104 protein-coding genes and 1 riboswitch (2 of these 105 cut by a window edge) are annotated in these 115,343 nt (G+C 72.0%); of the genes, 68 read left to right on the top strand and 36 right to left on the bottom strand.

Annotated elements, in window-relative coordinates; all coding sequences use genetic code 11:
• From JOC24_RS09225 to thiO, 3 genes are all read right to left on the bottom strand, one after another.
• Nucleotides 1–281 carry the beginning of a thiazole synthase gene (locus tag JOC24_RS09225; RefSeq protein WP_205019641.1) on the bottom strand. 514 nt of this gene lie to the left of the window's left edge, so the window shows 281 of its 795 coding nt (coding positions 1–281); the start codon lies at nt 279–281; its stop codon lies off the left edge, out of view.
• A 2-nt stretch (nt 282–283) separates the two neighbouring features.
• The gene (gene thiS / locus JOC24_RS09220) at nt 284–514 is read right to left on the bottom strand and encodes a sulfur carrier protein ThiS (protein ID WP_205019640.1); all 231 of its coding nucleotides are present in this window, start codon (nt 512–514) and stop codon (nt 284–286) included.
• A complete protein-coding gene (gene thiO / locus JOC24_RS09215; RefSeq protein WP_205019639.1) occupies nt 511–1,728 on the bottom strand; it encodes a glycine oxidase ThiO in 1,218 nt (405 codons plus the stop codon). Before thiO ends, thiS begins: the two co-directional genes overlap by 4 nt.
• Nucleotides 1,726–1,838: riboswitch (TPP riboswitch) on the bottom strand. Its footprint overlaps the gene before it by 3 nt.
• A gap of 51 nt (nt 1,839–1,889) precedes the next feature.
• Here thiO and JOC24_RS09210 point away from each other — a divergent pair.
• The 6 genes from JOC24_RS09210 to JOC24_RS09185 all read left to right on the top strand — a co-directional run bounded on the left by JOC24_RS09210 (nt 1,890) and on the right by JOC24_RS09185 (nt 6,832).
• A complete protein-coding gene (locus tag JOC24_RS09210; protein WP_205019638.1) occupies nt 1,890–2,264 on the top strand; it encodes a hypothetical protein in 375 nt (124 codons plus the stop codon).
• 28 nt (nt 2,265–2,292) lie between these two features.
• Nucleotides 2,293–3,534 (top strand): NAD(P)/FAD-dependent oxidoreductase, encoded by a 1,242-nt coding sequence (locus JOC24_RS09205; RefSeq protein ID WP_205019637.1) that lies wholly within the window; start codon nt 2,293–2,295, stop codon nt 3,532–3,534.
• 59 nt (nt 3,535–3,593) lie between these two features.
• Nucleotides 3,594–3,959, top strand: a complete 366-nt coding sequence (locus JOC24_RS09200) for an Rv2175c family DNA-binding protein (protein WP_205019636.1) — start codon at nt 3,594–3,596, stop codon at nt 3,957–3,959.
• A gap of 165 nt (nt 3,960–4,124) precedes the next feature.
• Nucleotides 4,125–4,775 carry a thiamine phosphate synthase gene (gene thiE / locus JOC24_RS09195; protein WP_205019635.1) on the top strand — a complete coding sequence of 217 codons (651 nt, stop codon included), beginning with the start codon at nt 4,125–4,127 and terminating at the stop codon, nt 4,773–4,775.
• Between the two features lie 171 nt (nt 4,776–4,946).
• Nucleotides 4,947–5,864: a methylenetetrahydrofolate reductase [NAD(P)H] gene (metF, locus tag JOC24_RS09190; RefSeq protein ID WP_205019634.1), complete on the top strand. Its 918-nt coding sequence runs from the start codon at nt 4,947–4,949 to the stop codon at nt 5,862–5,864.
• A gap of 50 nt (nt 5,865–5,914) precedes the next feature.
• Entirely contained in the window at nt 5,915–6,832 is a 918-nt protein-coding gene (locus JOC24_RS09185) for a hypothetical protein (RefSeq protein WP_205019633.1), read from the top strand.
• A 54-nt stretch (nt 6,833–6,886) separates the two neighbouring features.
• On the opposite strand, the gene JOC24_RS09180 is transcribed toward JOC24_RS09185, so the two are convergent.
• The 5 genes from JOC24_RS09180 to JOC24_RS09160 all read right to left on the bottom strand — a co-directional run bounded on the left by JOC24_RS09180 (nt 6,887) and on the right by JOC24_RS09160 (nt 12,860).
• Nucleotides 6,887–8,383 carry a phytoene desaturase family protein gene (locus JOC24_RS09180; RefSeq protein ID WP_205019632.1) on the bottom strand — a complete coding sequence of 499 codons (1,497 nt, stop codon included), beginning with the start codon at nt 8,381–8,383 and terminating at the stop codon, nt 6,887–6,889.
• Between the two features lie 31 nt (nt 8,384–8,414).
• Nucleotides 8,415–9,032 (bottom strand): DUF4126 domain-containing protein, encoded by a 618-nt coding sequence (locus tag JOC24_RS09175; RefSeq protein WP_205019631.1) that lies wholly within the window; start codon nt 9,030–9,032, stop codon nt 8,415–8,417.
• Nucleotides 9,033–9,383: 351 nt separating this feature from the next.
• On the bottom strand, nt 9,384–9,995 hold the full coding sequence (locus tag JOC24_RS09170) for a TetR/AcrR family transcriptional regulator (protein ID WP_205019630.1): 612 nt from the start codon (nt 9,993–9,995) through the stop codon (nt 9,384–9,386).
• A gap of 29 nt (nt 9,996–10,024) precedes the next feature.
• A complete protein-coding gene (locus JOC24_RS09165; RefSeq protein WP_205019629.1) occupies nt 10,025–12,112 on the bottom strand; it encodes a YhgE/Pip domain-containing protein in 2,088 nt (695 codons plus the stop codon).
• Nucleotides 12,084–12,860 carry an ATP-binding cassette domain-containing protein gene (locus JOC24_RS09160; protein WP_205019628.1) on the bottom strand — a complete coding sequence of 259 codons (777 nt, stop codon included), beginning with the start codon at nt 12,858–12,860 and terminating at the stop codon, nt 12,084–12,086. The genes JOC24_RS09165 and JOC24_RS09160 overlap by 29 nt, the downstream gene beginning before the upstream one ends.
• A 167-nt stretch (nt 12,861–13,027) precedes the next feature.
• Between JOC24_RS09160 and JOC24_RS09155 the strand changes: the two genes are divergently transcribed.
• The 3 genes from JOC24_RS09155 (at nt 13,028) to JOC24_RS09145 (ending at nt 15,135) form a co-directional block, all read left to right on the top strand.
• A complete protein-coding gene (locus tag JOC24_RS09155) occupies nt 13,028–13,567 on the top strand; it encodes an SAV_6107 family HEPN domain-containing protein (protein WP_205019627.1) in 540 nt (179 codons plus the stop codon).
• Nucleotides 13,568–13,669: 102 nt separating this feature from the next.
• Nucleotides 13,670–14,428: a methyltransferase gene (locus JOC24_RS09150; protein ID WP_205019626.1), complete on the top strand. Its 759-nt coding sequence runs from the start codon at nt 13,670–13,672 to the stop codon at nt 14,426–14,428.
• 302 nt (nt 14,429–14,730) lie between these two features.
• Nucleotides 14,731–15,135: a DUF3040 domain-containing protein gene (locus JOC24_RS09145; RefSeq protein ID WP_031098904.1), complete on the top strand. Its 405-nt coding sequence runs from the start codon at nt 14,731–14,733 to the stop codon at nt 15,133–15,135.
• 259 nt (nt 15,136–15,394) lie between these two features.
• On the opposite strand, the gene JOC24_RS09140 is transcribed toward JOC24_RS09145, so the two are convergent.
• The 4 genes from JOC24_RS09140 to JOC24_RS09125 all read right to left on the bottom strand — a co-directional run bounded on the left by JOC24_RS09140 (nt 15,395) and on the right by JOC24_RS09125 (nt 20,978).
• On the bottom strand, nt 15,395–17,812 hold the full coding sequence (locus JOC24_RS09140; protein WP_205019625.1) for a transglutaminase TgpA family protein: 2,418 nt from the start codon (nt 17,810–17,812) through the stop codon (nt 15,395–15,397).
• Entirely contained in the window at nt 17,809–19,182 is a 1,374-nt protein-coding gene (locus JOC24_RS09135; RefSeq protein WP_205019624.1) for a DUF58 domain-containing protein, read from the bottom strand. The genes JOC24_RS09140 and JOC24_RS09135 overlap by 4 nt, the downstream gene beginning before the upstream one ends.
• Complete coding sequence (locus JOC24_RS09130) at nt 19,182–20,222, bottom strand: AAA family ATPase (RefSeq protein WP_205019623.1); 1,041 nt, start codon at nt 20,220–20,222, stop codon at nt 19,182–19,184. Before JOC24_RS09130 ends, JOC24_RS09135 begins: the two co-directional genes overlap by 1 nt.
• 192 nt (nt 20,223–20,414) lie before the next feature.
• A complete protein-coding gene (locus JOC24_RS09125) occupies nt 20,415–20,978 on the bottom strand; it encodes a beta-class carbonic anhydrase (RefSeq protein WP_205019622.1) in 564 nt (187 codons plus the stop codon).
• Between the two features lie 409 nt (nt 20,979–21,387).
• On the opposite strand from JOC24_RS09125, the gene rsmH reads away from it, so the two are divergent.
• The 16 genes from rsmH to JOC24_RS09045 all read left to right on the top strand — a co-directional run bounded on the left by rsmH (nt 21,388) and on the right by JOC24_RS09045 (nt 39,404).
• Nucleotides 21,388–22,353, top strand: coding sequence for a 16S rRNA (cytosine(1402)-N(4))-methyltransferase RsmH (rsmH, locus tag JOC24_RS09120; RefSeq protein ID WP_205019621.1), 966 nt, complete (start codon nt 21,388–21,390; stop codon nt 22,351–22,353).
• A gap of 49 nt (nt 22,354–22,402) precedes the next feature.
• Nucleotides 22,403–22,939, top strand: a complete 537-nt coding sequence (locus JOC24_RS09115; protein ID WP_205019620.1) for a cell division protein FtsL — start codon at nt 22,403–22,405, stop codon at nt 22,937–22,939.
• A gap of 4 nt (nt 22,940–22,943) precedes the next feature.
• Nucleotides 22,944–24,935 carry a peptidoglycan D,D-transpeptidase FtsI family protein gene (locus tag JOC24_RS09110; RefSeq protein ID WP_205019619.1) on the top strand — a complete coding sequence of 664 codons (1,992 nt, stop codon included), beginning with the start codon at nt 22,944–22,946 and terminating at the stop codon, nt 24,933–24,935.
• Between the two features lie 16 nt (nt 24,936–24,951).
• Nucleotides 24,952–26,682, top strand: a complete 1,731-nt coding sequence (locus JOC24_RS09105) for a UDP-N-acetylmuramoyl-L-alanyl-D-glutamate--2,6-diaminopimelate ligase (RefSeq protein ID WP_374104486.1) — start codon at nt 24,952–24,954, stop codon at nt 26,680–26,682.
• A 4-nt stretch (nt 26,683–26,686) separates the two neighbouring features.
• A complete protein-coding gene (murF, locus tag JOC24_RS09100) occupies nt 26,687–28,105 on the top strand; it encodes a UDP-N-acetylmuramoyl-tripeptide--D-alanyl-D-alanine ligase (protein ID WP_205019618.1) in 1,419 nt (472 codons plus the stop codon).
• Nucleotides 28,102–29,172 (top strand): phospho-N-acetylmuramoyl-pentapeptide-transferase, encoded by a 1,071-nt coding sequence (gene mraY, locus JOC24_RS09095; RefSeq protein ID WP_031098929.1) that lies wholly within the window; start codon nt 28,102–28,104, stop codon nt 29,170–29,172. Before murF ends, mraY begins: the two co-directional genes overlap by 4 nt.
• A complete protein-coding gene (gene murD, locus JOC24_RS09090) occupies nt 29,154–30,587 on the top strand; it encodes a UDP-N-acetylmuramoyl-L-alanine--D-glutamate ligase (protein WP_205019617.1) in 1,434 nt (477 codons plus the stop codon). The genes mraY and murD overlap by 19 nt, the downstream gene beginning before the upstream one ends.
• Before the next feature lie 125 nt (nt 30,588–30,712).
• The gene (gene ftsW, locus JOC24_RS09085; protein WP_205019616.1) at nt 30,713–32,164 is read left to right on the top strand and encodes a putative lipid II flippase FtsW; all 1,452 of its coding nucleotides are present in this window, start codon (nt 30,713–30,715) and stop codon (nt 32,162–32,164) included.
• A 6-nt stretch (nt 32,165–32,170) separates the two neighbouring features.
• Nucleotides 32,171–33,265 (top strand): undecaprenyldiphospho-muramoylpentapeptide beta-N-acetylglucosaminyltransferase, encoded by a 1,095-nt coding sequence (gene murG / locus JOC24_RS09080; protein ID WP_205019615.1) that lies wholly within the window; start codon nt 32,171–32,173, stop codon nt 33,263–33,265.
• 49 nt (nt 33,266–33,314) lie between these two features.
• A complete protein-coding gene (locus tag JOC24_RS09075) occupies nt 33,315–34,109 on the top strand; it encodes a cell division protein FtsQ/DivIB (RefSeq protein ID WP_307792656.1) in 795 nt (264 codons plus the stop codon).
• A gap of 276 nt (nt 34,110–34,385) precedes the next feature.
• Nucleotides 34,386–35,600: a cell division protein FtsZ gene (gene ftsZ, locus JOC24_RS09070; protein WP_205019614.1), complete on the top strand. Its 1,215-nt coding sequence runs from the start codon at nt 34,386–34,388 to the stop codon at nt 35,598–35,600.
• A gap of 17 nt (nt 35,601–35,617) precedes the next feature.
• Nucleotides 35,618–36,358 (top strand): peptidoglycan editing factor PgeF, encoded by a 741-nt coding sequence (gene pgeF / locus JOC24_RS09065; RefSeq protein ID WP_205019613.1) that lies wholly within the window; start codon nt 35,618–35,620, stop codon nt 36,356–36,358.
• A 6-nt stretch (nt 36,359–36,364) separates the two neighbouring features.
• Nucleotides 36,365–37,084 carry a YggS family pyridoxal phosphate-dependent enzyme gene (locus tag JOC24_RS09060; RefSeq protein WP_205019612.1) on the top strand — a complete coding sequence of 240 codons (720 nt, stop codon included), beginning with the start codon at nt 36,365–36,367 and terminating at the stop codon, nt 37,082–37,084.
• 126 nt (nt 37,085–37,210) lie between these two features.
• Nucleotides 37,211–37,822: a cell division protein SepF gene (locus JOC24_RS09055; protein WP_031098945.1), complete on the top strand. Its 612-nt coding sequence runs from the start codon at nt 37,211–37,213 to the stop codon at nt 37,820–37,822.
• A gap of 69 nt (nt 37,823–37,891) precedes the next feature.
• The gene (locus JOC24_RS09050; protein WP_205019611.1) at nt 37,892–38,188 is read left to right on the top strand and encodes a YggT family protein; all 297 of its coding nucleotides are present in this window, start codon (nt 37,892–37,894) and stop codon (nt 38,186–38,188) included.
• Between the two features lie 49 nt (nt 38,189–38,237).
• Nucleotides 38,238–39,404 (top strand): DivIVA domain-containing protein, encoded by a 1,167-nt coding sequence (locus JOC24_RS09045; protein ID WP_205019610.1) that lies wholly within the window; start codon nt 38,238–38,240, stop codon nt 39,402–39,404.
• Nucleotides 39,405–39,920: 516 nt separating this feature from the next.
• On the opposite strand, the gene ileS is transcribed toward JOC24_RS09045, so the two are convergent.
• Nucleotides 39,921–43,070, bottom strand: a complete 3,150-nt coding sequence (ileS, locus tag JOC24_RS09040; RefSeq protein ID WP_205019609.1) for an isoleucine--tRNA ligase — start codon at nt 43,068–43,070, stop codon at nt 39,921–39,923.
• Nucleotides 43,071–43,646: 576 nt separating this feature from the next.
• Here ileS and JOC24_RS09035 point away from each other — a divergent pair.
• The 5 genes from JOC24_RS09035 to JOC24_RS09015 all read left to right on the top strand — a co-directional run bounded on the left by JOC24_RS09035 (nt 43,647) and on the right by JOC24_RS09015 (nt 48,353).
• Nucleotides 43,647–44,441 carry a TraR/DksA family transcriptional regulator gene (locus tag JOC24_RS09035; RefSeq protein WP_205019608.1) on the top strand — a complete coding sequence of 265 codons (795 nt, stop codon included), beginning with the start codon at nt 43,647–43,649 and terminating at the stop codon, nt 44,439–44,441.
• A 162-nt stretch (nt 44,442–44,603) separates the two neighbouring features.
• Nucleotides 44,604–45,218: a signal peptidase II gene (lspA, locus tag JOC24_RS09030; protein WP_205019607.1), complete on the top strand. Its 615-nt coding sequence runs from the start codon at nt 44,604–44,606 to the stop codon at nt 45,216–45,218.
• 23 nt (nt 45,219–45,241) lie between these two features.
• Nucleotides 45,242–46,183 (top strand): RluA family pseudouridine synthase, encoded by a 942-nt coding sequence (locus JOC24_RS09025; protein WP_205019606.1) that lies wholly within the window; start codon nt 45,242–45,244, stop codon nt 46,181–46,183.
• On the top strand, nt 46,180–46,656 hold the full coding sequence (locus JOC24_RS09020; protein WP_205019605.1) for a GNAT family N-acetyltransferase: 477 nt from the start codon (nt 46,180–46,182) through the stop codon (nt 46,654–46,656). The genes JOC24_RS09025 and JOC24_RS09020 overlap by 4 nt, the downstream gene beginning before the upstream one ends.
• Before the next feature lie 110 nt (nt 46,657–46,766).
• Nucleotides 46,767–48,353 (top strand): Na+/H+ antiporter, encoded by a 1,587-nt coding sequence (locus tag JOC24_RS09015; RefSeq protein WP_205019604.1) that lies wholly within the window; start codon nt 46,767–46,769, stop codon nt 48,351–48,353.
• A 23-nt stretch (nt 48,354–48,376) separates the two neighbouring features.
• Here JOC24_RS09015 and JOC24_RS09010 read toward each other — a convergent pair whose 3' ends face one another.
• Nucleotides 48,377–49,519, bottom strand: a complete 1,143-nt coding sequence (locus JOC24_RS09010) for a mechanosensitive ion channel family protein (RefSeq protein ID WP_205019603.1) — start codon at nt 49,517–49,519, stop codon at nt 48,377–48,379.
• 45 nt (nt 49,520–49,564) lie between these two features.
• On the opposite strand from JOC24_RS09010, the gene JOC24_RS09005 reads away from it, so the two are divergent.
• Nucleotides 49,565–50,134: a dienelactone hydrolase family protein gene (locus JOC24_RS09005; RefSeq protein ID WP_205019602.1), complete on the top strand. Its 570-nt coding sequence runs from the start codon at nt 49,565–49,567 to the stop codon at nt 50,132–50,134.
• Between the two features lie 45 nt (nt 50,135–50,179).
• Here the strand turns inward: JOC24_RS09005 and JOC24_RS09000 are convergent, their stop codons facing one another.
• The 4 genes from JOC24_RS09000 to JOC24_RS08985 form a co-directional block, all read right to left on the bottom strand.
• The gene (locus JOC24_RS09000; protein WP_205019601.1) at nt 50,180–51,847 is read right to left on the bottom strand and encodes an alkaline phosphatase D family protein; all 1,668 of its coding nucleotides are present in this window, start codon (nt 51,845–51,847) and stop codon (nt 50,180–50,182) included.
• 149 nt (nt 51,848–51,996) lie between these two features.
• Nucleotides 51,997–52,812, bottom strand: coding sequence for a thioredoxin domain-containing protein (locus tag JOC24_RS08995; RefSeq protein WP_205019600.1), 816 nt, complete (start codon nt 52,810–52,812; stop codon nt 51,997–51,999).
• Nucleotides 52,813–52,867: 55 nt separating this feature from the next.
• On the bottom strand, nt 52,868–53,584 hold the full coding sequence (locus tag JOC24_RS08990) for a hypothetical protein (protein ID WP_205019599.1): 717 nt from the start codon (nt 53,582–53,584) through the stop codon (nt 52,868–52,870).
• Nucleotides 53,585–53,644: 60 nt separating this feature from the next.
• Complete coding sequence (locus tag JOC24_RS08985) at nt 53,645–54,970, bottom strand: DUF2252 domain-containing protein (protein ID WP_205019598.1); 1,326 nt, start codon at nt 54,968–54,970, stop codon at nt 53,645–53,647.
• Nucleotides 54,971–55,191: 221 nt separating this feature from the next.
• On the opposite strand from JOC24_RS08985, the gene dnaE reads away from it, so the two are divergent.
• Nucleotides 55,192–58,728, top strand: coding sequence for a DNA polymerase III subunit alpha (gene dnaE, locus JOC24_RS08980; RefSeq protein ID WP_205019597.1), 3,537 nt, complete (start codon nt 55,192–55,194; stop codon nt 58,726–58,728).
• Between the two features lie 81 nt (nt 58,729–58,809).
• Here dnaE and JOC24_RS08975 read toward each other — a convergent pair whose 3' ends face one another.
• Nucleotides 58,810–58,989 (bottom strand): hypothetical protein, encoded by a 180-nt coding sequence (locus tag JOC24_RS08975; RefSeq protein WP_205019596.1) that lies wholly within the window; start codon nt 58,987–58,989, stop codon nt 58,810–58,812.
• A gap of 268 nt (nt 58,990–59,257) precedes the next feature.
• Here JOC24_RS08975 and JOC24_RS08970 point away from each other — a divergent pair, with 268 nt between their 5' ends.
• The 5 genes from JOC24_RS08970 (at nt 59,258) to JOC24_RS08950 (ending at nt 63,577) form a co-directional block, all read left to right on the top strand.
• Nucleotides 59,258–60,517 carry an NYN domain-containing protein gene (locus tag JOC24_RS08970; RefSeq protein WP_205020009.1) on the top strand — a complete coding sequence of 420 codons (1,260 nt, stop codon included), beginning with the start codon at nt 59,258–59,260 and terminating at the stop codon, nt 60,515–60,517.
• Between the two features lie 112 nt (nt 60,518–60,629).
• The gene (locus JOC24_RS08965; RefSeq protein WP_205020008.1) at nt 60,630–61,613 is read left to right on the top strand and encodes an ABC transporter ATP-binding protein; all 984 of its coding nucleotides are present in this window, start codon (nt 60,630–60,632) and stop codon (nt 61,611–61,613) included.
• Between the two features lie 55 nt (nt 61,614–61,668).
• Nucleotides 61,669–62,517 carry an ABC transporter permease gene (locus JOC24_RS08960; protein WP_374104485.1) on the top strand — a complete coding sequence of 283 codons (849 nt, stop codon included), beginning with the start codon at nt 61,669–61,671 and terminating at the stop codon, nt 62,515–62,517.
• 34 nt (nt 62,518–62,551) lie between these two features.
• Nucleotides 62,552–63,280, top strand: coding sequence for an ABC transporter permease (locus JOC24_RS08955; RefSeq protein WP_205019595.1), 729 nt, complete (start codon nt 62,552–62,554; stop codon nt 63,278–63,280).
• A 123-nt stretch (nt 63,281–63,403) separates the two neighbouring features.
• Nucleotides 63,404–63,577 carry a hypothetical protein gene (locus JOC24_RS08950; protein ID WP_205019594.1) on the top strand — a complete coding sequence of 58 codons (174 nt, stop codon included), beginning with the start codon at nt 63,404–63,406 and terminating at the stop codon, nt 63,575–63,577.
• Between the two features lie 39 nt (nt 63,578–63,616).
• On the opposite strand, the gene JOC24_RS08945 is transcribed toward JOC24_RS08950, so the two are convergent.
• The 5 genes from JOC24_RS08945 to JOC24_RS08925 form a co-directional block, all read right to left on the bottom strand.
• The gene (locus JOC24_RS08945; protein WP_205019593.1) at nt 63,617–63,991 is read right to left on the bottom strand and encodes a TraR/DksA family transcriptional regulator; all 375 of its coding nucleotides are present in this window, start codon (nt 63,989–63,991) and stop codon (nt 63,617–63,619) included.
• Between the two features lie 72 nt (nt 63,992–64,063).
• Nucleotides 64,064–64,564 (bottom strand): Cys-tRNA(Pro) deacylase, encoded by a 501-nt coding sequence (gene ybaK, locus JOC24_RS08940; RefSeq protein WP_205019592.1) that lies wholly within the window; start codon nt 64,562–64,564, stop codon nt 64,064–64,066.
• Between the two features lie 16 nt (nt 64,565–64,580).
• Nucleotides 64,581–65,357, bottom strand: coding sequence for an LON peptidase substrate-binding domain-containing protein (locus tag JOC24_RS08935; RefSeq protein WP_205019591.1), 777 nt, complete (start codon nt 65,355–65,357; stop codon nt 64,581–64,583).
• Nucleotides 65,358–65,368: 11 nt separating this feature from the next.
• Nucleotides 65,369–66,403, bottom strand: a complete 1,035-nt coding sequence (locus JOC24_RS08930; protein ID WP_205019590.1) for a hypothetical protein — start codon at nt 66,401–66,403, stop codon at nt 65,369–65,371.
• A 220-nt stretch (nt 66,404–66,623) separates the two neighbouring features.
• The gene (locus tag JOC24_RS08925; protein WP_205019589.1) at nt 66,624–68,225 is read right to left on the bottom strand and encodes an oxidoreductase; all 1,602 of its coding nucleotides are present in this window, start codon (nt 68,223–68,225) and stop codon (nt 66,624–66,626) included.
• A gap of 161 nt (nt 68,226–68,386) precedes the next feature.
• Between JOC24_RS08925 and hisD the strand changes: the two genes are divergently transcribed.
• From hisD to JOC24_RS08880, 9 genes are all read left to right on the top strand, one after another.
• Entirely contained in the window at nt 68,387–69,709 is a 1,323-nt protein-coding gene (gene hisD, locus JOC24_RS08920; RefSeq protein ID WP_205019588.1) for a histidinol dehydrogenase, read from the top strand.
• The gene (locus JOC24_RS08915; RefSeq protein ID WP_205019587.1) at nt 69,706–70,824 is read left to right on the top strand and encodes a histidinol-phosphate transaminase; all 1,119 of its coding nucleotides are present in this window, start codon (nt 69,706–69,708) and stop codon (nt 70,822–70,824) included. Before hisD ends, JOC24_RS08915 begins: the two co-directional genes overlap by 4 nt.
• A complete protein-coding gene (gene hisB / locus JOC24_RS08910; protein WP_205019586.1) occupies nt 70,821–71,414 on the top strand; it encodes an imidazoleglycerol-phosphate dehydratase HisB in 594 nt (197 codons plus the stop codon). Before JOC24_RS08915 ends, hisB begins: the two co-directional genes overlap by 4 nt.
• On the top strand, nt 71,411–71,578 hold the full coding sequence (locus tag JOC24_RS08905) for a hypothetical protein (RefSeq protein WP_205019585.1): 168 nt from the start codon (nt 71,411–71,413) through the stop codon (nt 71,576–71,578). The genes hisB and JOC24_RS08905 overlap by 4 nt, the downstream gene beginning before the upstream one ends.
• A gap of 9 nt (nt 71,579–71,587) precedes the next feature.
• Nucleotides 71,588–72,229, top strand: coding sequence for an imidazole glycerol phosphate synthase subunit HisH (gene hisH, locus JOC24_RS08900; protein WP_205019584.1), 642 nt, complete (start codon nt 71,588–71,590; stop codon nt 72,227–72,229).
• A complete protein-coding gene (gene priA / locus JOC24_RS08895) occupies nt 72,229–72,954 on the top strand; it encodes a bifunctional 1-(5-phosphoribosyl)-5-((5-phosphoribosylamino)methylideneamino)imidazole-4-carboxamide isomerase/phosphoribosylanthranilate isomerase PriA (RefSeq protein ID WP_205019583.1) in 726 nt (241 codons plus the stop codon). Before hisH ends, priA begins: the two co-directional genes overlap by 1 nt.
• A complete protein-coding gene (locus JOC24_RS08890) occupies nt 72,951–73,349 on the top strand; it encodes a RidA family protein (RefSeq protein WP_205019582.1) in 399 nt (132 codons plus the stop codon). The genes priA and JOC24_RS08890 overlap by 4 nt, the downstream gene beginning before the upstream one ends.
• Nucleotides 73,346–74,101 (top strand): imidazole glycerol phosphate synthase subunit HisF, encoded by a 756-nt coding sequence (gene hisF / locus JOC24_RS08885; RefSeq protein ID WP_205019581.1) that lies wholly within the window; start codon nt 73,346–73,348, stop codon nt 74,099–74,101. Before JOC24_RS08890 ends, hisF begins: the two co-directional genes overlap by 4 nt.
• Nucleotides 74,102–74,291: 190 nt before the next feature.
• The gene (locus JOC24_RS08880; protein WP_205019580.1) at nt 74,292–75,218 is read left to right on the top strand and encodes a bis(hydroxyethyl) terephthalate hydrolase; all 927 of its coding nucleotides are present in this window, start codon (nt 74,292–74,294) and stop codon (nt 75,216–75,218) included.
• Nucleotides 75,219–75,301: 83 nt separating this feature from the next.
• Here JOC24_RS08880 and JOC24_RS08875 read toward each other — a convergent pair whose 3' ends face one another.
• Complete coding sequence (locus JOC24_RS08875) at nt 75,302–76,075, bottom strand: alpha/beta fold hydrolase (RefSeq protein ID WP_205019579.1); 774 nt, start codon at nt 76,073–76,075, stop codon at nt 75,302–75,304.
• 160 nt (nt 76,076–76,235) lie between these two features.
• On the opposite strand from JOC24_RS08875, the gene JOC24_RS08870 reads away from it, so the two are divergent.
• The 3 genes from JOC24_RS08870 to JOC24_RS08860 all read left to right on the top strand — a co-directional run bounded on the left by JOC24_RS08870 (nt 76,236) and on the right by JOC24_RS08860 (nt 82,349).
• Nucleotides 76,236–79,037, top strand: coding sequence for a helix-turn-helix transcriptional regulator (locus JOC24_RS08870; RefSeq protein WP_374104484.1), 2,802 nt, complete (start codon nt 76,236–76,238; stop codon nt 79,035–79,037).
• Nucleotides 79,038–79,162: 125 nt separating this feature from the next.
• Nucleotides 79,163–80,506, top strand: coding sequence for a PucR family transcriptional regulator (locus JOC24_RS08865; protein WP_205019578.1), 1,344 nt, complete (start codon nt 79,163–79,165; stop codon nt 80,504–80,506).
• A gap of 247 nt (nt 80,507–80,753) precedes the next feature.
• Nucleotides 80,754–82,349, top strand: coding sequence for a sodium/solute symporter (locus tag JOC24_RS08860; protein ID WP_205019577.1), 1,596 nt, complete (start codon nt 80,754–80,756; stop codon nt 82,347–82,349).
• A gap of 50 nt (nt 82,350–82,399) precedes the next feature.
• Here the strand turns inward: JOC24_RS08860 and JOC24_RS08855 are convergent, their stop codons facing one another.
• The gene (locus tag JOC24_RS08855) at nt 82,400–83,032 is read right to left on the bottom strand and encodes a TIGR03085 family metal-binding protein (RefSeq protein WP_205019576.1); all 633 of its coding nucleotides are present in this window, start codon (nt 83,030–83,032) and stop codon (nt 82,400–82,402) included.
• 85 nt (nt 83,033–83,117) lie between these two features.
• On the opposite strand from JOC24_RS08855, the gene hisI reads away from it, so the two are divergent.
• The 11 genes from hisI (at nt 83,118) to lgt (ending at nt 91,991) form a co-directional block, all read left to right on the top strand.
• Nucleotides 83,118–83,498, top strand: a complete 381-nt coding sequence (gene hisI / locus JOC24_RS08850) for a phosphoribosyl-AMP cyclohydrolase (RefSeq protein WP_205019575.1) — start codon at nt 83,118–83,120, stop codon at nt 83,496–83,498.
• Nucleotides 83,499–83,509: 11 nt separating this feature from the next.
• Complete coding sequence (locus JOC24_RS08845) at nt 83,510–85,003, top strand: anthranilate synthase component I (RefSeq protein WP_205019574.1); 1,494 nt, start codon at nt 83,510–83,512, stop codon at nt 85,001–85,003.
• A 41-nt stretch (nt 85,004–85,044) separates the two neighbouring features.
• Nucleotides 85,045–85,704, top strand: a complete 660-nt coding sequence (locus JOC24_RS08840; protein ID WP_205019573.1) for a TIGR02234 family membrane protein — start codon at nt 85,045–85,047, stop codon at nt 85,702–85,704.
• A 94-nt stretch (nt 85,705–85,798) separates the two neighbouring features.
• Nucleotides 85,799–86,050: an HGxxPAAW family protein gene (locus JOC24_RS08835; RefSeq protein ID WP_205019572.1), complete on the top strand. Its 252-nt coding sequence runs from the start codon at nt 85,799–85,801 to the stop codon at nt 86,048–86,050.
• Nucleotides 86,051–86,223: 173 nt separating this feature from the next.
• Nucleotides 86,224–86,640 carry a DUF2752 domain-containing protein gene (locus JOC24_RS08830; protein ID WP_205020005.1) on the top strand — a complete coding sequence of 139 codons (417 nt, stop codon included), beginning with the start codon at nt 86,224–86,226 and terminating at the stop codon, nt 86,638–86,640.
• Between the two features lie 113 nt (nt 86,641–86,753).
• On the top strand, nt 86,754–87,563 hold the full coding sequence (gene trpC / locus JOC24_RS08825; RefSeq protein ID WP_205019571.1) for an indole-3-glycerol phosphate synthase TrpC: 810 nt from the start codon (nt 86,754–86,756) through the stop codon (nt 87,561–87,563).
• Nucleotides 87,564–87,571: 8 nt separating this feature from the next.
• Nucleotides 87,572–87,826, top strand: a complete 255-nt coding sequence (gene trpM, locus JOC24_RS33110; protein WP_307792655.1) for a tryptophan biosynthesis modulator TrpM — start codon at nt 87,572–87,574, stop codon at nt 87,824–87,826.
• A gap of 133 nt (nt 87,827–87,959) precedes the next feature.
• Nucleotides 87,960–89,240: a tryptophan synthase subunit beta gene (gene trpB, locus JOC24_RS08820; protein ID WP_205019570.1), complete on the top strand. Its 1,281-nt coding sequence runs from the start codon at nt 87,960–87,962 to the stop codon at nt 89,238–89,240.
• A complete protein-coding gene (trpA, locus tag JOC24_RS08815) occupies nt 89,237–90,049 on the top strand; it encodes a tryptophan synthase subunit alpha (RefSeq protein ID WP_205019569.1) in 813 nt (270 codons plus the stop codon). The genes trpB and trpA overlap by 4 nt, the downstream gene beginning before the upstream one ends.
• 75 nt (nt 90,050–90,124) lie before the next feature.
• Complete coding sequence (locus JOC24_RS08810; protein ID WP_205019568.1) at nt 90,125–90,946, top strand: DsbA family protein; 822 nt, start codon at nt 90,125–90,127, stop codon at nt 90,944–90,946.
• An 85-nt stretch (nt 90,947–91,031) separates the two neighbouring features.
• Complete coding sequence (gene lgt / locus JOC24_RS08805; protein ID WP_239580056.1) at nt 91,032–91,991, top strand: prolipoprotein diacylglyceryl transferase; 960 nt, start codon at nt 91,032–91,034, stop codon at nt 91,989–91,991.
• Nucleotides 91,992–92,137: 146 nt separating this feature from the next.
• Here lgt and JOC24_RS08800 read toward each other — a convergent pair whose 3' ends face one another.
• From JOC24_RS08800 to JOC24_RS08770, 7 genes are all read right to left on the bottom strand, one after another.
• Nucleotides 92,138–92,956 carry an HpcH/HpaI aldolase/citrate lyase family protein gene (locus JOC24_RS08800; RefSeq protein ID WP_205019567.1) on the bottom strand — a complete coding sequence of 273 codons (819 nt, stop codon included), beginning with the start codon at nt 92,954–92,956 and terminating at the stop codon, nt 92,138–92,140.
• On the bottom strand, nt 92,953–94,161 hold the full coding sequence (locus JOC24_RS08795; RefSeq protein ID WP_205019566.1) for a CaiB/BaiF CoA transferase family protein: 1,209 nt from the start codon (nt 94,159–94,161) through the stop codon (nt 92,953–92,955). Before JOC24_RS08795 ends, JOC24_RS08800 begins: the two co-directional genes overlap by 4 nt.
• Nucleotides 94,158–95,042, bottom strand: a complete 885-nt coding sequence (rbsK, locus tag JOC24_RS08790; protein ID WP_205019565.1) for a ribokinase — start codon at nt 95,040–95,042, stop codon at nt 94,158–94,160. The genes JOC24_RS08795 and rbsK overlap by 4 nt, the downstream gene beginning before the upstream one ends.
• On the bottom strand, nt 95,039–96,406 hold the full coding sequence (locus JOC24_RS08785; protein WP_205019564.1) for an ADP-ribosylglycohydrolase family protein: 1,368 nt from the start codon (nt 96,404–96,406) through the stop codon (nt 95,039–95,041). Before JOC24_RS08785 ends, rbsK begins: the two co-directional genes overlap by 4 nt.
• On the bottom strand, nt 96,403–97,602 hold the full coding sequence (locus tag JOC24_RS08780; RefSeq protein ID WP_205019563.1) for an ADP-ribosylglycohydrolase family protein: 1,200 nt from the start codon (nt 97,600–97,602) through the stop codon (nt 96,403–96,405). Before JOC24_RS08780 ends, JOC24_RS08785 begins: the two co-directional genes overlap by 4 nt.
• The gene (locus JOC24_RS08775) at nt 97,535–98,794 is read right to left on the bottom strand and encodes an ADP-ribosylglycohydrolase family protein (RefSeq protein ID WP_307792662.1); all 1,260 of its coding nucleotides are present in this window, start codon (nt 98,792–98,794) and stop codon (nt 97,535–97,537) included. The genes JOC24_RS08780 and JOC24_RS08775 overlap by 68 nt, the downstream gene beginning before the upstream one ends.
• A 62-nt stretch (nt 98,795–98,856) precedes the next feature.
• Entirely contained in the window at nt 98,857–100,047 is a 1,191-nt protein-coding gene (locus JOC24_RS08770; protein WP_205019561.1) for an ADP-ribosylglycohydrolase family protein, read from the bottom strand.
• Between the two features lie 222 nt (nt 100,048–100,269).
• On the opposite strand from JOC24_RS08770, the gene JOC24_RS08765 reads away from it, so the two are divergent.
• The 3 genes from JOC24_RS08765 (at nt 100,270) to JOC24_RS08755 (ending at nt 107,460) form a co-directional block, all read left to right on the top strand.
• Nucleotides 100,270–101,001 (top strand): VIT1/CCC1 transporter family protein, encoded by a 732-nt coding sequence (locus tag JOC24_RS08765; protein WP_205019560.1) that lies wholly within the window; start codon nt 100,270–100,272, stop codon nt 100,999–101,001.
• A gap of 446 nt (nt 101,002–101,447) precedes the next feature.
• Nucleotides 101,448–106,007, top strand: a complete 4,560-nt coding sequence (gltB, locus tag JOC24_RS08760; protein ID WP_205019559.1) for a glutamate synthase large subunit — start codon at nt 101,448–101,450, stop codon at nt 106,005–106,007.
• A complete protein-coding gene (locus tag JOC24_RS08755) occupies nt 106,000–107,460 on the top strand; it encodes a glutamate synthase subunit beta (RefSeq protein WP_205019558.1) in 1,461 nt (486 codons plus the stop codon). The genes gltB and JOC24_RS08755 overlap by 8 nt, the downstream gene beginning before the upstream one ends.
• 129 nt (nt 107,461–107,589) lie before the next feature.
• Here the strand turns inward: JOC24_RS08755 and JOC24_RS08750 are convergent, their stop codons facing one another.
• Nucleotides 107,590–108,867, bottom strand: a complete 1,278-nt coding sequence (locus JOC24_RS08750) for an SLC13 family permease (protein ID WP_374104483.1) — start codon at nt 108,865–108,867, stop codon at nt 107,590–107,592.
• Nucleotides 108,868–108,919: 52 nt separating this feature from the next.
• Nucleotides 108,920–109,834: a rhomboid family intramembrane serine protease gene (locus tag JOC24_RS08745; RefSeq protein ID WP_205019557.1), complete on the bottom strand. Its 915-nt coding sequence runs from the start codon at nt 109,832–109,834 to the stop codon at nt 108,920–108,922.
• A gap of 178 nt (nt 109,835–110,012) precedes the next feature.
• Here JOC24_RS08745 and JOC24_RS08740 point away from each other — a divergent pair, with 178 nt between their 5' ends.
• The 4 genes from JOC24_RS08740 to JOC24_RS08725 all read left to right on the top strand — a co-directional run bounded on the left by JOC24_RS08740 (nt 110,013) and on the right by JOC24_RS08725 (nt 114,054).
• The gene (locus JOC24_RS08740; RefSeq protein ID WP_205019556.1) at nt 110,013–110,756 is read left to right on the top strand and encodes a vWA domain-containing protein; all 744 of its coding nucleotides are present in this window, start codon (nt 110,013–110,015) and stop codon (nt 110,754–110,756) included.
• A gap of 96 nt (nt 110,757–110,852) precedes the next feature.
• Nucleotides 110,853–111,374 (top strand): pyridoxamine 5'-phosphate oxidase family protein, encoded by a 522-nt coding sequence (locus JOC24_RS08735; RefSeq protein ID WP_205019555.1) that lies wholly within the window; start codon nt 110,853–110,855, stop codon nt 111,372–111,374.
• 623 nt (nt 111,375–111,997) lie between these two features.
• A complete protein-coding gene (locus tag JOC24_RS08730) occupies nt 111,998–112,201 on the top strand; it encodes a cold-shock protein (RefSeq protein WP_015607926.1) in 204 nt (67 codons plus the stop codon).
• 197 nt (nt 112,202–112,398) lie between these two features.
• Nucleotides 112,399–114,054: a DEAD/DEAH box helicase gene (locus tag JOC24_RS08725; protein ID WP_205019554.1), complete on the top strand. Its 1,656-nt coding sequence runs from the start codon at nt 112,399–112,401 to the stop codon at nt 114,052–114,054.
• A gap of 249 nt (nt 114,055–114,303) precedes the next feature.
• Here JOC24_RS08725 and JOC24_RS08720 read toward each other — a convergent pair whose 3' ends face one another.
• Complete coding sequence (locus JOC24_RS08720; protein WP_205019553.1) at nt 114,304–114,729, bottom strand: hypothetical protein; 426 nt, start codon at nt 114,727–114,729, stop codon at nt 114,304–114,306.
• A 148-nt stretch (nt 114,730–114,877) separates the two neighbouring features.
• Here JOC24_RS08720 and JOC24_RS08715 point away from each other — a divergent pair, with 148 nt between their 5' ends.
• Nucleotides 114,878–115,343, top strand: partial view of a DUF998 domain-containing protein gene (locus JOC24_RS08715; RefSeq protein WP_205019552.1) — the 5' portion only. Its footprint extends 182 nt past the window's final position; 466 of the gene's 648 nt are visible here — the first part of the coding sequence; the start codon lies at nt 114,878–114,880; its stop codon lies beyond the right edge, outside the window.

Below are 115,343 nucleotides of genomic sequence, written 5' to 3'. Positions count from 1 at the left end.
GTGCCCAGCGCCTCCCGGGCCAGGCGGGCCGTCAGCACGGCCTCGCCGGCGGTGAAACAGCCCGCGGTGTTCGGCAGGACCTGGACGGACAGGCGCTGGAGGACGGAGAGCACCGAACCCCGCACGGTCGGGTCGAGCCGGCGCATCGCCACGGTGGTCAGCTCGGTGCCCGAGGCGACCAGGGCGCGCTCCAGCACGTCGAGACTGGGCGCCCCGCCCGTTCCCATGATCAGCCGTGACGAGAAGGCGGTGGAACCGAGGGTGAAGACGTCGTCGGACATGGTCAGCCTCCCTGGACCGCGGTGAGGACCTCGACGCGGTCCCCGCCGGTGAGCGCGGTGACGGACCACCGGCCGCGCGGGACGACCGCCTCGTTGACCGCGGCGGCCACTCCGGAGGGGGCCGCGGTCAACGCAGCGACCAGGGTGTCCAGCGTGGTGCCCGCGGGGACCGAGCGGCGTTCCCCGTTGACGGACAGGGAGACGGAATCGGGGACGGCTACGGGCTCGGTCATACGGGCTGCTCCTGCGACGCGGGGGCGGTGTCCTCGGAGGACGGGTGCGGGGGGTGCTCCTGGGAGGCGGCGGGGGCGAACCGCTGCGCGGAGAAGGGGCGGCCCGGTTCGGGCAGCTCGCCGGTCGTCAGCACGTGGGCCATCACGTCGCCGGTGACGGGGGTCAGCAGCACCCCGTTGCGGTGGTGCCCGGTGGCGAGATGCAGGCCGGGCAGTGCCGTGGGGCCCAGCAGCGGCGCGTTGTCCGGTGAGGCGGGCCGCAGACCGGCGCCGGTCTCCGTCAGCGGCAGTTCGGTGATGCCGGGCACCAGTTCGTGGGCGTCGCGCAGCAGCTCGTACACCCCGCCCGCCGTGACCGTGGTGTCCCAGCCCAGTTCCTCGGTCGTCGCGCCGACCACCAGCTCACCGTTCGCACGCGGCACCAGATAGACATGGCTGCCGCGCACGACCGCCCGCACCGTCCGGCTGAGGAAGGGAGCGTACGCGGGAGGCACGGTCAGCCGGAGCACCTGCCCCTTGACCGGGCGCACCGGAGGCACGACCGCATCGGGCAGTCCCGCCAGCCGGCCGCTGAGGCTGCCTCCGGCGAGCACCACCTGGCCGGCCGTCAGCTCCGTACCGTCCCGGAGTGCCGCTCCCGTGGCACGGCCGCCCGTGACGGAGAGCCGCTGTACGCGTTCGCGCCTAAGGACCACCCCGGCGCGCTCGCACGCGGTGACCAGGGCCGAGGCCAGCCGTCTGGGGTCCACCTGGTGGTCGCCGTCGACCCGTAGTCCGCCGCGTACGCCGGGGGCGAGCATCGGCTCCAGACGGCGGCACTCGCGACCGCTGAGCCACTCGGACTCCAGCCCCGACCGCTGCTGCAGGGCGTGCAGCTCACGCAGATGCGCACGGTCGTCGGAGTCCAGCGCGACGGACAGGGTGCCGCAGGCGCGGAAGCCGGTCTCCTGCCCGCTCGCCTCTTCCAGCTCGGCCACGAAGGCCGGATACCGGGCGGCGGAGGCCAGGTTGAGGCCGAGCAGCGTCTGTTCGCCGTGGTGGAGTTCGGTGACGGCGGCGAGCATCCCGGCCGCGACCCGCGCGGCCCCGCCGCCCGGGTCGGGATCGGCCAGCGTGGTGCTCAGGCCGTGCAGGGCCGACCGCCACGCGGTCACCAGACCGATGATGCCGCCCCCGACGACCAGGACGTCGGAACCGTTCGCGGAGATGCGCATGGGCGTCCAGCCCCTCCCTTCGCCGGCATGACCCGGATCAGGTTCGTACGGTCGGAGGCCGGTCAGCCTCCCTCTCAGCCCGGTACGTCCGGACTCCCGCGAGTGTCTTACGGTGGCCAGCCTAGACCCCACCGCCCGCAGTCGGTAAGGGAGCAGCACCCGTGGCCCGTTCACTCGACGGACTCGTCCTCGCACCGGTCGCCGACCAGTCTCCCGGGCAGGTCGGGACCCGGACCCGGTTCGCGTATCACGAGCGGGACGGCCGGATCTGGGCCGAGTACACGGGCGGCGACGTCGTCCGGGGGCATCTCGTCGGCACCAGGGAGGCGGACCTCCTGGACTTCATCCCCCGTAGCCTCAAGGGCACGGGAGGTACCCCCACCGTCCAGCTGAAGCACGACGGGACGACCTCGTCCGGGCACTGCGTCTCGACCGTCACCGAGCTGCCCGACGGCCGGGTCCGCCTCGACGAGACGTGGCAGTGGGAGTCCCAGGAGGGCCGCGGGAAGAGCGTGGTGGAGGAACTCTCGAGGTGACGCCGTCCCACGTGACTAGGGTGGACGGGTGAGCGAGCAGACGCAGGACCCGGCAGGAGGACACCGGCCCGGCGGTGTCGTGATCGTGGGTGCCGGCATGGCGGGTGTGCAGACGGCCGTAGCCCTGCGCGAACAGGGCTTCGCGGGACCGGTCACGCTGGTCGGTGCCGAACCCCACCAGCCGTACGACCGGCCGCCCCTGTCCAAGGCCGTACTGCTCGGCAAGGCCGAGGACTCCGCCTTCGACGTCGACTTCGAGGAGCTGGACATCACCCTGCGCCTCGGGCTGGACGTGACGGGCCTGCGCGCGGGGGCGCACGAGCTGGACACCCTGGAAGGCCCCGTCGCCTACGACGTGCTGGTCCTCGCCACCGGAGCGGAACCCGTCGCACTGCCAGGATCCGAGGGGGTGCCCGGCGTCCATCTGCTGCGCACCCTGGACGATGCCGCCCGGCTGCGGCCCGTCCTGGAACGGCAGCACGACGTGGTCGTGGTCGGAGCGGGCTGGATCGGCGCCGAGTTCACCACCGCGGCCCGCGCGGCCGGCTGCGCGGTCACCGTCGTCGAGGCCGCCGACCACCCCCTCGCGGGCACGATGCCCGCCGAGGTCGCCGCGCCGATGGCCGGCTGGTACGCCGAGAGCGGAGCCGAACTCCTCACCGGCGCCCGGGTCGCACGCGTCGAACAGGGCGCCGTCCACCTGACGGACGGCCGGGTCGTCCCCGCCGGAGCGGTGGTCGTGGGCATCGGCGCCCGGCCCGCCACCGCGTGGCTCGCGGGTTCGGGCATCGCGCTCGGCCCGGACGGTTCGGTCACCGCGGACCGCTCGCTGCGCACCTCGCTGCCCGATGTCTACGCGGTGGGCGACTGCGCGTCGTTCCCTTCGGACCGCTACGGGGAGCGGCTGCTGGTCCACCACTGGGACAACGCCCTCCAGGGGCCCCGCGCGGTCGCCGCCGCCCTCGCGGGCGGTGAGGCCGGCACCTACGACCCGGTGCCCTACTTCTGGTCCGAGCAGTTCGGGCGCTTCGTGCAGTACGCGGGCCGTCACACCGGAGCCGACACGCTGCTGTGGCGCGGTGACCCGGGGGACCCGTCCTGGACGGTCTGCTGGCTGAGGCGGGGGGTCCTGGTCGCCGTGCTGGCCGTGAGCCGGCCGCGCGACCTCGCGCAGGGGCGCAAGCTCGTCGAAGCCGGGGCGCGGATCGACCCGGCGCGGGCCGCCGACTCCTCCGTACCGCTGAAATCGACGGTTCTCCGGGGTCTGTGACGGCCCCGTACGGTCGGCCCGGGTACCGACTGTCGGTCCGGGATGGCACGCTTGTCCTTGTGACCGAGATTGACGCAAAGATCGATGCTCTCGTCCCCGCCTGGCTCCACCTTCCCGACATCGCGGAAATGCTCGATGTCGAGGTGACGCGCGTACGGCAGCTGGTCAAGGAGGGCCAGCTCATCGCCGTACGACGTGGTGAGAACCGGGCGCTCCAGGTGCCTGCCGCCTTCATCGACGGCGACAAGGTGGTCAAGGGCCTCGCAGGGACCCTGACACTCCTGAGGGACGACGGCTACAACGACGAAGAGATGCTGGACTGGCTCTTCACCCCCGACCCGAGCCTGCCCGGAACCCCCGCGCAGGCCCTGAGCGAGAATCGCGGTACGGAGGTGAAGCGCCGGGCTCAGGCGCTTGCCGTCTGACCGGACGACCGTGAGTGGAGTGCGGGCCGTGGCATTCGCGGCCCGCACTCCGCCGTTACCGGACCCGTCGGCACGGCGGTCGCCGACGTACGGGCGATTCGTCACCGCACCGGTGACCCGTCCACGCACCAGCCATCCATCCACGCACCGACGGGGGAATCCATCATGTCCACGCCTCGCGACCAGCTCTCCGGCGCCCGGCTCTACCTGTGCACGGACGCCCGCAAGCGGCAGGGTGACCTCCCCGAGTTCCTCGACGCCGTGCTGGCCAACGGCGTGGACGTCGTGCAGTTGCGGGACAAGGGCATGGAGGCCGCCGAGGAGCTCGAACACCTCGCCGTGTTCGCCGACGCCTGCAAGCGCCACGGCGCGCTGCTCGCGGTGAACGACCGGGCCGACGTCGCCCACGCCATCGGTTCCGACGTGCTGCACCTCGGGCAGGGAGACCTGCCGGTGCCCGCCGCCCGCGCCGTCATCGGCGGCGAGGTGGTGATCGGCCGCTCCACCCACGCCGAGGCCGAGGTCGACGCCGCCGTCGCCGAAGCGGGCGTCGACTACTTCTGCACGGGCCCCTGCTGGCCCACCCCGACCAAGCCCGGCCGGCACGCACCCGGCCTCGGCCTCGTGCGGTACGCGGCCTCGCTCGGCTCGACGCGCCCGTGGTTCGCCATCGGCGGGATCGACGCAGGCAATCTGGACGAGGTGCTGGACGCCGGAGCGCGTCGCGTCGTGGTCGTGCGGGCGATCACCGGGGCGACGGACCCCGGGGCGGCCGCCGCGTCGCTGGCGCGGCGCATCCGGGAACGCACCGCCTGAGCCGAGGGCTCCCCGGTGGTGCCGGTGCGTTCCCGCGCGGCGTCGGACCATGTGCACCGCGAGGTGGAACGAGCCACGCCAGGTGTCCGAAGGGTGGACGAGATTCACCGCATCCAGGGCAATTCGGCTTCTCTGGTTGGGGTACGGCCGGGCCCTGGTTAACCTCCCAGTATGGCCCTTGGTACACCTTCCACCAGGACGGATCACGCGCGCACCGTGCGTGATCTGCTGGCGACCGGCGAGACGTCGTTCTCGTTCGAATTCTGGGCGCCCAAGACCGAGAAGGGCGAGCGGAACCTCTGGAACGCCCTGCGCCGGGTCGAGGCGGTGGCGCCGAGCTTCGTCTCCGTGACCTACGGCGCGGGCGGTTCGACCCGTGCCGGGACGGTCCGGGCGACCCAGCAGATCGCAGCGGACTCCACGCTCACCCCGGTGGCGCACCTCACCGCCGTCGACCACTCCGTTGCCGAACTGCGCAACATGGTGGGTCAGTACGCCGACGCGGGTATCCGCAACATCCTCGCGGTGCGCGGAGACCCGCCCGGCGACCCGATGGGGGAGTGGGTCGAACACCCGCAGGGCGTGCGGTACGCGGCCGATCTCGTCCGGCTGATCAAGGAAGCCGGTGATTTCTGCGTCGGCGTGGCGGCGTTCCCCGAAATGCACCCTCGCTCCGCCGACTGGGACTCCGACATCGGTCATTTCGTGGACAAGTGCCGCGCCGGTGCCGACTACGCGATCACCCAGATGTTCTTCCACCCGGAAAGCTATCTCCAGATGCGTGACCGGGTGGTCGCCGCGGGTTGCGAAACCCCGGTCATCCCCGAGGTGATGCCGCTCACCAGTGTGAAACAGCTGGAGAGATTCGCGCAGCTCAGTAACGCGTCCCTGCCTTCCTCACTGAAAGAGCGCATCCTCGCCGCCAAGGACGACCCGGCCGCTGTACGCTCCATTGGCATCGAGTTCGCCACGGAGTTCTGCGCGAAACTGCTCTCCGAGGGTGTCCCGGGGCTGCACTTCATCACGCTGAACAACTCGACGGCGACACTCGAGATCTACGAGAATCTCGGACTGCACAAGCAGTCCTGACCGGCCGTACCCGCCACCAACCGGGGCGGTGGCCGCAGGAGGGGGCGGGCGTGGGCTGGACGGTCCTCTACATCGCATTCGGCATAGTGGCGCTGTGGCTGCTGGGCGAGGTGCTCCTGCAGTACAAGGCACGCCTGCGCTGGCGGCTCCTCGCCTTCGGGGGGTTCCTCTGCGTGGTCCTGGGCGTCCTGATCCCCTCCGTGCTGGTGATCGCCCTCGGGGCGATCACCTTCGCGACGGGCCAGACCTATGTGACGCTCTCCTTCCGGCGCGGCTTCTCGACCGGGTGGGCCATAGGCGGCAGCCCCGGTGAGAGCCGCCGCCGTCGCGGAGCCGGCCGCCAGGACAGCCCGAAGCCCACACTCGAGGTCTCGGGCCTGGAGTACGAGGAGGCCCCCCGGCAGGCGGATGCGGGCCCGGCCGCGGTCTACGCACCGGAGCCGCTGCCGGACGACACCGGGCAGTACGGCGTCTACACCGACTCCCCGGCCGCCGGCGACCCGCAGCACCGGCACGGGGAACAGCAGCCGCAGTACGCCGCCCACGACCCGTACACCGGCTACTCCGAACCGGCCGCCCAGGATCCGTACGGTGGCCAGGAGGGCTACGTGCCCCAGGACACCTACCAGGGGCAGGGCACCTACACGGGGCAGTACGACTACGGCACGGACCAGGCGGGTTACGGCGCCTACTCCGACCCGTACGCCGGCACGGACACCAGCACGGGCACCGGCCAGTACGCGGCGTACGACAGCTACGGCAACGGCTACGACACCTCCTACGGCACCGGGCAGCAGCCCGCGGACCCGTACGCCGGCCAGTACACCGACACCCCGCCCGGCGGCGTCTGGGTTCCGCAGCAGCGCGAGAGCGACCACCACGCCCCGCTGCCGCCGGAGGCCCCCGTCCAGCCCTCCCCGTACGGCAACGGGTACGACACGGGCCAGAACGAGCAGTACCGCTACTGACCCGGCGGCGGGCAGCCGGCACGATCCCGCGGCCCGCCGTTCACCTCCCGCCGCTCACTGCGAGCCGCGGAAGCCGTCGCCCTCCACCACGAGTCCTGCGACCAGGGCCCCCGACATCCCGGCATGGGCCATCCCACCGCCCGGATGCGACCAGCCGCCCGCCCGATACAGACCCGGCAACGGGGTGCGGTTCCCCGAGTGCAGACAGGAGCCCTCCGCCCCGGCCAGGGCCGGAGCCGGCACGGAACCGCCGCGGGCGCCGGTGTCGGCCGCGGTCTCGGCCGGCGTACGCACCTCCGCGTGGAGTATCCGCTCGCGCAGGCCGGGCACGGCCTCGGCGGCCCGGCCGATCACCGCGTCCGCGAAACGCTCCCGCAGTCCCGGGTCCGTCCAGTCGACCGGACCGTGCGGTGCCACCGTCACCGTCAGGGTCACCGCCTCGTGTTCCTCGTCGGGGCGTGTGGCGGGGTCGTCCGGGCGCAGGACCGTCACCGTGGGCAGCTCCGCCGTCCGGCCGCCGAACACCGCCTCCTGCTCCGCGCCCGGGTCGACCGCGTGGACCACGGTGCGGTGCACGGCGCCGGCCTCCCGGCCCCCGCGCAGCGAGAGCAGGACGAGGAAACGGCCCGGGACCGGTGCCGTGTCCGACCTGCCCGGCCTCTCCTGCCGGACCGGCAGGAGCCCGGGCACCGGCTGCGCGCCCAGGACGACATGATCGGCCCCCACGCTCCCGCCGTCCGCCAGGTCGATCCCCGCCGCCCGGCCGTCCTTCTCGGACACCCGGACCGCCTCGGCACCGAAGACGAACTCCACCTTCCGGGCCAGACACCGCTCGTACACGGCGTCGGCCAGCGCGCGCATGCCCCCGGCGACGTACCAGCTTCCGAACGTCTCCTCCATGTAGGGCAGGAGGGCGGCGGCCGCCGGGGCTCGGCGGGGGTCGAGGCCGTACGACAATGCGTACCCGTCGAGCAGGGCCGCGAGGCGGGGGTCCTCCAGCTCCCAGGCGCCCACCTCCGCCACCGTCCGCGCCTGCCGGGCGCCGCGCAGCAGCCTGCGACGGCGCACCGCGGGGTAGGGATCGCGGTCCAGCATCCGCCGGTCCTCCGGCAGCGGCTCCTCCAGCAACGGCCTGCGCGACCGGTTCCAGGCGGTCCCGGCCCGGTCCAGGAACTCGCCCCACCGGGACCCCGCCCCCTCGCCGAGCGCCCGGTCCAGCGCGCCGACCACCCCGGCTCGCGAGGCGTTGGGCAGCGACACCGAGGTGCCGTCCGCGAAGAGATGGCGGCTCGCCGGGTCGACCTGGGTGAGCGTGACGCACTGCTCCAGGCTCTCCCTGCCCGTCTTCACGAACAGGTCGCGGTAGACCGCGGGCAGATGCAACAACCCCGGGCCGGTGTCGAAGACGAAGCCGTCACGGGCATACCGGCCGAGTGAGCCGCCGTAGGTCCCCGACCGCTCGTACACCGTCACCCGGTGGCCTGCCACGGCCAGCCGGGCGGCCGCCGCCATCGCGCCCGTCCCGGCGCCGATCACCGCAATTCGTGCCATGTCAGTGACCCTAAGGGGTGCCGCCGACAGTTCATTCCTGAGGCCGGCGCCCGCCCGTTCCGGCCAGACGCCTCTCCTCGCGGCGCTGCGCCCTGCGACGCAGGAACCTGCGGATGCGGGAGGCCAGGAAGAGCAGTATCACCAGGCCGAGGAGCAGCAGTACACCGGCGACGACGGCCGCCGCCACCGGGTTGAAGACGGCGAAGGTGATGATCCCGGCGACGCCCAGATCCTCCGCGACGCTGACCCCGACGTTGCTGAACGGTTCGGGCGAGGTGTTGACCGCCATCCTCGTGCCGGCCTTCACCAGATGACTCATCAGCGCGGTGGCTCCGCCCACGGCCCCCGCCGCGAGTTCCGGCAGCGACCCGCTCTCGCCGGCCAGCAGCGCCGCGACGACCGCGCCGGCCACGGGCCTGATCACCGTGTGCGCGGTGTCCCAGACCGAGTCCACGTACGGGATCTTGTCGGCCACCGCCTCGAACAGGAACAGCACACCCGCGGCCACGAGCACATCGGTTCGCTGCAGGGACTCGGGCACCTCGTCGGTGAGACCGGTCGCGCCGAAGACGCCGAAGAGCAGGATCACCGCGTAGGCGTTGATCCCGCTCGCCCAGCCACTCGTGAACACCAGGGGGAGTACGGACACGGACGCGATCGTAGCCAGTCGTGCGCAGGCCCGGGTGGGGACCTCCGCGCAGGCCTGAGTATCCCTACCTAGTGCTCGAGATGAGTAGGGAAGCGGATGGGCCCTCACCTGCTCGGACGGAAGAGTGGAGACCACGGAAGGGGCGCTGCGCCCGGACCGCCGGCACGGGGCGGCGGAACGGCGCGGCACCCCGGACACAACGGGGGTGCACGACGCGGAGCTCCGGGGCCACGGGGGAAACGGGGCCACGGGGGAGGGCTCCGCGGCGGTACGGGACGCCGGTCCGGTGGAATTCGGGGGGATCGAATTCCACCGGACCGGCGTCCCGCACGTGCGGGACGGGAGGGGGCCTCAGCGTCCGCTGACCCGGCCGTGCAGCAGCAGCGACAGGGCGGAGTGCACGTCGTCGATCGTCCGCTCGGGCTGGAACGCCTGCCAGTCGAGCGCCGCCACCAGGACCATCCCGACCAGCGCGGCGGCCGTCAGCTGGATGTCGATCTCCTCGCTCAGCTCGCCGCCCGCGACGCCTTCACGGAGCACCCCCTCGACGACGGCCACGGCCTCCTGACGCAGCACCAGGAGGGTCGACTGCCAGGCGCGGTTGGTGCGCCAGAGCTCGGCGACGTAGAGCTGGGTGAAGGCCGGATAGCGGTCGATGAAGACCAGGCCGGCCCTGATCATCGCGTCCAGCGCCTCCACCCGGGAACCACCGCGCGCGTCCGTCGCGTCGGCGGCGGACCGCAGCGACTGCGTGAGCAGTCCGACTCCGTGCCGCAGCAACTCCTCGAACAGTTCCGTCTTGCTCTTGAAGTTGTAGTAGACCGTGCCCTTGGCGACCCCGGCGCGCTCGGCGATCTCGTCCACCGTCGTCGCGGAGAACCCCTTCTCCGCGATGAGGGTCACCGCCGCCTCGTAGAGCTTCTGCCGGGTGACCTGGCGGCGCGTGGTGCTACTGCTGTCCATACCGACGATTCTCACAGGTCCCGGGGCGGTCACAGACTCAGTTCCGGGTGCAGCCGGTCCAGGGTCCACACCTGCTTGCGGCGGGCGGAGACGGCGGTCAGCGCCAGTGCGCCCGCGGTGAAGGCCAGCAGCACGGCGCAGCCCTGCCAGACCGGGCCGAGCCCGCCGCCCGTGATCAGCCGGCGCAGCCCGTCCACGACGTAGGTCATCGGCAGATAGGGGTGGACGGCGCCGAAGAACCCCGGGCTGGTCTGGACGGGATAGGTGCCCCCGGCCGAGGTCAGCTGGAGCATCAGCACCGCCAGGACGAGAATCCTGCCTGCCGCTCCGAAGCGGGCGTTGAGCCATTGCACGATCGCGGCGAAGCAGCAGGTCACCAGGGCAAGGAAGCCGATGGTGCCGGCGGCGTGCGTCAGCTGCAGACCCAGCCGCCAGTGCAGCACCGACATCAGGGCGGCGACCTGGAGCAGACCGATCGCGGCGACCGGCAGCCAGCCCGCGAAGGCGATGCGCCAGGCCGGTGCCCCGGCGGAGAGCGCCCGCCGGTTGAGCGGCTGGATCAGCATGTAGGCCACCATCGAGCCCACCCACAGCGAGAGCGGGATGAAGTACGGGGCGAAACCGGTGCCGTAGTTGGGCGCCGCGTGGAGGGAGGAGGAGGCGAGCCGCACGGGGTCGGACATGACACCCGTACGCGCGTCGCGGTCCTTCTCGTCGTAGTCGGGGATCTTCCCGACACCGTCGTTCAGGCCCTGGGCGAGTGTCGCGGAGCCGTCGCCCAGCCGGTACAGGCCGCTCTTCAGGGTCGTGGCACCCGAAGTGAGCTTCTTGACGCCGGTGTTCAGGTCCCCGGCGCCCGTCCTGGCCGTTCCGAGACCGGTGTGGAGTGCGCCCGCGCCCGTGGCGACCTTCTGCGCACCGGTGTTGAGCGCGTTGATCCTCGACACCGCGGACTTCAGGTCCGAGTCCAGATCCGGCGAGCGCTTCGCCAGGGCGTCGGCCTGCTTCTCCAGCGTGGTCAGCCGGGTGCGCAACTTCGAGAGGTCGCCCTTCTGGTTCGTGACCATGGCGTTCACGTCGTCGGACACCTGGGCGACGTCCTCCGCGGCGGTCTTGGCCCGCTCGAGCTGCGGGCAGACGCCCGGGTCCGGAACCGGCTGGTCCGTGCAGCGGACGCGGTGGACCTCGGCCAGGTCGTCGGATGCGGTGTGGGCGGCGGCCGAGGCGGTCGGCGCGGCTTCGACCAGCAGATCGAGGTTCTCCCGTACGGCCTTCGAGGAGTCGGAGACCAGCCGGGCGGTGTCTCCGATGGCCTTGCCGTTGTCCTTCAGGAAGGGACGTACGTCCGCGGCGACCGCGTTGACCTTGTCGGCGAGCGACTGGGTGCCGCCGGCGACCTGCCGCGACCCCGTCTCCAGGTCTCCCGCGCCCTTGTCCAGCTTGGTGATGCCCGTGGAGAGCGTGCCGCTGCCCGACCTGGCGTCCTTGAGACCGTCCGCGAGGTCCTTCGAGCCCTTCTTCGCCTTGGTGAGGCCGCTCTCCAGGTCGTCGGCGCCCTTGGCCGCCTTCGCGGTCGCGTCGTGCAGACCCGAGAAGTTGATGAAGATCCTGTCCAGGAAGCCGCGCGAGGCCTTGGCCGAAGCGGCACTGCGGACCTCGGCGAACACCGTCCGTGAGATCTGCCCGACGATGTAGTTGTTGGCGTCGTTCGTACGCACCCGCAGGGCGCCGGTGCCGGGGGAGTCCCCGGCGCTCGAGGCGATCCGCTCGCTGAAGTCCGACGGCATGGTCAGCGAGAGGTAGTACGTCCCGTCCTCGACCCCCCGCTCGGCCTCGGCGGAACCGACCTCGTGCCAGTCGAAGACCTTGCTGTCGAGCAGTCCGCCCGTGATCTCGTCGCCCGCCGCGAGGCGTTCGCCCCCGGTGCTCGCACCCTTGTCCTCGTTGACGAGGGCCACGGGGATGCGGTCGAGCCGCCCGTAGGGGTCCCAGAACGACCAGAGGTAGAGCGCTCCGTACAGCAGGGGCAGCAGGAGGAGCGCCACGAGTGCGGCGCGCGGCATCCGGCCCCTGCCGAACCGTCGCAGCTCAAGCGCGGCCAGCCTCGGCGATCGCATCGTCCGTTTCCTTCCCGTTCGTCGTGTCGCCGGCGGGCGTGTCTGTTCCGCACGCCGGGCGGGTGCTCACCGTGAGCGCGTCCTCCGGGGCCTCACTGCACACGGTCAGCACGGTGGTCCCGCCGGCCGCGAGGGCGCGCAGCAGTTCCCAGGCCAGGGCGCGGTCGGCGGTGGAGAGTTTGAGGTCGAGGTCATCCACGGCGAGCAGGCGGGGACGGCCCATCAGCGCGAGTGCGACGGACAGGCGCAGGGCCTCCAGGCGCTCCAGGTCGCGAACGGAGGTCCGTTCGGCCTTGGGCAGGTCCGCGAGGTCGAGCCCCGCGGACTGCAGCGCGGCATCGATCGTGTCCCGTGCCGTGGCGGCGCGTTCGGCGCGGGGGCGCAGCAGGGAGCGCGGCGAACCGTCGAAGCGGCGTCGCAGCAGGGCCCGTTCCCGCAGATGCTCGGCCACGGTGAAGGACGGGTCCAGTTCGCTGACCCCGGGGACCGGGCCCAGCGCACTGAACCCCCGTACGGCGGCGAGCCGGCCGGGCAGGCGCTCGCCGCCTGCCTCGGCATGGCCGTGCGTGGAACGCATCCGGCCGGTCAGCGCGAGCAGCAGACACGTACGGCCCGAACCGGAGGGCCCCTCCACCGCTACGAGCGATCCGGGGTCCGCGGTGAACCCCACTCCCCGGAAGGCCCAGCCGCGCGGGCCCTTCAGTCCGAAGTCCTCGGCGCTCAGTGCCGCCCCGTGCGGGCTGTCCACGACCCCACCCCCATGTTTTGAACTGACCAGTCAGTGCAAAAGCTAGTCCTCACTCATGCTCTACGCAAAGCGCCTGGTCAGAGATGCCCCTGAGGGATTGTCAGTGGTGACCGTCACGATGGACACAGACGGCCACCGAGCCGTCACACGACGACAGGAGGTTCGTCATGGCCAGCTCGTCCGCAGCCGCTGCCCCGCGGCGCCGCGCAGGCAGCCCTGCCCCCTCACTGACCGGTCCGGCAGCCGACGTCCACCCCGTGCTGCGCCGCACCACGGCACCGCCCGCCGCCCTCGATCTGCTCGCCCAGGCCCATGCCGGTCTGGACGAGGCCGCCGAGCTCGACGTGCCGAACGAGCGGTACGCCACCGCGCACCTCGCCGCGCTGCGCACCGCGGCCGCCGTGCTCGCCGCCCGCGGGAGGCCCGAGACGGGCGGGCGCCGCAGGGAGCGCATCCGCAGCGCCTGGGAGGTCCTTCCGGACATGGCGCCGGAACTCACCGAATGGAGCGCCCTGTTCGCCTCCGGGGCCCGGCGCCGGGCCCGCGCCGAGGCGGGTATACCCGGCGCGGCCAGCAGCCGCGACGCCGACGACCTGCTGCGCGACGCGGCGCTGTTCCTGCGCCTGGTCGAGCGTCTGCTGGTCCTCCAGCCCGTGCTTCCGCAGGCCAGGAAGGACGGCCCGGGACAGCGGCGCGACGCGGAGTGACCGTGGCGGCGGTGCGAGGCAATAGGGTGGAGAGCACCCGTACCACCTGCACCGTTCACGCTCCGCCGTCCGTGGCGGCACCGTGCCGAGGAGTCAACTGCCGTGTCGGACCAGCTGCGCCCCCGCGCCTCCCTCCGTACCGCCGTGGTCTGGGAGGTCCTCAAGGACGCTCTCGACCGTCTGGTCGAGGCGACCGGCAGGGATGCCCTGGACGTGCTGGACACCGGCGGCGGCACCGGCAATTTCGCCGTGCCCGTCGCCCGCCTCGGCCACCGGGTCACCGTCGTGGACCCCAGCCCCAACGCCCTGTTCGCGCTGGAGCGCCGTGCGGACGAGGCCGGCGTGGCCGACCGGGTCCGCGGCGTCCAGGGCGACATCCACGGCCTCTTCGAGGTGGTGGACCGCGCCGGTTACGACGCGGTCCTGTGCCACGGGGTCCTGGAGTACGTGGACGACCCCGCCGAAGGCGTGCGCAACGCGGTCGACGCCCTCCGCCCGGTCGGCGCGCTCAGCCTGCTCGGTGCCGGCCTCGGCGGAGCCGTCCTGGCCAGGGCGCTCGCCGGGCACTTCGCGGAGGCCCGGCAGGCGCTGACCGACCCCGCCGGACGCTGGGGCGACGGTGACCCCGTGCCCCGCAGGTTCACCGCCGACCAGCTGACCGGGCTGGTCGAAGCCGCGGGCCTCCAGGTCGGCGCGATCCACGGTGTGCGGGTCTTCGGCGACCTCGTGCCGGGTGTTCTCGTGGACACCGAGCCGGGCGCGTTGGAGGAGCTCCTCAAGCTGGAGGCGGCCGTCGCGGAGCTGCCGGCTTTCCACTCGGTGGCGACCCAGCTGCACGTTCTGGGTGAGAAGCGCGCCTGAGCGGCGACGTCGACACCGCCGGAGTACGGCCGCGAAAGCCGCAGGAGCACGGCTGATCAGCAACGCAGCTGCAGACGGAGTACTGCCCGGAGCACCCGATCGGGCCGTGGGCCCCGTATGATCGGGTGACACCATCCGGCATGACGGATCGGAGGTCGGGGAATCTACGCCTCAGCAGCCGAGCCGAATTGGCGGTCCGGACTGGCTATGGCTAGAGGGCGGGTTTCACGGGGGCGAATCCCTGCCTATCCTGGAAGGGCCGCATACCGGTCGCCCCCGCGGCCGACGACGAGGAGGACTCCGTGCCGCTCTCGGAGCACGAGCAGCGAATGCTCGAGCAGATGGAGCGAGCGCTGTACGCCGAAGATCCCAAGTTCGCTACAGCGCTTGAGGGAAGCGGGCTGCGCAGGTACACCCGGCGACGGGTCTACCAGGCGGTGGCCGGCTTTCTGGTGGGTATCGCGCTCCTCATGGCCGGAATGGTCTTCCAGCAGACCTGGGTCAGTGTGGCGGGTTTCCTCGTCATGCTGGGCTGTGCCGTGCTGGCGGTCACCGGATGGCGCAAAGCGCCGAAGCCCGGTGAACAGCAACCGGCGGGGAGCGCGAGCGGGGGCGAAGGCGAACGCCGACATCCCAGGCAGCGCCGGTCGATGATGAACCGGATCGAACAGCGGTGGCAGCGCCGCCGCGACGAACAGGGCCAGTGAACTTTCCGCTTCCCGGCCGGCGGCGGGCAGGACGGGCCGCCGACCTCGGAAGCGGACCGCGAACACCGGGAACTTGACGCTGGACCTCACACGTGAGGGGCGGTCGCTGCACAGCGACCGCCCCTCACGTGTTCGCCCGCAGGGCTTGTGGGGCCGGCGCCTCCAACCCTGCGGACCGGCCCCCCGAAGCCGTCCAGCTCGTCCTGGACCCGCTCGGGGGACCGGCGGACCGGCCGCCGGTCCCCCGAGGCCGCAGGAATCAGCCCCGCTGTCGTGACGTGCGGCGCGGCCCGGCCGCCGGGCGGAGGCGCCCGACGACTCCCGACCAGCGGAGGCCGAGCTCCGACAGACGTTCCGAGCCGGCCCGGACCACCCGAACGGCCGATCGGGGTGCGAGCGTCGCCCGCAGCGAGTTCCACCGGCCGCCCGAGGCCCTCAGCCCCGCCCGGGCCTCCCGCACGTCCTCGACGGATGTCATGACCCCGCCCGGCTCCGGTGCGTAAAGGACCCGCTCGACCGCCCCGGCCACCCGGTGGACCGCAGCGGACGCCGGGCCTTCGAGGCCGCCCAGCCGCACGACACGCGCCGCGGCCTTGCGGGGCGTCTGCGAGTCGTCCGGCGGAATACCGTGGTCCCAGGCCGTATCGGTGATCTCCCGCCAGGCGGCCATCACCCTGGCCGCCGTGTCGGCGGCCGTACGGCCCCCCGAGGAGCTGAGCCGCCGGGCACGGGCCCGCATCCGCCAGAGCATCGGGACCAGCGGGAGCGTGAGGACCACCAGCGAACCGAGCACCCACAGCACGACGGTGCCCGCCGGGGTCCCCGGATCGGCCGAATCCACCACACCCGCGGCCGCGGACGCACCGCACTCACCCGGCTGACGCGTCCGCGCGGGGCAGGACTCCGAGGCGGAGGGTTCCGCCGTGGGAGCGACGGACGCTCCGTCCGTCGGCTGCGCGGGATCGCTCGGGTCCTGCGAGGGCACGTCCGGCAGGGTGTACGCCGGCGCGCTGCCCCGGGACGGCGTCGGCTCGAAGCGGGTCCAGCCCACGCCCTCGAAGTACAGCTCGGGCCAGGCGTGCGCGTCCTGCAGCCCGACCGAAACCGAACCGTCCGCCTGCACGGTGCCGGGTGTGAAGCCCACCGCGACCCGGGCCGGAATGCCCAGCGTCCTCGCCATGGCGGCCATCGCGAAGGAGAAGTGGACGCAGAAGCCCTCCTTTTCCTTAAGGAACCGCTCGATGGCCGCGGTGCCGGTACCCGACGTCACCGTCGTGTCGTACCGGAAACCTCCCTCCGAGGTGAACCAGTCCTGCAGCCTCACGGCCCGCTCGTAGTCGTCGGTGGCCCCCTCGGTGACCCGTGCGGCGGTCTTCTCGACCACCTCGGGCAGTGACGGGGGAATCCGCGTGTACTCACGGGCCAGGTCCGCAGGCGGCGCCGTCGACCGGGCGAGCTGGGCGGCCGTGGGCTCCACCACCAGACTGCTGACCTCGTACCGCGCACCGCGCGTGGTCTGACCGTCGTCGCCGACCAGGGTGCGCCCCTCGGGCTCGTACCGCCAGCGACCCCGGACGTCCACCTCGCTCGCCGGGTAGGGGAGCGGCAGGTACGTCTGCCGGTACGAGGGCGATGCCGAGATGTTCGTCCGGATCTCGGTGACGGCGACGTCCTGGCCGAGACCGGACGGCTGCGGCAACCGGTCCGGGACGTCCCGCAGCCGGCGGGTCGACGGGCGCCACTCGCCGCCGCTGAACTCGTCCAGGGCCAGGATGCGCAGATAGAGGTCCCCGGGGTTCCCCGAGTTGGTGCGGTACGTCATCACCTCCCGGTTCTCCGGCTGGTTCAGGTTGTTCTGCAGCGAGACCAGCGGGTTCACGGCGGAGATCGTGCCCCCGCCGCTCCCACCGCGCGAGCCGCCGCCCGTGCCGCCCAGAAGCCCGCCGTCCAGCGCGGGCAGGGCCGCGGGAACGGCGAGCGCGATGCCCATCGCCACCACGCCGATGCGCCGCCCCGTACGGACCGGTGCCAGGGCGCGCCCGGTCCCTCGGCCGGCCGCCGGACCGCCCGGCGTGCCGGGCACACCGCCGAAGACCCGCCCCCACCGGGACAGCCGGTCCCGGCCCTCGGCCAGCAGGAGCAGCAGGTAACCGCACGCCGCGAGCAGGAACCAGAGCCACCCCGCCCCGCCGTCGGAGAGCCCGGCCGCGACCGAGTAGAGCGCGAGCAGCGGCAGACCGGCCGCAGCCGCGGCGCGGCAGGTCACCGCGAGGACGTCCACGGCGAGCCCGATCAGCAGGACTCCGCCGATCAGCATCAGCAGGATGCCGTCGGTCGCCGGTGCGGGAATGGCGTACCTGCCGACGTCGTCGGCGCCCGTGGTCAGCAGCTCGGCGAGCCTCTGGACCGTCCGGGGTCCGGGCAGCACACCGAACAGGGCGTGCTCCCGGGCGAAGGCCGCGGTCAGCGTCAGCAGGGTGGCGAGTGCCTGGAGTGAGACCGTCAGAATCCTGGCCAGGCGCATCCGGCGGGCGAGCGCGCCCACTCCGCTCTGCACGGCCAGCAGCAACGCGGCCTGCAGGAGCCACGCCGACGTCTCGACCAGGGGCAGCATGGCCCCCGCCGTCATCATCGTCGCCGCGAAGGCGCACAGCGCCAGCCGGGTACGCCCGCTCATGACCATCCCCCGGAGTGCCCCGTCGTCGATCCGGCCACGGAGGACCCGGTGCCCGCGCCCTCCTGGCCGGCCTGCTGCCACAGACGGGCGAGTTCGGCCCCGGGCGGCACCGCCATCGCCGTCCAGCCCGCCTCGCGCAGCAGTCGCAGACGGTCGGCGGCCGTCGCGCGGGTCCCGGCTTCACCGCCGCGCGCCCATTCGTCACCGTCCAGCACGAACGCCACGGCCGCGCGGCTCCGCTGCCGCATCCTGGCCGCCACCGCCGTCTGCTCCTCGTCGAGATCGCCGAAGAACGCCACCAACAGCCCCTCGCCGCTGCCGCGCAGCACGTCGTACGCACGCGAGAGACCACCGCCGTCGGAGTGGTCGACGACCGCGAGGGTGTCCAGCATCAGCCCGGCGGAGTCCGCGGACTCCTGGGCCGGACCCGCGAAGCCGTCGGCGCTCCCACCCGGCAGAGGGCTCCCCTCGTCCGTGAGCAACCGCACCGAGAAGCCGCGCTCCAGCATGTGCACCGCCGCGGAAGCCGCCCCCGAGACCGCCCATTCGAAGGCCGATCCCGGTCCTGCCCCCCGATACGCCGTCCGCCGGGTGTCCAGCAGCACCGTGCATCTGGCCCGCTGGGGCTGCTCCTCCCGCCGCACCATCAGCTCGCCGTGGCGCGCGGTGGAGCGCCAGTGCACCCGACGCAGATCGTCACCGTGGCGGTAACCGCGCGGAATGATGTCGTCCTCACCGGCCAGCGCCTGCGAGCGATGCCTGCCGTCGCCGTACCCGGCAGCCGCCCCGGCCAGCCGCAGCGCCGGGAGCGGCTCGGTACGGGGGATGACGACGAGGGTGTCGTGGGCGCTGAAGGAGCGCGTCAGCTCGCACATCCCGAACGGATCGTTCAGCTGCAGTTGGAGCGGCCCCAGCGGGTAGCGCCCGCGCAGGTCGGAACGGACCCGGTAGGACACCTCCCGTACGCCGCCCGGCTCCACCCGGTCCAGCACGAACCGGGGCCGGGGGCCGAGGACGTACGGAACACGGTCCTGGAGCATGAGCAGGCCCGTGTGCAGCCGGGAGGCGTTGTCCAGGCGCAGACGGACCCGCGCCTCCGAGCCGGTCGGCACCCGGGACGGCGACAGCCGCCGGCTCCCCGACACCGTGTGACGGGTGCGGTGGAGGACGGTGGCGCAGATCAGGGGCAGCACCGCGAGCAGCAGCCCGACCCGGAGCAGATCATCCTGGCCCAGCACATAGGCGCAGACCGCCGCGGCCACGCCGGCGGCCAGGAAGGACCGTCCCCGCGTCGTCAGCCCGTTCAGAGCCGTTCGCAGGCCGCCCTTTGTGTCGCTCTCCTCCACGGGGCCGGGTGCCCCGGCCGGCATCACAGTCGCCGTGCGCCGGGCTGCCGGCCGTACACCGGGCCGTCGGGCAGGTGCTGCGCGGGGGCGGCCGTGACGCCCGACGTCGGCACCGGGACGCGCTGCAGGATGTCCAGCACGACCTGCTCGGCCGTACGCCTATTGAGCTGCGCCTGCGCCGTCGGCAGCAGCCGGTGCGCGAGCACCGCGACCGCAAGGGCCTGGACGTCGTCCGGCAGGGCGTAGTCCCTCCCGCCCAGCGCCGCCGACGCCTTGGCGGCGCGCAGCAGATGCAGGGTCGCGCGCGGCGAGGCCCCGAGTCTGAGATCCGGGTGCCGGCGGGTGGCCGACACCAGCTCCACGGCGTACCGCCGGACGGACTCGGCCACGTGGACCGTGCGCACCGCGTCGATCAGTTTCACGATGTCGTCGGCGTGCGCCACCGGCTGCAGATCGTCCAGCGGTGAGGCCCCGCCGTGCACGTCGAGCATCTGGAGCTCGGCCTCGGCACTCGGGTAGCCGATGGAGACACGCGCCATGAAGCGGTCGCGCTGCGCCTCGGGGAGGGGGTAGGTCCCCTCCATCTCCACCGGGTTCTGGGTGGCCACGACCATGAACGGTTCGGGCAGCTCGTAGGTGTGCCCGTCGATCGTGACCTGGCGTTCCTCCATGGACTCCAGCAGCGCGGACTGGGTCTTGGGCGACGCGCGGTTGATCTCGTCGCCGATCACGATCTGGGCGAAGATCGCCCCCGGCTTGAACTCGAAGTCACGCCGCTGCTGGTCGAAGATGGAGACCCCGGTGATGTCCGAGGGCAGCAGGTCCGGCGTGAACTGGATACGCCGGACCGAGCAGTCGACGGAACGTGCCAGGGCCTTCGCCAGCATCGTCTTGCCGACCCCCGGCACGTCCTCGATCAGGAGGTGTCCCTCGGCGAGCAGCACGGTCAGCGAAAGCCGAACGACCTCGGGCTTGCCCTCGATCACACCCTCGACCGACCTGCGTACCCGCTCCGCTGTGGTGGTCAGATCTGTGAGGCTCGCTCGATCGTCATAGGTCGTCACCCGGCCCTCCTCGGCCCTCTGCGCACGGAACCGGCGCCCAAAGCGCCCGGCCCGCCCCGAAATACGGACACTCTCCGGAGGACCCGGAGAGATGTCACACCCGCATTCTTGTTGCCGTTACCGCTTCGTGTCACTCGCCTGTGGACAAGTGGGGGCGATATGCCGGATGTGGTCCGTATGTCGGAGGGTGCTTCAGGCCGCGGAGGGGATCTCGCGCAGCTTGCCCGTGGTCACGTCGAAGACGAAGCCGCGGACGTCGTCCGTGTGCAGGAGGAACGGCGAGGTGCGCACGCGCTGCATCGACTGGCGTACGTCCTGGTCGGCGTCGGAGTACGCCTCCACCGCCCAGACCGGGCGCTGCCCGACCTCGAGCTCCAGCTCCTGCCGGAACTCCTCGGTGAGCGACTCCATGCCGCAGTTCGTGTGGTGGATCAGGATGACGCTGCGGGTGCCGAGCGCCCTCTGGCTGATGGTCAGGGACCGGATGACGTCGTCCGTGACCACACCTCCGGCGTTGCGGATGGTGTGACAGTCACCCAGCTCCAGGCCGAGCGCGGCGTGGAGGTCGAGGCGGGCGTCCATGCAGGCGACCACGGCCACGCGCAGCACGGGCCGCGCGTCCATGCCCGGGTCGCTGAACTTCTCGGAGTAACGCGTGTTCAGCTCGACCAGACGATCGGTGACCGTCCCTCCGGAACGAGCTGCGGAGGTGGTGGGGGAATCGGTCTCGGCGGAAGGCTGCGCAGAAGTCGACATGGCTACGACGTTAGCCTTCGCGACCGCACACGGCGTGCTGTGGAGGGGGACAAAAAACGTCAACGCGGCTTGTTGTGAGGTAACCCACAAGCCTCACGTACGGGCACCCGACCGGGTGAGGTTCCCGGCCCGGCGCGGCGGTGCGACGCGCTGAGCGGTTCGTTGATCGCGACCGGATCCGATGGCAGGGTGGACTAAAGTGACGCGAAGTTACCGACACGCCTGCACATTCTGCATATTCTTACGTGTTTCGAATTCCCCGTGATGTGCGGCGTACATGCGGCCCGGCCCTCTCCCGCCCGTCGGCCGGCCGACGCCTCCTTCCCCGGCGCCGGCCGACCACCCCTTCCGGGCGGGTGGGGACCAGGCCGTATGTGCGGCCACACGGGACAGAGCCTGAGAGGGCGCTTTGAGTCAGACCCGCCACGTCCCGGTGATGCTCCAGCGATGCCTGGACCTGTTGGCCCCGGCTCTGGAGGTGACGGGGCCGCAGCCACCGGTCGTCGTCGACTGCACCCTCGGTTTGGGCGGGCACAGCGAGGCCCTGCTCGCCGCCTTCCCCGAGGCCCGGCTGGTCGCACTGGACCGGGACAAGGAGGCGCTGCGGCTCTCCGGCGAGCGCCTCGCCCCGTACGGTGACCGCGCCACCCTGGTGCACGCCGTCTACGACGAACTGCCCGAGGTCCTCGACAGGCTGGGGATCCCCAAGGTGCAGGGCGTGCTCTTCGACCTCGGTGTCTCCTCCATGCAACTGGACGAGGCCGACCGGGGCTTCGCCTACGCCCAGGACGCCCCGCTCGACATGCGCATGGACCAGACGACCGGCATCGGTGCGGCCGAGGTGCTCAACACCTACCCACCGGGCGAACTCGTGCGGATCCTGCGCGCGTACGGCGAGGAGAAGCAGGCCAAGCGCATCGTCTCGGCCGTCGTGCGCGAACGCGAGAAGGAACCCTTCAGCAACAGCGCCCGGCTCGTCGAGCTGATCCGCGACTCCCTGCCGCAGGCCGCCAAGCGCACCGGCGGCAATCCGGCCAAGCGCACCTTCCAGGCCCTGCGCATCGAGGTCAACGGTGAACTCACCGTCCTGGAGCGGGCCGTTCCGGCCGCGGTGGGGAGCCTCGCCGTCGGTGGCCGTATCGCAGTGCTCTCCTACCACTCGCTCGAGGACCGTCTGGTCAAGCAGGTCTTCGCGGCCGGTGCGGCCAACACGGCGCCGCCCGGACTGCCCGTCGTCCCCGAGCGCTACCAGCCCAGGCTGAAGCTGCTGACCCGGGGCGCCGAACTCCCCACGGAGGAGGAGGTCGCCGAGAACAGGCGCGCCGCCCCCGCCAGGCTGCGCGGCGCCCAGCGCATCCGCGAGGAGGAGCGATGAGCGGGTCCCGGCCGGCCGGCCGAAGGCAGAACGGGGCGGTGGCACTCCGGTGACCAGGACGGCCGAGCAGATGAAGGGCCGGGCGGGGCGGCTCGCCCGGCTGATGCCGTCGGGACCGAACACCGCCGCCCGTACCCCCTTCGTCCTGCTGGTCGTGCTGCTGCTCGCGGGTGGCCTGATCTCGCTCCTGCTGCTGAACTCGGCGCTCAACGAAGGATCGTTCAGGCTGAGCAAGCTGAAGAGGGACACCACCGAGCTGACCGACGAGCAGCAGGCCCTCCAGCGGGACGTGGACAGCTACTCCGAACCCGACGCGCTGGAGCGCCGGGCCAGAGAACTCGGCATGGTGCCCGGCGGCAGCCCAGCCTTCCTGGACCCGGACGGCACCGTGCGCGGAGTGCCGGAGCGCGCCACCGCGCAACCGTCCCCCCTCACGCCCCCCGAACCGGACGAGAGCGCGGACGGTCCCACCGGACCGGCCTCCCCGTCCGCCTCCGGCCCCACGTCGCCCTCACCCTCCGCCTCCCCGGCGACAGCGTCCACGACGCCCCCGACCACACCGCCCCCGACGAGCTCCGGCAGGTGACGCAGTGCCGTCCAAGGAACCGCCGCGCCGGCGAGTACCCGGCCCCGCGCGCTCGCGTAACGCGGGCGGCGGGCCGGGACGCCCCCGCCCCGCAGCCCGCCCCGAGGCCCGGCGCCCCCGGCGCCCGGCGGCGGGGAAGCGGCCCGGTGGCACCGCCCGGCCCATCCGCCTGGGCAGCCCGCGCCCACGGCTGCGCCTCATCAGCCTCTGCCTGACCCTCGTCATGCTGGCGTTCGTCGTACGGCTCCTCCAGGTCCAGGCGGTCGACGCCGCCACGTACGCCGCCAAGGCCGAGAAGAACCGCTACCTGGAGTACACGATCGCCGCCGAACGCGGGGAGATCGCGGACCGCAGCGGAATCGCCCTGGCCACCAGCGTCGACGCGCATGACATCACGGCCGATCCGAAGCTGTTCACCCCCGAGGAGAGCAAGGCCCCGGACGCCCCGCGGCAGGCGGCGGCCCTGCTCGCCCCGATCCTCGGCAAGGACGAGGCGGAGCTGGCGAAGAAGCTCTCCACCCCCGAGAGCCGCTACACGGTGCTGGCACGGCGGCAGACACCGCAGGTCTGGAAGCAGATCAAGGACCTCAAGTCCGCCTTCGCCGAGAAGGCGGCCGCCGACAGCGCGAAGGGCGGTCCCGGGGCCAACGTGCTGGCCGGAGTCCTCCAGGAGCCCACCACCAGGCGCGTCTATCCCAACGGCGACCTCGCCGCCGGGATACTGGGTTTCGTCAACGCCGAGGGCAAGGGCGGCGGCGGCCTGGAAGCACAGCTCAACGAGCAGCTCCAGGGGGAGGACGGCAAGATCCGCTACGCCCAGGCGGGCGGCCGCCCGGTGCCGACCGCCGGCTCCACCGAGATCCCGGCCGTCGCAGGCACCGACGTCGAGCTGACGATCGACCGCGACATCCAGTGGGCGGCGCAGCGCGCCATCGCCGACCAGGTGGAGAAGTCCAAGGCGGACCGCGGTTACGTGGTCGTCCAGAACACGAAGACCGGCGAGGTGCTGGCCATGGCCAACGCCCCCGGCTACGACCCGAACGACCTCGCACAGAGCAACTCCGCCGCGCTGGGCAACGCGGCCCTCCAGGACGTGTACGAACCCGGCTCCACCAGCAAGGTCATGTCGATGGCCGCGGTCCTGGAGGAGGGAGCGGCCACGCCCGGCACGCACGTCACCGTCCCCAACCGGCTGCACCGGGGGGACCGGCTCTTCAGGGACGACATCGACCACCCCACCTGGTACCTCACGCTCAATGGCGTACTGGCCAAATCGAGCAACATCGGCACCATCCTGGCCACCGGACAGCTCGGAAAGTCCCAGGCCGAGGCCAACAAGGTCCTGTACTCCTACCTGCGCAAATTCGGCATCGGAAGCACCACGGGGCTGGACTACCCGGGCGAGTCGCCGGGCATCATCGCCGAACCCCAGGACTGGTCGACCTCGCAGCAGTACACGATTCCGTTCGGCCAGGGCCTCTCCCTCAACGCCATGCAGGCCGCGTCCGTCTACCAGACCATCGCCAACGGCGGGGTGCGGATCGAGCCGACCCTTGTCCGCGGGACCAAGGACGCCGGCGAGAGCTACACGGCGTCCGAAGCCCCCGAACGCACCCGGGTGGTCAGCGAGAAGACGGCCAGAACCCTGGCGAAGATGCTGGAGTCCGTGGTGGACGACGAGGAGGGCACCGGGACGAAGGCCCACATCCAGGGCTACCGGGTCGCTGGCAAGACGGGCACGGCCAACCGCGTCGACCCCGTACGCGGTGTCTACAAGGGCTACACCGCGTCCTTCGCGGGCTTCGCACCCGCCGACGATCCGCAGATCACCGTCTACTGCGCCATCCAGAACCCCACCAAGGGGAGCTACTTCGGCGGCCAGATCTGCGGCCCGATCTACAAGAAGGTCATGGAGTTCGCCCTCAAGACCCTCCAGACGCCTCCGTCCGGCAGCGACCCCGCCCGGCTGCCGGTGTCCTTCAAGCCGGGCGAGTGACTCGGGGGAACCCTCAGTGACGACCATCACCCCTGATCCCGGGAACCGGAACGAGAAGTACCGCGACGCCGGCCCCTCACTTAGCGGGAGGCCGGGTCCGCCCGGTACGCTCACCGCCGTGCCCCACGCTGATCAGTTCCAAACCACTCAGAAGGACGCGCCTGTGAACTACCCGGGAGCGCCCCGACCGGACCGGCTCCGGCCCACGTCCCTCGGAGAGCTGGCAGCCCGGCTCGGTGCGGGACCGCAGGATGCCGGTGAGGTCACCGGCATCACCCACGACTCCCGGGCCGTGCGCCCCGGGGACGTGTACGCGGCTCTGCCCGGTGCCCGCTTCCACGGCGCCGACTTCTCCGCCCAGGCCGCGGGCCTCGGCGCCGCCGCGATCCTCACCGACCCGGCGGGTGCCGACCGTGCCGCCGCCACCGGCCTCCCGGTCCTCGTCACAGGGGACCCGCGCGGCCGGATGGGCGACATCGCGGCCGAGATCTACGGCCGGCCAGGGGCCGGCCTCCTCCAGATCGGCATCACCGGCACGTCCGGCAAGACCACCACGGCGTACCTCGTCGAGGGCGGGCTGCGTGGCGCGGGCCGCAGCACCGGACTGATCGGCACCGTCGAGATGCGGATCGGCGACGAACGCATCAAGTCGGAGCGGACCACTCCGGAAGCCACCGACCTCCAGGCCCTGTTCGCCGTCATGCGTGAACGCGGTGTCGAGGCGGTCACCATGGAGGTCTCCAGCCACGCCCTGGTGCTGGGCCGGGTCGACGGCTGCGTCTTCGACGTCGCCGTGTTCAACAACCTCAGCCCGGAGCACATGGAGTTCCACTCCGGGATGGAGGACTACTTCCAGGCCAAGGCGCAGCTGTTCACCCCGCGGCGCAGCAAGCTCGGTGTCGTCAACTTCGACGACGAGTACGGCCGCAGGCTGGTGAAGGAGGCGTCCGTGCCGGTCGTCACCTTCTCCGCGGAGGGCCACCCGGACGCCGAGTGGCGCGCCGAGGACGTCGAAGTGGGCCCCCAGGACAGCACCTTCACCGTGATCGGCCCCCAGGGTGAACGCATCACCGCCAGGGCACCGCTGCCCGGCCCCTTCAACGTGGCCAACACCCTCGCCGCGATCGTCACCCTGGCCGTCGCGGGCGTCGACCCGCAGACCGCCGCCGACGGCGTCGCGGCCGTGCCCGGTGTTCCCGGCCGACTGGAACGGGTCGACGCGGGGCAGCCGTACCTCGCGGTCGTCGACTACGCGCACAAGACCGACGCCGTCGAGTCCGTCCTGCGCTCCCTGCAGAAGGTCACCGAGGGACGGGTGCACATCGTGCTCGGCTGCGGCGGCGACCGCGACACGACGAAACGCGGCCCGATGGGCGCCGCCGCGGCCCGGCTCGCCGACACCGCCGTACTGACCTCCGACAACCCCCGCTCCGAGGACCCCCTCGCGATCCTCGCCGCGATGCTCTCCGGCGCGGCCGAGGTGCCCGTCCACGAGCGCGGCGACGTGCTCGTCGACGCCGACCGGGCCGCGGCCATCGCCGCCGCGGTCGCCCGGGCCGAGCCGGGCGACACCGTGCTCGTGGCCGGAAAGGGACACGAGCAGGGACAGGACATCCACGGAGTCGTGCGCGCCTTCGACGACCGGAAGGTCCTGCGCGAGGCCATCGAGCACTCCCTGGGCGGCGCGAGCACCGCGCACGCCCCCGAGGACCGCGTACACACCCACGAGAACAACAGTCAGGGATGACCAAGTGATCCCCCTTTCCCTCGCCGAGATCGCCGCAATCGTCGGCGGGCAGCCGTACGACGTGCCGGACCCGTCCGTCACCGTCACGGGCCCCGTCGTCAAGGACTCCCGGGACGTGCGGCAGGGCTCGCTCTTCGCCGCGTTCGCCGGCGAGCGGGTCGACGGCCACGACTACGCCCGGCGCGCCTTCGACGCGGGCGCGGTGGCCGTGCTCGCCTCCCGGCCCGTCGGTGTCCCGGCGATCGTCGTCGACGACGTGGTGGGCGCGCTCGGCGCCCTCGCGCGCACCGTCGTGGAACGCCTCGGCACGACCGTCGTCGCGCTGACCGGATCGGCCGGCAAGACCTCCACGAAGGACCTGATCGCCCAGCTCCTGGAGCGCAAGGCGCCCACGGTCTGGACGCCCGGCTCCCTCAACAACGAGATCGGTCTGCCGCTCACCGCGCTGAGCGCCACGGCGGAAACCCGCCACCTCGTGCTGGAGATGGGTGCGAAAGGCATCGGCCACATCCACTACCTCGCCGACCTGACCCCGCCGCGGATCGGCCTCGTCCTCAACGTGGGCAGCGCCCACATCGGCGAGTTCGGCAGCCGCGAGGCGATCGCCCAGGCCAAGGGCGAGCTCGTGGAGGTCCTCCCGGAGGACGGCGCCGCGATCCTCAACGCCGACGACCCGCTCGTGCGGGCCATGGCGTCCCGTACAAAAGCCCGGGTACTCCTCTTCGGAGAGGCCGCGGATGCGGACGTACGGGGAGAGAACGTGCGGCTCACGGACGACGGCCGCCCCGCTTTCGCGCTCCACACACCCACCGGGTGCAGCGACGTGACCTTGCGCCTGTACGGTGAGCACCACGTGTCGAACGCGCTCGCCGCGGCCGCCGTCGCCCATGAGTTGGGCATGTCCGTGACCGAGATCGCCGAGGCGCTCTCCGGGGCGGGCACCCTCTCCCGCTGGCGCATGGAGGTCACCGAGCGTCCGGACGGTGTGACGGTCGTCAACGACGCCTACAACGCGAACCCCGAATCCATGAAGGCCGCACTCCGTGCGCTGGCCGCCATGGGCAAGGCCCGACGGGCGGGAGGGGGGCGCACGTGGGCGGTGCTCGGTCAGATGGCCGAGCTCGGTGACGCGTCGCTCGCCGAGCACGACGCGGTCGGACGGATCGCCGTCCGGCTCAACGTCAGCAAGCTCGTCGCGGTCGGGGGACAAGAAGCCTCCTGGCTGCAACTGGGCGCATACAACGAGGGTTCGTGGGGTGAGGAGTCGGTGCACGTGTCCGACGCAGAGGCGGCCGTCGACCTGTTGCGCAGTGAACTGCGCCCGGGAGACGTCGTGCTGGTGAAGGCGTCCCGGTCGGTCGGCCTGGAGAGGGTCGCCCTGGCACTGCTGGAGACGACCGAGGGTGAGGTCGCCGTCCGATGAGGCAGATCCTCTTCGCGGGGGCCATAGGGCTCTTCCTGACCCTGGTCGGCACTCCGCTGCTGATCAAACTTCTGGCCCGCAAGGGCTACGGGCAGTTCATCCGGGACGACGGCCCGCGTACCCACGGCAGCAAGCAGGGCACGCCCACCATGGGTGGCATCGCCTTCATCCTCGCGACGATCATCGCGTACCTCCTGGCGAAGCTGATCACCGGCGAGGACATCCGCTTCTCCGGCGTTCTCGTCCTGTTCCTGATGGCGGGGATGGGGCTCGTCGGCTTCCTCGACGACTACATCAAGATCGTCAAGCAGCGTTCGCTGGGTCTGCGGGCCAAGGCCAAGATGGCCGGCCAGCTGATCGTCGGTATCGCCTTCGCGGTGCTCTCACTGCAGTTCCCCAACTCGACCGGAAACACCCCGGCCTCCACCCGGCTCTCGTTCGTCGAGGACTTCGGCTGGTCCATCGGGCCGGTGCTGTTCTGCGTCTGGGCCCTGTTCATGATCCTCGCCATGTCCAACGGCGTGAACCTGACGGACGGTCTCGACGGCCTCGCCACCGGCGCCTCGGTGATGGTGTTCGGCGCCTACACCTTCATCGGTCTCTGGCAGTTCCAGGAGTCCTGCGCCAACGCGGAGACCCTCACCAACCCCAGCGCCTGCTTCGAGGTACGCGATCCACTCGACCTCGCGGTCGTCGCCTCCGCCCTGATGGGCGCCTGTTTCGGCTTCCTGTGGTGGAACACCTCACCCGCGAAGATCTTCATGGGTGACACCGGTTCGCTCGCCCTCGGCGGCGCCCTCGCGGGCCTCGCGATCTGCTCCCGCACCGAGTTCCTGCTGGCCATCCTCGGCGGCCTCTTCGTGATGATCACCATGTCCGTGGTCATCCAGGTCGGCTCGTTCAAGATGACCGGCAAGCGGGTCTTCCGGATGGCACCGCTCCAGCACCACTTCGAACTCAAGGGGTGGTCCGAAGTCCTTGTCGTGGTCCGCTTCTGGATCATCCAGGGCATGTGCGTGATCGTCGGACTCGGCCTCTTCTACGCGGGATGGGCAGCCAAGAAGTGAGCAACGTGGACTGGCAGGGCAAGCACGTCACGGTCGCCGGGCTCGGGGTGAGCGGCATCCCCGCCGCCCGCGCCCTGCACGAGCGGGGAGCCCTCGTCACCGTCGTCAACGACGGCGACGACGAGCGCTCCCGCGCCCAGGCCGCCGAACTGGAGGCGCTCGGCATCACCGTGCGCCTCGGGGACGGCGACACCCTGCCCACGTCCACCGAGCTGGTCGTCACGGCCCCCGGCTGGAAGCCCGGCAAACCGCTCTTCCAGGCAGCCGCCGAGGCGGACGTCCCCGTCTGGGGCGACGTCGAACTCGCCTGGCGGCTGCGGGGGCCCGATGCCGCGCCGTGGCTCGCGGTCACCGGTACCAACGGCAAGACCACGACCGTGCGGATGCTCGCCTCGATCCTCGAAGCGGCCGGGCTGCGCACCGCGGCGGTCGGCAACATCGGGGTCTCCCTGCTGGACGCGGTGCTGGGAGACGAGACGTACGACGTACTCGCCGTCGAGCTCTCCAGCTACCAGCTCCACTGGGCACCCTCGCTGCGCGCCCACTCCGGGGCCGTCCTGAACCTGGCCCCGGACCACCTCGACTGGCACGGCTCCATGGCCGGTTACGCCGCCGACAAGGGCCGGATCTACGAGGGCAACACCGTCGCCTGCGTCTACAACGCGCAGGACGGGGCGACGGAGGACCTCGTGCGCGAGGCCGACGTCGAGGAGGGGTGCCGGGCCATCGGCTTCACCCTCGGCACACCGGGCCCCTCGCAGCTCGGGGTGGTCGACGGCATCCTCGTCGACCGGGCCTTCGTCGCCAACCGCCAGAAGCAGGCCCAGGAGCTCGCCGAGGTCGCCGACGTCGATCCGCCGGCACCCCACAACATCGCCAACGCCCTGGCCGCGGCGGCACTGGCCCGCGCCTTCGGCGTGCAGCCCGCCGCCGTACGCGACGGACTGCGGGCCTTCCGCCCCGACCCCCACCGCATCGAGCACGTCGCCGACATCGCCGGTGTCGCCTACATCGACGACTCCAAGGCCACCAACACCCACGCCGCCGAGGCATCCCTGGCGTCCTACGAGCCGATCGTGTGGATCGCCGGCGGCCTTGCCAAGGGCGCCACCTTCGACGAGCTGGTGACCGGGGCCGCCAAGCGCCTGAGGGGCGTCGTGCTGATGGGCGCCGACCGGGCGCTGATCCGCGAAGCCCTGGCGCGACACGCCCCCGAGGTACCGGTGGTCGACCTCGACCGGACCGACACTGGGGCGATGTCCGCGGCGGTCCTCGAAGCGGCACGGCTCGCCCGGCCGGGCGACACCGTCCTGCTGGCCCCGGCCTGCGCCTCGATGGACATGTTCGTCAACTACAACAAGCGGGGCGAGGCGTTCGCGGACGCGGTCCGCGGGCTCGCCGACGAGAGCGCCTGACGGGCCCGGTCTCCACGTCGTAACGTCCTGGAGGGCCGGAGCGTCCCGGGGACCCGGTCACGAGCAGCACCCCGGGGCTCCCGGTGACGGCCCCGGGCACGAGCAGTGGAGGGGAGACAGCGACAATGCCGGCCGACGAGAGCTCAGCCGCGCGCGGAGCGGACCGCCCACGGGCGATCAGCCGGGCGTTCACCCCGCCCCTGCTCGCCGGACCCCTGGCAGGGGGCCCTGGAACCCCCGCGGGGCTCGCCCGCAGGAGCCGGCCCGCCACCGGCTCCCGGCGGCCCACGGCGCCGCGTAGCCGGTCCGGGGGGCAGGGCGTACCGCCCGGGCCGCGCCGGGGCGGCGGGGTGCGCGGGACGTACGAGCGGGCACGACGGGCCTGGGACCGCCCTCTGACCGCCTACTACCTGATCCTGGGCGCCGGGCTCCTGATCACCGTTCTCGGCCTCGTCATGGTCTACTCCGCCTCGATGATCAAGGCGTTGGAGCTCTCCAGGCCCAGCACCTACTTCTTCCGCAAGCAGTTCATCGCGGCCGTGATCGGCGCCGGGCTGATGCTGGCGGCCTCCAGGATGCCCCTCAAACTCCACCGGGCACTGGCCTACCCGCTGCTCGCCGGCACCGTCTTCCTGATGGTCCTGGTCCAGATCCCGGGGATAGGGATGTCGGTCAACGGCAACCAGAACTGGATCTATCTCGGCGGCCCCTTCCAGCTCCAGCCCAGCGAGTTCGGAAAGCTCGCGCTCATCCTCTGGGGCGCGGACCTGCTCGCCCGGAAACAGGACAAGCGGCTGCTGGCCCAGTGGAAGCACATGCTGGTGCCGCTGGTGCCGGTCGCCTTCATGCTGCTCGGACTGATCATGCTCGGCGGCGACATGGGCACCGCGATCATCCTCACCGCGATCCTGTTCGGCCTCCTCTGGCTCGCCGGCGCTCCGACCCGGCTCTTCGCCGGAGTGCTCGCCTTCGCCGGTCTCATCGGATTCCTCCTCATCAAGACCAGCCCCAACCGGATGTCCCGGCTCGGCTGCATCGGCGCGTCCGAGCCCGGCCCCGGCGACTCGTGCTGGCAGGCGGTGCACGGAATCTACGCTCTGGCGTCCGGCGGATGGTTCGGTTCCGGACTCGGCGCGAGTGTGGAAAAATGGGGTCAACTTCCCGAGCCGCACACCGACTTCATCTTCGCCATCACCGGGGAGGAACTGGGCCTGGCGGGGACGCTGTCGGTACTGGCCCTCTTCGCGGCTCTAGGCTATGCGGGTATCCGCGTGGCCGGACGCACGGAGGACCCCTTCGTGAGGTACGCAGCGGGAGGCGTGACCACCTGGATCACGGCGCAGGCCGTGATCAACATCGGTGCGGTGCTCGGCCTGTTGCCGATCGCCGGTGTCCCGCTGCCGCTGTTCTCGTACGGGGGCTCGGCCCTGCTGCCGACCATGTTCGCCGTAGGGCTCATGATCGCCTTCGCGCGGGAGGACCCTGCGGCGAGAGCGGCCCTGGCCATGCGGAGGCCCGGGGTCAGATGGAAGACGATGAGACGGCGCGTCATGAAGCGTCCGTCCGGAGAGCGGTGAATTTCGGTGCATGTCGTACTCGCCGGCGGGGGGACCGCCGGGCACATCGAGCCCGCGCTTGCCCTCGCAGACGCCCTGCGGAGGCAGGACCCGACCGTGGGAATCACTGCCCTCGGCACGGAGCGCGGACTCGAGACCAGGCTCGTACCCGAGCGGGGGTACGAGCTGGCACTGATCCCCGCCGTACCGCTGCCGCGCAAGCCCACACCCGAGCTGATCACCGTCCCGGGACGGCTCCGCGGCACCATCAAGGCCGCCGAGCAGATCCTCGAGCGGACCAAGGCGGACTGCGTGGTCGGCTTCGGCGGCTACGTCGCCCTGCCCGGCTATCTCGCGGCCAAGCGCGCCGGGGTCCCGATCGTCGTCCATGAGGCCAACGCGCGGCCGGGCCTGGCCAACAAGGTCGGTTCGCGGTACGCCCACGGGGTCGCCGTCTCCACCCCCGACAGCAAGCTGCGCGGTGCCCGGTACATCGGCATCCCGTTGCGCCGGACCATCGCCACCCTCGACCGGGCCCGGGTCCGCCCGGAGGCGCGTGCCGCCTTCGGCCTGGACCCCAACCTGCCGACGCTGCTCGTCTCCGGCGGTTCGCAGGGCGCCCGCCACCTCAACGAGGTGGTCACGCGGATCGCGCCGCTGCTCCAGCGGTCAGGAATCCAGATCCTCCATGTGGTCGGTCCGAAGAACGAATTGCCGCGTATCGACAACATGCCCGGAATGCCGCCCTACATCCCGGTACCGTACGTGGACCGGATGGACCTCGCGTACGCCGCGGCCGACATGATGCTCTGCCGCGCGGGCGCGATGACCGTCGCCGAACTCTCCGCCGTCGGGCTGCCCGCCGCCTACGTCCCGTTGCCCATCGGCAACGGCGAACAGCGGCTGAACGCCCAGCCGGTGGTCAACGCCGGTGGCGGACTGCTGGTGGACGACGCGGCGCTCACCCCGGAATGGGTGCAGGAGAACGTCCTTCCGGTGCTCGCGGACCCGCACCGGCTGTACGAGATGTCCCGTGCCGCCGCTGAGTTCGGGCGACGGGACGCCGACGACCTCCTCGTCGGCATGGTGTACGAGGCGATTGCCGCACGCCGCCAGGCGTGACGTGGCACGGACCCGGGGCGCACGCCCCGGGTCCGGTGAAGGAGCGAGCGTGGCCGGACCGACGACCGCCCAGCGCGGCGAGGCCGGGCGGGCCGACACCCCGGCCCGCCCGCCGCACATCGGCCCCGAGGGGCGCCGGATGACGGGCCGTATGCGGCTGCTGCTGGCCGCGTCCGGCCTCGTGCTGACCGCGGCGGTCACGGTCTGGGTGCTCTACGGCTCGTCCTGGCTGAGGCTGGAGGAGGTGGCGGTCTCCGGCACCGACGTCCTGACCCGGGAGGAGGTGGCGGCCGCCGCGGTGGCCCCCGTCGGGTCTCCGCTGGTCTCCGTGGACACGGACGCGATCGCGGACCGGTTGCGCCAGAAGTTGCCTCGTGTCGACTCGGTGGATGTCGTACGGTCATGGCCGCACGGTGTCAGTCTTAAAGTGACCGAACGAAAGCCGGTCCTGTTGGTGGAAAAGGGCGAGAAGTTCATTGAAGTGGACGCGAAAGGTGTTCGCTTCGCAACCGTGGACAAAGCGCCCCCGCACGTGCCGCTCCTGGAGTTGGCGCCCGTCCGGTCGGCGAGCCTGCGGCGCTTCGGCGGTGACCGTCTGCTGCGGGAGGCGGTCCGGGTCGCGGGAGACCTGCCGGGCAAGGTGGCAGGGGAGACCGAGACCGTGCGGGTCACCTCGTACGACTCCGCGGTTCTGGAACTGACCCGTGGCCGCACGGTGATGTGGGGCAGTAGTGAGGAGGGGCCCGTGAAGGCGCGGGTGCTCACCGCTCTCATGAAGGCCTCACCCAAAGCAGGACACTTCGACGTGAGTGCACCCACCGCCCCTGCGGTGTCGAAGAGTTGACGCGCGTTTGGCCTGGCCAGCCCCCTGGTTGGTCAGCGCTACGGGTGATCACATAGGGTGAAAAGAAAAACGGGAGGTTCGGCGTGTTCGTTGAACGTGCGCCACTTGTCGACTTAGTGTCCTGTTCGGAAGAGTCCAAGAAGCAGACACACTGGTAACCCTGTACTTCAACGTCAGGGTTTGGGTCGGCATCCGGACCGACCCAATCGGCATCCGTCGTCGCGGCGGGACTACCGCGAAGCGACGACACGTAACTCGAGGCGAGAGGCCTTCGACGTGGCAGCACCGCAGAACTACCTCGCAGTCATCAAGGTCATCGGTGTCGGCGGCGGTGGTGTCAATGCCATCAACCGAATGATCGAGGTCGGTCTCAAGGGCGTCGAGTTCATCGCGATCAACACCGATGCGCAAGCACTGTTGATGAGCGACGCCGACGTCAAGCTCGACGTCGGCCGTGAACTCACCCGCGGCCTCGGCGCCGGGGCGAACCCGGCCGTCGGTCGTAAGGCGGCAGAGGACCACCGTGAGGAGATCGAGGAGGTCCTCAAGGGGGCCGACATGGTCTTCGTCACCGCCGGTGAAGGCGGCGGCACAGGCACCGGCGGAGCACCCGTCGTCGCCAACATCGCGCGCTCGCTGGGCGCCCTGACGATCGGTGTGGTCACCCGGCCGTTCACCTTCGAGGGCCGGCGGCGGGCGAACCAGGCGGAGGACGGCATCGCCGAGCTCCGCGAAGAGGTCGACACCCTCATCGTCATTCCCAACGACCGGCTGCTGTCCATCTCGGACCGCCAGGTCAGCGTGCTCGACGCGTTCAAGTCGGCCGACCAGGTGCTGCTCTCGGGTGTCCAGGGCATCACCGACCTCATCACGACCCCGGGTCTGATCAACCTCGACTTCGCCGACGTCAAGTCGGTCATGTCCGAGGCCGGATCGGCGCTCATGGGGATCGGTTCCGCCCGCGGCGACGACCGCGCGGTGGCCGCCGCGGAGATGGCGATCTCCTCGCCGCTCCTCGAGGCGTCCATCGACGGCGCCCGCGGTGTCCTGCTCTCCATCTCCGGCGGCAGTGACCTCGGTCTCTTCGAGATCAACGAGGCCGCGCAGCTGGTGAGTGAGGCGGCCCACCCCGAGGCGAACATCATCTTCGGCGCGGTCATCGACGACGCGCTGGGCGACGAGGTACGGGTCACCGTCATCGCCGCGGGCTTCGACGGCGGACAGCCGCCGGCCCGCCGGGAGAACGTCCTCGGCGCGGGAGCCGGCAAGCGCGAGGAGCCGGCCCCGCCGGCCCGCACCTCGGAACCGGCGCGCCAGACCGGCGGGCTGGGCTCCGTGCCCCCGCGCGAGGAGCCCCAGGCGCCTGCCGAGCCGGCGCCGGTGGCGAGCGAGGCCGTGCAGCCGCCGGTCTCCCCGCCGCACGTCCCGACGGCCCGTCCCTACCAGGACACCCAGGCCGAAGAGCTGGACGTACCGGACTTCTTGAAGTGATAGGTCCGCAGCACGCGGTGAAAGCCGCGGAGTCTTCGGCGGGCGGCGCCCATTTCGCCTTCACCGACAGGTGGGGTGGAGTGAGCGCCGTTCCGTACGAGGAGCTCAACCTCGGCGGCGCGGTCGGCGACGACCCCGCCGCCGTCCGCGCGAACCGTGCGCGCGCTGCCCGTTCCCTCGGTCTCGACCCGGCCCTGGTGGTCTGGATGAACCAGGTGCACGGGCGTGACGTCGCCGTGGTCGAGGGCCCCTGGGGCGAGACCTCCGGCACCTCGGGCATTCCCGCCGTGGACGCGGTGGTGACGGCGCGCCGCGGGCTCCCGCTCGCGGTGCTCACCGCAGACTGCACACCCGTGCTGCTGGCCGATCCTGCGGCCGGTGTGATCGCGGCCGCCCACGCGGGACGGCCCGGTCTGGTGGCGGGAGTCGTCCCGGCCACGGTCGAGGCCATGGTCGCGCTCGGCGCCGTGCCGTCACGGATCGTCGCGCACACCGGACCGGCCGTCTGCGGGCGGTGCTACGAGGTTCCGGAAGAAATGCGCGCCGACGTCGCCGGGACCGTCCCCGCCTCGTGGTCGGAGACCAGCTGGGGAACGCCCGCGGTGGACGTCACGGCCGGAGTCCACGCCCAGCTCGACGAGCTCGGCGTCGCGGACCGGCACGCCTCGCCGTTCTGCACCCTGGAATCAGGCGACCACTTCTCGTACCGCCGCGACCGCACCACGGGACGGCTCGCCGGATATGTCTGGTTGGACTGATAGGACATGACGGATCGCAGGGCTCAACTCGCGGCGAACCTGGCACAGGTGGAGGAACGCATCGCTTCCGCGTGCGCCTCGGCCGGCCGCGAGCGTGAAGAGGTGACCCTCGTCGTGGTCACCAAGACCTACCCCGCGAGCGATGTGCGCATGCTGCACGAACTCGGTGTGCGTCAGGTCGCGGAGAACCGTGACCAGGACGCGGCCCCCAAAGCCGCGGCTTGTGCGGATCTGTCGCTCACATGGCACTTTGTCGGACAGTTGCAGACCAACAAGGTCCGCTCGGTGGCCGGTTATGCCGATGTGGTGCAGTCGGTGGACCGGGTGAAGCTGGTCAACGCGCTCTCGGCCGCGGCGGTCGGGGGCGGGCGTGAACTCGGCTGCCTGATCCAGGTCGCCCTCGACGCCGAGAGCGGCGAGCGCGGCGACCGGGGCGGCGTCGCACCGGACATGATCGAGGAGTTGGCCGCGTCGGTCGAGGCGGCGGAGGGGCTCAGGCTCGACGGCCTGATGACCGTCGCGCCGCTCGCCGGTCCTTACGCCGGCCGGCAACGGGCCGCGTTCGACCGCCTGATGGAATTCTCGTCGCGCCTGCGCGGGAACCATCCGGCTGCGAACATGGTCTCTGCTGGGATGAGCGCGGATCTCGAGGACGCGGTTGCGGCCGGGGCGACACATGTACGCGTCGGTACGGCGGTACTCGGAGTCCGACCCCGGCTCGGGTAACGTCGCGAAGCAAGTCGGACCACAGCAGAAAATATGGTCATTCCCGCTCATGCGGACTGGCCGGAGTGGATCTCGGGCACTTGGTGACACGAATGCCGATCCACCACAGAGCGGAGGACTCGGAGCATGGCCGGCGCGATGCGCAAGATGGCGGTCTACCTCGGCCTCGTGGAGGACGATGGGTACGACGGTCCGGGGTTCGACCCCGACGACGAATTCGAACCCGAGCCGGAGCCCGAGCGTGACCGGCGGCGGCATCAGCCCGCGCATCCGGTCGAGCGGGAACGGGACGAACCGGTGCGATCGGTACAACCGCCCGCACCGCGGGAGCCGGTTCAGCTCCCGGCGGAAAGCGGACGACCCGCCCGAATCGCACCCGTGGCATCCATCACACCTGACCGCCCGAACATGGAGAAGAACGCACCGGTGATCATGCCCAAGGTCGTGTCCGAGCGTGAGCCCTACCGGATCACCACGCTGCACCCCAGGACCTACAACGAGGCCCGTACCATCGGGGAACACTTCCGTGAGGGCACTCCGGTGATCATGAATCTCACGGAGATGGACGACACGGACGCGAAGCGACTTGTCGACTTTGCCGCGGGACTCGTCTTCGGTCTTCATGGCAGCATTGAACGTGTGACGCAGAAGGTGTTCCTGTTGTCGCCTGCTAACGTCGATGTCACGGCGGAGGACAAGGCCCGTATCGCAGAGGGTGGGTTCTTCAACCAGAGCTGAGAACACCGGGAACAACACCGGCCGTGAGGCCGGGGGCTGCAAGAGCCAGGGGAGAGGGAACCGCGGGACATGGGCGTCGCACTGGATGTGGTCTATATCGCGCTGATGTGTTTCCTCATCGTGCTGATCTTCCGGCTGGTCATGGACTACGTCTTCCAGTTCGCACGTTCATGGCAGCCAGGCAAGGCGATGATGGTCGTTCTCGAGGGCACTTACACTGTCACCGATCCGCCGCTGAAGCTTCTGCGGCGGTTCATACCGCCGTTGCGCCTCGGGGGCGTGGCACTTGACCTGTCCTTCTTCGTTCTGATGATCATCGTCTACATTCTGCTCAACCTCGTGGGCAAGCTTGCGAGCAGCGTGTGAACGATACGGTCTTGCCGACTGCCGACGACTACGTAGAGGTGAAGAAGAGATGCCGCTGACCCCTGAGGACGTGCGGAACAAGCAGTTCACGACCGTCCGTCTCCGAGAAGGCTATGACGAGGACGAGGTCGATGCCTTCCTCGACGAGGTCGAGTCGGAGCTGACACGCCTGCTCCGTGAGAACGAGGACCTGCGCGCCAAGCTGGCTGCCGCCACGCGAGCGGCCGCGCAGAACCAGCAGCAGCAGGGAATGCGCAAACCCCCGGAGCAGCAGGACCGGCCAGGGGCCCCGGTGCCCGCCGCCATATCGGGTCCGCCGGTACAGCAGCAGCAGCCCCCGCAGATGGGTCCCCCCCAGCTGCCCGGTGGCGCTCCGCAGCTGCCTGCCGGTCCCAGCGGCCATGGCCCTCAGGGCGGCCACGGTCCCGGTCCGCAGGGCCCGCACGGCCCTGGCCCGATGCAGGGCGGCCCGATGGGCGGCCCCATGGGCGGTCACGCTCCGCAGCAGCAGCAGCAGCAGATGCAGCAGCAGATGCAGCAGCAGCAGATGCAGCAGCAGCAGCAGATGCAGCAGCCCGGTCAGGGCCCCGGTGGCGACAGCGCCGCCCGTGTCCTGTCCCTCGCCCAGCAGACCGCTGACCAGGCGATCGCGGAGGCCCGCTCCGAGGCCAACAAGATCGTCGGTGAGGCGCGCAGCCGTGCCGAGGGTCTCGAGCGTGACGCGCGTGCCAAGGCGGACGCCCTGGAGCGGGACGCGCAGGAGAAGCACCGCGTGGCGATGGGCTCGCTGGAGTCGGCCCGCGCGACGCTGGAGCGCAAGGTCGAGGACCTGCGTGGCTTCGAGCGCGAGTACCGGACCCGTCTGAAGTCCTACCTGGAGAGCCAGCTGCGTCAGCTGGAGACCCAGTCCGACGACTCGCTGGCTCCGCCGCGGACCCCCGCCGCTGCCTCGCTGCCGCCGTCGCCCTCGCTGGCTCCGGCCGGTGCGGGTGCGATGGGGCACACCATGGGCGGCAACCACGGTGGTCACGGCAACCAGCAGATGGGCAGTGGCAACCAGTCGATGGGCGGTGGCCCGTCGTACGGTGGCGGCCAGCAGCAGATGTCGCCCGCGATGACGCAGCCGATGGCGCCGGTACGGCCGCAGGCGCCGCAGCCGATGCAGCAGGCGCCGTCGCCGATGCGCGGGTTCCTGATCGACGAGGACGACAACTGAGCGGTTCGCGCTCGCTGAGCGCGTAGCCGTCGGCAGGCTGAGGGCCGGGCCCCGGGGTTTTCCCCGGGGCCCGGCCCTTTTGCCTGCCCTGTGCGCGGGGGCGGGGTGGCCGCTGCGTGGGGCTCGTTTCCGCTCGCCCCCTCCTGTGACCCGAAAGCTCCGCCACCCGGTCACGGCTCCTCGAACGCCGGAGGGGCTGAGGTGCTCTCAGGGGGAGGGGAAGCGGGGAGGAGCCGCCGGGCGGGGGCCGGGTGAGCATGGCAAAGCGCGCCGCGGGCCGGGTGGGCGGCCGGGCGGGGGCCCGCCGGACGTGCCCCGCCCGCCTGGAGTGGACGACGTACCCGCGCTTCGTATGCTCGGCCTCCGGTCCGCTCCGGGCGCGGGGCGCGGGGCGCGAGTGGCCGGGTGGGCCCGGTCCGACCGGCGGGACGGGTCTGCCCCGGCCGGGAGCGGGTGGGAAGCGTGAGAGGCCCGCCCCGTCCGGCCGGACGGGGCGGGCCTCTCAGGTGGGGCGGGTCAGCCTTCCGTCCTGCGGAGACGGAAGGTGAGGGACAGACCCTCGTCGTCGAACGCGGTTCCGTACGTGTCGTCGGCCTCGCCCTGCGCGTAGTCCAGGGCCAGGACCTCGTCCGCGATCAGGGTCGCGTGCGCGGTCAGGGCCTCGGCCGTCGCGGGGGACGCCGACGTCCAGCGGACCGCGATCCGGTCCGCCACGTCCAGGCCGCTGTTCTTCCGTGCCTCCTGGATCAGCCGGATCGCGTCACGGGCCAACCCGGCCGCCCGCAGCTCCGGGGTGATCTCCAGGTCCAGGGCGACCGTCGCGCCCGAGTCGGAGGCCACCGACCAGCCCTCGCGCGGCGTCTCCGTGATGATGACCTCGTCGGGGGCGAGGGTGACCTGCTCGCCGTCGACCTCCACCGAGGCCGTCCCCTCGCGCAGAGCCAGGCTCAGCGCCGCGGCGTCGGCGTTCGCGACGGCCTTGGCCACCGCCTGGACGCCCTTGCCGAACCGCTTGCCCAGCGCGCGGAAGTTCGCCTTCGCCGTGGTGTCGACCAGCGAGCCGCCGACCTCCGAGAGGGAGGCGAGGGAGGAGACGTTCAGCTCCTCGGTGATCTGGGCGCGCAGTTCGGGCGTGAGCGATTCGAAGCCCGAGGCGGCGACCAGGGCCCGCGACAGCGGCTGCCTGGTCTTGACGCCCGACTCGGCACGCGTGGCCCGGCCCAGCTCGACCAGGCGGCGTACGAGGGCCATCTGCGAGGAGAGGGACGGGTCGACCGATGCCGGGTCGGCCTTCGGCCACGTGGACAGGTGCACCGACTCGGGGGCCTCCGGGGCGACCGGGACGATCAGGTCCTGCCAGACCCGCTCCGTGATGAACGGGGTCAGCGGAGCCATCAGCCGCGTGACCGTCTCCACGACCTCGTGCAGCGTGCGCAGCGCCGCCTTGTCGCCCTGCCAGAAGCGGCGGCGCGAGCGGCGGACGTACCAGTTGGACAGGTCGTCGACGAAGGCGGAGAGCAGCTTGCCGGCGCGCTGGGTGTCATATCCCTCCAGCGCCTTGGTGACCTCGTCGACCAGGGTGCCGAGCTCGCTCAGCAGCCAGCGGTCCAGGACCGTGCGGTCGGCCGGGGCCGGGTCGGCCGCGGACGGTGCCCAGCCCGATGTACGGGCGTACAGGGCCTGGAAGGCCACCGTGTTCCAGTAGGTGAGGAGCGTCTTGCGGACGACCTCCTGGATGGTGCCGTGGCCCACCCGGCGTGCCGCCCAGGGGGAGCCGCCCGCCGCCATGAACCAGCGCACCGCGTCGGCGCCGTGCTGGTCCATGAGGGGGATGGGCTGGAGGATGTTGCCCAGGTGCTTGGACATCTTCCGGCCGTCCTCGGCGAGGATGTGGCCCAGGCAGACCACGTTCTCGTAACTGGACTTGTCGAAGACGAGCGTGCCGACCGCCATCAGCGTGTAGAACCAGCCGCGGGTCTGGTCGATGGCCTCCGAGATGAACTGCGCCGGGTACCGGCTCTCGAAGACCTCCTTGTTCTTGTACGGGTAGCCCCACTGTGCGAACGGCATCGAACCCGAGTCGTACCAGGCGTCGATGACCTCGGGGACGCGGTGCGCCTCCAGCCCGCAGCTCTCCTGCGAGCAGGTGAACGTGATCTCGTCGATGAACGGCCGGTGCGGGTCCAGGTCCGACTGGTCGGCGCCCGTCAGTTCGGTGAGCTCCGCGCGCGAGCCCACGCAGGTGAGGTGGTTGTCCTCGCAGCGCCAGATCGGCAGCGGGGTGCCCCAGTAACGGTTGCGGGAGAGCGCCCAGTCGACGTTGTTGTTCAGCCAGTCGCCGAAACGGCCGTGCTTGACCGAGTCCGGGAACCAGTTGGTCTTCTCGTTCTCCTGCAGGAGACGGTCCTTGACCGCCGTCGTGCGGATGTACCAGGAGGGCTGCGCGTAGTACAGGAGCGCCGTGTGACAGCGCCAGCAGTGCGGGTAGCTGTGCTCGTACGGGACGTGGCGGAAGAGCTTGCCGCGCGCCGCCAGGTCCTCGGTGAGGGCCTCGTCGGCCTTCTTGAAGAAGACGCCGCCGACCAGCGGGAGGTCTTCCTCGAAGGTGCCGTCGGGGCGGACCGGGTTGACGACCGGCAGGCCGTACGAGCGGCAGACGACGAGGTCGTCGGCGCCGAAGGCGGGGGACTGGTGGACCAGACCCGTACCGTCCTCCGTCGTGACGTACTCGGCGTTGACGACGTAGTGCGCCTCGGCGGGGAACTCGACCAGATGGAAGGGGCGTTCGTAGTTCCAGCGCTCCATCTCGCGGCCGGTGAAGGTCTCGCCGGTGAGCTCCCAGCCCTCGCCCAGCGCCTTCTCGACCAGCGGCCGGGCCACGACCAGCTTCTCCTCGCCGTCCGTCGCGACGACGTAGGACACGTCGGGGTGCGCGGCGACGGCGGTGTTGGAGACCAGGGTCCAGGGGGTCGTCGTCCAGACCAGCAGCGCGGCCTCGCCGGCCAGCGGGCCGCTCGTCAGCGGGAAGCGTACGAAGACCGAGGGGTCGACGACCGTCTCGTACCCCTGGGCGAGCTCGTGGTCGGAGAGGCCGGTGCCGCAGCGCGGGCACCAGGGGGCGACGCGGTGGTCCTGGACCAGCAGGTCCTTGTTGAAGATCTCCTTCAGCGACCACCAGACGGAGTCGACGTACTCCGGGTCCATCGTGCGGTAGGCGTCGTCGAGATCGACCCAGTACCCCATGCGGGTCGTGAGCTCGGCGAACGCGTCGGTGTGGCGGGTGACCGACTCACGGCACTTCGCGTTGAACTCGGCGATGCCGTAGGCCTCGATGTCCTTCTTGCCGTTGAAGCCCAGCTCCTTCTCCACCGCGAGCTCCACCGGCAGGCCGTGGCAGTCCCAGCCGGCCTTGCGGCCGACGTGGTAGCCCTGCATGGTGCGGAAGCGGGGGAAGACGTCCTTGAAGACGCGGGCCTCGATGTGATGGGCCCCGGGCATGCCGTTGGCGGTCGGCGGGCCCTCGTAGAAGACCCACTCGGGGCGGCCCTCGGACTCCTCGAGGCTCTTGGCGAAGACCTTGCTGTCGCGCCAGAAGTCGAGCACGGCGTGCTCGAGGGCGGGCAGGTCGACCTGGGCGGGTACCTGGCGGTACTGCGGCGATGTCATGTGCGGGCTTCCTCCGGCGGACGTCTTCCACTTCCGTCGGAGGGACGAGAACCGGATCGGCTCCCGCGGTACCACCCTCCTTGGCCCCGGGCATGCGCCCGCGGCCCCCTCATTGGGGCAGCGATGCCGGGTCTAGTGGCCTTGAGCCCGTGGGCGGAGCCCACTGTCCAAAGCTTTCTTCCGGCGGCTCCGGGGTGATCTTCACGGCGCGCTCGCCCCCGGGCTTCCACCGTCCCCGGGTCGCTCGTGGCTGCGTACGACGCTACTCGTCCCGTCGATGCCTCTCGCTGCGGCCAGTGTACGGGCCCGTGCGGGCGACGGCCGACCGGTTTTCGGGCCGGCGCCCACGAGGGAGGGGCTGCACCCGAATGGCCAGTCGGGACGGACGGAGTCCCCGAGGGCGTGCGGGGGCGGATTACAGGGCGGGGAGCTGGGCACAACCGTTGCAGGCGCGCCACTGCCCGGCCGCGGGATGAGGCGAACCGGCGGCGTGCCCCGTTGCCGCGGGGCTGGGGTCGATTTATCGTCCCAGCACGATTCGCGTGCAAGATCACAATATGTGAAGGGGCCGCGGCCATGGTGGCGAAGAAGACCGCCGTATCGAGAACGGCGTCCGAAGAATCCACGGCTGCGGCTGCCGAGGACGGGACGGGGAGCGGGGGCAAGGAGCCGGCCGGGAAGCCGGCGAAGAAGGCGGCCGCCGGGAAGAGAACGGCGGCACATCCGCCGGAGCCGGGACAGGCAGGCCGGCAACCGGCCCACGACGGGCCGGCGAAGAAGAGCACGGCGAAGAAGAGCACGGCCAGGAAGGCGTCGAAGAAGGCGCCGAAGAAGGCAACGGGGGCGGCCCCGGCCGCCGAGCAGACAGGAGCCCACACGGTGGTAGCCAAGAAGAGCGCGGCCCGGACCCCGGACGCAGGAGAGGGCACCGCGACAGCGGTCCCGCCTGCCAGGGCCGGTGTCGCGACGGCGCCCGGAGACCTGGCGGTCAGGCCGGGCGAGGACCCCTGGACCCCGGAGGAGGTCGACGCGGCGCGCACCGAGCTGACCGGTGAGGTCCTGCGGCTGCGCACGGAACTCGAGGCGTCGGGCGCGGCGCTGGCCGGGCTGATGCGTGACTCCGGTGACGGGGCCGGCGACGACGACGCGGACACCGGCACGAAGAACATCACCAGGGAGCACGAGCTGTCCCTGGCGGCACACGCCCAGGAGACCCTGGACCAGACCGAGCGCGCCCTCGCCCGGCTCGACGCGGGGACCTACGGTCTCTGCGAGGTCTGCGGGAAGCCGATCGGCAAGGCGCGGATGCAGGCCTTCCCCCGGGCCACGCTCTGCGTGGAGGACAAGCAGAAGCAGGAGCGGCGCGGCTGAGGCCCCGTACGGATTCAGGCCCGGACCAGGCGGTACGGAACCGGAACGGGCCTGATCCGGGGGAACGGGGGGCGGCGGCCCGGAAGCCGGGGCTGAGGCCCCCGGATCACGGGGTGTGTCGTACCCTCGTCCTCAGTCAGGCACCTAGGTTGAGGGACTCACGTGGCAGAGGCGGAGCGCATCATCGGTACGCCGGATATCCCTGATGCCGAGGGGGCCGACGGGGCTGAGCCCCAGCAGCCCGCCGGAGGCCCGACCCCGGCGGCGAGCGACGAGCCGGGCAGCGGCCGGGGCAGGAAGAAGGTCCTGGTACTCCTCGGCGTGGCCGTCCTGGCCTACGTCCTGGACCTGGTCAGCAAGATGATCGTGGTCGCGAAGCTGGAGCACGAGGAGCCCATCGAGATCTTCGGCGACTGGCTGAAGTTCGACGCGATCCGCAACGCGGGCGCCGCCTTCGGGATCGGCGAGGCCTTCACCGTGATCTTCACGGCCATCGCGGCCGTCGTGATCGTCGTCATCATCCGGCTCGCCCGCAAGCTCTACAGCCTGCCCTGGGCCATCGCGCTGGGACTGCTGCTCGGTGGAGCGCTCGGCAACCTCACCGACCGCATCTTCCGTGCGCCGGGCGTCTTCAAGGGCGCGGTGGTCGACTTCATCGCCCCGGCGCACTTCGCCGTCTTCAACCTCGCCGATTCCGCGATCGTGTGCGGCGGAATCCTCATCGTGATCCTTTCCTTCAAGGGCCTGGACCCCGACGGCACCGTGCACAAGGACTAGTGGGCGCAAGGCATACTCGACTGGTGAGTACGTATCCCGAGGTCCGCACCCTGCCCGTACCCGACGGCCTGGAGGGCGAGCGTGTCGACGCCGCCATCTCCCGGATGTTCGGTTTCTCCCGCACCAAGGCCGCCGAGCTGGCCGCAGCCGGGAAGGTCCAGGTGGACGGTGCGGTGGCCGGGAAGTCCGAGCGGGTGCACGGCGGTGCCTGGCTCGAGGTGGAGATGCCCCAGGCACCCGCTCCGGTCCAGATCGTCGCCGCACCCGTCGAGGGCATGGAGATCGTCCATGACGACGACGACATCGTCGTCATCATGAAGCCGGTCGGCGTCGCCGCCCACCCCAGCCCCGGCTGGACCGGCACCACCGTCATCGGCGGCCTCGCCGCGGCCGGCTACCGCATCTCGACGTCGGGAGCAGCTGAGCGGCAGGGCATCGTGCACCGCCTGGACGTCGGCACCTCCGGCCTGATGGTCGTGGCCAAGTCGGAGCGGGCCTACACCCTGCTCAAGGCACAGTTCCGCGACCGGGTCGTCGAGAAGAAGTACCACGCGCTGGTGCAGGGCCACCCGGACCCGATGAGCGGCACCATCGACGCCCCCATCGGCCGCCACCCGCAGCACGACTACAAGTGGGCCGTCACCGCCGAGGGCAAGCCCTCCGTGACGCACTACGACCTCGTCGAGGCCTACCGGGCGGCCAGTCTGCTCGACATCAAGCTGGAGACCGGACGCACGCACCAGATCCGCGTGCACATGTCCGCACACCGCCACCCCTGCGTCGGCGACCTGACCTACGGGGCCGACCCCACGCTGGCCAAGCGCCTCGGCCTGACCCGGCAGTGGCTGCACGCGGTGCGCCTCGGCTTCGAGCACCCCGCCGACGGCAGCTGGGTCGAGTTCGCCAGCACCTACCCGGACGACCTCCGACTGGCCCTGGAGACGATCGCGGCGGAGAGCGAATGACCGCCGGGCCCGCCGAGTACGGCACCCGCAGGGCCCTGGAGGAGAGCGACCTCGCGGCCTGCTTCCAGGTGCGCAAGGAAGTCTTCGTGGGCGAGCAGCAGGTGCCCGAGGAGATCGAGTACGACGCCCACGACGCCACGGCCGTGCACGTCCTCGCCGTCACGGCGGACGGTTCCGCGCTCGGTACGGGACGGCTGCTGCACGGTGAGGCCGCCGCGGACAGGACCGGCGGCGACACGACCGTCGGCTCGCTCGGCCGGCTCGCGGTGACCCGCGCGGCACGAGGACTCGGCGTCGGGGCGGCGCTGGTCCGCGCCATCGAGGACGAGGCCCGCGCTCTGGGCCTGGCCTCCGTGGACCTGCACGCCCAGACACACGCGCTCGGCTTCTACGAGCGGCTCGGCTACCGGGCGTACGGCCCCGAGTTCCCCGACGCCGGGATGCCGCACCGGGCCATGCGCCGCGCGCTCTGACAGGGCGGTCGGCAAGAGGTGCCGCGGGGCGGCCGGTACCGCGTGGCAGGCTGGTGCCCTGACCGGCTGATCAACGGGCCCGGGGCCCGGCGCCCTGCGGAAGGCACAACGTGGACCAGATGGCACTCCTGCTCCTGCTTCTTCTCGGAGCGGTGGTCACGGTGCCGCTGGGGGAGCGGCTCGGCCTGCCCGCACCGGTGCTGATGACGCTCGCCGGCATCGGAATGGCCTTCGCGAGCTTCGTGCCCGACGTCGACATCCCGCCGGAGATCATCCTTCCCGCCCTGCTGCCCCCGCTGCTCTACGCCTCCGTGCAGCGCACCTCCTGGCGCCAGTTCGCGGCCAACAAGCGGCCGATCTTCCTGCTGGCGGTGGCCCTCGTCTTCGTCACGACGGCGGCCGTCGCCGCGGTCGCGGACGCGATCGTCCCCGGGCTGCCCATCGCCGCGGCGGTGGCGCTGGGCGCGCTCGTCGCCCCGCCCGACCCCGTCGCCGCCACGGCGGTCGCCGGCTCGGTCGGCCTGCCGCGCAGACTCGTCTCGATCCTGGAGGGCGAGGGCCTGTTCAACGACGTCACGGCCATCGTCCTGTACCACGTGGCGATCGCCGCGGCCGTCAGCGGCACCTTCTCGCTCCCCGAGGCATTCGGGCTCCTCGTCCTCTCCGCGGTCGTCGCCGTCGCGGTCGGCCTGCTGCTCGGCTGGCTGACCATCAAGCTGATGGGACTGCTGGGCGACGCCACACTCCAGGTCGGCCTGACCCTGCTGGTGCCCTTCGTCAGCTACGTGCTCGCCGAGGAGCTGATGGGCTCCGGGGTGCTCGCGGTCCTCACCACGGCGCTCTTCCTCGCCGAGCACACCGCGGACGCCGACGACGTACTCGGGCGGCTCACCGGCCGGTCGTTCTGGGAGATCGTCGACACCCTCGTGACCGGTGTCGCCTTCGGCCTCATCGGGCTCGAACTGCACAGCGTCTTCGGCACCGCCGACGGCCGTGAACTGGAACTCGTGGGGTGGGGCCTGGCGGTCGTCGCCGTCGTCGTCGGCGTACGGCTCCTGTGGCTGCTGCCCGCGACCTGGCTCGCCAAGCGGCTGCACACCCGGCGCGACTACAGCGAGGAGATCCCCACCAGTTGGCGGGAGACCGTCGTCATGTGGTGGGCGGGGATGCGCGGGGTCGCCTCGGTGGCGCTGGCCCTGGCGATCCCGCTGGAGACGGACGACGGGAAGCCCTTCCCGGGCCGGGACGAGATCGTCTTCATCGCCTTCGCCGTCATCATGGCCACCCTCGTCTTCCAGGGCCTGACCCTGCCGTGGCTCGTACGCAGACTCGGGGTGCGGGCGGACACGGACGCGGAGCAGGCCCTGGAGCGGGAACTCGCGATCCGGGCGGCCAAGGCGGCCAAGCACCGGCTCAAGGAGATCGAGGACACCGAGGACCTCCCCGAGGACGTCCTGGAGCGGTTGCAGCGCGCGGCGTACGACATCGGGGCGCGGATCAGTCCCGACATGGTCGACGAGGAGCGGCGCGAGGCCTACGCCCAGCGCGCCGAGCGCTTCAAGGCGGTCGGCCGGGTCCAGCGCGAGCTGCTGTCGGCCGCCCGACACGAGGTGCTCTCCGCCCGCAGCGAGCCCGGCGCGGACCCGGAGGTCGTCGACCGGGTGCTGCGCTACCTGGACGTCCGCAGCCTGCACTGACCCGTCCCGCCCGCTCAGGCCGTTCAGCCGCGCCCGGTGCGGGGGGCCTTGTCCAAGGACGGCGTCTGCCCGTCGGACGCTGCCATGCCGGTGTCCCCGCCCGTCAGTTCCCGCCAGTGGTCGCCGGGCGGGAGAGCCGCGGGCGACGTCACGACCCGGGGCAGCGCGTACGGATGGTGGTCCCGGAGCCAGCCGATCATCTGCTCCCGCACGGCGCAGCGCACCGTCCAGATGTCGTCCGCGTCCTTGGCGGTGACCACAGCCCGCACCTCGATCGTGGTGGGCGTGCTGTCCGTGACGGCCAGGGACCAGTCGCGGCCGTCCCAGGCGGCGCACTCGCCGAGGATGTCGCGCAGCCGGTCACGCATCGCCGCGACCGGGGCCGAGTGGTCGAGCTGGAGGAAGACGGTGCCGGTCATCTGCACCCCGCCGCGGGACCAGTTCTCGAACGGCTTGCTCGTGAAGTAGGACACCGGCATGGTGATCCGCCGCTCGTCCCAGGTGCGCACCGCGAGGAAGGTGAGGGTGATCTCCTCCACCGTGCCCCACTCGCCGTCCACCACCACGGTGTCGCCGATCCGGACCATGTCGCCGAAGGCGATCTGGAAGCCGGCGAAGAGATTGCCCAGCGTCGACTGGGCCGCGACACCGGCGACGATGCCGACCACACCGGCGGAGGCCAGCATCGAGGTGCCGACGGTGCGCATCGCCGGGAAGGTCAGCAGCATCGCCGCGATCGCGACCGTCGCCACCACTGCCGTGACCACACGCTGGATGAGTGTGACCTGGGTCCGTACCCTGCGTACGCGGGCGGGATCGCGGGTGGACGTCGCGTAGCGGGCGTACGAGGACTGCACGACGGTGGCCGCGACGCGGATGACCAGCCAGGCCGACGCGGCGATCAGCACCAGGGTCAGGAACTGGCCCAGCCCCGCCCGGTGGTCCTTCACGACGTCGAGGCGGAGCTGATCGAAGCTGGCCCTCAGCAGCGCCGTGCACAGCACCACCTGGAGCGGCGGACGGCAGAGCCTGAGCAGGCCCCACACCGGAGTCTCGTGGTGACGGCCGTCGGCGCGCCGTAGCAGCAGATCCACCAGCCAGCCGACGGCCAGCGTGATCACCAGCGATCCGCCCACGACCAGCAGCGGTCGCAGTATGTTCTCCATTCCCTCGTCCTCCAAGCGTCGGGGCACAGCTGGCACCATGGCCTCATGAACATCATGCTTTTCCACTCGACCTGTGGTCTGCGGCCCGCTGTGCACGCGGCTGCCGACCGGCTGCGTGCGGCCGGGCACGAGGTGCGCGTGCCCGATCTCTTCGAGGGGCACACCTTTGACACCGTCGAGGAGGGAATGGCCTTCAAGGAGCAGGTGGGCAAGGACGAGCTGCTCAAGCGTGCCGTCCTCGCAGCCGCGCCCTACTCCGACCAGGGCCTCGTCTACGCGGGATTCTCGTTCGGGGCGTCGGTCGCGCAGACCCTCGCACTGGGTGACGCGAAGGCCCGCGGGCTGCTGCTGCTCCACGGCACGTCGGACATCGCCGAGAACGCCTCGGTCGACGAACTGCCCGTACAGCTGCACGTGGCGGACCCCGACCCGTTCGAGTCGCACGACTGGCTGACCAGCTGGTACCTCCAGATGCAGCGGACCGGCGCGGACGTCGAGGTCTACCGCTACCCCGGTGCCGGGCACCTGTTCACGGACGCGGAGCTGCCCGACTTCGACCAGGACGCGGCCGAGCTGACCTGGAAGGTGTCGCTGGGCTTCCTCGCCACGCTCTAGCCACGGGACGGGCCGCGCACCCAGGGCGCGCGCGGCCCGTGCGGGTCAGCGCACCGGGGCGTCGGCCCTCTCGGCCCGCTGGGTTCCGCTCCGCGTGCGGTACGAGCGGACCCAGGACGCCGTCGCCTCCTTGCTCGTCCTGTCGGAGACCGCGTAGTAGTCCATCTGCGACCGCTCGGCCGTCACGTCCAGGACGCCGTAGCCGTGCGAGTCCATGTCGATCCACTTCACGTGGCGGTTGGCGGCTACGACCGCCGTCTCCGCGACCACCGAGACGGTCCGGGGAGCGACCCGCAGGATGTCGTCCAGATTGTCGGAGGTGACCGACGTCACCACGAACTCCGTGGCCGCCGACGGGGACAGCGGATAGGTCGCCGCCTTCACGGGGACGTCGTTGGCCCATGCCATGTGGATGTCCCCCGTCAGGAACACGGTGTCGGTGATCCCCCCGTCCCGCAGGTGCGAGATCAGCTCCTTGCGGTCGTCCGTGTAGCCGTCCCACTGGTCGACGTTGACCGCGAGCCCCTCCGCCGGCAGCCCCAGCAGCTCCGCGAGCGGCGCCAGCAGGCGGGCCGGCAGCGCTCCGAAGGCGACGGGCGAGATCATCACCGAGGTGCCGACCAGCTTCCAGCGGGCATCCGACGCGGTCAGTCCCGCCTTCAGCCAGTCCAGCTGTGCCCGTCCGGTGATCGAGCGCTCCGGGTCGTCGACGGCGCCGTCGCCGATCGGGGCCTGCTCGGAACGGAAGCTGCGCAGGTCGAGCAGGTGGAGCTCCGCCAGGCTGCCGAAGCTCAGACGCCGGTAGACCGTGCCCTCCGTGGAGGCGCGGACCGGCATCCACTCGAAGTACGCCTGCTTCGCCGCGGCCACCCGGGACGACCAGGAGCCCTCCGCGTCGGCGGTGTGGTTCTCGGCTCCCTGCGACCAGGCGTCGTTGGCGAACTCGTGGTCGTCCCAGATCGCGATCACCGGATGGGCGGCGTGCAGCGCCTGGAGGTCCGCGTCCGTCTTGTACGTGGCGTGCCGCAGGCGGTAGTCGGCGAGGGTCAGGATCTCGTGCAGCGGGGCGTGCGGGCGGACGACGGTGTCCCGGGCCGGGTAACTGCCCGACGCGTACTCGTAGATGTAGTCGCCCAGGTGCAGGACCGCGTCCAGATCGGCACGGGCCGCGAGATGGCGGTACGGGGAGAACCAGCCGGCTTCCCAGTTCGCGCAGGACACCACGCCGAAGCGGATGCCGGGGACGGCCGCCCCGGCGGCGGGCGCGGTGCGGGTGCGGCCGACGGGGGAGACGACGCCGTGCCCGCCCTCGGGGCCGCCGGGTGCCGCCGAGAAGCGGTACCAGTACGTCGTCGCCGGCCGCAGCCCCCGCACGTCTGCCTTGACGGTGTGGTCGGAGCCGGCCCGCGCGACCGCGGTGCCTCGGGCGGCGACCCTGGAGAAGGCCCTGTCCTCGGCGATCTCCCAGACCACCGGTGTGCCGTCGCCGAGCCCCGAGCCGGGTACGGCGTCCGGCGTGGGGGTGACGCGGGTCCACAGGAGCACGCCGTCGGGCAGGGGGTCGCCCGAGGCGACCCCGTGCAGGAAGGCGGGGCCGTCGGCTGCGCGGGCTCCGGTGGCGGTGGCGGCGAGCACGGGGCCGGCGACCGCGGTGGCGGCGGCGGCCTTGACGACCGTGCGGCGGGTGGGTGCGGAGAGCTGTCGTCTGGTCACGGACGATCACCCTACTGGCGGGTAGAGCGAACAGGCGGGCGAACAGAGGAAGTTCGCCCGCCTGTTGGCCGGATGACGCCTGGAGTTACGACCGGAGTACCCACCCGGCCGCGAGTTCTCCTGTCGTGCTGTGGGTCCGCAGGTGCGGATCAGCCCTTCAGCGCCTTGGTGACCGCAGTGTTGAAGTCGGCCACCGTCATGGGCGCGTTCTCGCTGCCCTCAGCGGTGAGTGTCTTGCCGTCCATCTTGAGGGTCGGCGTGCCCTGGACCCCGCTCTTGTCGAACGCCTTCGACATCTTGATCGCCCAGGCGTCGAAGGTGCCGTCCTCGACGTTCTTCCTGAAGGCCGTGTCGCCCTTCAGCGCGTCCACCGAGTCAGCCACCTCGATCAGGTAGCTGTCCTTGGCGAACTTGTCGTTCGTCTCCTCGGGGTGGTACTTCGCGGAGTACAGCGCGGTCTTGTACTCCAGGAAGGCTTCGGGGCTCACGTCGAGCGCCGCGCCCAGCGCGCTCAGGGCGTTCTTGGAGCCCTCGCCGCTGTCCGAGTTGTCGATGAAGGTCGCGCCGACGTACTTGATCTTGTACTTGCCGGCGTCGACGTCCTTGGCCACGGTCTCGCCGACCGTCTGCTCGAACGTGGCGCAGATCGGGCAGCGCGAGTCCTCGTACAGCTCCAGGGTCTTCTTGGCGCTCGACTCGCCGATCACGACGGTGGTGCCGTCGTCGCCCGAGGTGTTCTTGGGCGCGGTGATGTTCTTCGCGTCCGCCGCCGCCTCCCAGGCGGAGGGCTTGTTCAGCTGCATCACGCCGTAGCTGACAGCGCCGGCGACCGCCAGCACGGCCACGACGGAGACGCCGACGACGATCTGCTTGCGCGCCTTGTCCTTCTTCGCCTGGCGCTCGCGCTCGACGCGCAGACGCTCACGGGCGGCGGACTTGTTGGCCTGGCTGTTGCGATTGCTCATGAGAACGCTCCGTAGAAGTGGGGGTGGCTCGAAAAAAGGGGGACTTACCGCTTACTCAGGCAGGGGTGAAGGCCGAGCGCGGCGGGCCCCTCCGTCCCACGGAGTGCACCAGGAAGCGGGCCGGGGCGAGCGGGTGCGGGCGCCCGGCGTGCCGGGCATCGGGCTGCACGCGGCGCCGCGCGCAGCCCGCCACGGCGACCGCGACGAGCAGCGGCCGGAAGGCGACGGCTGCCGCGGCACGCAGCAGCCCCGAGAGCGCCGCCTCGCCGCGCCGCAGCCAGGCGGCGGCCAGCAGGCCCACCGTCACGTGCGCGGCCAGCAGCAGCCACGGGACGGCGGGCCCGGGTGAGGCGAGCAGTGCGGCGGCGTGGTCCCCCTCGGAGGCCACCCCGGCCAGCGGCGTGCCGACCGCGGCCACACCCGAGAGCCCGTCCGCCCCGGTTCCGCCGCAGAGCACGTCGACGCCCACCGAGCGCAGCGGACCCGCTATCGGGCCGCCGGCCGCCCCGTAACAGAGGTGCTGGCCGGTGGTGAACACGGTGTCGGCGGCCAGCTCCAGCGGAACCAGCAGCCCGGCGATCGCCCCGAAACCGCGTTCACGTCCCGCCAGCGCGAACGCCACGGCGAAGACGGCCCCGGCCAGCAGCGCGACGGCGGTCATCGGCAGCGGGACCCGGGAGAGCAGCACATGGGACGCGGACGAGAGCGTGACGACGAGCGCGGTGAACAGCGCCGCGCGTACCGCTCTCATCTGCGTCCCTGATACGTCCATCGCCGGAGAGTGTGTCATGCGTACCTGTAGGCGAGCCCTAAGGATCCGCCGCAGCAGGGCCTACAGGCCCGGGATCCGGCCGTTGCGGAAGAGATCGACGAAGATCTGGTGGTCGGCACGGGTGCGCGCACCGTAGCTGTGCGCGAAGTCGACCAGCAGATCCGCGAAGCCCTCCTCGTCGGCCGCGATGGCCGCGTCGATCGCCCGCTCCGTGGAGAACGGCACCAGCGAGTGCCCGCTCTCGTCGTCCGCCGCCGAGTGCATCGTCGCCGTGGCCCGGCCGAGATCGGCGACCACCGCCGCGATCTCCTCCGGCTCGTCGATGTCGGACCAGTCCACATCGACCGCGTACGGAGACACCTCGGCGACCAGCTGGCCCGACCCGTCCAGCTCGGTCCAGCCCAGCCACGGGTCGGCGTGCGCCTGGAGCGCGCGCTGGGAGATCACCGTGCGGTGCCCCTCGTGCTGGAAGTAGTCCCGCACGGCGGCGTCGGTGATGTGCCGGGACACCGCCGGGGTCTGTGCCTGCTTGATGTAGATCACCACATCGTTCTCGAGGGCGTCGCTGTTGCCCTCCAGGAGGATGTTGTACGACGGCAGGCCGGCCGAGCCGATGCCGATGCCCCGGCGCCCCACGACGTCCTTGACCCGGTAGGAGTCGGGCCGCGTCAGGCTCGACTCCGGCAGCGTCTCCAGGTAGCCGTCGAACGCGGCGAGCACCTTGTACCGCGTCGCGGCGTCGAGGTCGATCGCGCCGCCGCCGGCGGAGAAGCGGCGCTCGAAGTCCCGGATCTCCGTCATCGAGTCCAGCAGGCCGAAACGGGTCAGCGCCCGGGCGTCACGCAGCGCGCCGAGCAGCGGGCCCTCGGCGGTGTCCAGGGTGAAGGGCGGCACCTCGTCGTTCTTGGCACCGGTCGCCAGGGCGTGGATCCGCTCGCGGTAGGCGTCCGCGAAGACCCGGACGAGCTCGGAGATCTGCTCGTCGCCCAGCGCCTTCGCGTAGCCGATCAGGGCGACGGAGGCGGCGAAGCGCTTCAGGTCCCAGGTGAAGGGGCCCACGTAGGCCTCGTCGAAGTCGTTGACGTTGAACACGAGCCGGCCGTTGGCGTCCATGTAGGTGCCGAAGTTCTCGGCGTGCAGGTCACCGTGGATCCACACCCGGCTGGTCCGCTCGTCCAGATACGGGCCGCCACGCTGCTCACGCTCCAGATCGGCGTAGAACAGGCCTGCGGAGCCCCGGTAGAACGCGAAGGCGGAGCCCGCCATCTTGCGGAACTTCACCCTGAACGCCGCGGGGTCGGCAGCCAGGAGCTCCCCGAAAGCGGTGTCGAAAACGGCGAGGATCTGCTCCCCGCGCTGCTCCTCGCGGGTTTGCGTGTCCGACATCGCTGGGTGCCTCCTGGTACATGGCGTGCATGACAAATGGGACGGGCGTCCCCGCCCTTCCAACGCGCGACCGTACCCCGGAGTGCCCGTCGCCGGTGACCTCCAGGACGTAGACTTCCACGCTGTCCCCCCAACCCGTCATCTTCCCCCCGTCGCCCGACCACCACCCCTCATCGAGGCGCTTCGCGCCGCCCTGAAGACCGCCCCGGAGGCACAGCGCCGTGAGCAAGCCGCCCTTCACGCACCTGCACGTCCACACCCAGTACTCGCTGCTGGACGGTGCCGCGCGGCTCAAGGACATGTTCGACGCGTGCAACGACATGGGCATGTCGCACATCGCGATGACCGACCACGGCAACCTCCACGGGGCGTACGACTTCTTCCACTCGGCCCAGAAGGCCGGAGTGACGCCGATCATCGGGATCGAGGCGTACGTCGCCCCCGAGTCGCGCAAGCACAAGCGCAAGATCCAGTGGGGCCAGCCGCACCAGAAGCGCGACGACGTCTCGGGTTCCGGCGGTTACACCCACAAGACGATCTGGGCGGCCGACAGCACCGGGCTGCACAACCTCTTCAAGCTCTCCTCGGACGCGTACGCCGAGGGCTGGCTGCAGAAGTGGCCGCGGATGGACAAGGAGACCATCTCCCAGTGGTCCGAGGGCCTGATCGCCTCCACCGGGTGCCCCTCGGGCGAGGTGCAGACCCGGCTGCGGCTCGGGCAGTTCGACGAGGCGGTCCAGGCGGCCTCCGACTACAAGGACATCTTCGGTGAGGGCCGGTACTTCCTGGAGCTGATGGACCACGGCATCGAGATCGAGCGCCGGGTCCGCGACGGGCTCCTGGAGATCGGCCGGAAGGTCGGCATCCCGCCGCTCGTCACGAACGACTCGCACTACACCTACGCCAACGAGGCGACCGCGCACGACGCCCTGCTCTGCATCCAGACCGGGAAGAACCTCTCCGACCCGGACCGCTTCCGCTTCGACGGCACCGGCTACTACCTCAAGACGACGGACGAGATGTACGGCGTCGACTCCTCCGACGCCTGGCAGGAGGGCTGCGCCAACACCCTCCTGGTCGCGCAGCAGATCGACACCACCGGCATGTTCGAGAAGCGCGACCTGATGCCGAAGTTCGACATCCCGGAGGGCTTCACCGAGATCACCTGGTTCCAGGAGGAGGTCCGGGTCGGCATGGGCCGCCGCTACCCCGGAGGCGTCCCCGAGGACCGGCAGAAGCAGGCCGAGTACGAGATGGACATCATCATCCAGATGGGGTTCCCGGGGTACTTCCTCGTCGTCGCCGACTTCATCATGTGGGCCAAGAACAACGGCATCGCGGTGGGCCCCGGCCGTGGCTCCGCCGCCGGCTCGATCGTCGCGTACGCCATGGGCATCACCGACCTCGACCCGATCACGCACGGGCTGATCTTCGAGCGCTTCCTCAACCCCGAGCGCGTCTCCATGCCCGACGTCGACATCGACTTCGACGAGCGCAGGCGCGTCGAGGTGATCCGGTACGTGACCGAGAAGTACGGCGCCGACAAGGTCGCCATGATCGGCACCTACGGCAAGATCAAGGCCAAGAACGCGATCAAGGACTCCGCCCGCGTCCTCGGCTACCCCTACGCGATGGGCGACCGGCTCACCAAGGCCATGCCCGCCGACGTCCTCGGCAAGGGCATCGACCTCAACGGCATCACCGACCCGAAGCACCCGCGCTACAGCGAGGCGGGCGAGATCCGGGGGATGTACGAGAACGAGCCGGACGTCCAGAAGGTCATCGACACCGCGAAGGGCGTGGAGGGCCTCGTCCGGCAGATGGGTGTCCACGCGGCCGGCGTGATCATGTCCAGCGAGCCCATCGTCGACCACGCGCCGATCTGGGTGCGGCACACCGACGGTGTAACCATCACGCAGTGGGACTACCCCCAGTGCGAGTCCCTCGGCCTGCTGAAGATGGACTTCCTCGGCCTGCGCAACCTGACGATCATGGACGACGCCATCAAGATGGTGAAGGCCAACAAGGGCGTCGACCTGGAGATGCTCTCCCTGCCGCTGGACGACCCCAAGACCTACGAGCTGCTGTGCCGGGGTGACACGCTCGGGGTGTTCCAGTTCGACGGCGGGCCCATGCGCTCACTGCTCCGCCAGATGCAGCCCGACAACTTCGAGGACATCTCCGCCGTCTCGGCCCTCTACCGGCCGGGCCCGATGGGAATGAACTCCCACACGAACTACGCCGAGCGCAAGAACGCCCGGCAGGAGATCACCCCGATCCACCCGGAGCTGGAGGAGCCCCTCAAGGAGGTCCTCGGGCTCACCTACGGCCTGATCGTGTACCAGGAGCAGGTCCAGAAGGCCGCCCAGATCGTCGCCGGGTACTCGCTCGGCGAGGCCGACATCCTGCGCCGCGTGATGGGCAAGAAGAAGGCCGACGAGCTGGCGAAGAACTTCGTCCTCTTCGAGGCCGGAGCCAAGAAGAACGGCTTCTCCGACGCGGCGATCAAGGCGCTCTGGGACGTCCTGGTCCCCTTCGCCGGATACGCGTTCAACAAGGCGCACTCCTCCGCCTACGGCCTGGTCACCTACTGGACCGCCTACCTCAAGGCGAACTACCCCGCCGAGTACATGGCGGCCCTGCTGACGTCCGTCAAGGACGACAAGGACAAGTCCGCGGTCTACCTCAACGAGTGCCGGCGCATGGGCATCAAGGTGCTCCCGCCGAACGTCAACGAGTCCGAGTCGAACTTCGCCGCCCAGGGCGACGACGTGATCCTCTTCGGACTGACGGCCGTCCGCAACGTAGGCCAGAACGTCGTCGACTCGATCATCCGGTGCCGCAAGGCGAAGGGAAAGTACTCCACGTTCCCCGACTTCCTCGACAAGGTCGAAGCGGTCGTCTGCAACAAACGCACCGTCGAATCCCTCATCAAGGCCGGCGCCTTCGACGAGATGGGACACACCCGCAAGGGACTCGTCGCCCACCACGAGCCGATGATCGACAACGTGGTGCAGGTCAAGCGCAAGGAGGCCGAGGGACAGTTCGACCTCTTCGGCGGCGGCGAGGAGGCCGGCGGCGAGCCGGGCTTCGGGCTGGACGTGGAGTTCTCCGACATCGAGTGGGAGAAGTCCTACCTGCTCGCGCAGGAGCGCGAGATGCTCGGCCTGTACGTCTCCGACCACCCGCTCTTCGGCCTGGAACACGTCCTGTCCGACAAGTCGGACGCGGCGATCTCGCAGCTCACCGGCGGCGAGCACTCCGACGGCGCGATCGTCACCGTGGGCGGCATCATCTCCGGCCTCCAGCGCAAGATGACCAAGCAGGGCAACGCCTGGGCCATCGCGACCGTGGAGGACCTCGCGGGGTCCATCGAGTGCATGTTCTTCCCCGCGACCTACCAACTGGTCTCCACCCAGCTCGTCGAGGACACCGTCGTCTTCGTCAAGGGACGCCTCGACAAGCGCGAGGACGTGCCGCGCCTCGTCGCCATGGAGATGCAGGTCCCCGACATCTCCAACGCCGGGTCCAACGCACCCGTCATCCTGACGATCCCCACGGTGAGGGTCACCCCGCCCATGGTCAGCCGGCTCGGCGAGGTCCTCAGCAGCCACCGGGGCGACACCGAGGTACGCATCAGGCTCCAGGGCCCCCGTAAGACCACCGTGCTCCGGCTCGACCGGCACCGCGTCAAGCCGGACCCCGCACTCTTCGGTGACCTGAAGGTGCTGCTCGGCCCGTCCTGCCTGGCCGGCTGACGGACCCCACCGCACCCACGAGAGGGGCGCCCCGCCGTTCGCGGGGCGCCCCTCTCGGCCTGTCTGCTCCGCGAGCGACGGTCAGTTGTGTCCGAAGCGCTTCTGGTGCTTGCGGGCGACATCGGCCGGGCTGCCCTGGGCCTGCGACTGCGGCTGGGTCTGCGACTCGTACGCCGAGGACTTGGCCTCGTCCGCGCCGCGCTCCGCGGCGGACGCGCGGTCGTGCTGGCTGCCCTGCTTGCGGTTCTTGTTCTTCGCCATCGTCATGCCTCCTGTGGGAGATCTGGGGGTCCAGAACCGCTGTCAGACTCACATATCACCGTATAGGCCGCATGTTGGATCATTACCGAGCGTAGTAGGCGCGGTATCATGCGCGGCTTCCTGATCCGCCACGCCGATGATCGAGTTCCGGACCTTAACCTCCCTGCCGTCGGGCAGACTCGAAGGAAACCCTGCGTAAGCAAACCCCGGGTCGGCGGACCTCCCCCCCATGTCCGGTCCCGCTGACCCGCTCCCGAACCGGAAGAGGGTGGAACGCGTGGACCGTTGCGTCGTCCTGGTGGACGCCGGCTACTTGCTGGGCGCAGCCGCGAGTCTGCTGGCAGGAGAGCCCGCCCGTTCCCGCATCACCGTCGACCACGCGGCCCTGATCCAGGGCCTGCGCGAGCGCGCCGAGGCCGATACGGAACAGCCGCTGCTGCGCATCTATTGGTTCGACGGCGCCCCCGACCGCGTCCCTCAGCCCGAGCACCGCAGGCTGCGGGTCATGCCGCGCGTGACCGTGCGGCTCGGGGCCCTCACCCGCAGTGACGGGCGGTGGGCGCAGAAAGGCGTCGACGCCGCCATGCACGCCGAGCTGACCGAACTGGCCAGGAACAGGGCGTGCTCCGACGTGGTGCTCGTGACCGGCGACGGCGATCTGCTGCCCGGACTCATGTCAGCGAAGGAACACGGCGTCGCCGTCCACCTCTGGGCCGTCCAGGCCGCCGACGGCGACTACAACCAGTCCGAGGACCTGGTCGCCGAGGCCGACGAGCGGCGGGTGCTCGACCGGGCCTGGATCACCAAGGCGGTACGGGCCAAGGAGACCGCAGGGGTGTGCGCGCCGTCGCCCGTCCCGCGCCCCGAGATCGCCGCGATCCTGTCCGCGCCGCTTCCCGAGGCCGCCCTCGCCGCGTCCGCCGAGCGGGCATCCGAGGCCCAGGCCGCCGCGGCCCGCGGCGGGACCGGCGCGCCGGACGCCGAGGCCGCCCCGGAGGCCCAGCCCGCCCCCGGTCACAAGGGCGTCCCCACCCCCAAGGACCTGGCGAGCCTGCGTGCCCCCGGACCGCAGGCGGCGCAGCACCCCGCGCAGGCGCCGGCCCCCAACGCGACACTGCGCTGGTCCTCCGACAAGGGCTGGCTCGAACGCGGCGGGGCCCTCGGCGAGCCCGCCGAGACCGCGTCCCTGCCGACCCTGGCCCAGCTCACCAGCGCCGAACAGCGCTGGGCCGACCGGGAGGAGGACATCACCACCGTCGGCGGTGACCCCTTCGAGGTCGGTCAGGTCTTCGCCCGGCGCTGGATGGAACGGCTGCCGGAGACCGCCCACCTGCAGAAGCTGTCCACGATGTACCCCCGCGTCCCGCACCGCATCGACGGCGAACTCCTGAGGTACGCGGCGCGCTTCGGGCTGCTCGCGCACAAGGACGACCAGATCGACGAGCACGACCGCTATGCCATCCGGGCGGGGTTCTGGCGCGAGATCGACGTACGGGCCGCCACCGAGCACGCTCCCGCCGGGGAGTGAGCAGGGCAGCGCTGCCCGGCCCCGGACGCAATACGGGGCATCCGACCCCGTAGTCTCGTACCTCGTGAGTACGGGCACAGCACAGGCTACGGGCGCGGCGCAGGCACAGTCCGTGTGCGCGGTGCGTGATCTGGTCAGGACCTACCCCGCCGTCCGCGGCCGACGCGGCCGCGCCGCCACTCCCGAGGTGCGCGCCACCGACGGGGTCTGCCTCGATGTCCGGCGCGGCGAGATCTTCGGACTGCTCGGGCCCAACGGTGCCGGGAAATCCACGCTCGTGCGGCAGCTCACCGGACTGATGCGCCCCGACTCGGGGAGCGTCGAGGTGCTGGGACACGACCTCGTGCGCCATCCCGAGCGGGCCTCGCGGCTCATCGGCTACCTCGGCCAGGAGTCCACCGCCCTCGACGAACTGACCGTGTCGCTCGCCGCGGAGACCACCGGCCGGCTCCGGGGCATGCCCGTACGGGAGGCGCGGTCCGCACGCGACGACGTACTGGAGGAGCTCGGGCTCACCGCGCTCGCCGACCGCCCGCTGAACAAGCTGTCCGGCGGGCAGCGGCGGCTCGCCTGCTTCGCCGCCACGCTGGTCGGTGAGCGCCCCGTCCTGGTGCTGGACGAGCCGACGACCGGCATGGACCCCGTCGCCCGGCGCTCCGTCTGGTCAGCCGTCGACCGCAGGCGTGCCGAGCACGGGGCGACGGTGCTGCTCGTGACCCACAACGTCATCGAGGCCGAGACGGTCCTGGACCGGGTGGCCGTCATGGAACGCGGCAGGGTCATCGCCTGCGACACCCCGGCCGGGCTCAAGGAGCGGGTGGCCGGCGAGGTGCGCGTCGAGCTGATGTGGCGCGAGCGCGCACCGCTGGACGTCCCGGAGGTCGCGGCGCTGCGCGGGTCCGCGCAGGAGTCGGGACGCAAGTGGGTGCTGCGGCTCGGACCCGACGAGGCGCGCGCCGCGGTGGCCGCGGTGACCGGCGGGGCGGCTTTCTCCTCGCTCGACGACTTCACGCTGGCCACGCCCAGCCTGGAGGACGTCTATCTGGCACTCGGCGGGGACGCCGCGAGGGCCACCGAGGGACTGGTGAAGGCGTGATCAGGACGGTGAACGTGTCGGGATGCGTGTCGGGGTCGGACGGGAGCACTGCCAGGTGAGGAGCATCGTTCCCACGGAGTCCGCGAAGGTGACCGGGCCTGAGGCGCGGACCTCCGCCGTGCGGCCCGGCCGGCCCGCCCGCACCGCTCCCGCGGCTCTCGCACCGCGGGCCGGACTGCTTCCGTCGCTGGCCGCCGTCTACCGGGCGCAGCTGTCGCGGGCGAGGGTCGCGCGAATCCCGCTGCTGTTCGTCGCGACCTTCCAGTCGGTCGGGATCATGGTGCTGATGCGCGGGGTCGTGGACGGCGGGGCCGAGGCACGTGCCGTCGTCGCCGGGTCCAGCGTGCTCGTCGTCGCGTTCGTCGCGCTCAACCTGCTCGCCCAGTACTTCGGCCGGCTCCGGGCCGGCGGCGGGCTCGACCACTACGCGACGCTGCCGGTGCCGCCCGCCGCGGTGGTGCTGGGGGCGGCCGGGGCGTACGCCTCGTTCACCGTGCCCGGCACGATCGTCACGGCGGTGGCGGGCAGCGCGCTGTTCGGGCTTCCGATGACACATCTGTGGGTGCTCGTCGCGGTCATCCCGCTCTCCGGGGCCGCGCTCTCGGGACTGGGTGCCGCGCTCGGGCTGCTGGCGCCGCGCCAGGAGCTGGCGACGCTGCTCGGGCAGCTGGGCATGTCGGCCGCGCTGCTGCTGGGCGTCCTGCCGGCCGAGCGACTGCCGGGCCCCGTCGGGTGGGCGCGGGATCTGCTCCCGTCGACGTACGGCGTCGAGGCGCTGGCCCGGTCGTTCGACACCCACCCCGACTGGGCCGTCGTCGCCCTCGATCTCGCCGTGTGCGCGGCGGTCGGTGTCCTCTCGCTGGCCGTGGCCACGTGGGCGTACCGTCGTGCGGCGGTCCGGTGAGGCGGCGCACGGGGCGGCCTGGCACGATGGCACCGTGACCGCACCGTTGACGCCGCCGCACCAGCCCCAGTCGAACGACCCGTGGCAGGCCCCGCCGTCCGGGTCGCATGCCGTGCCCGCCGAGCAGCCGGGCGTGGACGAGCGGCGTACAGAGATCAGGCAGGCAGCCGTGATCGCCGCGGTGCTGACGGTGGCGGGTGCCGTGCTCGGGCTGCTCTGGCTGTGGCTGGCACCGAGGGTACCGCTCGTCTCCGACGACACCGCCGTGTTCCTCAAGAACAGCGAGGGCGAGGAGGCCATCGGGGCCGACGGCACGTTCGTGCTGCTGGCACTCGCCTTCGGCCTCGTCTCGGCGGCCGCCGTGTTCCTCTTCCGCCGGCGTGGGGGAATCCCGCTGGTCGTCGGACTCGCCCTGGGCGGGCTGCTCGGCTCCCTCCTGGCATGGGGAATCGGCATCTGGTTCGGGCCGACCTCCGACGTGGTCGCCCGTGCCAAGGAGGTCGGCAAGGGGGTCACCTTCGACGCACCGCTGGAGCTGCACGCGGTGGGGGCGGCGATCCTCGCCTGGCCCATCGCGGCGATGATCGTCCACCTGGGGCTCACGGCCCTGTTCGGACCGCGCGACCCCGAGCCCGAGTGGGACGCCCTGTACGGGGCGCCGCCGGCCGGGCCGGCCGGCGGGACCGCGTTCGGGCCCGAGCCGGGTGCCGCCGGGGAGCGGGAGACGGGCGGCCGGCCGACGGACGGGCCGGGACAGCCGTAGCGATTTCCGGACGCCGGGCACCTGGTGCCACTCCCCTCCGCGCCCCGGGCCGTTTCACCCCGGGCCGTTTCCGCCCCGGAGTCAGGGGCAGGGGACTGGGTGAGTACCTACGAAAGGACCGCCATGAGCGCCGGAGAGAAGACCAAGGCCAAGACCGAGCAGATCGTCGGCAAGGCCGTACGCAAGGTGGCCCACGCGGTCGGCAACGACACCACCGCGGCCAAGGGCGCGGCACTGGAGGCACGGGGCAAGGGCCGGGCCACCAAGGAGAAGTCGAAGGGCGCCTTCAAGCACTGACCGTGAGCCGCCTGCGGGGGCCACCCCCGCGGGCGCGGGTCAGCGTGGTGCGCGGGCGGCGCACCTCACGCAGGTCGTCGCGGCCGGACGTACCTCCAGACGTTCCGGCGGGATCGGCTCACCGCAACTCTCGCAGCGGCCGTACCCGCCTTGTTCCAGCCGGTCCAGGGCCCTGTCCACCTCGTCCAGGTGGTCCCGCGCCCGATCCAGCAGCGAGGCGACGTGGGCCCGCTCGAAGGCGGTGCTCGCTCCCTCCGGGTCGTGCTCGTCGTCGACCGCGACCAGGGCGTTCGCCTCGACGATCGCATCGAAGTCACGGTGCAGGGCAGAGATCCGGGCGTCCGTGTCGAGGCGCTCCGCCTCCAGCCGCCGACGGACGGAGGCGTGGTCGCCGGAACCAGGAGAGTCGTTCACTCGTACGACAACGGCCCCGCCCGAACCCGCATTCCGTGCGTCCCCCGGCGAGTCGGCCCCGCGCGTCCCGCGTCAGCCCCGGGCGATCGGGGCCAGGGCCGCGTCGGTCAGGGCGGCCAGGTCCGCGGGGGAGAGCTCCACCTCGAGGCCGCGGCGGCCCGCCGAGACGCAGATCGTGATGTGGGAGTCGGCCGACGCGTCCAGTACCGTACGCAGCCGCTTGCGCTGGCCCAGGGGGGAGATGCCGCCCCTGACGTAGCCCGTGGTGCGCTCCGCCGCCGCCGGGTCCGCCATGGCGGCCCGCTTGCCGCCCACCGCGGATGCCAGCGCCTTCAGGTCCAGTGACCCGGCGACGGGGACGACGGCGACGACCAGCTCACCGTCGACATCGGCGACCAGGGTCTTGAACACCCGGTCCGACGACACCCCGAGCGCCTCCGCCGCCTCCTGACCGTAGGACGGGGCCGAGGGGTCGTGGTCGTACGAGTGGACCGTGAAGGAGGTACCGGCCCCGGTCAGGGCGACCGTGGCCGGGGTGCCGCCGGGCTGCTGCTTCCTGGACTTCTTCGCCACCGGGCAGGTCCTCGGGTCAGTTGGGGTAGGTGGGGTCGCGGGTCAGGTCGGTCGCCGGCAGCGACGGCAGGTGCCGGATGACCGCGGTCTCCTTGCGCAGCAGCGTCAGCTCCTCGCGCAGCCTGGTCGCGGTGTCCGGGGCCTGGAGCAGCCGCTGCTTCGAGGGGACGTCGAGCACGGCGGCGGCGGCCACCAGGTAGGAGACGACGGACGGGTCGTCCGGGAGGTCCGCGCCGGTCGTCAGGGATCGCTCGCTCGCTCCGGCCAGCCGCTTCTGGTAGCTGCGGAAGGCACGCAGAACACCCTCCGCGAGCGCTCCGGCCTCGTCCGTGGGCGAGTCCCCACCCTCGGCGGCACCCGGATCCTCGGGCAGTTCCTCGACCTCGGCGGTCAGGAACGGGCCGCTCGCGTCGACGGACAGCAGCCGTACCCGTGTGGTGCCGGTGGCCAGTACCTCGTAGCTGCCGTCGGCGCGCTCACGGATCTTCGCCGCGTCAGCGACGCAGCCGACCCGGTGGAAGGTCTGGATGGGGTCGGGCCCGAATCCGTCGGCCGGGGCCCGCTCCACGGGGGCCGCGGCGGCGATCGTGTCCGGCATCCCGACGGCGGTCGGGGCGGTCTCGCGGCCGTCGCGGATCGCGACCACCACGAAGCGGCGCGGTTCGTCCTCGTCGATCTCGATCAGCTCGCGCATCATGGCGCGATAACGCTCCTCGAAGACGTTCAGCGGCAGTACGAGGCCGGGGAACAGCACCGCGTTCAGCGGGAATAGGGGCAGGCGAGCGGTGGTCACAACGGCCAAGCCTAATGGCCGCGGAGCCCGCCGTGTTCCGGCCTCCCGCACAGAGGCGTGGAAGAGGCCACCCGGAGCCGTACATCCGCCCGCGCGTCGAGGAACCCCCCGAGCGCCTCCCCGGTCACGGACGCCCACGGGAACGAGGTCGCGTAGGGGCCGATAAGCCGGAACTGCTCCAGCGCCTCGGCCGCGCGGCCCCGTGCGACCAGGACGTAGGCGAGGAGGTTGCGGACCTCCGCGGGCCAGGGGTCACCGGCGGGGAACCCGGCCGAGAGCCTGATCGCGAGGTCGGCGGCTGCGTCGACCCGGTCCGCCTGCACGGAGTTGGCCCGCGCGGCGGCCCTCTCGTCCAGCAGGAGGGCGAACGCCGCCCGTACGGGGAGTGCCTGCACCAGGGAGTCCCCGGCGGCGTCCTCGGCCGCCCGCTCGGCGAAGTCGAAGCACTCGCGGTGGGAACCGTGCCACTCGGCCGAGAGGTACCGCAGCGCGGCGACATGGCTGCCGTAGTGGTGCGGGCAGCGGCGCACGGCCTGCTCCCACAGCGACTCGAAGGCCGTGTGCGTGGCATGCGTGCCACGGGCGTGGTCGAGCGCGAGCCGCCACGGCACCGGATCGCGGGGGTCGGCCTCGGCGGCCGCCGTGATCAGCGGGCCCACCTCGCGCAGCAGCTCGGCGTGGGCGGGGGACTCCCACGCGCGGCGCATCGACAGCCCGGCCTTGACGAGCAGGGCGTCCGGGTCACGCGGGGCGGCGGCCAGCCAGCCGGTGAGCCAGTCGTCGCGGCCGCGTGCGAAGGCAACCAGCCGGGCCAGGGTGCGGTCGCGGGCCTCCCAGTCGGCGGCGTCCCGGGTGGTGGCGAGGAGCTTGGCCGCGGGGTCGTAGTCGCCCAGGGCCGCCGCCACCAGTGCGGGGGAGAGCCGCTCGTCGGGGGCGTCGAGCATCACCGCGTCGTCCGCGAGCAGCCCGGCCGACAGCCCGGGGCCGTACCGGAGCGTGCGCGCGGAGCTCAGCAGTGCACGAAGGAATGCCATGGTGCAGACCATTGAAAAGCCCTGGTGGGGGCGACGCCAGAGGGCCTCTGTGAAGCTTCTGTGGCGAGTGGAAGGGTTGCCCTGGGAAAGGTCAAGAAGAAGCAAAGGAACCGCGCGTGGCTGGCGCGATTCCGACCTTCCGGTCGCCGGTGACCGTCCGTCCGGCCGGGCCTCGACCGCAAGTTCGACCGCCCTGTGACAGGGATCCGGCCGTACGGCACGCCGTCTCCCGTCAGCCTCGCCGCAGCAGTCGCGACGCGCCCGCCGCCACCGTCGTGGCCAGTATCCAACCCAGCAGCACGAGGACCGCGGCCGTCCACTGCCAGCCGCCCTCCAGCAGCCAGTACCCGTCCTGTCCGAGATCGATCACGGGCACCAGCAGATCCAGTGCGTACAGGGCCGGATTCCACTGCGGATGCTCGTTGCCCTTGATGGACTCGGGGTCGTACCGCGAGAAGGCCACCGCCCCGGCCGCCCACAGCACCGCCATCCAGACCAGGGCCCGGCCCGGCCGGTAGCCGTACGCCACGGTCCAGTCCTGCAGGTAGCCCCAGATCCTTCCCGCGGGCGGCAGCGTCTCGCGCCGGCGCCGCTGCTTGGCCAGCAGCACCTCGCGGGCGTCAGCGTCCTCACCGCAGCTGCGGAGCACCGTCGCGAGGCGCTCGTACGGCTCCGGGACGTACTCGGGGGTCGCGGCCAGCACCCACTCCAGGCGCCGGGACAGCGGGAAATGGCCGTACGGAACGAGGTTCTCGTAGACGAAGCCGCCCATCGCCAGGCCGCCCGGGCCAGGCCAGCTGGTCGACACGTCGATCAGCGTGACGACCTTCGCGCCGTTCAGCACGACCCTGCCCTCCTGCGGGCGCTCCGCGTTGAACCGGAGCTCGGGGGTGACGATCCGGCGCAGCGACAGCTCCTCACGGTCGGCGAGCACGAAGCGCGCCTTGTGCAGGTCCACCGCGTCCCCGAAGCGCCCGTCGTCGAGCCGCACCGCGCCCCGGCACTCGAAGACCTGCGCCCGCGTCCCGCGAGCCGGACCGCCGCCCCGGGCGATGCCGAACGGCGGGGTGGTGCCCTGGTTCCCCGTGTCGATGCTCACCCACGCCTCCGTCATGTACAGCGTGCGCTCCACGCTCAGCTGCGGGGCGTTCAGTGCCCGTCGTCCGTCCGTCGCGCGCAGCCGGCTGCCGCGCAGACTCAGCGAACCGCCGACCTTCGCCCCGCGCAGACTCAGCTCCCCGCGCGTCTCGATCATCTCGGCCTGCAGGTCCTGCGCGACCGACATCCCGTCGCCCACGAAGGCGCGGCCGCGCCGGTCGGGGCCGATACGGATCTGGTTGATCAGCAGGTCCGTGCCGATCTGGGCGTCGGTCAGCCGGATGCCGCGGTCGATCCGGCACCGCGGCAGATGCAGGTCCCCCTCCGTGTGCAGCCGGGCCGCGTCGAGCCGCGGCACCGAGCAGCCCACCATCCGCAGCGTCGTGAAATGGCACTCGGGCACCACCACCTCCTGCTCGAAGCGGCATCCCGTCAACTCCACGTAAGGCGAGACACGCCCGCCCGCCAGATCCAGCTTCCCCGTGATGCGGACGCCCCTCAGCTTCAGCGCCGCCACCCGGCCCGGCCGCGCCGCCGGGCCGCTGAGCAGCAGCCGCGCCACCGTCCGGGCGCCGACGCTCCGCTCCGGACCCCAGCTGTGCGGGGCGAACGGATCGTCACGCACCGGGTCGTGGGAGCGCAGGTCGTACGTCGTCCCGTTCCGGAACGACTGCCACATCCCCAGCTCCGCGGCGCTGAGCCCGTCGGGAATCTCACCGTCCTGCGATTCCGTCACTGCACCACCTCCGCCCGCACGGATCATCCCGCGCCTCGTACAGTCGTTCTTCCCTCTGCGTGACCGTGTGAAAGCTAACGGTCAGCAGTGACAGCCGGGACATGTATCAGCCAGTGATACGGGCGACCGGACGCCGGAAACGGTCTGAGAGAATTGGGGGTGTGATCTCTCGAATCGATCTGCGCGGCACCGCCCTCCCCGAGGGCGGCGACCTGCGCGACCTGCTGCCCCGTGCCGAGTTCGACGTGGAAGCCGCCCTGGAGACGGTGCGGCCCATCTGCGAGGACGTACGCCATCGTGGCTCCGAGGCAGTGATCGAGTGGGGAGAGAAATTCGACGGCGTACGCATCGACTCGATCCGGGTCCCCGCCGACGCGATCACCGGGGCGCTCGAGCGTCTCGACCCCGCCGTGCGCGCGGCGCTCGAGGAGTCCGTCCGCCGCGCCCGCCTCGTCCACCGCGAGCAGCGCCGCACCACGCACACCACCCAGGTCGTCCCCGGCGGCACGGTCACCGAGAAGTGGGTGCCGGTCGAGCGCGTCGGGCTGTACGTCCCCGGCGGCCGCTCGGTCTACCCGTCGTCCGTCGTCATGAACGTCGTCCCGGCGCAGGAGGCCGGCGTCGAGGGCATCGCCGTCGCGTCCCCGCCCCAGAAGGAGTTCGGCGGCCTGCCGCACCCCACGATCCTCGCGGCCTGCGCGCTCCTCGGCGTCGACGAGGTGTACGCCGCGGGCGGCGCCCAGGCCGTCGCGATGTTCGCGTACGGCACCGAGGACTGCCTGCCCGTCAACCTCGTCACCGGCCCCGGCAACATCTACGTCGCCGCGGCCAAGCGCCTCCTCAAGGGCCGCGTCGGCATCGACGCCGAGGCCGGCCCCACCGAGATCGCGATCCTCGCCGACGCGAGCGCCGACCCGGTGCACGTCGCCGCCGACCTGATCAGCCAGGCCGAGCACGACCCCATGGCCGCCGCGGTGCTCGTCACCGACTCCGAGGAGCTGGCCGCCGCCACCGAGGCCGAGCTGAAGCCCCAGGTCGCCGCGACCAAGCACGTCACCGACCGGATCGAGCCCGCGCTGGCCGGCCGCCAGTCCGCGATCGTCCTGGTCTCCTCGATCGAGGACGGCCTCAAGGTCGTCGACGCGTACGCCGCCGAGCACCTGGAGATCCAGACGGAGAACGCCGCCGCCGTCGCCGACCGGGTCCGCAACGCCGGCGCCGTCTTCGTCGGCCCCTGGTCGCCCGTCTCCCTCGGCGACTACTGCGCCGGCTCCAACCACGTCCTGCCCACGGGCGGCTGCGCCTGCCACTCCTCGGGCCTGTCCGTGCAGTCCTTCCTGCGCGGCATCCACATCGTCGACTACACCCGCGACGCGCTCGCCGAGGTCACCCACCACGTGGTGACCCTCGCCGAGGCGGAGGACCTCCCCGCCCACGGCGCCGCGCTCAAGGCCAGGTTCGGCTGGAAGGTTCCGCAAGCGTGACGAACAGCACCAACGCCTGGGACGCGCTCCCGATCCGCGACGAACTGCGCGGGCAGTCCCCGTACGGCGCGCCGCAGCTGGACGTACCGGTCCGGCTGAACACCAACGAGAACCCGTACCCGCTGCCCGACGCGCTCGTCGACCGCATCGCCGAGCGGGTCCGCGAAGCGGCCCGCGACCTCAACCGCTACCCCGACCGCGACGCCGTGGAGCTCCGCACGGAGCTCGCCCGCTACCTCACCCGCACCGCCGGGCACGAGGTCTCCGCCGCCCACGTGTGGGCGGCCAACGGCTCCAACGAGGTCCTCCAGCAGCTGCTGCAGACCTTCGGCGGCCCCGGGCGCACCGCGATCGGGTTCGAGCCCTCGTACTCCATGCACGCCCTCATCTCCCGCGGCACCGGCACCGGCTGGATCTCCGGACCGCGCAACGCGGACTTCACCATCGACGTCGAGGCCGCGAAGCGGGCCATCGCCGAGCACCGGCCCGAGGTCGTCTTCATCACCTCGCCCAACAACCCCACCGGCACCGCGGTGGACGCCGACACCGTCGTCGCCCTGTACGACGCCGCCCAGGCCGCCCGGCCCTCGATGGTCGTCGTGGACGAGGCGTACGGCGAATTCAGCCACCACCCCTCGCTGCTCCCGCTCATCGAGGGACGCCCCCACCTGGTGCTCTCCCGCACCATGTCCAAGGCGTTCGGCGCCGCCGGCCTGCGCCTCGGATACCTCGCGGCGGACCCGGCGGTCGTCGACGCGGTCCAGCTGGTGCGCCTGCCGTACCACCTGTCCTCCATCACACAGGCCACCGCGCTCGCCGCCCTGGAGCACACCGATACGCTGCTCGGATACGTCGCGCAGCTCAAGAGCGAGCGCGACCGGCTGGTCGACGAACTGCGGGAGCTCGGCTTCGCCGTCACCGACTCGGACGCCAACTTCGTCCAGTTCGGCCGCTTCGCCGACAGCCACACCGCCTGGCGGCAGATCCTCGACCGGGGCGTCCTGGTCCGGGACAACGGCGTACCGGGGTGGCTGCGGGTCTCCGCGGGAACCCCGGCAGAGAACGACGCGTTCCTCGATGCGGTGCGCGAACTGAAGAAGGAGCACGACGCATGAGCCGCGTAGGCAGGGTGGAGCGGACCACCAAGGAGACCTCCGTACTCGTCGAGATCGACCTCGACGGCACCGGCAAGGTCGATGTCGCGACCGGGGTCGGCTTCTACGACCACATGCTCGACCAGCTCGGCCGTCACGGGCTCTTCGACCTCACGGTCAAGACCGAGGGCGACCTGCACATCGACTCGCACCACACCATCGAGGACACCGCCCTCGCGCTCGGCGCGGCCTTCAGGCAGGCGCTCGGTGACAAGGTCGGCATCTACCGCTTCGGCAACTGCACCGTCCCGCTGGACGAGTCGCTCGCCCAGGTCACCGTCGACCTCTCCGGCCGCCCCTACCTGGTACACACCGAGCCGGAGAAGATGGCGCCGATGATCGGCGAGTACGACACCACGATGACCCGGCACATCCTGGAGTCCTTCGTCGCCCAGGCGCAGATCGCCCTGCACGTGCACGTCCCGTACGGGCGCAACGCCCACCACATCGTGGAGTGCCAGTTCAAGGCACTGGCCCGCGCCCTGCGGTACGCCAGCGAGCACGACCCGCGCGCGGCCGGCATCCTCCCGTCCACGAAGGGCGCCCTGTGACCGGCCTCAACACCGTTCTGATCCTCGTCGGCCTCTTCCTGGCCGGCGGGGTCTACTCCTTCTGGAAGCAGGGCATGCCCAAGGGCGTCGTCGTGCTCCTCGGGATCGGCTCCGTGATGTGCCTGGTGGCGGGCATCATGCGGATCCAGGGACTCTGGAACTGAGGTGGCACTGTGAGTGACAAGAAGAAGATCGTCGTCTTCGACTACGGCTTCGGCAACGTACGGTCCGCCGAGCGGGCCCTCGCCCACGTCGGCGGGGACGTGGAGATCACCCGCGACTTCGACACCGCGATGAACGCCGACGGGCTGCTCGTCCCCGGCGTCGGCGCCTTCTCCGCCTGCATGGCGGGCCTGAAGAAGGCGCGCGGCGAATGGATCATCGGCCGCAGGCTATCCGGCGGCCGGCCCGTCATGGGCATCTGTGTCGGGATGCAGATCCTGTTCGAGCGCGGCATCGAGCACGGCGTCGAGACGGAGGGCCTCGACGAGTGGCCCGGCACCGTCGGACCGCTGCAGGCCGACGTCGTGCCGCACATGGGCTGGAACACCGTCGAGCCACCCGAGGGCTCCCAGCTCTTCGCCGGCCTGGACGCCGAGGCGCGTTACTACTTCGTGCACTCCTACGCGGCGCACGACTGGTCCCTCGAAGTGACCAACGACAAGATCCGCGCCCCCAAGGTCACTTGGGCCGCGCACGGAGAGCGGTTCGTGGCGGCCGTCGAGAACGGCGCGCTGTGGGCCACCCAGTTCCACCCCGAGAAGTCCGGCGATGCCGGCGCCCAGCTGCTGACCAACTGGATCGAGACGCTGTAATGCCGAAGCTTGAACTGCTCCCCGCCGTAGACGTACGCGACGGACAGGCCGTCCGCCTCGTGCACGGCGAATCCGGCTCCGAGACCTCGTACGGCTCCCCGCTCGAGGCGGCTCTCGCCTGGCAGAGCTCCGGCGCCGAGTGGCTGCACCTCGTGGACCTGGACGCCGCCTTCGGCACCGGCGACAACCGCGGGCTGATCGCCGAGGTGGCCGGGGCCATGGACATCAAGGTCGAGCTCTCCGGAGGCATCCGCGACGACGCCTCGCTCGCCGCCGCCCTCGCCACCGGCTGCCGCCGGGTCAACCTCGGCACCGCCGCCCTGGAGACCCCCGAGTGGGTCGCCAAGGTCATCGCCGAGCACGGCGACAAGATCGCCGTCGGCCTCGACGTCCGGGGCACGACGCTGCGCGGCCGCGGCTGGACCCGCGACGGCGGCGACCTCTACGAGACGCTCGCCCGCCTCGACTCCGAGGGCTGCGCCCGCTACGTCGTGACCGACATCGCCAAGGACGGCACGCTTCAGGGCCCCAACCTGGCCCTCCTGCGCGACGTCTGCGCCGCCACCGACAAGCCCGTCGTCGCCTCCGGCGGTGTCTCCTCGCTCGCCGACCTGCGCGCGATCTCCCTGCTCGTCCCGGAAGGCGTCGAGGGAGCCATCGTCGGCAAGGCCCTGTACGCGAAGGCGTTCACCCTCGAAGAGGCCCTCAAGGCGGTCGCCGCATGACGGACTCCGTACGCCGCGTGTCCTCCGGCGCTCCCTGGGAGGAGAAGTTCGGCTACTCCCGTGCCGTGGAGCTCCCCACCGGCCTCGTCCTGGTCTCCGGCTGCACCTCCGTGGTCGACGGCCAGATCGTGGCGGGCAGCCCGCACGAGCAGGCCGTCGCCTCCTTCCGGGTCGCCTTCGACGCCCTGAAGCAGGTCGGACTCGGCCGTGAGGACGTCGTCCGCACCCGGATGTACATCACACACGCCCGGGACGTCGACGAGGTGGGCCGCGCCCACAAGGAGCTGTTCGACGACGTCCGCCCCGCCGCCTCCATGATCATCGTGTCCGGCCTCGTCGACCCCTCCCTGGTCGTCGAGGTCGAGGTCGAGGCCTACCGGGCAGGTGAGCGATGACCCTCGCCGTACGGGTCATCCCGTGCCTGGACGTCGACAAGGGCCGCGTCGTCAAGGGCGTCAACTTCCAGAACCTGCGCGACGCCGGCGACCCCGTGGAGATGGCCAAGCTGTACGACGCCGAGGGCGCCGACGAGCTGACCTTCCTCGACATCACCGCCTCCAGCGGTGACCGCGAGACGACGTACGACGTGGTGCGCCGCACCGCCGAGCAGGTCTTCATCCCGCTCACCGTCGGCGGCGGTGTCCGCACCCCCGACGACGTCGACAAGCTGCTGCGCGCCGGGGCCGACAAGGTCGGGGTCAACACCGCCGCCATCGCCCGCCCCGAGCTCATCCGTGAGATCGCCGAACGGTTCGGACGCCAGGTGCTCGTGCTCTCCGTCGACGCCCGGCGCACCCCCGAGGGCACCTTCGAGGTGACGACCCACGGAGGACGCAGGGGCACCGGCATCGACGCCGTGGAGTGGGCGCACCGCGCCGCCGAACTCGGCGCCGGCGAGATCCTGCTGAACTCGATGGACGCCGACGGCACGAAGGACGGCTACGACACCGAGATGATCAAGGCCGTGCGGGCGCACGTCACCGTCCCCGTCATCGCCTCCGGCGGTGCGGGCCGGCTGGAGGATTTCGCGCCGGCCGTCGGCGCGGGCGCCGACGCGGTCCTCGCCGCGTCCGTCTTCCACTTCGGTGACCTGCGCATCTCCGAGGTCAAGGGTGCCCTGCGCGAGGCCGGACACCCCGTTCGCTGACCCCGGCCGGGAAGTGGCCCGGGTGCGAAGACCGGCGATCTCGCCGATGCCGCCACGGAGCGGGTGCCGCCAGAGTGGCGCCGTCAGCACATGACGGCGCCACCCACGCGGTGCTCTCCCGAAGACCCCCGGACGACGGGGCCTGCGGCTGCCGCGTTGTGGTCCGCCACAACCGAGAGGATCCCCCCTCGTGCAGCAGCATCTGCCCTCCGGCGACATCTCCCCCCGCCGCCACCGGACGTCCGGGAGCCGCTCCCGTACCGTCAGACTCGCCCTGGCGGCGGCGGCCGCCACGGCCGGTCTGGTCACCGCCCTGGTGCCGGGCGCGCAGGCCGCCGACAACCCGTACGAGCGTGGCCCCGCCCCGAGCAACTCGAGCATCGAGGCGAGCCGCGGCTCGTACGCCACGTCCCAGACGACGGTCTCCTCGCTGAGTGTCAGCGGCTTCGGTGGCGGCACGATCTACTACCCGACATCCACCTCCGACGGAACGTTCGGCGCGGTCGTGATCGCGCCCGGCTTCACCGCCTACCAGTCGAGCATCGCCTGGCTGGGCCCGCGGCTGGCCTCGCAGGGTTTCGTGGTGTTCACCATCGACACCAACACGACCGCGGACCAGCCGGCCAGCCGTGGTGACCAGCTGCTGGCCGCGCTGGACTACCTCACCCAGAGGAGCTCGGCCCGCACGCGGGTCGACGCCTCGCGGCTGGGTGTGATGGGCCATTCCATGGGCGGTGGCGGCACCCTGGAGGCCGCGAAGGACCGTCCGTCGCTGAAGGCCGCGATCCCGCTGACCGGCTGGAACACGGACAAGACATGGCCGGAGGTGCAGACCCCCACGCTGATCGTCGGGGCCGACGGTGACACGGTCGCTTCCGTCGCCTCGCACTCGAAGCCGTTCTACAACTCGCTGCCGAGCTCGCTGGACAAGGCGTACCTGGAGCTCCGGGGCGCCACCCACTTCACCCCGAACACCTCGAACACGACGATCGCGAAGTACAGCATCTCGTGGCTGAAGCGCTTCATCGACAACGACACCCGCTACGAGCAGTTCCTCTGCCCGATCCCGTCGGCCAGCCTGACGATCGCGGAGTACCGGGGCAACTGCCCGCACTGATCCGGGGCGACCGGGGCCGGACCGCGCGTACCGCGGTCCGGCCCTCCGTGCTGCCCGGTCCCCGAGGGTGACCGGCCCGTCGCTCACGCCCGTGAGAGGAACGCGACGACGGCCTCGGCGAATCCGGGATCGCGCACGACCGTCAGGTGGTCTCCCGGCAGCACGGTCAGTTCCGCCCCCGCGATCGCCGAGGCGAGGACCTCGGGCCGGGTCGCGAGGGGGTCGCTCCCGCCGGTGAGTACCAGCGTCGGGACCACGATCCGGTCCAGCGGCAGCGCGTCCCGGTGCACGGCACGTATCTGCGCGGCCAGCGCGAGCCGGTCGCCGCCCGCCGAGTCGGCCAGGACCCGGAAGGCCCGTGTCCGCGCGGGTGCGCCCGCCGCGTCGTCGGCCGTCAGCGCCGCCGACACCAGCTCGGGAGGCATCACCCGGGTGTCCAGCCCGCCCACCTCCACCGCGCCCGCACCGATCCCGCCGGCCACCAGTCGGCGGACCCGCGCGTCCTGCGCCGCTGCCAGGACCGCCACCACGGCGCCCATGGAGTAGCCCACCAGGTGCACCTGGTCCGCGCCGGTCCGGTCGATGAGCAGGCGCACGTCACGGGCCATCAGCGACTCGCCGTACAGGGCGTCGTCGTGCGGCCGGTCCGAGTCGCCGTGGCCGCGCGCGTCCAGGGCGTAGACCCGACGGCCCCGTGCCACGAGCGCCTCGACGAGGCCGGGGCCCTCCCAGTTGAGCCGGGAGTCCGCGGCGAAGCCGTGCAGCAGCACCACCGGCGGCAGCGCGTCGTCCGGGTTCCGGGACCAGGACCGGTAGCGCAGGGTCAAACCGTCGTGTGTACGCAATTCATCAGTCATGCACCGACGTTACGGGCGCCCGCCGCCGAACGGGCCGGGACTGTGCCCCGGCACAGCGCGTACGCCGTTGTGTTGGGAGCCCGCACCGCACCCGGGCGCCCGGGGACAGGGAGCGGACGCGAGCCTTCCGACGCTGTTTACGCGGAAGTAACGTGAGAGCGTGACCCCATCGACGACCGTGCACAGTCCGCTCCGGCTGTACGGCCGCAGCGGTGAACTGGCCATCCTGGAAACCCTGTTGGGGCGGCTGCGGGGAGGGTGCGGCGGAGCGCTCGTGTTGACCTCGCCGCCCGGCCTCGGCCGTACCGCCCTGCTGCGGCGGACCGCCACCCGCTACCTCCGGGGGCACGGCGGCCCCGTGCTGTACGCCTCCGCGGCCCCCACCGAACAGCGACTGCCCTACAGCGGGCTGCACGCCCTGCTCTGCTCCGCCCCGGGACCGCTGCCCGTCCCGCCCGACGCGGTCCTGCGCTCCGGTATCACCCCGGGCGGACTGCTCGGGCTGCTGCGGGACCTGGGTGCCGAACAGCCGCTGCTCGTCTGTGTGGACGACGCCCACGCCTGGGACCCCGACTCACGCGCCGCACTCGGCTTCGCCGCCCGCCGGCTCGGGGCCGGCAGCCGGGTCGCGGTCGTGATCGGCGCGGCCGACGAGACCTCGTTCGCCGGCCTGCCCGCCCTGCGCCTGGGGCCGCTCGACCACGACGCGGCCGGCGCGGTCCTGGACCGGCTCACCGAGGGCGCGGCCGGTGTCGACCCCGTCGTACGCGGCGAACTCCTGCGTGAGGCGGCCGGCAACCCACGGCTGCTGGCAGGGCTCGCCGGCCGTCTCACCCCCGGCCAGCTGGCCGGGCGCACCGCGCTCCCGTACCCGCTGCCCGGCGCCGAGGGCGTCCTGGACGCCCACGCCGAGCACCTGGACGGACTGCCCCCCGACACCCACACCCTGCTCCTGCTGGCCGCGGCCGCGGAGGAGCACGAGCCGGACGGGGCCGGTGCCGACGCGGCCCTGCTGCTGCGGGCGGGAGCCAGGGCGGGGCTGGCCGCGGCCCACCTCGACCGGGTGCTCTTCGCCCCCGCGGGCACCGCCGGAGCGCTTCAGCGCGCGGGCAGCCGCGTGCACTTCAGCCACCCGCTGCTGCGTCGCGCGGTCCTGCACCGGGCGCCTCCCGGCCGCCGCCGGGCCGTGCACGAACTGCTCGCCGGACTGCTCACGGGGCCCGGCGCGGCCCCGCTGCCCGCGCTCGTCCAGCGGGCCTGCGCCGCTCCCGGCCCGGACGCCGCACTCGCCGGCCGGCTGGAGGCCGCGGCCACCGCCCCGCGCCCGCACGGGGAACGGTCGGCCGCGCTGGCCCGCGCCGCCGCGCTCTCCACCGACGACACCCTGCGCGCCGCGCGGTTCACCGCCGCCGCCGAACAGGCCCGGCTGGCGGGCGACACCGGCAGGGCCCGCGCCATGCTGGCCCGTGTCGGCCCCCATCCCGCCGGTGGTGCCGCGCCCTACGTACGCGGCATGCTCGCCCTGCGCGACGGACCCGTCGCCGACGCCCGCGAGGCGCTCCTGACCGCGGCGGCGATGCTCGCCCCGCACGACCCGCGCCGCACCCTGGACGCCCTGTTCGGCGCCGCGGAGGCGGCGTGGGACATGGGGGACGCCGTCGCCTACCTGGACGCCATGAACCGCATCCCCGTCGCCGCGGCCGACCGGCCCACGGCGCAGTACCGCGCCGGGATGTGTGCCGTGCTCTCCGGGCATCCCGACCGGGGCCACGCCCTCCTGCGCCGCTGCCTCGACGCGGCCGGCCGAGCCGAGGACGCGGGCGAACTCCTGCGGGCGGGCGCCTCGGCCCTGGTGCTCGGTGAGGTCGACGTGGCCTGCCGGGCAGGCGCCCGCGCCCTCGCCGTCGTACGCACCCGGGGGCCCGAAGCCCTGCTGCCGCACGCCCTGGAACAGCTCGCGTACGCGGAACTGCGCGCCGGGCAGCACGCCAGGGCCCGCGCCCACGCACTGGAGGGGCTGCACGCGGCCCGCCGTACCGGGCAGCGGAACTCCGCCACGCATCTGCACGCCGTGCTCGCGCTCGCCGCCTCGGTCGAAGGGCCCGCCGAAGCCTGCGCCGCCCACGCCGACGCGGCACTCGCCGGGGCCGGACCCCACGGGCTGGCCCAGGCGGCCATGCTCGCCACCTGGGCCGTCGCCCGTGCCGACCTGGCGGCCGGCCGGCCCGGCGAGGCGGCGGCCCGGCTCGGTCCACTGGTCAGGCCGGGGCCGGGGACGGGACACTTCGCCACCCGCATGCTCGCCGTGCCCTGCTACGTCGAGGCGATGGTGCACTCCGGCCGCGCGGACGAAGGGGCCGGTGAACTGGCCCGCGCCCTGAAGGAGTTCACGCTGTGGACCGCCCGGACGACCGACCCCCAGGTCCCCGCCCAGCTGGCCCGCTGCCGCGCCCTGCTGGCGGCGCCCGAGGAGGCCTCGGCCCGGTACGAGGAGGCCCTCGCCCACCACGACCGCGCGGGCGGCGACTTCGAGCGCGCGCGAACCCGGCTGCTCCAGGGGCAGCTGCTGCGCCGCCTGCGCCGCACCCGCGAGGCCCGCGGTCCGCTGCGTGACGCGCTGGTCGCGTTCGAACGCTGCTCCGCCCGCGTCTGGGCGGCGCGCGCGGGCGGGGAGCTGCGGGCCGCCGGGGAGGCCGTGGACGTGCCGGACCTGGGAGGCCCCGGCCCGCTGGCCGGACTCACCCCGCAGCAGCAGCGGATCGCCCGCTGTGTCGCGGAGGGTGCCACCAACCGTGAGGTGGCGTTGCGGCTCTCGGTGAGCCCGCGGACCGTCGACCACCACCTCCGCAACGTCTTCGTCGCCCTCGGCGTCCGGTCCCGGACCGAGCTCGCGCGGCTGCTGGACCGCGACGGCGGGGCGAGGTTGCAGGACCGTGATGAGAAGAACCGCGCAGACCTCTAGGTACCGACCGGGCGGTATGCCATTCTGCGGTCGTCAGGATCGATCGGTGTGCGCCCGCCCAACGCCGGGCCGGGCACACACCGGGCCGGCCCACCGCAGCCGGCCGATTCCCGGTGGAGGCCGCCATGCCACAGGTCGTACGCACACGGATCAGGGCGCTGCACGGACCGCCCCCCGTAGCACCGTTGCCGCTCCGCGTCCGCTCCCTGGCCGACCGCGAGGCCGTGGCGGTGCTCCACCGGGCGGCCCGTGTGCTGCTGGAGTCGCTGCCGGAGCTCACGGACCGGCTGGTCGAGGCACTGAGGGAGCAGGAGCCCGCCTACCGCGCCGCGATGGAGACGGAACCGACCGAGATCTGGCAGGAGGTCCACCAGTCGCTGCGGCACAACGTCGCCTCCCTGATCCAGCCCCGGGAGTTCCAGGAGGCCGCCCACCGGACCTCCCGCTGGATCGGGGAGAGCCGCGCCGAGCAGGGCGTACCGCTAGACGCGGTCATGCACGCCTTCCGCATGGGCGGGGCGATGGTCTGGCAGGACCTGGTCGACGGCACGGCCCGGCGCCACCCCGAGGACACCCGGCTGCTCGTCCATGTCGCCGCGGACGTCTGGAACTTCGTCGACGAGCACTGCGGCGTGGTCGCCGAGGCCTACCGGCAGGCCGAACGGCGGCTCTCCTGGCGCCGCGAGAACCAGCAGCGCCTGATGACGGGGGCCCTGCTGGACGGCACCGCCCGGATCGCGGACCTGCCGGACGCCGCGGCGATGCTGGGACTCCCGGTGCAGGGGCGTTACGCCGTACTCGCGGTCGCCGGAGCCCGCCGCGCCCCGCACGACGCCGGGCGACCGCCGCTCGCCCTGGCCGAGGGGACCCCCGCGCTCTGGCACGCGGCGGGGGACGTGGAGTTCGCGGTCCTGCCGCTCGGCACGCTCCCGGCGACGGCCGAGGCGGAGCCGGGGGGCGACGCCGGTGCGCCCGCACCGGAGCCCGCCGCCCCCTCCGACGGTGAACTCGCCCTGCTCGCGGACGCCCTGACAGCGCCTCCGGGAACCCGCGTCGGCGTCAGTTCCGTGGTCGACGGGCTCGCCCTCGTCGGTGACGCGCGGCGTCTGGCCGAGACGGCGCTGAAGACCTGCCCGGCGTCCGGAGGGACGGTGCTGCTCGACGAGCACCTGCCCGCCGCGCTGGTCGTGTCCTCGCCCGGCCTCGGGGCCGCGCTCGCCGACCGGGTCCTCGGCCCGCTGGACCGGCTCGACCCCGCGGACCGGGACGTGCTCATCGAGACGCTGACCGCGTGGCTCGACTCGGACGGCTCGGCGCAGCGGGCGGGGGCGAAGCTGTACTGCCACCGCAACACCGTGCTGAACCGGCTGCGGCGTTTCGAGCAGTTGACGGGGCGCTGCCTGACGCGGCCCTCGGACGCGGTCGAGGTGTCCCTGGCGCTCGCGGCACGGCGGCTGCTGGCGGGCTGAGCGGGGCCGTCCGCGGCGGGGCGCGGCGGAGGTGGCGCACCCAGCCGCGGACGCGGCCGCTGCGCGGAGCCCCCGCCCCTCCCGGGTCGGGGCCCGCCCGCTGTGCGGCGGCACAGTCCTGCGCCGTACGGGCTGTACCGGCGCCGCGCCCCGCCCCGGCCCCCTGTGCCGCTCGCACCCCGGCTGGTGCCATGGCGCGCATGTCCTCAGCTGCCCCTTGCAGACCCGTACCGGCGGAGCGGAACCGGTGAGCGGCGCGATCGACGCCCGGTCCCTGGCCGTCGTCATCTTCCTCGGCTTCGTCGCCGTGTCCCTGCTGCTGTGCGGACTCGCCGCCGCCGACCAGGACGATCCGGAGCACTTCTACGCGGGCGGCGCCACCCTCGGTCCCGTCGGCGCCGGACTGGCGATCGCCGGGGACTACGTCTCCGCCGCCACGCTGCTCTCCACCACCGGATCCGTCGCGCTGGCAGGCTTCGACGGCCTGCTGTTCGCCCTGGCGACGGTCGCCTCGCTGGCCCTGGTGATGCGCCTCTTCGCCGAACGCCTGCGCCGCAGAGGCGTGTTCACCCTCGGCGACTTCCTCGCCGACCGGCTCGGCGACGGCTCCGTACGCCGTGCGCTGGGCGTGGCCACCCTCGTCGTCCTGGCCCCGCTGCTGCTCGTGCAGCTCACCACCGCCGGGCGCGTCATGGCCGCCATGTTCGGGCTGCCCGACGGTGCGCTCACCGGCTGCACCGTGGCCAGCGGCGCGCTCATGGTCTGCTACTCGGCGTTCGGCGGGATGCGGGGCACCGGCTACATCCAGATCCTCAAGGTGGCCGTCGTCCTGGGCGCGGTCACCCTGCTCGCCGGACTCGTCCTCGCACGCTTCGACTGGTCCCCGTTCGCCCTCTTCGACGCCGCCCGGGCAGGCAGCGGGGCGGGCGGCGACTACGCGCGCCCCGGGCTGCAGTTCGGCCACGGACTCTCCGGCGGGCTCGACCTGATCGGCTTCCAGGCCACCCTCCTGCTCGGTGCCGCCTGCATGCCGCACATCATGATGCGGCTCCATCCGATCCGTGACGCCCGGACCGCCCGCCGGGCCGGCGTCTGGGCCGTGAGTCCCGTCGCCCTGCTGTGCGCCGGCATCGTCATCGTCGGACTCGGCGCCTCCGCCCTGGTGGGCCGGGAGCTGCTGCGGGCCGCCGACCCCGCGGGCGGCACCGCCCTGCTGATGGTGACGAGCGCCCTGGACCCCGGTGCGGCCGGGCCACGGGACAGCCCCCTGTTCGCGCTCGTGGCGTGCGCCGCGTTCGCCACCACGCTGGCCGCGGTCGCCGGAATCACCCTGGCCGCCGCCTCGTCCCTGGCCCGCGACTTCGCGGTGAAGCCGGGCGCGCGGGGCGAGGGCAGGGCGTCCGGCGGAGAGATCCGGCGAGCCCGCCGGGCCGTCGCCGGGATCGGTGCGCTCGCCGTCCTCCTCTCGGCGTACACGCACGACCGCAACCCCCAGGTGCTGCTCTCCCTCTCGTTCGCGGCCGCGGCATCGGTCCTGCCGCCCGTCCTGCTGTACGCCGTCCTGCGGCCGGGCTTCAACGCCCGCGGGGTGCGGTGGACCGTGTACGGCACGCTCCCGCTGATCGGCGTCCTGATGGTCCTGTCACCGGCGTTCTCCGGCACACCCGTCGCGCTCTTCCCGGAGTGGGACTTCGACGTGTTCCCGCTCCAGACCCCCGGCCTGGTCACCATCCCGGCGGGATTCCTCCTCGGGCTGCTGGGGTCGGGCCGCAACCCCGGCGCGGCGCCGGACGCACGGCACCGGGCCCGCCGAGTGCCCCTGCGCGCCCGCGACGGCGCCTGAGCGGCCGGTACGGGCGCGAGCCCGCCGCCTCACGAGGTGCGGCGGCGGGCCTACAGCCCCAGCTCGGCCGTGTGCAGCCGGGCCAACGCGTCCTTGTCACCGTCCAGCTCCACCCGCGCCGCGTCCTGCCGCCCCGCGGCGAACAGCAGCAGCTCACCCGGCTCCCCGGTCACCGTCACCACCGGGGCGCCCTTGTGAGCCACCGCCGTCTGGCCGTCCGGGCGCCTCAGCACCAGACCCACCGGGGCCCGGCGGCCCAGCATCCGGGCCGTCTTCTCGGTGCGCGCCCACAGCACATCGGCGAACACCGGATCCAGGTCCCGCTGCGACCAGTCGGGCTGGGCCCGGCGCACGTCCTCCGCGTGGATGTAGAACTCGACGGTGTTGGCCGCCTCGTCCAGCTGCTTCAGCCCGAAGGGTGACATCCGGGGCGGGCCCGTACGGATGAGCTGGATCAGTTCCTCGTACGGTTTGGCGGCGAACTCCGCCTGGACCCGCTCCAGCCGGTTCTTCAGGGCGCCCAGCAGAATCCCGCCCGCAGCGTCCGCACGGCGTTCACGCACCACGACATGGGCGGCCAGATCACGGGTCTTCCAGCCGTTGCACAGGGTCTGAGCCTCGGGACCCGCCGCTTCCAACAGGTCGGCGAGCAGAAGACGTTCACGCTTCGCATGGGTCGACATGCCCGCCAGCGTACGACCGCCACCCGCCGTCCGCCCAGTGGACGCACGGCCGGACGGTCCCTCCCGGCGCGGCACAATGGGGCCCATGACCAGCACGCCCGGCCCCACGCCCGCAAGCAACCTCGACCCGGCCGTCGCCGCCCGCCTCAGGCGCGGCCCCGACGGACTGGTCCCGGCCATCGCCCAGCAGTACGACACGGGCGAGGTGCTCATGCTCGGCTGGATGGACGACGAGGCGCTGCACCGCACCCTCACCACGGGCCGCTGCACCTACTGGTCCCGCAGCCGCCAGGAGTACTGGGTCAAGGGCGACACCTCCGGCCACATCCAGAAGGTCAGGTCGGTCGCGCTGGACTGCGACGCCGACACCGTCCTGGTGAAGGTCGACCAGACCGGTGCCGCCTGCCACACCGGCGACCGCACCTGCTTCGACAAGGACGTCCTCCCGCTCACCGCGCCCCGATAGGGTCAGCCGCCATGGATCTCGAGACCTTCCGCAAGCTCGCCGTCGACCGGCGTGTCATCCCCGTCAGCCGCCGGCTCCTCGCGGACGGCGACACCCCGGTCGGGCTCTACCGCAAGCTCGCGGCCGAACGCACCGGCACGTTCCTCCTCGAATCCGCGGAGAACGGCCGCACCTGGTCCCGCTACTCCTTCATCGGGGTACGCAGCGCCGCCACCCTGACCTCCCTCGACGGACAGGCGCACTGGCTCGGCACCCCACCCGTCGGCGTCCCCCTCGGCGGCGACCCGCTCCAGGCGCTGCGAGCCACCGTCGAGACCCTGCACACCCCCCGCGACCTGGTCGGAGACGACGGCCTGCCGCCGTTCACCGGCGGCATGGTCGGCTACCTCGGCTACGACGTCGTACGCCGCCTGGAGCGGATCACCGAGCACGGCGGCGACGACCTGGAGCTCCCCGAGCTCACGATGCTGCTCACCTCCGACCTCGCCGTGCTCGACCACGGGGACGGCACCGTCCTGCTGATCGCCAACGCGATCAACCACAACGACCTGGACACCGGGGTCGACGAGGCGTACGAGGACGCGGTCGCCCGCCTCGACGCCATGGAACGCGACCTGTCCCGGCCCGTGGAGAACACCCCCGCCGCACTGCCGCCCTCGGAACTCCCGCCCTACACCGCGCTGTGGGGCGGACAGGCCTTCATGGACGCCGTCGAGGACGTCAAGGAGCGCATCCGCGCCGGCGAGGCCTTCCAGGTCGTCCCCTCCCAGCGCTTCGAGACGCCCTGCACGGCGAGCGCGCTGGACGTCTACCGGGTCCTGCGCGCCACCAACCCGTCGCCGTACATGTACCTCTTCCGCTTCGACGGCTTCGACGTCGTCGGCTCCAGCCCCGAGGCACTCGTCAAGGTCGAGGACGGGCGGGCGATGGTCCACCCGATCGCCGGGACCAGGCACCGCGGCACCACACCGCAGGAGGACCAGGCGCTCGCCGACGAACTCCTCGCCGACCCCAAGGAACGTGCCGAGCACCTCATGCTCGTCGACCTCGGCCGCAACGACCTGGGGCGGGTCTGTGAACCCGGCAGCGTCGAGGTCGTCGACTTCATGTCGGTCGAGCGGTACTCGCACGTGATGCACATCGTGTCCACCGTCACCGGCCGTGTCGCCGAGGGCCGCAGCGCCTTCGACGTCCTCACCGCATGCTTCCCCGCCGGCACCCTCTCCGGCGCCCCCAAGCCGCGCGCCCTGCAGATCATCGAGGAGCTCGAACCCACCCGCCGGGGCCTGTACGGCGGCTGCGTCGGCTACCTCGACTTCGCCGGGGACTCCGACACCGCCATCGCGATCCGGACCGCCCTGCTCCGGGACGGCACCGCGTACGTCCAGGCCGGCGCGGGCATCGTCGCGGACTCCGACCCGGTCGCCGAGGACACGGAGTGCCGCAACAAGGCCGCCGCGGTCCTGCGCGCCGTGCACACGGCGAACCGGCTCACGGCCGGCTGAGACCGACCCGTTCGTCGGCCGTTCCGAGCCGGTAGGGGATAGTGGAGTACGTGAGTGCCGTCCCCGTACCCCAGCCCCGTGCCCGAGCCGCCTCCGCGCCCGACAGCGCGGGAAGCCGCCGGAGCCTGGGCGCCGGCCTGCTCCTCGGCGCGGCCGGCGCCACCGTCGTCCTCCTCGCCTCGGGGCAGACCTGGGCCGAGGGCGAGGCGGCCGTCGGCGGCGGCACCCTGCCGCTCACCGCCGACGGACAGGACGTCACCGGCCTTCCGGCCGCCCTCGCCGTCGTCGGCCTGGCCGCCCTCGTCGCCGTCTTCGCCGTCCGCGGCGCCGGCCGGGCCGTCGTCGCCGGCCTGCTGGCGCTCAGCGGCCTCGGCGCGGGACTGAGCGCCTGGGCCGGTGCCTCGGACCGCTCCGCCCTGGACGAGCGGGCCGCGCAGACCACCGGCAACACCGCGGCCACCGTCGACGCCCTCAGCCACACCGCCTGGCCCTACGTCACCGCCGCCGGCGGTCTGCTGATCCTGCTCGCCGGAGTCCTGGCCCTGCGCTACGGCAGCCGCTGGCCCGCCATGTCGGGACGCTACGAACGCGACGGCACCCCCCGCCCCCGCAAGGCCGCCCGCACCGCCCCGGACCCCGACCGGCCCGAGGAACTCTGGAAGGCCCTGGACCGCGGCGAGGACCCGACGCGCGAGGCGTGACCCCGCGCTCACGTCCTGCCTGCCGGTGCGGGACAATGGCGGAGAGCTTTCTGTAACAGCGACACCTTCGCGCAACACCAACGAGGAGCAACTCATGGCGGGCAGCAGCCACGGACACACCCCGGCCGCCTGGACCGGTGTCATCATCTCGTTCATCGGCTTCTGCATCGCGGGCCTCTTCATGGTCGCGGCGAACACGCTCGGCTTCTGGGCCGGTATCGCCGTGGTCGTCCTCGGCGGCGTCGTCGGCTTCGCCATGAAGATGGCCGGCCTGGGCATGCCGAAGGAATCCGCCGAGATGGAGGCCGCCCGGGCGCGCGCCTCGCAGGCCCAGGTCGCGGCCTGAGCCCTTCCGGCAGCCGCCGGTCTCCACGACACGACGAGAGGCGCAGCCCGGGCCGGGCTGCGCCTTCGCGCGTGAGCGGGGACAATCGGCCCGTGGACGCCTCAACCTCTCCCGCAGCCGCCGCTCCCGAACCGGCCCCCGCACCCGCCCCCGGGTACGTACCCGGCGGCCCCATGCCGCCGCCCGCCCCGGTCTCCCGGCTCCGGCGGCTCGCCACCCCCCTCGGGGCGATGGCGGCCGTCGCCGGGGCCTTCGCGTACGTAGCCACGGTCGACCCCAACGAACCCGGGCACTACCCGGTCTGCCCCATGCTCCGCTTCACCGGAGTGCTCTGCCCCGGCTGCGGCGGGCTGCGCAGCGCCCACGCCTTCGCCCACGGCGACCTCGCCACGGCCCTCGGCGCCAACGCCGTGGCCGTCGTCGGCTACGCCGTCCTCGCCGTGGTCTGGCTGCTCTGGGTGGTCCGCGTGAGCCGGGGCCGGACGTTGCGGATCGGCCTCGCGCCCGCCTACTGGTGGGGCGTCGGCGCGGTGCTGCTGGTGTTCACGGTGGTCAGGAACCTGCCCTTCGGCTCAGCGCTGGCGCCGTGAATGCCCAGGTAGTGGGACGTGAGAGCGCCGGATGCGAGCCCTGAGCCCTCCTGCGGATACCATCGAGATGGCTGATCCTGTACCTATCACCGCTTCGGAAGGGGGCCGCTCGCGTGAGTGTGCTCGACGAGATCATTGACGGCGTACGAGCCGACCTCGCGGAGCGGCAGGCGCGTGTCAGCCTCGACGAGCTCAAGGAACGCGCCGAGCGCGCTCCCCGGGCCAAGGACGGAGTCGCCGCCCTGCGCGGCGAGGGCGTGACCGTCATCTGCGAGGTCAAGCGCTCCAGCCCCTCCAAGGGGGCGCTGGCCGCCATCGCCGACCCGGCCGCGCTCGCAGCGGACTACGAGGCCGGCGGGGCATCCGTCATCTCGGTCCTCACCGAGGAGCGCCGCTTCGGCGGTTCGCTCGCCGACCTGGAGGCCGTCCGCGCCAAGGTCGACATCCCGGTCCTGCGCAAGGACTTCATCGTGACCTCGTACCAGCTGTGGGAGGCACGGGCCCACGGCGCCGACCTCGTCCTGCTGATCGTCGCCGCCCTCGACCAGGAGGCCCTGGTCTCGCTGATCGAGCGGGCCGAGTCGATCGGCCTGACGCCGCTCGTCGAGGCGCACGACGAGGAGGAGGCGGAGCGCGCCGTGGACGCCGGGGCGAAGATCATCGGTGTCAACGCGCGTAACCTCAAGGACCTCAAGGTTGACCGCTCCACCTTCGAACGCGTCGCCCCCGAGATCCCCGACCACATCGTCAAGGTCGCCGAGTCCGGCGTCCGCGGCCCGCACGACCTCATCGCCTACGCCAACGCGGGCGCGGACGCGGTGCTCGTCGGCGAGTCCCTGGTCACCGGCCGCGACCCCCGGGCCGCCGTCGCCGACCTGGTCGCCGCCGGCGCCCACCCCGCGCTCCGGCACGGACGGAGCTGACCCCACCGGTGCCCGCCGACCGTCCCGCCGCCCCCACCCGGCCGGGCACGCGCCCCGCCGGGGCGGGTGCCCGGGACCCGCACGGCCGCCGCCCACCCGTCTTCCTCCGCCACCCTCAACCGAGGCGCTGCGCGCCGCCCTTCTGGCACCGCGGCTGCCGCGCCCCCGCCCGGCGTGTGCACGGCAGGCGCGTGCGGTACGTGATCGGCGACGAGCCCGGACAGGTCAACGGCATGCGATGGCCCACGGGGTCCGCGCCGTAGCGAGCCCCGGCCGTCGCCCCCGCCGTACAGGGGGATCCGCACGTCCCACCGCACCGACCACCCCGGTCGGCGCGGCGCTCCGCTCACGGCGCATACGGTGACATCACCCGTTGCGATTCAAGGAGCACGTCGCATGTCGTCCGACTTCTTCATCCCGGACCCCGAGGGTCTGATCCCCAGTGCCGAGGGCTACTTCGGCGCGTTCGGTGGCAAGTTCATCCCGGAGGCGCTGGTCGCCGCCGTGGACGAGGTCGCCGTCGAATACGACAAGGCCAAGGCGGACCCGGCCTTCGCCGCCGAGCTCAACGCGCTCATGGTCGACTACACCGGCCGGCCCAGCGCGCTGACCGAGGTCTCGCGCTTCGCCGAGCACGCCGGGGGCGCCCGCGTCTTCCTGAAGCGTGAGGACCTCAACCACACCGGCTCGCACAAGATCAACAACGTGCTCGGCCAGGCCCTCCTCACCAAGCGCATGGGCAAGACCCGCATCATCGCCGAGACCGGAGCCGGCCAGCACGGCGTCGCCACCGCGACCGCCTGCGCCCTCTTCGGCCTCGAGTGCACCATCTACATGGGCGAGATCGACACCGAGCGGCAGGCTCTGAACGTCGCGCGGATGCGCATGCTCGGTGCCGAGGTCGTCGCCGTGAAGTCCGGTTCGAGGACCCTCAAGGACGCCATCAACGAGGCCTTCCGCGACTGGGTCGCCAACGTGGACCGCACCCACTACCTCTTCGGCACGGTCGCCGGACCGCACCCGTTCCCGGCGATGGTCCGCGACTTCCACCGTGTCATCGGCGTCGAGGCCCGCCGCCAGATCCTGGAGCGGACCGGCCGGCTCCCGGACGCCGCGGTCGCCTGCGTCGGAGGCGGCTCCAACGCCATCGGCCTCTTCCACGCCTTCATCCCCGACGCCGGCGTCCGGCTGATCGGCTGCGAACCCGCCGGACACGGTGTGGAGACGGGCGAGCACGCGGCGACCCTGACCGCGGGCGAGCCCGGGATCCTGCACGGCTCGCGCAGCTACGTCCTCCAGGACGACGAGGGCCAGATCACCGAGCCGTACTCGATCTCGGCCGGCCTCGACTACCCGGGCATCGGCCCGGAACACGCCTACCTCAAGGACGTCGGCCGCGGCGAGTACCGCGCGGTCACCGACGACGACGCCATGCAGGCCCTGCGCCTCCTCTCCCGTACCGAGGGGATCATCCCGGCCATCGAGAGCGCCCACGCCCTCGCCGGCGCCCTGGAGGTCGGACGGGAACTCGGCGAGGAGGGGCTGATCCTGATCAACCTGTCCGGTCGCGGCGACAAGGACATGGACACGGCGGCCCGGTACTTCGGGCTGTACGACGGTGCCGACGCGGTCGTCGAGGCCGATGTGGCCGACGGAGAGGTGGAGGTCACCAAGTGAGCGGCAACCGAGGACTCCTCGAATCCACGCTGGCCGACGCGGCGTCCGAGAACCGGGCGGCGCTCATCGCCTACCTGCCCGGAGGCTTCCCGACCGTCGACGGCGGCATCGAGGCGGTCAAGGCGGCCGTCGCGGGCGGCGCCGACGTCATCGAGGTGGGGCTCCCGCACAGCGACCCGGTGCTCGACGGGCCGGTCATCCAGACCGCCGACGACATCGCGCTGCGCGGCGGACTCAAGATCGCCGACATCATGCGGACGGTCCGCGAGACGCACGAGGCGACGGGCGCGCCGATCCTCGTCATGACGTACTGGAACCCGGTCGACCGCTACGGCGTGGAGCGCTTCACCGCCGAGCTCGCCGAGGCCGGCGGCGCCGGGTGCATCCTGCCCGACCTGCCCGTCCAGGAGTCGGCGCTGTGGAGGGAACACGCCGACAAGCACGGTCTCGCCACGGTCTTCGTCGTCGCCCCGAGCAGCAAGGACGCACGCCTCGCCACCATCACGGCCGCAGGTTCGGGCTTCGTCTACGCCGCCTCGCTGATGGGCGTCACCGGCACCCGCGAATCGGTCGGCCTGCAGGCCCAGGACCTGGTGCGGCGCACCCGCGCCACCACCGACCTGCCCGTGTGCGTGGGCATCGGCGTCTCCACGGCCGAGCATGCCCAGCAGGTCGCGGGCTTCGCCGACGGAGTGATCGTCGGCTCGGCCTTCGTCAAGCGGATGCTGGACGCGCCGGACGAGGCCGCCGGTCTCGCCGCCGTCCGCGCGCTGGCGGCCGAACTGGCCCTGGGCGTTCGAAAGCGCTGACAGTGCCCGTCATCCGTAAGGGTGGACCTGGGACCGGGGAGGCGCTCACGTGCCTCCCCGGTTCGTTTGCGCGGTGTGAGCGAGAAGAACCGAGACCGAAGCAGAGCCGCACGTGACCGGCTAGTCCAGCAGCGTGAGCAGGACCGGGCGCGGGAGCGCCGCCGCCGCACGCTGATCGTCACGACCGCCGTGGTGGGGGTGCTGGCGCTGGCGGCCGTGATCGGCGTGATCGCCGCCAACGCCGGGAAGAACGACAAGGACAGCGCGGCAGGGCCCGCCGTCACCCCGTCCGGGGCGATGGGGGAGGACGGCCTCACCCTCCAGGTCGGGGCGGACGACGCGCCGTCCACGCTCACGATCTGGGAGGACTTCCGCTGCCCTGTCTGCGCCCAGTTCGAGAACGCCTTCCGCGACACGATCACGGAGCTCGCGGACAGCGGTCAGCTCAAGGTGCAGTACCACCTGGCCACGATCATCGACGGCAACGTCGGCGGCACCGGGTCGGTGCGCGCGGCCAACGCCGCCGCCTGCGCCCAGGACGACGGAAAGTTCGCCCCCTACCACGACGTCCTCTTCCGCAACCAGCCCGCGGAGACCGACGACGCCTTCGGCGAGAACAGCAAGCTGATCGAGCTGGCCGGCGGCGTGAAAGGCCTGGACACCCCCGCCTTCCGCAGTTGTGTGAACGACGGCACGCACGACAGCTGGGTCGCGAAGTCCAACAAGGCGTTCGCCGAGGGCGGGTTCGAGGGCACGCCGACGGCCCTGCTCAACGGCGAGTCCGTCTTCCCGAAGAAGGGGGACGAGCAGATCTCCGTGGCCAACCTCAAGAAGTGGGTGGCCGACGCCAACAAGGGCAAGAAGCCCGGCACGGTCGGAGCGACACCCTCACCCTGAGGACGCTCCGGACGCACCCCGTTACCCAGAAGTTGCCGGACGGCTTGCCGCGCGTCCCGTCCGGCAGGGTAGCGTCGACCTCGTCATGAACCTTGCCTTCATTCCCAGCCCGTCGACCGGCGTGATCGAGCTCGGCCCGATCCCGCTCCGCGGCTACGCGTTCTGCATCATCATCGGTGTCTTCGTCGCCGTCTGGTTCGGCAACAAGCGCTGGATCGCCAGAGGCGGCAAAGCCGGCACCGTCGCCGACATCGCCGTCTGGGCCGTGCCCTTCGGCCTGGTCGGCGGCAGGCTCTACCACGTCATCACCGACTACCAGCTGTACTTCAGCGACGGTCAGGACTGGGTGGACGCCTTCAAGATCTGGGAGGGCGGCCTCGGTATCTGGGGTGCGGTCGCGCTCGGCGCGGTCGGTGCCTGGATCGGCTGCCGCCGCCGTGGCATCCCGCTCCCGGCCTGGGCCGACGCCCTGGCCCCCGGTCTCGCCTTCGCCCAGGCGATCGGCCGCTGGGGCAACTGGTTCAACCAGGAGCTCTACGGCAAGCCGACCGAGGTCCCCTGGGCGCTGGAGATCAGTAAGGGCACGAACCGGGTCGCGGGCACCTACCACCCGACGTTCCTCTACGAGTCCCTGTGGTGCGTCGGCGCCGCGCTCCTCGTCATCTGGGCCGACCGGCGCTTCAAGCTCGGACACGGCCGGGCCTTCGCGCTGTACGTCGCCGCGTACTGCGCGGGCCGCGGATGGATCGAGTACATGCGCGTCGACGAGGCGCACCACGTGCTGGGCCTCCGCCTCAACGTGTGGACCGCGATCATCGTGTTCGTGCTCGCGGTGACCTACATCGTGATCTCCGCGAAGATCCGCCCGGGCCGCGAGGAGATCGTCGAGCCCGACCTTTCCGGGGACGCCGCCGAGGCGGACTCCTCCGAAGACGCCGCCGTGTCCGGGGACACGTCCTCCGACCGCGACCCGGACGCCCCCGCGACCGGCGCCGAGAAGACCGAGGGCGACGGGGCGCCCTCGCAGAAGGCCGACCGGAGCTGACGCCCACGACGACCGAAGGGGCCGCCGGACCACATGGGTCCGGCGGCCCCTTCGTGCGTCCCCTGCACCCGGCCCCGGTCGGCCCTCCGCGGGGCGCGGGACTGCCCGGGCCGTCCTGTTCGCGGCGCCGGACCCCGCGCATCCGATCAGCGCCGTCGCGCCAGGGCGAGCACGCGCTCCGCGGTCGCGACCACCGCCGCGTCGACGAACCTCCCGTCCGGCAGCGCCTGCGCCCCCGCCTCGGTCCGGGACGCCTCCAGGATCTGTTCCGCCGCCTCGATCTCGCGTGAGGTGGGCCGGAACGCCCGCTCGATCACCGGGAGCTGCCGGGGGTGGATGGCAGCCCGGCCGAGCAGGCCGAGATCCCTCCCGTGTGCGCACGACGAACGCAGCCCGGACAGATCCCGGACGTCGGGAAACACCGACATCACGGGCGGATCGAGCCCGGCCGCCCGGGCGGCGATCACCACACGGCTGCGCGGCCAGTCGAGACCGGCGTCGTCCCGCACCCCCAGATCCGCGCGGAGATCCGCCTCGCCCAGCGCGACGCCCCGTACGTCGTGGTGCGACCCGGCGATCGAGTACGCGTGCTCGATCGCCAGTGCCGACTCCAGCAGGGGATACAGCGGGACACCGGGTGCCAGAGCCGCGACGTGGTGCACGGACGCCGCGTGGGTGATCTTGGGGAGCCGCATCCCGGACAGCCCCGGCAGCCCCGCCAGCGCCTTCACGTCGTCCTCGCCGTGGACGCGGACGTGGACCGGAACCGCTCTCGCGTCCACCGTGACCCGCTCCGAGAGGAGCTCCGCCGTCGCCGTCCGCGCGTACTCCTTCCGGGCCGGGGCGACCGCGTCCTCCAGATCGACGATCACCACGTCCGCACCGGAGCCGAGCGCCTTGCGGACCACCCCGGGCCGGTCCCCGGGGACGTACAGCCAGGTGAGCGCCACCGCCGCGCCGCTCACAGCGCACCCTCCTCCCGCAGCGCCGAGATCGCCGGCGCGGAGAGGCCGAGCTCCGCGAGGATCTCCTCCGTGTCCGCTCCGTGCGGCCGGCCGGCCCAGCGGATCGCCCCCGGCGTCTCCGAGAGCCGGAACAGTACGTTCTGCATCCGCAGCGGTCCCAGCTCGGGGTCGTCGACCTCGGTGATCGTGCCCAGAGCCCGGTACTGGGGATCCTCCATCACATCCCGTACGTCGTGGATGGGGGCGATCGCCGCCTCGGCCTTCTCGAACGCGTCCACCGCCTCGTCCCTGGTGCGTCGGGCGATCCAGTGGCCCACCGCCTCGTCGAGTTCGTCCGCGTGCTCGGCACGCGTGCTCCCCGCGGAGAACCAGGGCTCCTCGATCAGTTCCGGCCGCCCCACCAGGCGCATCACGCGCTCCGCGACCGACTGGGCGGAGGTGGAGACGGCGACCCAGTGGCCGTCGGCGGTGCGGTAGGTGTTGCGCGGGGCGTTGTTCCGGGAGCGGTTGCCGGTCCGCGGCTGGACGTAGCCGAGCTGGTCGTACCAGAGGGGTTGCGGCCCCAGCACGGTCAGGATCGGCTCGATGATCGCCATGTCCACCACCTGACCGGCCCCGGTGCGGTCACGTCCGGCCAGCGCCGTCATCACCGCGTAGGCCGTGGTGAGCGCCGCGATCGAATCGGCGAGCCCGAACGGCGGCAGCGTCGGCGGCCCGTCCGGCTCCCCGGTGACGGCGGCGAAGCCGCTCATCGCCTCCGCGAGCGTCCCGAATCCCGGCCGGTGGGCGTACGGGCCCGTCTGCCCGAAGCCCGTGACCCTGGCCAGCACCAGCCGCGGATTGACCGCACGCAGCTCCTCCCAGCCCAGCCCCCAGCGTTCCAGGGTGCCCGGCCGGAAGTTCTCGATGACCACATCGGTGTCCGCCGCCAGCCGCAGCAGCACATCCCGGCCGCCCGGGGCGGACAGGTCGAGGGTCAGCGTGCGCTTGTTGCGGCCGAGCAGCTTCCACCACAGTCCGATCCCGTTCTTCGCGGGGCCGTGCCCCCGCGCGGGATCGGGTTTCCGAGGGTGCTCCACCTTGATGACCTCGGCCCCGAAATCGCCGAGCAGGGTGGCCGCGAGGGGCCCGGCGAAGAGCGTGGCGAGGTCCAGGACCCGCAGGCCGGCGAGCGGCGTCGTCGTGGCTGTCCCAGGAGCGGTCATGCCGCATCGATCTCGCTTCGGTAGGGCATCGACGTCGACGCGCCGGGTTTCTGCACGCAGAGCGCCGCGGCCGAGGACGCCCAGGCGACCGCCTCGGCCACGGACCGGCCCTCGCCGAGTGCCACGGCGAGGGCGCCCACGAAGGTGTCCCCGGCGCCGGTCGTGTCGACCGCCAGGACCTCGGGTGCCGCGAAGAGGACCGGCTCGGTGTCCCGGGCCGCGTAGAGGCAGCCCCTCCGGCCGAGCGTGATCAGGACCTCGGGGACCTGCCGGAGCAGGATCTGGGACGCGGCGTGCGGATCGTCGTAGCCGGTGAGAGCGGCCGCCTCGTGCTCGTTGGGGATCAGCAGGTCGACGGCGTCCAGGAGACCGGAGGGCAGCAGCTGCACGGGGGAGGGGGTGAGGATCGTCCTCACGCCGTGCGCCCTCGCGGTCCGCGCCGCCTCGGTCACGGCGGCCATCGGCAGTTCCAGCTGCAGGAGCAGCAGCCCGGCCGCCGCGACCGCCGCCTTCTCGCCCGGGCCGAGCGTGGTCACCGTGCCGTTCGCGCCGGGGATCACCACGATCGTGTTCGACCCCTCGTCGTCGACGACGATGTGGGCGGTGCCGCTGGGGCCCGCGACGGTGTGCAGCAGATCCGTGTCCACGCCGGCGTGCTCCAGGTTCGTCCGGAGCGCCGAACCGTATTCGTCGGTCCCGACCGCGCCGATCATCACCACGTCGCCCCCGGCGCGGGCCGCGGCGACCGCCTGGTTGGCCCCCTTGCCGCCGGGTACGGTCCGGAACTCGCGGCCGGTCACGGTCTCCCCGCGACCGGGTGCCCGGGGGACGTAGGCGACCAGGTCCATGTTGGTGCTGCCGAGCACCGCGATCGCTGTCATGGGCGGCGTACCTCCTGATAGGTCAGTTCCGCGAGGGTGTCGAAGCCGATGGAGTCGAAGCCGGGGACGGAGGTGGCCAGCCGGTTCTTGAGCGGGGCGGTCCAGTGGCCGGGCAGCGCGGCGGCCCGCCCGGCCAGCAGCCCGGCGAGCGAGCCCGCCGTAGCGCCGTTGGAGTCGGTGTCCCAGCCGCCGGACACCGCGCAGCCGATGGAGCGGCCGAAGTCCCCGTCCGCATGGGTGAGGGCCGCGGCGAGCAGCGCCGCGTTGGGCAGGACGTGCACCCAGTGGTGGGTGGATGCGTAGGTGTCGTGGAGGTGGTCGACGACGGTGTCGAAGTCCTGTTCGGCGCGCGCCGCCCGGATGCCGAGCCGGACCGCCTCCGCGTACCTGGACCGGGGCGGCACCACACGGAGCCCGGCGGCCAGACAGCCGTGCACATCCGTCTCGCCGCCCGCGGCCTCGGCGAGGGCGGCGGCGGTGAACATCGCCCCGTACACCCCGTTGGCCGTGTGGGTGAGGACCGCGTCGCGGTGGGCCTGTTCCGCCGCGGCCCCCGGGTCGCCGGGGTGGGTCCAGCCGTGCACGTCGGCCCGGATCCGGGCGCCGATCCACTCCCGGAACGGGTTGCGGTGACGTGCGGTGTCCGGTGGTTCGATGCCGTCGAGCAGATTGCGGTACGCGATGCGCTCCGCGGTGAAGAGCCTTCCCGCGGGGAGCTCGTCGAGCCACAGCCGGGCGAGGTCAAAGGTGCTGAACCCGCGCCCGTGCCTCTGCAGCAACAGCACGGTCAGCACAGGGTGGTCGAGGTCGTCGTCCGCCGGCATCCCGTCGATGTTCTCGGCGAGGGAGGTGGGCGCCGAGCGCCGGTTCCACGGGTGGGCGGCGGCCAGTTCGGCGGGCAGCCCCCGCGCGGTGAACCAGGTGGTGAGCGGCCAGTTGCCGGTGGCCCGGGCCAGGGCCCGGATGCCGTCCAGCGGCAGTTTCTCCACCGGTTTGCCCAGCAGGCAGCCGACGGCGCGGCCCAGCCAGGCCGCGTGCAGCCGGTCGGGCCCGAGGGACACGGGACGGGTGCGCGGGGCGGGCCAGCGCGGACAGGCGGCCCGGATCCCGGCCAGGCCGGTCGGCTCGTCACCGGCCAACGGGGACTCCCGTGCCGCCAGTTCGTCCAGGAGCTGCTCGGCCAGCGCACGCAGCCCGCGTGGTGCGGCGGGCTCCGACGCACCCGCGCGCTCCGGGGCGGGGGCGCCACCCGCCGCGTACCAGCGCCGCGCGACGTCCCCCGCGTCCCGGCCGTCCTGCGCGGCCTGACGCAGCTCATGGCCCACCAGGTCCTCCGGCTGGACCCAGGTCAGGCGTACGGTCACCGGCCGTCGCCCGCCAGCACGGCGAACGCCGCCTCGTGTGCGCGGCGCCGTGCCGTGTCCCGTACGAAGATCTCGCGGGCGACCTCCGTCAGGGCCCGGGCCGGGGCGTGCAGATCGAGGCGGCTGGCCTCGGCGACCGTCTTCACCCAGGTCCCGGGAATCGCCTGCTCGCCGTGGAGCGCGCCCGCGAGCGCACCGCTCATCGTGGCGATCGAGTCGCAGTCACGGCCGTAGTTGACCGAGCCGAGCACCGTGTGGTGGTAGTCGCCGCCGCCGACGAGGAGCATGCCCAGCGCGACAGGCAGTTCCTCGACGGAGTGCAGCCGGGAGGGCCGCCGCGCGCCCAGCGAAGGGTCGCGGTAGTGGGGACCGACCGTGTCGAACGGGGCGACGGCGGCGCGCAGCGGTACCAGTGCGGACTCGAAGTCCGTGTGACGGGAGGCCGCTTCGCACACCGACTCGATCGCCGACCGGGTGCCGTCCTTGGCCAGGGCCAGAGCGGCCTCGACGACGGAGACGGGGGTCGCCCCCGGGGCGCAGGCGGCCGCGACGGCGGCAGCCAGCACCCCGGCCGCCTCCCGCCCGTACGAGGACTGGTGCGCACCCGCGACGTCCAGCGCCTCCGCGTACGCGGCCTCCGGATGGGCGGCGTTCACCAGACCGACCGGGGCCATGTACATCGCCGCCCCGCAGTTGACGATGTTCCCCGACCCCGCCTCACGCGGATCGGCGTGCCCGTAGTGCAGCCGCGTGACGATCCACTTCTCGGCCAGGAAGATCCGTTGCAGGGGGAGCGCCTCGGCCTCCAGCTCCGGGATCCAGCGGGGCTGTGACATCAGGTCCGGCACGAGGTGGTCGGCGACCGCGTACGCGTCGAGGTGGCCGCGCACCGTCTCGTACACCCGGATCAGCGCGTGGGTCATCAAGGTGTCGTCGGTGACGTGCCCGTCACCCTTGTGGTACGGGGCGATGGGCCGTGCGGTGCGCCAGTCGTCGCCGTGCCAGGGACCCACGACACCGGTCACCCGGCCGCCGTGACGCTCCACGATCTGCGCGGGTGTCCAGCCCTCGACGGGACCGCCGAGCGCGTCCCCCACGGCCGCGCCGACGAGGGCTCCGGTGATGCGTTCATCCAGGGTGAGCGCCGTGGCGGTGGCCGTGCCGGACGCGCGAGGCTCGGTTGTTTTGTGTGTCATGCCGGAATTGTCCACCCGGGGTGACCGGTTCCGTGGCTGCCAGCAGCCCGGCGAGTTCGATCAGGTCGGTGCCGGCGAGCCGGGGCAGCGCGCACCCGGCCAGCGTCCGGCAGGCCTCCCGCCAGCCCACGGGCACGGACGCCGCCCCGCCCAGCGCCCCGGTCAGTGCCCCGGCTAGCGCGGGTGCCGAATCGGCGACCCGGGAAAGGCAGGCGGCCGCGGGGACGGCCTGCGCGAAATCGCCCCGGGCCGCCGCCGTCAGGGCCAGGGCGACCGGCACGGTCTCGGCCGCGGCGATCCCGTAGCTGTAGACGTGGTCCACGATCTGATGCTCCAGCACGGGCACGAGCGCGAAGGCGCCCGCCGTCTCGTCGGCGAACTCCTGGGCCAGCCGCACGGCGTGGGCGGCGTTGCGGGCGATCTCGGTCCCTTCGGGCAGCTGGTCGAGCGCGGCGTTCACCACCGTGCCGACGTCCGCCCCGGCGAGCGCCTCGGCGATCGCCGCGGCGACGGCCCGCGCGCCGTGCACCCCGTCACCGTCCTGGGTGTACCGGGCGTCGAACTCGGCGAGCCCGGCCGCCGCCGCCGGGTCGCCGGGGTGCACGACCGCGAGCACGGCGGCCCGCACACACGCCGCGTCGTCGAAGAAGTGCGGATTGTCGTGCCCGGTCGCGGGCGGGCGCAGCCCGGCGGCCAGATTGCCCAGCCCGGCCCGCACGGAGATCCGGGCCCGGAGCGGAAGGACGGCCGACTCGACCTCGGGGGCCCGGGCGCTCGCCGCGGCGACCTTCGCCGCCAGCGCGTTCCACGACCGGTCGATCGCTTCCCGCATCCGGTGTCCCGGGGAGAGGTCCGGAGCGTGGTCCGCGGCGGCGGCCAGTACGGTCCGGGCGGCGAACGCGGCCCACTCGGCGTCGTCGGACGGGCCGAGCCGCAGCGGTTCCGGCGGCTGGTTGAGGGCGATGGGCACGGGCAGCGTCGTCGTCGCGTTCTGCTCCGCGAAGGTGTCCAGCTCCCGGGTGAGCCGCCTCGTCCACTCCGGCATCCGAGCGGCCCGGTGCCTCGCGGCCGGCCACCCGGCGGCGTCCCCGGCGGCCAGCCCGAGCAGCAGGCCCTCGATCCTGGCCTGCCGTCCCGGTGCGCCGGGTCCCTTCGCGCCGCTCGCGGCCGCCGGTCCTGCGGTGATCCGGATCGCCACGTGCGGGGCGGACTCCGCCGCCTCGGCCGTGCTCCGCGGAGTGCGGCCTGCCGCGGTCACCGGGAGTCCTGCCGCGTACCGGCGGCCGGTGCCGACGGCCCCGTCCGCACGGGGGTGTGCCGCCCGGCACCGGGGAGCCGTGGCCCGCCGGACACCCCCTGCCGCGGGGAGAGGGGTGCGACCCCGGCCTCCCGGTGCGGGGCGGGCTCCCGCTCCGGGGTGGCCCGGACCCCCGGCGGGTCCTCCCCGTCGTCGGCCGGGGTCAGGAGCTCCGCGATGTCCAGGACGTGGTAACCCCGCATCGAAGGCAGGCAACTGCCCCGCACCGGGCCGATCGCCGCCGCCCAGTCCCGGGGGATGGCCGACACCCCGTGCAGGGCACCGGCCAGCGCGCCCGCCACCGCGGCCGTCGTGTCGGCGTCCCGGCCCATGTTCACGGCCGTGAGCACCGCCGTCGGGAAGTCTCCCCGCGCCGCGGTCAGGGCCCCGAAGGCCAGACCCACCGCCTCCGGCGCCAGATCCGTCCACGGGTAGCCGCCGATCACCACCGCGGAACGCACCGCGCGCTCCCCGGTCAGCCGGTCCGGGTACGAGCGCTGTGCGGCCGAGACCGCGCGGCGCAGCGAACGGGCCGTCCAGGAGTCCATCGGTACGACCGAGAGCGCGGCGGCGATCACGGAGGCGAGCCCCGCCCCCACCATCGCGGCGGCCACCCCCGCCGCGACCGCCTGTCCGCCGTAGATGCCCTCCCCGTCGTGACTGACCCGCCCGTCCACCGCCACCAGTCGGGCGGCCTCCGCGGGCCGGCCCGCCGCGAAGACCCCGAACGGCGCCGCCCGCATCGCGAGACCGTCGCTCCACGCGTGCCGGTGCTGGGCCGAGATCGGGGCGGCGAGACCGCGCCGCAGATTCTCCAGCGTGCCGCGCTCGCTGAATCCGGCACCCCGGAACGGGCCCTCGTCCAGATCGGCGATCCAGTGGTGCCAGGCCCGTTCGACGTGCGAGACGGTGAGCGCCGAACCGTGCCTGGCCAGCAGGAGCCCGGAGAAGATCGCGTACTCGGTGTCGTCGGTCCCCGCCGGATCGTCGCTCACGAACCCCTCGATGCGACCCCAGCGGCGGCGGATCTCGGAGGGGCGCATGTTCTCCGCCGGGGCGCCGAGCGCATCTCCCACCGCCAGCCCCAGCAGGGCCCCCCGGGCCCGGTCGGCCGTGCCCGCCGCCGGAGTGTCCGCCATGAGCTCCATCGTGAAGACCTTTCCTCGCACCCGGAACGACCGGATACGCGAGGTTTCCCCGATCACACCGAAGAGAGGCTCGTATTTCGTACAAATCGTCCGCCCGAGTGACGCCCTCGCGGCAGGTAAGTACGGCCTTCCTTGCTGGCGGGAGGCGTTTTTCGTGCGTACTTTCGACGGTGCGGAGCGGGAGCATCACATCGGGGACCGCTCCGGGAGAAGAGGAGAGCTGTGTCCATCATCGAGACCGACGCCGTACTGCACGAGGCCCACCGGGACAACCACACCCACCGTGACGTCAACGGCGGCTGGCTGCGGCCCGCGGTGTTCGGCGCCATGGACGGTCTCGTCTCCAACCTCGCCCTGATGACGGGCGTCGCCGGAGGGGCGGTCTCCCAGCAGACCATCGTCATCACGGGACTCGCGGGGCTCGCGGCCGGTGCGTTCTCGATGGCCGCGGGCGAGTACACCTCCGTCGCCTCGCAGCGTGAGCTCGTCGAGGCGGAACTCGCCGTCGAGCGGCGTGAGCTGCGCAAACACCCCAAGGACGAGATGCGCGAGCTCGCCGCCCTCTACGAGTCCCGCGGGGTCGAGCCCGCGCTCGCCCAGGAGGTCGCCCGGCAGCTGTCCCGCGACCCGGAACAGGCGCTCGAGATACACGCCCGCGAGGAGCTCGGCATCGACCCGGGTGACCTGCCCTCGCCGCTCGTAGCCGCCCTCTCCTCCTTCGGCGCCTTCGCGCTGGGCGCACTGCTCCCCGTGCTGCCCTACCTGCTCGGCGCCGACCGGCTGTGGCCCGCCGTGCTGCTCGCCCTCGCCGGGCTGTTCGGCTGCGGCGCGGTCGTGGCCAGGGTGACGGCACGCACCTGGTGGTTCAGCGGACTGCGTCAGCTCGTGCTCGGCGGGGCCGCGGCCGCGATCACGTACGGACTGGGCACGCTGCTCGGAGTGGCGGCCGGCTGACGGCCGGCGCCCCGGGGGCCGGGACGTCGGCGGCCCCTCGGTGGCCCCCCGGCGGCACCTCCCGGCGGCCCCGGTGTTCCGCCGGTGTGACATACGTCTTGACGCACGTCACTGGGCGGATGGGGTGGGCCCGCCGTAAAATGAGACGCTATGCAGTGCTACACATAAGTAGCCGTTACTCGGCGGTTTCGATTCCATGACCGCCGGGCAAGAGCCGTAGACACTCGCGGGCAACGACGCCCGCTCTCTGCGGTCTCCCCGGACAGTGATCCACAACGATCCTTCCGACCGTGACCCACCCGCACCACGGCTCCGTGGTGTCCGCATGTTGGAACAGCCTTTCCGCTTTTTGAGAAGCGTTCCATCATGTAACCTGCACGAAATTTCGCAGAGGGCCAGCGTCGTCCCTCGGCACAGCACATGCCACGACGACGACGGGAGAGCCGATGCGCATCCACGCCTGGTCGCCCATGGACGGTCGCCCCGCCCAGCAGGGGATGTACGACCCCCGTAACGAGCACGACGCCTGCGGCGTCGGGTTCGTGGCCACTCTTACCGGTGTGGCCAGCCATGAGCTGGTCGAGCAGGCGCTGACCGTACTGCGCAACCTCGAACACCGCGGCGCCACAGGATCCGAGCCCGACTCGGGCGACGGCGCCGGCATTCTCCTCCAGGTCCCGGACGCCTTCCTCCGTGAAGAGACCGGGTTCGACCTCCCTGAGGCCGGCTCCTACGCCGTCGGCATCGCCTTCCTGCCCGCGGACGACGCCACCGAGTCCGTCAAGCAGATCGAGGAGATCGCGGCCGAGGAGGGCCTCGACGTCCTCGGCTGGCGCCAGGTCCCGGTCACCCCGGACATCCTCGGCAACGGCGCCCGCGCCGTCATGCCGGAGTTCCGCCAGATCGTCGTGGCCGACGGCGTCAGCACCGGCATCGCGCTGGACCGCAAGGCGTTCGTCCTGCGCAAGCGCGCCGAGCGTGAGGCCGGGGTGTACTTCCCCTCGCTCTCCGCACGCACGATCGTCTACAAGGGCATGCTGACCACCGGGCAGCTGGAGCCGTTCTTCCCGGACCTCTCCGACCGCCGCTTCGCCACCACGGTCGCGCTGGTCCACTCCCGCTTCTCCACCAACACCTTCCCCAGCTGGCCGCTCGCCCACCCGTACCGCTTCGTCGCGCACAACGGCGAGATCAACACGGTCAAGGGCAACCGCAACTGGATGAAGGCCCGTGAGTCCCAGCTCGCCTCCAGCCTCTTCGGCGACGCCCAGCTCGACCGCATCTTCCCCGTCTGCACCCCGGACGCCTCCGACTCCGCCTCCTTCGACGAGGTCCTGGAGCTGCTCCACCTCGGCGGCCGCTCGCTGCCGCACTCGGTGCTGATGATGGTCCCCGAGGCGTGGGAGAACCACGCCTCCATGGACCCGGCCCGCCGCGCCTTCTACCAGTACCACTCCACGATGATGGAGCCCTGGGACGGCCCGGCCTGCGTCACCTTCACCGACGGCACCCAGGTCGGCGCGGTCCTCGACCGCAACGGTCTGCGTCCCGGCCGCTACTGGGTCACCGACGACGGCCTCGTCGTCCTCTCCTCCGAGGTCGGCGTCCTGGACATCGACCCGGCCAAGGTCGTCCGCAAGGGCCGACTCCAGCCCGGCAAGATGTTCCTCGTCGACACCGCCGAGCACCGCATCATCGAGGACGACGAGATCAAGGCGTCCCTGGCCGCCGAGAACCCGTACGAGGAGTGGCTGGAAACCGGCGAGATCGAGCTCGAGGACCTCCCCGAGCGCGAGCACATCGTCCACACCCACGCCTCGGTCACCCGCCGCCAGCAGACCTTCGGCTACACCGAGGAAGAGCTCCGCGTCCTCCTCGCCCCGATGGCCCGCACCGCCGGCGAACCCCTCGGCTCCATGGGCACCGACTCGCCGATCGCCGCGCTCTCCGAGCGCCCCCGGCTGCTCTTCGACTATTTCACCCAGCTGTTCGCCCAGGTCACCAACCCGCCGCTGGACGCCATCCGCGAGGAGCTCGTCACCTCGCTGCGCTCCACACTCGGCCCCGCCGGCAACATCCTGGAGCCGACCGCCGCCGCGTGCCGCAGCGTCACGCTCCCCTTCCCGGTGATCGACAACGACGAGCTGGCCAAGCTCATCCACATCAACGCCGACGGCGACATGCCGGGCATGAGGGCCGCGACCCTCTCCGGCCTCTACCGCGTCAGCGGCGGCGGCGAGGCACTCGCCGCCCGCATCGAACAGGTCACCTCCGAGGTCGACGCCGCCATAGAGGACGGCGCCCGCCTCATCGTCCTGTCCGACCGGCACTCCGACGCCGAGCACGCGCCGATCCCCTCGCTGCTGCTCACCTCGGCCGTCCACCACCACCTCATCCGCACCAAGCAGCGCACCCAGGTGGGCCTGCTGGTCGAGGCCGGCGACGTCCGCGAGGTCCACCACGTCGCGCTGCTCATCGGTTACGGCGCCGCCGCGGTCAACCCGTACCTCGCGATGGAGTCCGTCGAGGACCTCGTCCGCGCCGGCACGTTCATCGAGGGCACCGAGCCCGAGCTGGCCATCCGCAACCTGATCTACGCCCTCGGCAAGGGCGTCCTCAAGGTCATGTCCAAGATGGGCATCTCGACCGTCGCCTCCTACCGCGGCGCCCAGGTCTTCGAGGCCGTCGGTCTCGACGAGGCCTTCGTCGCCCAGTACTTCAACGGCACCGCCACCAAGATCGGCGGCGCCGGACTCGACGTCGTCGCCAAGGAGGTCGCCGCCCGGCACACCAAGGCGTACCCCGCCTCCGGCATCTCCGCCTCGCACCGCGCGCTGGAGATCGGCGGCGAGTACCAGTGGCGCCGCGAGGGCGAGCCGCACCTGTTCGACCCCGAGACGGTCTTCCGCCTCCAGCACGCCACCCGCAACCGCCGGTACGACATCTTCAAGAAGTACACCGGCCGGGTCAACGAGCAGTCCGAGCGCCTCATGACGCTCCGCGGCCTGTTCGGCTTCAAGAGCGGCCGCGAGCCGATCTCCCTCGACGAGGTCGAGTCCGCCGCCGACATCGTCAAGCGCTTCTCCACCGGCGCCATGTCGTACGGCTCCATCTCCCAGGAGGCGCACGAAACCCTCGCCATCGCCATGAACCAGCTGGGCGGCAAGTCCAACACCGGTGAGGGCGGCGAGGACTCCGAGCGTCTCTACGACCCGGCGCGCCGCTCGTCCATCAAGCAGGTCGCCTCCGGCCGCTTCGGTGTCACCAGCGAGTACCTGGTCAACGCGGACGACATCCAGATCAAGATGGCGCAGGGCGCCAAGCCCGGCGAGGGCGGCCAGCTGCCCGGCCACAAGGTCTACCCCTGGGTCGCCAAGACCCGGCACTCCACCCCGGGTGTCGGCCTGATCTCGCCCCCGCCGCACCACGACATCTACTCCATCGAGGACCTGGCTCAGCTGATCCACGACCTCAAGAACGCCAACCCGGCGGCCCGCGTCCACGTGAAGCTGGTCTCCGAGGTCGGCGTCGGAACGGTCGCCGCGGGTGTCTCCAAGGCCCACGCGGACGTCGTCCTCATCTCCGGACACGACGGCGGCACCGGCGCCTCGCCGCTCACCTCGCTCAAGCACGCGGGCGGCCCCTGGGAGCTCGGCCTGGCCGAGACCCAGCAGACCCTGCTGCTCAACGGCCTGCGCGACCGCATCGTCGTCCAGACCGACGGCCAGCTCAAGACCGGCCGCGACGTCGTCATCGCCGCGCTTCTAGGCGCCGAGGAGTTCGGTTTCGCGACCGCGCCGCTCGTCGTCTCCGGCTGCGTCATGATGCGCGTCTGCCACCTCGACACCTGTCCGGTCGGCATCGCCACCCAGAACCCCGTCCTGCGCGACCGGTTCTCCGGCAAGGCCGAGTACATCGTCAACTTCTTCGAGTTCATCGCCGAAGAGGTCCGCGAGATCCTCGCCGAGCTCGGCTTCCGCACGATCGAGGAGGCCGTCGGCCACGCCGAACTCCTCGACACCGACCGGGCCGTCGACCACTGGAAGGCCCAGGGCCTCGACCTCGAGCCCCTCTTCTACGTGCCCGAACTGCCCGAGGGCGCCGTACGCCACCGCGTCAACGAGCAGGACCACGGACTGACCAAGGCCCTCGACAACGAGCTGATCAAGCTCGCCGCCGACGCCCTGGGCGCCGACAGCGCCGAGGCCGCCCAGCCGGTCCGCGCGCAGATCGCGATCCGCAACATCAACCGGACCGTCGGCACCATGCTCGGCCACGAGGTGACCAAGAAGTTCGGCGGTGCGGGCCTGCCCGACGACACCATCGACATCACCTTCACCGGGTCCGCGGGCCAGTCCTTCGGCGCCTTCGTACCGCGTGGCGTGACGCTGCGCCTGGAGGGCGACGCCAACGACTACGTCGGCAAGGGCCTCTCCGGCGGCCGCGTCATCGTCCGCCCGGACCGCGGCGCCGACCACCTCGCCGAGTACTCCACCATCGCCGGCAACACCATCGGCTACGGTGCGACCGGCGGCGAGCTGTTCCTCCGCGGCCGGACCGGCGAGCGCTTCTGCGTCCGCAACTCCGGTGCCACGGTCGTCTCGGAAGGCGTGGGCGACCACGGCTGCGAGTACATGACCGGCGGACACGCGGTCGTGCTCGGCGAGACCGGACGCAACTTCGCCGCAGGCATGTCCGGCGGCATCGCGTACGTCATCGACCTCGACCTCGACAACGTCAACACCGGCAACGTCGGCGCCGTCGAGCTCCTCGACGACACCGACAGGCAGTGGCTGCACGACGTCGTGCGCCGCCACCAGGAGGAGACCGGATCCACGGTCGCCGAGAAGCTGCTGGCCGACTGGGACTCCGCGGTCACCCGCTTCAGCAAGATCATCCCGTCCACCTACAAGGCAGTGCTCGCCGCCAAGGACGCCGCTGAGCTCGCCGGTCTCTCCGAGCAGGAGACCACCGAGAAGATGATGGAGGCGGCGACCAATGGCTGACCCCAAGGGCTTCCTGACCACCGGACGCGAGGTCGCCGAGACCCGCCCCGTCGGCGAGCGCGTCAAGGACTGGAACGAGGTCTACGTTCCGGGATCGCTGCTCCCGATCATCAGCAAGCAGGCCGGCCGCTGCATGGACTGCGGCATCCCGTTCTGCCACAACGGCTGTCCGCTCGGAAACCTCATCCCCGAGTGGAACGACTACGCCTACCGCGAGGACTGGTCGGCGGCGTCCGAGCGCCTGCACGCCACCAACAACTTCCCGGAGTTCACGGGCCGCCTGTGCCCCGCCCCGTGCGAGTCGGCGTGCGTCCTCGGCATCAACCAGCCGGCCGTCACCATCAAGAACGTCGAAGTCAGCATCATCGACAAGGCCTGGGACAGCGGCGACGTCACCCCGCAGCCGCCCGAGCGCCTCTCCGGCAAGACCGTCGCCGTCATCGGCTCGGGCCCGGCGGGTCTCGCCGCCGCCCAGCAGCTGACCCGCGCCGGCCACACCGTCGCCGTCTTCGAGCGCGCGGACCGCATCGGGGGACTCCTCCGCTACGGCATCCCCGAGTTCAAGATGGAGAAGTCGCACATCAACCGCCGCATCGAGCAGATGCGCACGGAGGGCACCAAGTTCCGCACGGAGGTGGAGATCGGCAAGGACATCGACGCCGCCAAGCTCCGCCGCCGCTACGACGCGGTCGTCATCGCCGCCGGAGCCACCGTCTCCCGCGACCTGCCCGTCCCGGGCCGCGAGCTCAACGGCGTGCACTTCGCGATGGAGTACCTCCCGCTCGCCAACAAGGTGCAGGAGGGCGACCTGACGGTCTCCCCGATCACCGCCGAGGGCAAGCACGTCGTCGTCATCGGCGGCGGCGACACCGGCGCGGACTGCGTCGGCACCGCCCACCGCCAGGGCGCCGCCTCCGTCACCCAGCTGGAGATCATGCCCCAGCCGGGCGAGGAGCGTAACGCCAACCAGCCCTGGCCCACCTTCCCCATGCTCTACAAGGTCACCTCCGCGCACGAGGAGGGCGGCGAGCGGATCTACTCCGTCTCCACCACCCACTTCGAGGGCGACGAGGATGGCAACGTCCAGTCCCTGCACCTCATCGAGGTGGAGTTCAAGGACGGCAAGCTGGAGCAGAAGGCCGGCACCGAGCGCGTCATCCCGGCCCAGCTCGTCACCCTGGCCATGGGATTCACCGGCACCGACCAGGCCAACGGCCTCGTCCAGCAGTTCGGCCTCGACCTCGACGAGCGCGGCAACGTCGCACGCGACGAGAACTACGCCACCAACGTCGACGGCGTCTACGTCGCCGGTGACGCGGGCCGAGGCCAGTCCCTCATCGTCTGGGCCATCGCCGAGGGCCGCTCCGCCGCGCGCGGCGTGGACCGCTTCCTGACAGGGACCAGCGCCCTGCACGCCCCGATCCGCCCGACGGACCGTTCCCTGATGGTCTGATCGCGGCTACACAGACGTCCCGTACAACGGCGTACGGAACTGAACGCGGCGCCCGCCCCCGTCCCCGACCGGACAAGGGCGGGCGCCGCGGCGTGTCCGGGACCTCGCGGGCACCGGCCGGCACCGGACTCAGCCGACCAGCGCCAGCACGGACACGGCGGCCAGGGTGCCCGTGACCGAGAGCACCAGACCGGTCCCCACGAAGCGGCGCATGTCGATCCTCGTCCCGTGCACGCGGCACCGCTCGAACCACAACAGCGTCGCCAGGGACGCCCACGGGGTGACGAGCGGCCCCACGTTCACCCCGATCAGCAGCGCCAGCAACCGCTGGTGGTCACCCACCGGGATGACCGCCTCGCCCGCCAGGTACGCCGGCAGGTTGTTCACGACGTTCGACAGCCCCGCGCCCACCGCCGCCGCCCGCAGCATCCCCGGGAAGCCGTTGTCCGAGCCCAGCAGGGACTCCAGCAACGTGTGCAGCCCGTGCGCGCTGACGGTCTCCACCACCAGGAACATCCCCGGGACCAGCACCAGCAGCCGCCACGGCACCAGCGACAGCCGCAGTTCCTCCCTTCGCCGTACGGCGAAGGCCACCACCACGACCACCATCGCGGTCAGCGACGCCGACCACAGGGGGACGTCCGCGACCAGGATCGCCAGCAGGAAGCCCGCACAGGCCACCGCACAGATCCGCAGCAGGACGCTATCCGCGGCGACCGTGGGACCCGGCGGGGTGTACCGGTCCGCGCCGCGGCGGCCCCGCCGCCAGTAGAAGACCCACAAGCACACGGCGGTCACAGCGATCGCCGCGAGCTGGGGCAGCGACATCACCGCGGCGAGACCCGACGGCGAGAGCGCCACCCGGTCCGCCGCCAGCAGATTCGTCAGATTCGAGACCGGCAGCAGCAGACTCGCGGTGTTCGCGAGCCACACCGTCGTCATCGCCAGAGGCAACGCCGCGATCCCGACCCGGGAGGCCAGCGACAGCATGACCGGGGTGAGGAGCACCGCCGTGGTGTCCAGGTTCAGCGTGATCGTCGTGAGCGAGGCGAACAGCACGCACAGCCCGAAGAGCAGCGGATAACGCCCCCGCCCCGCCCGCGCCACCCAGGCCGACACCACGTCGAAGACCTGAGCCCGGCCCGTCAGTTCGGCCATCACGATCACCGTGCCCAGGAACACCACCAGCGGCCCGGTGCGCCGCATCTCGGCCGCGGCCGCGTCCGAGGGGAGCAGCCCGGTCGCCACCGCCAGCACCCCCAGGACCAGCAGGCCGCCCGCGAGCCAGTCCAGCGGGTGCAGCCGCCGGACACCACGGCGAACAATCCCCGCTCCGGACCCTTCCCCCGGCCCGAGGCCCTCGGAGTCCGCGGTCTCCGGCCGATCCGCTGAGGAATCTCTCACCATGGGACGATGATCCCAGAAAGTGGACTCGGTTCATCCACGGGCGGGTTCGCCGTCACGCCCCGGTCAGAGCGGCCGTCCGCACGGCTACCACCACGGCCAGCAGCGCGACCAGCACCATTCCGCCCGCCAGCTGCGTCGCCGACGTCCGCAGCCTGGCCGGCGCGTACGCCAGCCCGTAGGTCACCAGACCGCCGGTCAGCAGACCGCCGAGGTGCCCCTCCCACGAGGTGAACACCGCGGAGACGACCATCCACAGCAGGAACCCCGCCATGAAGCGGTTGACCGCCCGCATGTCCCGGCCCAGACGCCGGTTGATGACGTAGAAGGAGGCCGCCAGACCGAAGATCGCCCCCGAGGCGCCGACCGCCGTCGTCTCCGGCGAGGCCACCAGGTAGACCAGCACCGAACCACCCACCGCGGACAGCAGGTACAGCGCCAGATACCGGGCCCGTCCGAGCTGCCCCTCCACGACCCTGCCCAGATTCCACAGCGCGAGCATGTTGAACACCAGGTGCATCACGCCGAACGACGCGTCCGGCGGCAGATGCAGGAAGGCCCCCGTCAGCAGCCGGTACCACTCCCCGTCGGCCACACCGGTCAGCTCGAGCCCGGGATAGGTCTCGCCCTTGTAGTAGTACTGCCCGCCCGACGGATCGACCAGCACCGCCCCGAGCATCCCGAAACGGTCCACCGTCCCGGACCGGACCACCTCGACGACGTACGCGACGATGTTCAGCGCCATGAGCACGTACGTCACGACCGGCGTCGCGGCACTCGGCACCGCGCCGCCGAACAGCGAACGGGCCTGACGGACCGAGCGCTGCCCCTCCTTCACACACTCCACGCAGTGGTGCCCGACCGACGCCTCGCGCATGCAGTCGGGGCAGATGTACCGGTCGCAGCGCGTGCACCGCACATACGTCTCGTACGACGGGTGGCGGTAACACGTGGTGGCGGCGGCCTCCATGGCCGGCTCCTTCATTCGTGGGCGGGGGCTCCTGGACGGGCAGGAGGACCGCATGAGGCGACGGCGCTCAAGATAGCGAACGCGGGTGAGGAGCGGACACCTGGGTGCGCCGGCGTTGCCCTACGCTCGGAACTCCCGCAGCCGCCGCGGCACGAGCCCCGCCCGATCGGAGAGCCACATGACCGGTACGCACGACGCCGCAGGTCCGGCCATCAGCCTGCACAAGATACGGGAACAGGCACCGGCGATCGCCGGCCACTACGAGAGCGCCCGGATCTCCCTGGAGAAGCACGGGATGAGCGGCGGACGCGCCGCGGTCTACCTGGTGCTCGACTACTCCGGCTCGATGAGGGAGTACTACAAGGACGGCAGCGTCCAGGCGCTCGCCGACCGGGTCCTCGGGCTCTCGGCCCACCTCGACGACGACGGACGGGTGCCCGTCGTCTTCTTCTCCACGGACATCGACGCCGTCACCGACATCACCCTCGGCAACCACCACGGCCGCATCGACACGATCGTGGCCGGGCTCGGACACATGGGGAAGACCAGCTACCACCTGGCCATGGACGCCGTCATCGACCACTACCTCGACAGCGGCTCGACCGCGCCCGCCCTCGTCGTCTTCCAGACGGACGGCGGGCCGATCAGCAAGCACGCGGCGGAACGCCACCTCTGCAAGGCGGCGAAACTCCCGCTGTTCTGGCAGTTCATCGGCTTCGGCAACAAGCGGAGCTCTCAATTCGACTTCCTGCGCCGGCTCGACGAGCTCGCAGTCCCGGCCAAGCGCCCCGTCGACAACGCGGGCTTCTTCCACGCCGGACCCGACCCCCGCAGCCTCCCGGACTCCGAGCTCTACGACCGGCTCGTCGCCGAATTCCCGCACTGGCTGGCGGCCGCCCGCGCCCAGGGGCTCGTCGGCTGACCCGCACACCGGGCGCAGGGCCAGCGCGACACGGTGGCGTCCGATCCGGTGACGCGGGACCCGTCACGACAGAGGATGTCCTGATTACGCGGTTCGATGGCACCCATGACATCGAGCGTGACACCGAGTTCCTGGCAGGACTTCCGCGCGGCGGAGCCCGCCTTCGCCGACACCGTGCGCAAGAGGTTCCAGCAGTACAAGCACCACGTCCTCGCCACCCTGCGCGCGGACGGGTCGCCCCGCGTCACCGGCCTGGAGACCGAGTTCCGGATGGACGCGCTGTGGTTCGGGATGATGCCGAACTCCCGCAAGGCACTGGATCTGCGGCGCGACCCGCGCTTCGCCATCCATGCCAACCCGGGGCCCGACGCGGAGATGGCCGACGGGGACATCCGCATCTCCGGGCGGGCGGTGGAGATCACCGACGCCGCCGTACTGGCCCGCTTCGTCGAGGAGGTCACCCCGCCGCAGCCCTTCCTCCTCTTCCGCGCCGACCCCGCCGAGGTGGTCCGCACCGGACTCGACGGTGACGAGCTCGTCGTACAGGTCTGGCGCCCCGGCCGCGCTCTGCGCACCCTGCGCAGAGGGGCCGACGAGAGCCCCGTCCGCGAGTCGTGACGCCACGCCCGACGGCCACGCGGCACCGGGTGCCGCGTGGCCGGACGGCGGCGGACCCGCGCTCCTGGCGGACGGCCTCACTCTTTCTGCCCACGGACCGGACGGGGCGGCTCCCGACCGGGGCGGGGGCGCCCGTCCGCCCCGGCGGCACTCCTTCGGCGTAACCCCCGGCCACCGGTCCGGCTGTCAGGAGCGCTCCGTCCGCACGCGTGCCGGTACGGCGAACAGGTGAATCCGCCCTCCCGCAAGACGGGCGCCCGGCCCCTGCCGTACGGCCCGCCGGACTCCGCCGTCCCCTCGCCCCCGGGAGCGCGCACCCCTTGGGAGAACAGAGCGCGAAGCATCGGGGAACGATTCCGGGACCCGCGATGAACGCTCCCCGCAGCCGCGCCGGTCAGCAGATTCTCCGGCGCGCCGGAGCGGACTGATCTGCCGCCCGCCGACAGAACGTGCTACGGTTGCCGAGTTGCAGTTTTGGTACCCATGAACATTATGTGCGCCTGACGGGAACCCTCCTCAGGCGCTTTATTGTTTTCCGGCTTTCTCCGGATGGGGCTCAATGCGGCGACTTGGAATTCGTAAAGTGCGGATTTCCGGCACTGCACCTCTTTTAGGAGAATGACATGGCTACTGGAACCGTGAAGTGGTTCAACTCGGAAAAGGGCTTCGGCTTCATCGAGCAGGACGGCGGCGGCGCCGACGTCTTCGCCCACTACTCCAACATCGCCACCCAGGGCTTCCGTGAGCTCCAGGAGGGCCAGAAGGTCTCCTTCGACGTCACGCAGGGCCAGAAGGGCCCGCAGGCGGAGAACATCGTCCCGGCCTAATTGCCGGACGCGTACCTCGCAACCGGGGCCCGCACCGTGAAGGTGCGGGCCCCGGTTTGTGCTGTTTCCGACTCGACCATTCCCGGTCCGGCTCCGCCACCGGGACACCTGCTCTGTGCATGCATCCTGGGGCGCACATCAAGCAGTCCGCAGCAGTCGGCAGTAATCCCAGGAATCCCCCAGGAGGGCAATTCCGTATGACCCGCTCCGAACGCCAGGACCGACCGACCCGCAACCGCCCGATAAAGGGGCGCGGCACGGACCGGGCACAGGCGAACAACCGAGGATCCGGCAAGGCACCGGCCCGCCGCAGGACCGCGCCCGCCCAGGGCGGCGAGTTCGCCCTGCCGGAGACCCTGACCCCCGCACTGCCCGCCGTCGACGCGTTCGCCGACCTGGACATGCCCGCCGCGCTGCTGAAGACCCTCGCCGCACAGGACGTGACCGACCCCTTCCCCATCCAGGGCGCCACCCTGCCGAACTCGCTGGCCGGCCGGGACATCCTCGGCCGTGGCCGCACCGGCTCGGGCAAGACCCTGGCCTTCGGCCTCGCCCTGCTCGCCCGCACCGCGGGACGCCGCTCCGAGCCGCACGCCCCGCTGGCACTCGTGCTCGTCCCCACCCGCGAGCTGGCCCAGCAGGTCACGGACGCGCTGACCCCGTACGCCACCGCCGTGAACCTCCGGGTGGCCACCGTCGTCGGCGGCATGTCGATCAGCCGGCAGTCCGGAGCGCTCCGCCGAGGCGCCGAAGTCCTCGTCGCGACGCCGGGCCGGCTCAAGGACCTCATCGAGCGGGGCGACTGCCGACTCGACCAGGTGTCGATCACCGTCCTCGACGAGGCCGACCAGATGGCCGACATGGGCTTCATGCCGCAGGTCGTCGCGCTGCTCAAGCAGGTCGAGCCGGGCGGGCAGCGGATGCTCTTCTCCGCGACCCTCGACAAGAACATCGACCGGCTGGTCAAAATGTTCCTCACCGACCCCGTCGTGCACTCGGTCGACCCGTCGGCCGGTGCCGTCACCACCATGGAGCACCATGTGCTGCACGTGGTCGACGAGACGGACAAGAAGGCCGTCGCCACCCGGATCGCCGCCCGTGAAGGCCGCGTGATCATGTTCGTGGACACCAAGCGTGCTGCCGACCGCTTCGCCAAGCGGCTCCTCGCCAGCGGCGTACGGGCCGCCGCCCTGCACGGCGGCCGGTCCCAGCCGCAGCGCAACCGGACCCTGGACCAGTTCAAGAACGGCCAGGTCACCGCACTCGTCGCGACGAACGTGGCGGCCCGCGGCATCCACATCGACGACCTGGACCTGGTCGTCAACGTGGACCCGCCGACCGACCACAAGGACTACCTCCACCGCGGCGGGCGCACCGCGCGCGCCGGGGAGTCCGGCAGCGTCGTCACGCTGGTGCTGCCCGACGAGAAGCGGGACATGACCCGGCTGATGCAGGACGCGGGCATCGCGCCGCGCACCACCCGCATCAAGTCCAGCGACGAGGAGCTCAGCCGCATCACCGGTGCCCGTGAGCCGTCCGGCGTTGCGATCGTCATCGAGGTACCGCAGCCGGCACAGCCCAAGCCGCGCACGCGCGGCGGCCAGGGCTCCGGCTCCGCGGCCGGCGGATCCTTCCGCTCGGGCAGCCGAGGCCGCGGCCGACGCGGCGGAACGGGCGCGGGCTCGGGCGCCGCACAGGGCGGCGCCGGGGGCGCGGCCCGCGGTGGTGCGGGCGGCGGCACGCGTGGTGGTGCGGGCGGCGGTACGGGCGGATCCGCCCGTACCGCCGGTTCCGGCCGGGCCGGCGGTACGGGGCGCGGCAGCGCTCCCGGCCGCGGCCGACGGGCAGCGTGACCCCCGGGGTGCGGTGACCGGTTCCGCCGGTCACCGCACCCCGCGCGTCCTCACAGCCGGGGCGCGCCCCCGTGGGGACGACCCGGACGTGCCGGAAACCCGGCCGGGGACGATCTCGCGGTCCCGAGTGTCACCTCCACCCGTTCTCCCGGCGCGATGCCGCCGGGATCCGCCCGCGGCGCGGCGGCGGTCCGCCCGAAACCACCGGTCACGGCCGGGCCGTCCGATCCGCGACGGCCCGGGCCGATCTCAGGTCCTGGTCATGGTCGACGCGTATCCGCCCCCGCCGGGGTAGACCCAGTCGCCGGTCACCGTGTCGCCGTCGGCGCCGAAGGTGCCTTCGTAGTAGGCCGGACCGCCCTTCGCCCCGGCCCAGATGGTGAGCTTGTCTCCGTCCAGTTCGTAGACGTAGTCGAAGGTGTTTCCGTTCGAGTCGTAGAACCGCGACACCACGTCCGCGCCCGTCGGCTCGCCGAACGGGCGAAGGTTCCCGATCAGCTCCAGGCCGCTGACCGACTCGCCGAACTGGGTCAGTGCGACGTGCTGGCTCAGGAAGAACCGGCCGGGCATCCACTCGTACCGCACGGTTCCCTCGGCGCCGCCGGTCACCGCCCAGGTGCCGACCAGGCGGTCCAGGGCCTTCAGTTCGGTGCTGGGTTCTCGGGTCTCAGCCATCTCGTCCTCCTTGGTGGGTTCTCGCGGACACCTCGAAGCCGACGGCCCGTTCTCGACACCCTCCCCATGTGATGTGGATCACGTCGCGGAGGTGTCGAGATCCCGGAGCCGGCCACGAGGTAGCGGGCAGACCACCAGGGAGGAAGTCATGGCATCCACCGCCACCGCCACCGCCACCGCCGACGTCGTCCGGCGCTCGGATCGCATGCTGATCGCCGGAGCGCTCGCCGGACCGGTGTTCTTCGCTTCGGCCACCATCCAGATGGCCACCCGCGAGGGCTTCGACATCACCAGGCACCCGATCAGTCAGCTCGCCACCGGCGGTGCCGGCTGGATCCAGATCTCGACCTTCGTCCTCGCGGGCCTCGGCACCCTCGCCCTGGCCGTCGGCATCAGACGCACCCTCACCGAGGGGCGCGGACGGCGAGCGCTGCCGATCCTCGTCGGCGCCTTCGGCCTCGGCCTGATCGCCTCCGGCCTGTTCCCCATGGACCCGGAGAACGGCTTCCCGGTCGGTACGCCGGACCGGCCCATCGCCCGGATGTCCTGGCACAGCGTCGCGCACTCCGCCTCGGCCGTCGCCGCCTACAGCGCCCTGGCCGTCGCCGCGGTCG

The sequence above is a fragment of the Streptomyces sp. HB132 genome, assembly GCF_016909575.1.
In the GTDB taxonomy this organism is placed as follows: Bacteria; Actinomycetota; Actinomycetes; order Streptomycetales; family Streptomycetaceae; genus Streptomyces.
The sequence above is the reverse complement of the archived record's forward strand: the minus strand, read 5'-3'. Positions and strand labels throughout refer to the sequence as shown.

Excerpts from the sequence above, each read along its gene's own strand:
- thiS (WP_205019640.1), bottom strand. The coding sequence starts at position 514 with ATGACCGAGCCCGTAGCCGTCCCCGATTCCGTCTCCCTGTCCGTCAAC.
- thiO (WP_205019639.1), bottom strand. The coding sequence starts at position 1,728 with ATGCGCATCTCCGCGAACGGTTCCGACGTCCTGGTCGTCGGGGGCGGC.
- thiE (WP_205019635.1), top strand. The coding sequence starts at position 4,125 with ATGTCCACGCCTCGCGACCAGCTCTCCGGCGCCCGGCTCTACCTGTGC.
- metF (WP_205019634.1), top strand. The coding sequence starts at position 4,947 with ATGGCCCTTGGTACACCTTCCACCAGGACGGATCACGCGCGCACCGTG.
- JOC24_RS09180 (WP_205019632.1), bottom strand. The coding sequence starts at position 8,383 with ATGGCACGAATTGCGGTGATCGGCGCCGGGACGGGCGCGATGGCGGCG.
- JOC24_RS09170 (WP_205019630.1), bottom strand. The coding sequence starts at position 9,995 with ATGGACAGCAGTAGCACCACGCGCCGCCAGGTCACCCGGCAGAAGCTC.
- JOC24_RS09165 (WP_205019629.1), bottom strand. The coding sequence starts at position 12,112 with ATGCGATCGCCGAGGCTGGCCGCGCTTGAGCTGCGACGGTTCGGCAGG.
- JOC24_RS09155 (WP_205019627.1), top strand. The coding sequence starts at position 13,028 with ATGGCCAGCTCGTCCGCAGCCGCTGCCCCGCGGCGCCGCGCAGGCAGC.
- JOC24_RS09140 (WP_205019625.1), bottom strand. The coding sequence starts at position 17,812 with ATGAGCGGGCGTACCCGGCTGGCGCTGTGCGCCTTCGCGGCGACGATG.
- JOC24_RS09135 (WP_205019624.1), bottom strand. The coding sequence starts at position 19,182 with ATGCCGGCCGGGGCACCCGGCCCCGTGGAGGAGAGCGACACAAAGGGC.
- JOC24_RS09125 (WP_205019622.1), bottom strand. The coding sequence starts at position 20,978 with ATGTCGACTTCTGCGCAGCCTTCCGCCGAGACCGATTCCCCCACCACC.
- mraY (WP_031098929.1), top strand. The coding sequence starts at position 28,102 with ATGAGGCAGATCCTCTTCGCGGGGGCCATAGGGCTCTTCCTGACCCTG.
- murD (WP_205019617.1), top strand. The coding sequence starts at position 29,154 with ATGGGCAGCCAAGAAGTGAGCAACGTGGACTGGCAGGGCAAGCACGTC.
- ftsW (WP_205019616.1), top strand. The coding sequence starts at position 30,713 with ATGCCGGCCGACGAGAGCTCAGCCGCGCGCGGAGCGGACCGCCCACGG.
- JOC24_RS09060 (WP_205019612.1), top strand. The coding sequence starts at position 36,365 with ATGACGGATCGCAGGGCTCAACTCGCGGCGAACCTGGCACAGGTGGAG.
- JOC24_RS09055 (WP_031098945.1), top strand. The coding sequence starts at position 37,211 with ATGGCCGGCGCGATGCGCAAGATGGCGGTCTACCTCGGCCTCGTGGAG.
- JOC24_RS09050 (WP_205019611.1), top strand. The coding sequence starts at position 37,892 with ATGGGCGTCGCACTGGATGTGGTCTATATCGCGCTGATGTGTTTCCTC.
- JOC24_RS09045 (WP_205019610.1), top strand. The coding sequence starts at position 38,238 with ATGCCGCTGACCCCTGAGGACGTGCGGAACAAGCAGTTCACGACCGTC.
- ileS (WP_205019609.1), bottom strand. The coding sequence starts at position 43,070 with ATGACATCGCCGCAGTACCGCCAGGTACCCGCCCAGGTCGACCTGCCC.
- JOC24_RS09035 (WP_205019608.1), top strand. The coding sequence starts at position 43,647 with ATGGTGGCGAAGAAGACCGCCGTATCGAGAACGGCGTCCGAAGAATCC.
- JOC24_RS09020 (WP_205019605.1), top strand. The coding sequence starts at position 46,180 with ATGACCGCCGGGCCCGCCGAGTACGGCACCCGCAGGGCCCTGGAGGAG.
- JOC24_RS09010 (WP_205019603.1), bottom strand. The coding sequence starts at position 49,519 with ATGGAGAACATACTGCGACCGCTGCTGGTCGTGGGCGGATCGCTGGTG.
- JOC24_RS09005 (WP_205019602.1), top strand. The coding sequence starts at position 49,565 with ATGAACATCATGCTTTTCCACTCGACCTGTGGTCTGCGGCCCGCTGTG.
- JOC24_RS08995 (WP_205019600.1), bottom strand. The coding sequence starts at position 52,812 with ATGAGCAATCGCAACAGCCAGGCCAACAAGTCCGCCGCCCGTGAGCGT.
- JOC24_RS08990 (WP_205019599.1), bottom strand. The coding sequence starts at position 53,584 with ATGGACGTATCAGGGACGCAGATGAGAGCGGTACGCGCGGCGCTGTTC.
- JOC24_RS08985 (WP_205019598.1), bottom strand. The coding sequence starts at position 54,970 with ATGTCGGACACGCAAACCCGCGAGGAGCAGCGCGGGGAGCAGATCCTC.
- JOC24_RS08975 (WP_205019596.1), bottom strand. The coding sequence starts at position 58,989 with ATGGCGAAGAACAAGAACCGCAAGCAGGGCAGCCAGCACGACCGCGCG.
- JOC24_RS08950 (WP_205019594.1), top strand. The coding sequence starts at position 63,404 with ATGAGCGCCGGAGAGAAGACCAAGGCCAAGACCGAGCAGATCGTCGGC.
- JOC24_RS08930 (WP_205019590.1), bottom strand. The coding sequence starts at position 66,403 with ATGGTCTGCACCATGGCATTCCTTCGTGCACTGCTGAGCTCCGCGCGC.
- hisB (WP_205019586.1), top strand. The coding sequence starts at position 70,821 with ATGAGCCGCGTAGGCAGGGTGGAGCGGACCACCAAGGAGACCTCCGTA.
- priA (WP_205019583.1), top strand. The coding sequence starts at position 72,229 with ATGCCGAAGCTTGAACTGCTCCCCGCCGTAGACGTACGCGACGGACAG.
- JOC24_RS08890 (WP_205019582.1), top strand. The coding sequence starts at position 72,951 with ATGACGGACTCCGTACGCCGCGTGTCCTCCGGCGCTCCCTGGGAGGAG.
- hisF (WP_205019581.1), top strand. The coding sequence starts at position 73,346 with ATGACCCTCGCCGTACGGGTCATCCCGTGCCTGGACGTCGACAAGGGC.
- JOC24_RS08875 (WP_205019579.1), bottom strand. The coding sequence starts at position 76,075 with ATGACTGATGAATTGCGTACACACGACGGTTTGACCCTGCGCTACCGG.
- JOC24_RS08865 (WP_205019578.1), top strand. The coding sequence starts at position 79,163 with ATGCCACAGGTCGTACGCACACGGATCAGGGCGCTGCACGGACCGCCC.
- JOC24_RS08855 (WP_205019576.1), bottom strand. The coding sequence starts at position 83,032 with ATGTCGACCCATGCGAAGCGTGAACGTCTTCTGCTCGCCGACCTGTTG.
- hisI (WP_205019575.1), top strand. The coding sequence starts at position 83,118 with ATGACCAGCACGCCCGGCCCCACGCCCGCAAGCAACCTCGACCCGGCC.
- JOC24_RS08845 (WP_205019574.1), top strand. The coding sequence starts at position 83,510 with ATGGATCTCGAGACCTTCCGCAAGCTCGCCGTCGACCGGCGTGTCATC.
- JOC24_RS08835 (WP_205019572.1), top strand. The coding sequence starts at position 85,799 with ATGGCGGGCAGCAGCCACGGACACACCCCGGCCGCCTGGACCGGTGTC.
- JOC24_RS08830 (WP_205020005.1), top strand. The coding sequence starts at position 86,224 with ATGCCGCCGCCCGCCCCGGTCTCCCGGCTCCGGCGGCTCGCCACCCCC.
- trpB (WP_205019570.1), top strand. The coding sequence starts at position 87,960 with ATGTCGTCCGACTTCTTCATCCCGGACCCCGAGGGTCTGATCCCCAGT.
- lgt (WP_239580056.1), top strand. The coding sequence starts at position 91,032 with ATGAACCTTGCCTTCATTCCCAGCCCGTCGACCGGCGTGATCGAGCTC.
- JOC24_RS08795 (WP_205019566.1), bottom strand. The coding sequence starts at position 94,161 with ATGACCGCTCCTGGGACAGCCACGACGACGCCGCTCGCCGGCCTGCGG.
- rbsK (WP_205019565.1), bottom strand. The coding sequence starts at position 95,042 with ATGACAGCGATCGCGGTGCTCGGCAGCACCAACATGGACCTGGTCGCC.
- JOC24_RS08780 (WP_205019563.1), bottom strand. The coding sequence starts at position 97,602 with ATGACACACAAAACAACCGAGCCTCGCGCGTCCGGCACGGCCACCGCC.
- JOC24_RS08770 (WP_205019561.1), bottom strand. The coding sequence starts at position 100,047 with ATGGAGCTCATGGCGGACACTCCGGCGGCGGGCACGGCCGACCGGGCC.
- gltB (WP_205019559.1), top strand. The coding sequence starts at position 101,448 with ATGCGCATCCACGCCTGGTCGCCCATGGACGGTCGCCCCGCCCAGCAG.
- JOC24_RS08755 (WP_205019558.1), top strand. The coding sequence starts at position 106,000 with ATGGCTGACCCCAAGGGCTTCCTGACCACCGGACGCGAGGTCGCCGAG.
- JOC24_RS08750 (WP_374104483.1), bottom strand. The coding sequence starts at position 108,867 with ATGGTGAGAGATTCCTCAGCGGATCGGCCGGAGACCGCGGACTCCGAG.
- JOC24_RS08745 (WP_205019557.1), bottom strand. The coding sequence starts at position 109,834 with ATGGAGGCCGCCGCCACCACGTGTTACCGCCACCCGTCGTACGAGACG.
- JOC24_RS08740 (WP_205019556.1), top strand. The coding sequence starts at position 110,013 with ATGACCGGTACGCACGACGCCGCAGGTCCGGCCATCAGCCTGCACAAG.
- JOC24_RS08735 (WP_205019555.1), top strand. The coding sequence starts at position 110,853 with ATGGCACCCATGACATCGAGCGTGACACCGAGTTCCTGGCAGGACTTC.
- JOC24_RS08730 (WP_015607926.1), top strand. The coding sequence starts at position 111,998 with ATGGCTACTGGAACCGTGAAGTGGTTCAACTCGGAAAAGGGCTTCGGC.
- JOC24_RS08725 (WP_205019554.1), top strand. The coding sequence starts at position 112,399 with ATGACCCGCTCCGAACGCCAGGACCGACCGACCCGCAACCGCCCGATA.
- JOC24_RS08720 (WP_205019553.1), bottom strand. The coding sequence starts at position 114,729 with ATGGCTGAGACCCGAGAACCCAGCACCGAACTGAAGGCCCTGGACCGC.